The sequence below is a fragment of the Staphylococcus sp. mip270_02 genome (assembly GCF_054031535.1).
Map to the genome: position 1 here is coordinate 634386 of NZ_CM132934.1, position 115343 is coordinate 749728.

Below are 115343 nucleotides of genomic sequence, written 5' to 3' on the forward strand. Positions count from 1 at the left end.
GCGCAACAAGAAAATATGAAGATACCTAGAGCATTGGTGCCGCATTGTCCAAAATGTGATGCACCTATGGAAATAAATAAACGTAAAGCTCAAGTTGGAATGGTAGAAGATGCGGATTTTGAGGCACAATTGTTGCGTTATAATCAATTCCTTAATGCACATAAAGAAGATAAAGTACTGTATCTAGAAATAGGCATAGGCTACACAACGCCACAATTTGTGAAACATCCTTTTCAACGTATGACAAAACAAAATCCAAACGCATTATTCATGACCTTGAATAAAAAAGCTTATCGTATTCCAGAAGATATCCGTGAGAGAACGATACATTTAACTGATGATATTTCAGCATTGATTTTAGAAGTAAATAAAAAATTAACTAAATAGGAGATAGCTATGTATTTAATTGAACCGATTAGAAATGGTGAATATGTAACTGATGGTGCTGTAGCATTGGCTATGCAAGTATATGTAAGTGAAAATATATTTTTAAATGAAGATATACTTTTCCCATATTACTGTGATCCTAAAGTAGAGATAGGTCGTTTTCAAAATACTGCCGTAGAAATCAATCAAGATTATTTAGAACAAAAGGGTATTAAAGTTGTACGTCGAGACACAGGAGGCGGAGCGGTTTATGTAGACCGTGGTGCAGTGAATATGTGTTGTATTCTAGAAAAAGATGACACAATCTATGGTAATTTCAAAAAGTTCTATGAACCGGGTATTCAAGCTTTACATCAACTTGGGGCCACTGAAGTAGAACAAAGTGGACGTAATGATTTATCGATTAATGGTAAAAAGGTATCTGGAGCAGCTATGACACTAATAAAAGGTAGAATTTATGGCGGTTACTCTTTATTATTAGATGTAGATTATGAGCCTATGGTAAAAGTACTAAAACCGAATCGTAAAAAAATTGAGTCTAAAGGTATTAAATCGGTACGTTCTCGTGTAGGTAGTATTAGACCATACTTAGCATCGGAATATCAAAATATAACAATAGAAACATTTAAAGATTTAATGGTTAAACAAGTGTTAGGTGTTGATGATTTAAGTGAGGCCAAACGCTATGTCTTAACAAATAAAGATTGGGAAGTCATTGATGACATGCTTGAGAAAAAATACAATAACTGGGAGTGGAATTATGGACGCTCACCACGTTATGAATATAATCGAGATGCGCGGTTAGTAGCAGGTACAATTGATATCTCTTTAGCAGTTGAACATGGCCGTATTTCAGCATGTCGTATTTATGGTGATTTCTTTGGACAAGGCGACATTAGTGATGTTGAAAATCAACTTCAAGGTGTACGCGTAGTAAAAGATGATATTATAGCAGCATTAAATAAGTTAGATGTTACGTACTATTTCGGGAAAACATCTGCTGAAGAATTAGCGGACGTTATTTTAAGTTAATTAAAAATATAGAAGTAAGACGTATACCATAGCTTGGAATAAAACATATAATTTTGAGTCGTGTTTATTTTACAAAAATGTTTTTAAACTACTCATAAGTGTGTGTCTGAAGTAGGTCAATATCCATATCGTTTTGAAAAGTGAATGTCGGGTATAGCAATTACAAATGCTTGATAGAGAGGTAAGGAGGACATCGAATGGATAAAAATCATATTAAAGAAGCTTTATCTAAAAACTCAGAGATTATTATAGAAACTGTTGAACATGAGCGAATAACAGTTAAAGCAATAGAGGACAATAATGATTCACAATATTTGTATGTTACAAAGCCGAAAGAACAACAAGTAGAAATCGATAAAATAACTGATGTACAAGTAAATAACTTTGATCAACTTTAGTATTAATAAAAAGAGTTAAAGTATATAAAACGACCTTCCACAAATATTAAATTAGGTGGAAGGTCGTTGTCTCTTTATTTCGATATTATTAGTGTTATAAGACATCTCTTGCGCGAGAATCAGTAACGATTAATAAAACTTTTCCTTGGTCCATGAGTTCTTCATATTCTTGAGAATCTTCTTCGGAAATGCCAAGCACCTGTAGTTTTTCACGCAGTTGACTTCCTTGCTTAGCAACCTCATCGCCCACGTTAGAACGGTTGTAATTAATACCGGATACTTCGGTATGATTTACAATGCGTTCAGTGCGGTCAGGATCGTGAGATAATACAAAGACATCTTTTGCATTTATTTTTTGATCTTTTAGTGTATTAATATTTACTTCGATTTCTTCATCATTTGAATATACTTTTATAATTGGTGTCATTTATAAGCCCCCTTGGTATAGAACAAACTTAATTTATTTTCCTTAATTGTTATTTTGCTCTTTAAGTCTATCGTAACGTTCATGATTAATATAAAAATGTGTGTGTTGAAGAGCATAATCATATACTTCTTCTCTTTGGATGTCGTTAGGCAATTCAAAATGAGTATCTATCTTTTCTTCGTTCTCATCTTGAACTTGAGAGACATTATTATGCTTAATGTTCAATGTTTCTTTAGGATAAACTAAAGTGATATGTTGTGGTGTTTCTTTGATAGCTTGTAAGTTTTCTATTTTGAATGCTTCATTGATATAATTTTCAACTCTTTTTTCACGTTTACGTTTTCTTTTATTCACGGCAGCTTCATTCCTATATAGTTTCTTGATGAGTAGGAAGAAAGCCACGACTATTATCAGAAATATTATAAAATAAAATATGGACATCTTATAGCCCTCCTTATGCATAAAAAATACAAATGCGATTTTATACCTTTATATTAAATGTATACCACCGAATTAATTTTAAAAACAAAACTCATGATTTTGTTTTATTGATTTTGAATTAAATGTATCTATAAAGTACACTATACTTATGTAATTAATTATTAAAATAAATAGAGAATACAAATAATCAACAAAGGGGAATGACTTATGAATCTTGGAATTGTCGGGGCGGGCAAGATTGTTAAAGAAGCACTACCTGTCATGGAGCAAATACCAGCGTATACTTTTCAGAGCCTTGTTTCTTCAGGGAGAAATCCAGAAAATGTAGAGAATTTACAAAAGCAATTTAATATTAAGCGTATTTTTGATAATTATGATGCATTTTTAGCAGATGAGACAATCGATACTATCTATCTAGCCGTACCGAATCATTTACATTTTGATTATGCGCGTAAGGCAATTAAACAACGTAAACATGTTATATGCGAAAAACCATTTACGTTAACAAAAGCAGAATTATTAGAATTAAGGACTCTAGCTGAAGCTCATCAAGTTATTATTATAGAAGCGATTACTAACCTATATTTGAGTAATTTCGATGTATTAAAACAATCTTTACTTGAAATAGGAGATGGTAAGATTGCACAATTTAATTATTCGCAATATTCATCAAGGTATGATGATTTTAAAAAAGGTATTATTCAACCTGCATTTGACCCAGCTAAAGGTGGCGGTGCTTTAATGGATATCAATGTTTACAATATCCATTTGGCAATTGCATTATTTGGTAAACCTAATGGCGTAGCTTACTTTGCAAATATAGAAAATAATATTGATACGTCAGGCATTTTACAATTAGATTATGACGGTATAAAAGTTGTATGTATAGGTGCGAAAGATTCTAGTTCAGATAATCAATCTTATATTCAAGGCGAAAAAGCAACAATAAATATTAAAGGTCCCACAAATGAATTAAAAGCCTTGGAACTAAAATATAATGATGGTGGAACGCAATCGTATCAAGTTAATCAGCATGAACACCGTATGTACGAAGAATTTGTGAAAATTGCAGAAATTATTAAAGAGAAAAACTTTGACATAGCAAGGCAAAAATTAGAACACAGTATTCAAGTAAGTGAAGTATTAGAACTTGCACTAGATAGTGCACATATTGAATTAGGACCTTCTGTTAATAATAAGTGATTGAACTTAGATTAGTACTTAAGAGAATCTAAAATAGCATAATTAAGTTAAAATAAAGCACCTCAATTCGACTAATGAATTGAGGTGCGTCTTACTTTTGATTAGATATATAATTCAGACTAAAGAAATGTATAACAATTATGATATCTATTATGCTTCATAATTCTAATATGATGAAGCTGTGATTAAGTTTTGTTTATGCTACCGTTGGATTAATCATTTTCAATATTAATGTGTTTTTGTACAGTTGTTTGAATATCGTTATAAACCGTAGCAAAAGGCGTTCCTGATTGAATCGCAGCATTACGAACATCTTCAAATTCAGGTTTGGCTTTTATAACTTTGTCACCAAACATACCTAATTTCACTAATATTGCTCCGTAATCTGTGTGCACGGTTTGAAATTGACGATGTAAGATTTTTCGGTTTACTGTAAAGCTACGTACACCTAGCGATGTCGTATATTTGAGAATATAGTTTTCGAAATACTGTGCTTGGGACAGACTACAAATAACTGTTAGTTGTGTAGCTGGACGACTTTTTTTCATTGTGATAGGCGTGTAATAAGCGTCCAAAGCACCGTCGTCTATTACTTGTTCCATAAAAAATCCAAGCATTTCTGGTGTCATGTCATCAAGTTGGCATTCTAATACTTGAACTTGAGAAGGAGTCGCTTCTTTTTTAGAAAATTGAATTGCACGTAGTATATTTGGAAAATCAAAATCTTTTGAACCACAACCATAACCAATATTCGATATTGTGACACTTGGTAGTGTGCCGATTTCTGATACTAATGCTTTAATAAAACCCGCTCCTGTAGGGGTCGTTAATTCACTTGCTACATCAAAAGCAGCAAGCGGAATACCTTTGAGTATTTCAGCAGTTGCAGGTGCGGGAACAGGGTAAATGCCATGTGCGATATTGATTTTTCCATGTCCCGTAGGAATCGGTGAAGAGAGTATAGTATCAATGTCTAAGTTTTCTAATGCTAAACAACTTCCGATAATATCAATGATTGAATCCATAGCACCTACTTCATGAAAATGTACGTTCTCAACTGACATGCCATGAATTTTTGCTTCTGCATGTGCAATAACGTCAAATACGTGAATACTTCGTTCTTTTACTCTATCGGGTAGGGTGCTTTCATTTATCATTAAGAAAATATCCTGAGCTTTTCTATGGTGATGTGCTGGTTCAAAATCGATTGATAGTGATGTTGCTTGGATGCCTTGTTTATTTTGTGAAGAAAAGTTTAACTTAAATTTGTTTAAGGGTAAGTCGTTTAAATGCTTTTCAATATAATTTATATCTGCACCTAAGTCAACAAGTGCAGATAGCAACATATCGCCTGCAATACCTGCATGACAATCTAAATAAATTGCATTCGGCATATTGTTTCACTCCATTTCTAATGAGCTTCAATCATTTTTATAATCATCGCGGCGTTATAGCCCCCGCCAAAGCCATTATCTATATTGAGGACGCTTGTTCCTGGTGCACAGGAATTAACCATTGATAATAGTGTTGTTACGCCTTCTAAATTCGCACCATAACCTATACTAGTAGGAACAGAGTAGACTGGATGATCTACTAAGCCTGATACTACACTTGAAAGGGCGCCTTCCATACCGGCAACAACGATTGAAACCTTACTTTGTCTAATTGCTTCTATATGTGAAAATAAACGATGGATGCCAGACACACCTACGTCATAAAAACGTTTTACATGTATGCCCATTACTTCAGCAGTAATGGCAGCTTCTTCTGCAACTGGTAAATCAGAAGTTCCGGCACAAATCACAGATGTGTAATAATTAGATTTTGAAATACTGCTTATAGGGGTACAAATAATACGAGCTGCTTCGTGATATTCAAGATGATTATACTTAGCGATAATATCTTGTGCTTTGTCATGGTTGACCCTTGTAACTAGAACAATCTCATCGTGTGCAAGTATTGTGTTAATGATATCTATGATTTGAGAAGTTGTTTTTCCTTCACCAAAAATAACTTCTGGAAAGCCTTGGCGTTGTCTCCTATGCAAATCAATTTTAGCAAAACCTAATTCGTCATAATGACTTAATTGAGTCTTGGCTTCTGAAACAGAAAGTTGATTCGATTGAACAGCTTGAAGCAATGAGTCTAGGGAATCTTGCTTGTCAGTCATAGTTATGCCACCTTTATAAATTTAATATGCATCTAATGAATTGATGACTTCGTTCATACTTCCTGTACGGTAGCCTTCTAAATCAATCGTTACATAGTCAAAGCCTAGTTCTTTAAGGCGTAGTGTTATTTGTTTTCGATACTTTACTAAGGTTGGAATGTCGATATCGTTAACTTCTACTCTAGCAATATTATGGTGATAACGTACTCTAACATTATTAATATCTAAACTTAAAATATATTTTTCCGCTTCATTTACTTTATTTACTTTTGCAAAATTCAATGTTTCTCCATAAGGAATACGTGAGGCAAGACTACATAATGCTGGTTTATTCCAAACTGGTAAACCATTAGCCTTACTAATTTCTCTTATCTCGGATTTGTATAAATTAGCTTCTTGCAATATACTTCTTACATTAAATTCTGTTCTTGCTTTTAAGCCTGGTCTGAAATCATCTAAGTCGTCCATGATCATGCCATCAAGCACATAATTAAAGCTATATTTCTTTCTTAATTCTTCTAATTTTGAGTATAATAAACGCTTGCTGTAATACCAACTATCAGGTGTATTTTCAATAATATGAGGATCTTTCAGTTCTTCAATCTCAGCCTCTATTATTGGCGCGTTAAGTTGATTTGCTAATTGAATAGCTTGATTGAATTCTTCATGTCTAAATAATTCCGATTTGACTATAACTGCTTTAACATTTGCATTACCTAATACATCAATGGCTTTCTTTAAGACCAGACTGCTATCTACACCACCAGAAAAAGCAATAACTACTTTGTTCATATCTTTAAGAATATTTTCTAATTTTTGTTCTTTATTTAAAGTTTCAGTTAACATTATTATTCCTCCTAATTTATGATTCAACGTATGGAATCGTTAGTGGTCCTAACGGCATAACGCCAATCGTCATATCTTTTCCATATTTGTCTTCAAGCATTTTTAGTGTGTCGTTAATTTCAGTAACTGGATGTAGCATAGCGTCTTTAGTCTGCTGGTCAGTGAGTTTCGAATATAAATAAACGTCAGCAAATGTTTGGATAACAGCTTGTTTTTGAACTTGCCATTGATCTAACATAGCAAAGTCAGGGTCGTTAATCATGTTGACGAGTGCTTGTGGGGTATCAGCCATTTTAAGAATTTCAGCATAGTTACCGTGATTTGGATATCCGTCACTACACTCTGATAACATGATAATACTGCCACCTTCTTTGACAACTTTGTGTGCGGCACTCATGCCTTTAACGGTTTGATATAAGTTTTGGTCTAAAGGATATCCAGAGTTAGAAGCTATTACAACATCAAAAGGTTTATCACATTTGAACATGGCATGTTTCTTAGCGTAAGCACACCCTTTATCATGTGCTTCATATAATTCTCCAGCAAAAACCTCAGTAATGGCTTTCTCTTTGTTTAATGTTACATTAAGCATAAAGTCTGGCTTACACATGGCATTAATTTCTCGAGTCATATCTTGAACAGGATTATCTGTCATATTACCCCAAGTTGAGCGAATATCACCAATCATTTTTGCATTATGGAAGGTCATAATAGTTTCGATACCTGCAATTCCTGGCATGATTCCTTTAGGACCACCGGAAAACCCAGCAAAGAAATGTGGTTCAATAAAGCCTGTAACAATTTTGAAATCAGCTTCAACATATGATTTATTCAGGTATACATCACACCCATATTTACTATGTCCAACTTTGCTCAAGGTTGCTTTATCATTACAATGATTATGAACAATTTTGATGTCATTAACGATGTCTTCACCTAACATTTGGACAAGCTCTTCGTGAGTTTGGTCACGATGTGTGCCAGTACCATTAATAATTACAAAATTCTCCAATGGTACGTGGGACAATGTTTTTATAAGTAAAGGAACCAATATATGGTTAGGCGTTGGTCTTGTTATATCACTAATCACAATAGCTACAGTTTGATTGGCTTGAACCATTTCACTCAAAGGTTTAGTACCAATAGGGTGACGTAAAGCGTTTTGAATTGCACCGATATCATCTTCAAGTGCAGTTAGGTCTTGAGGCTCAATTAAGACACTGTGATCAGGTAAATCAATTTCAACATTGGATTTACCATATAGAATAGTAGTTTTCAAAAATTACTCCTCCTTTTTATTTAAAACGCTTTCATAAAAGCGTAGTTTATTTATTTGTTTTAGTTTGAAAAATGGTTCGTTTGTGCGTTTAAAATATTCTTTTCTTCCATATATACCCTTGTTTTTCTGGTATTTATCAACCATTATAACTGCTATTGGACATAAAATAGCTGTAGTAATAGCAGATATTGATATTTGCGCCGTTGCCACAGGCGCTATTTTTTCTATCATTGCATACTCACTTTGAGTTAAATTACCGTTTGCTAGGGCGGTAGAAGCAGCCGCAACTACTGCAGCTGGAGTAGATACAGCATTCCCAGCAGTGGAAGCTTCAGAAATAGGAGCGATAACACTTTTTTCTTTAAATAATTTAAATGTAGCTATACCAGTAATAGCGGTACATATAAATGTTAGTAAAGCTAAAGTTAGCCCACCTGATAATACAGAGAAATTAAAGAATTTAGCTAAATTCATACCAGCACCTAATGAGAAAGCGAAGAACGGAATTAGTATTGTTTCTCCTGGACGTAGAAATTCTGAAATTTTAGGATCTAAGTTACCTAATAGCATGCCAATACCTAACGGAAGAAGTACTGATATGAAGGATATGACTGGAAAAGTAGTGCCAATAAAACCTAATGAAATTAGGGTGAGTAAAGGTCCATCATTAATTGCTAATATAGATAGTCCACCGATATCTGAACGATTTCCATAGGCACTTGTTAATGCAGCATACATACCACTATTACTATTTGTCATTGCAGCAATAATAGCAATTGTAGATAAGCCAAATAATCCTGTCCACGGGTCAAAAATAGCTCCGAGTAGTAAACCAACTGCTAACCCTGAAAAATATTTAGTAGATGTTAATAAAACTCCTTTCTTTAAAGCCTTTCCACCGATTTTCAAATTCATTTGGCTTCCAACACAAAATATGAAAAGTGCAATTAATACTAATGCACTATCTTTAAATAGTTCCTGTGAGAACCCGCCAATTTGGAGCATTTCATAATGCCCTTGCTCAGTCTTTGGTGCACCGAGTCGTTTTAATATATTCATTATAAAACTTAAATGTAGTTGGTCAATCGTATTAATTGCAGCACCCAAAAGTAAGGGCACAACCATCAATCCCCCTGGTATTTTTTCAATCGTATCTTTGATTCTCATAACTAACATCCCCTTGAATATGTTATTAATTATGGAAAAATGTTTTTACGATATTCTTAGTTGCTTTTTTTATTAATTTTTCCGAATTAGCAATCGTATGTGCAAGTGACATAGGTCCATCGGTTAAACTAAAAGCACTTACTACACCAACATCTTTAAACATATCAACATCTACATCGACAGTCCCTCCAATAAAGATGACAGGTACATTGAACTTTTGGGCGCATTTGGCAATACCAATTGGCGTTTTACCATAAAAAGTTTGGAAATCAATTTTACCTTCGCCAGTAATTACTAAATCTGCATCCTGTAAATAATTTTCGAGATGTATAAGATTTATAACGACTTTAATACCATCATCAAATTTACTAGGGAAAAATGCTTTAAAAGCACCTCCTAGTCCACCAGCAGCCCCGGCACCTGCTAATTCATGTAGACGTATATGTTGTGTGGATTCGACAATGTTTGCCCAATTTGTAAGGTTTTGCTCTAGTAATGTTATTTCTGAAGATGATGCTCCTTTTTGTTTTCCAAAGACATGTGATGCGCCATCTTGTCCAATTAATGGATTTTGAACGTCTGTTGCAATTACAAAGTTGCAATGTTGAATTCGATCGTCGAAGTTTTTTAAGTCAATGTGATGGATATGTTTTAGTGCAGCACCGCCAAAAGGTATATCATTAAGGTCTTTATTAACTAATCTTGCACCTAATGCCTGTAACATACCAGCGCCGGCATCATTTGTTGCTGAACCACCTATTGCTAGAATGAATTTTTTATAACCTTTATTTAGTGCATCTTGTATTAACTCTCCAGTGCCGTAAGTTGTTGTAATCATTGGGTTTAGTTTTGCTTCTGGTACATGCTTCAATCCTGATGCTTCTGCCATTTCGATGACACAAGTTTTATTATCATCTAACACGCCGTATTGAGCAGTAACTTGATTACCTAATGGTCCAGTAACAGAAACAGTTTCAAATTTGCCGTTGGTTGCATTTACTAGTGCCTCCATGGTTCCTTCGCCACCGTCACCAACAGGTAAAGCATGAACCTCGGCATGAGGGTAAGTTTCTAAAATACTTTGAGACATATAGGATGTGGCCTCAGTAGCCGTCATACTACCCTTGAATGAATCAGGCGCTAAGATAATTTTCAATTTAAACGACCTCCCTTGTAAACGCTTTCTAATATATATTATTCTATTATATAGATTTTATTTTATTGAAAATAGGGTTAAACTATACAATAATATACCTTTAAATTTGTATAAAAGTGATAAAGTGGTGGGATAATGGAGATATTAACAGAGGAAGTAGCAACGCTTATTGTGGAAGAAACTGCAAAAAGAACAAAAAGTAATATTAATATAATGAATTTTAACGGTAAGATTATAGCATCATTTGACAAAAGTAGGATTGGTAGTATACACGAGGGCGCTTGTAAAGTATTGGCGTGCGAGCAGATGGTTATATTGACTAAAAAAGATTGCGAGAAACTTAAAGGTACACAACCGGGTATTAATTTACCCATTATATTTCAAGATGAAATTGTTGGTGTAATTGGTATTACAGGTGATCCCAAAGCATTGCTATACGTAGCAGATTTAGTGAAAATGTCGACCGAATTATTGTTATATCAAAATTATTTTACGTATGAACTAGAAGGACATATACGTAGCCAAGAATTATTCATTGAAGAACTGTTGAAAAGTAATCCCTCTAATTCATTTATACAATATTTAACGAAGCAACTTAACACAAATTTATTAGCTTATAGAAAATGTATTATTATTAATTTAGAGAAGCAAATATTCTCAAGAAATAGCATTGTTCGTACGTTAACTAGTAAAATCGATCAAACTACTTTTACATTAGCTTTTACTAATCATAATCGTATCGTTATACTGGCTTCTGATGCCTCGAAAAAGGCTTTGGAAGAAAAAATAGTGAGAATTTATCATGCTTTTAAATCATTGAAGTTAGAAGTAACAATGGCTTCGAGTTTACTTTTTTCAAGTTTGAATGATTTCAAAAAGGCTTATGAAGAGTGTGACCTTGTATTTATGTTGAATGAACAAACTCAAGCATTGATGTCCTTTGAAGATGTAGAAGAGAAAACATTACTTTATCAAATAGAGAGCGGAATAAGAGAAAGATATAAGCAAAGAATTTTAAGTGATCTAGATTCACAAAGTATAGAAACTTTAAAAAGTTTCTTCAAAAATGATTTGAATATTGCTAAAACTGCAAAATATCTCTATATTCATCGTAATACGTTACTTTATCGATTAGAAAAATGCGAAACACGTACAGGACTGAATCCAAAGAAATATTCAGATGCGATTAAACTACAAATAGCTTTATGGTGTTAACTATTCGTAGTTTAGTTGGTATATTGCTTTTATTTAGAAAATCGATAATAAGTAGCAATATCGCAATGTAGAAATATTAAAATATGAATATCATAAATTATAGTAGATACGTTTTTTAGGAAAGTATCAAAAAAGACTTTACAAATTACACGACCGACAATATAATAAATTTAAGTTATTACTTAATAATTCTATAAAATTTATAATAAAAATCTTTATGTATACAAAACGTTTTGTTTTCAATCTGAAATTCTTAAATAGTAATGGTACCATTATTGAGTTATTAAGTGATAACTCACATCAACTTGTTATTGATGTACCGTGGAATGAAGGGACGTGGTCATAATGTATAAAAAGTAATTATGAAGTTTTGAATGGATTATTATGATGATGTGATGAAAATATATTACACTACATGAAAATAGTCAAAACGAAGTAAATTTAACAATAAATATTGTTGTAATTTATCATGTTAGATTAACTATGAGAAGCTAGTATGATAAATCCTCTGTATGTCACTTTGACAAATGATTATATTTTAAATAATCACCTACTTTAGCACAATACAACGATTGTGCTGTAATCTGCCATTTTTAGTAATTTTCGTACTCCAAGTTATTTAGTACATCTTAATTAGAAAATGTGATTTCTCTATTTCACCTACTTTTAAAGTCCGCAAAAATATAAGAGCCAGTTTAAATCAAATAGTAATTTGAAATAGGAAGAAGATAGTGTAAATGCATCTGCTTTTATCTTTAGTTATACAGAATTATAATTATATGACTTAAATGACCTTATTTGAAAATTAAACTTAATAATATATTAAGTCATTTAATCATATTATATAAAAATGGCAATGAACTGGTGATGTTAAAAGTCCCAAGCAACAAATCAATGTAGCTTGGGCTTTTTTTATGCAACAAAATTATGATATATCAAGAGATAAAGGTGCAAAAAGAAATTAATATGAACAAATTTTTATATTTTAGTTGTCATTTTTCGTCTAATATGACATACTCAATAGCAATTAGTATAACATAATAACTATTTGAGGTGATTCAGTATGACGAAATATATTTATGCATTTGATGAAGGACAAAAATCGATGAAAGATTTACTAGGAGGTAAAGGTGCTAATTTGGCAGAGATGAAGCGCTTAGGTTTACCGGTACCTGATGGTTTTACGTTAACAACAGAAGCTTGTATAAAATATTTAGAGCAAGGGTCTAAGCTTTCTGATGCGCTTATGGAGCAATTAAATACACAATTAACAGCCTTTTATGAACGTACAAAAAAATCATTTTCTTCAGACTCATCTTTATTGCTGGTTTCAGTACGAAGCGGAGCTAAAATATCTATGCCAGGGATGATGGACACAATTTTAAATTTAGGTTTAAACGATGACAATGTTAAAAAGTTAGCTGAAAAGACTGAAGACGCTCGTTTTGCTTATGATTGTTATCGCCGACTATTACAAATGTTTGGCGAAGTCGTATACGGTATTCCTATGGCATCATTTGATACATATTTCAATCAATATAAAGAAAAGCATGGTTATCAAAATGATGCAGATATTCCAGCTGAAGGACTACAAGAAATTTGCGAACATTTTAAAGAAGTATATGTTGAAGAAGTTTATAAGCCATTTCCACAAGTACCTATTGACCAATTAACTGAAGCTATTGAAGCAGTGTTTAAATCATGGGACAACGACCGTGCTCGTATATATCGTGAATTAAATGAAATACCACATGATATCGGTACTGCTGTAAATATCCAAGAAATGGTATTTGGTAACAGCGGGGAACGCAGTGGTACAGGAGTTGCCTTTACACGCAATCCAGTTACAGGAGAGTCTAAACTATTTGGAGAGTATTTATTAAATGCGCAAGGTGAAGACGTAGTGGCAGGTATCCGTACTCCTAAAGATATTGATTCATTGAGAGAGCAAATGCCGCATGTACATCAACAATTTGTGGATGTTTCCAAACGTCTTGAAACGCATTATAAAGACATGCAAGATATTGAGTTTACGATTGAAAATGGACAATTATATTTACTGCAAACGAGAAATGGTAAGCGTACTGCTAATGCGGCCATACACATAGCAGTTGATTTAGTTGAGGAGGGTATTATAACTAAAGAAGAAGCAGTGATGAATGTTGAAGTAAAATCTATCGATCAGTTATTACATCCTAATTTTGATGAGCAATCACTTAAACAAGCAACTACAATTTCTAAAATTGGATTGCCAGCAAGTCCGGGAGCAGCAAGTGGTAAGATTGTATTTTCGGCAGAAAGTGCGAAAGAACAAGCAGAAAAAGGCAATAAAGTTATTTTAATGCGACCAGAAACTTCTCCAGAAGACATCGAAGGAATGATTGCAAGTGAAGCAATCGTCACAACGCATGGTGGTATGACTTCCCATGCAGCCGTTGTAGCACGTGGTATGGGTAAATGTTGCGTTACAGGATGTTCTGATATCGAAATTAATGTCATAGATAAAGTAGTTAATTATTCAGGAGGCACGTTGTACGAAGGAGATGTTATTTCCGTAGATGGAGCTAAAGGCGATATTTATTATGGCGAAGTGTCGACTATGAAAGCAGAGCGCAGTGAAGCGTTTGAACAGTTTATGTCATGGTCAGAAGATATAGCGAGATTACAGGTTAGAATGAATGCGGAAACGCCTCAAGATATTCAAACTGGTTATCAGTTTAATGCTAAGGGAATAGGTCTCGTTCGCACAGAGCACATGTTCTTTGGCCCTGAACGTTTGGTTGAAATGCGTCGCTTTATCTTATCAGATACTCAAGATAAACGTATTGCTGCTTTAAATAAAATTCAGCAATATCAAATGACTGATTTTGAAGAAATATTAAAGTTATCTGGTCAAAGACCAACGATTATTAGGTTGTTAGATCCACCACTTCACGAATTTTTACCAAGTTCGATGGAAGAAAAAAATAATGTAGCTCAACAGTTGAATGTGTCTGTAAAAGAATTAGAACAATACATTGAGAGTTTAGACGAAGTAAATCCAATGTTGGGGCATAGAGGGTGTCGTCTTGCTATTACGTATCCAGAATTATATATTATGCAAGCTGAAGCTATAGTGAAAAGTGCGTTACGTTTGAAAGCACAAGGTATTGAGTGTCAACCAGAAATCATGATTCCTTTAGTTTCTACAGTGGCTGAGTTTACAATTTTAAGAGCTAAAATCGTTGAAAAGATAGAACAATTGCAACAAGAGGCTGGGGAAACAATACAATATCTAATTGGAACAATGATTGAAACACCAAGGGCTTGTCTAATTGCCGGTGAATTAGCGAAAGTATGTGATTTCTTTAGCTTTGGTACTAACGATTTGACACAATTAACTTTTGGATTCTCTAGAGATGATGCTGGTAAATTTATTGGTTCATATTCAGAACAAGGTGTTTTAGAAAATGACCCATTCCAAACATTAGATCAGGATGGTGTTGGTCAACTTGTCAAAATGGCTACGCAACAAGCTAAATCTGTTAACCCGTCTATTAAAATAGGTGTCTGTGGCGAGTTAGGTGGAGACGATAAATCTATCCATTACTTTAATCAAATAGATATTGACTATGTTTCATGTTCACCATTTAGAGTTCCTGGCGCATTGTTATCGACTGCACAAAGTGAGGTTAAAGGTGGTCGATTACGTGTTTAATGATTCAATAGAGCCACAACTTAGATTATATGTTATTTCAGATTCTATAGGAGAAACAGCACAACGGATGGTACACGCAACGTTAACTCAATTTCCTGATGTATCACAAATTGAAATAAAAAAGTTTCCTTTTATAAAAAATGAAGAAGAACTGATTAATATATTAAAAAGTGCTAAAGCCCGTGCAGCAGTTGTGATAACAACATTAGTGAATCCTGAATTTAATATTGTTGGTCAGCAATTTGCAAAAGAAGCGGATATTCCATATGTTGATTATATGTCTGACTTGATTGGTATTATTCAGCAACGTACAAATTGTTCGCCTATTTTAGAAAGCGGAGCCTTACGTAAATTAGATGAAAATTATTTTAGAAGAATAGAAGCTATGGAATACTCTGTTAAATATGATGATGGTAAACATTTCACTAACATAGGGGAAGCGGATGCACTAATTGTTGGTGTTTCAAGAACATCTAAGACACCACTTAGTATGTATTTAGCGAATAAAGGTTACAAAATTGCAAATATACCATTGGTACCAGAAGTAGATATACCTGATGAAGTTTTTAGGCATAAGAATTTAAAAGTGTTTGGTTTAACTGCAAGCCCTAACTACATTTTGAATATACGTAATGAACGTGTGAAAGTATTGGGGCTACACGGTCCAACAAACTATAACAGTATTGAGAGAATCAGAGAAGAATTGATCTATGCTGAAGAGATTTTTGAAAAGTTAAATGCAACAGTCATTAATACAGAATACAAATCAATTGAAGAATCAGCGTTTTATATAGAAAAGTTTTTATGATTCGATGTTATTACTTTTTAGAAAAGAGTAAAAGAAAATGTTAAACCTAAAAGCTAAAAATGCGACAGGAATATAAATTTTATTCTCAAAAAATGACTAGTCCACATGATATTGGATTAGTCATTTTTTATATTTAAAGAAAGTTGTCGAAACAATTCAGCCAATGCATTAGAAAAATTCAAACGCTTCATTACTCCTTTAGTAGAGAAGAGATTGTTATACTAAATAATTGTCTAAATACTTTATGACGATTATTTGAATGAATTACAAAATTCCACTAATTATAATTAAATCTTTTGAGAAAAATAAATATATTAAAAACTATTTTGGTTTGAATCATAAGATAAACTTATGTATATAAATAATAAATTAAATTTATACTTATGATTATATTTATGGTAATTTAAGCTATAGTTAGGTTGGAGGCAGAGCACTGCTAAATACACTATAGTGGGGGTTGCTTATGTTTATTTTTATTATCTTAGAAGTTATATTACCCATTTTACTATTAATAGTTATTGGGGCATTTTTACAAAGAAAATTTGAGTTTAAATTACAGAATTTTTCTACGCTAATTACATATTGCCTAATGCCCGCTGCCGTATTCATAAATATTTACCATATTAAAATTGAATTTCAAGTGTTTTCGCAAATTATATATTATGTAGTAATTTATAGTATAAGTTTAATATGTTTTAGTCATATTACAACAAGGTTATTGAAGTTAGAAAATGGTGAAGGAGCAGCATTAAAAAATAGTATATCTTTAATGAACTCTGGCAATTATGGGTTGCCTGTCAGCCAATTTATATTCAGCCACAATCCATTGGGCGTTTCTGTGCAAATTTTGATTTTAGTATTTCAAAATTTACTCACCTATTCATATGGTATGTATAATTTGTTATCAGCCACAAGTTCTATTAAAGATATCACTACTTTTTTTCTTAAACTGCCGGTCTTTCACGCACTTTTACTAGGTATTTTTTGCCAAATATTCACACTTAAATTACCACAATTTATGTTAATACCAATTGGACATCTTTCAGATGGTTTTGGTTCGATAGCGCTACTTTTATTGGGTGCTCAATTATCAAAAATTAAAATTAAATTTTTTCATCGTGTTATAACAATTTCATTAATAGGCAGATTACTTGTAGGCCCTATAATCTCTTTACTTGTTATCTATTTACTCAACATTGATGGTGTTATTGCACAATCATTATTGATTGCTAGCTCATTTCCAACATCTAGAAATACATCTACAATTGCCATGGAGTACCAGGTGGAACCAGAACTTCATGCACAAATCGTTCTTTTTTCAACACTCTTCAGTATGTTAACAGTAACGGGTGTTATCTATTTATCCTATGTTTTATTTTAAATAAAGTAAAAAATCTTATATTACTAATTATTTTCTTTATAAGTTTTAATGAGCTTTATTCTAGCAAAGCCATAAGTGATAAAACCCGTTATAATAGCAATGATTAAATTAACAAATAGATTTTTCAAGATATCTGAACTTTGTGGTAAATCAGAACCTGAAATGAGTGGTATCCAATAATTATTTAGATTGAATACTACAAACATTATAGTTGCGAATAATATGCTACTTTTATGTAATTTTTTTAATTGCATCTTATATTGTGTCTCAGTATGTACTTCTAAAGTATCCACTTTTTTTCTTACGAAGTGAAGCGATCAATATGATTGAATAGATTAAGATTAATATGAAAGTTAATGTACCTAATATAGGTAGACGATTTAGATAACTAGTTATAAAAAAGTCTGACGCACTGACGATGAGTCCACCATAAAAAATCCATGGAGAGAACCTAGCATAATCATGTAATAATTGTTGGCGTTCATATTCGTCTGTAAATCTAAAATTAGGAATTAAACGTAGAATTTTGTCATTATTCATCATGTTTACTCCTTTCATCTAGCAATTTTATCCGAGAATCCTTAGTAATCGTAAATATTATGATGACAATTAAAGGTAGATAGGTGCTGAACTTTGTTAATATAGAAAAGTTTAAACTATTACCTGCAAGGATTGGCGCAATTACTACTGTAGTCAACAACATGTAGGTTATTGTAATGATTAAGAAAATGACTCTTTTATTACGAGTTTCTCGTAGCAATTTATGATAAACTTCTCGATTTTTTGCCTCTATTTCTAATGGATCAGCACTAAATTTACTCATAGACATTCTACAACCTAAAACGATAAGTAATAATCCCCCGCCGACAGTAAATGGAGATAAAAACTCACGTTCAATATCGAAGAAAATAGATAAATAAACGAGGGCGATAAGTACATATAATCCGATAATATTGTGCTTGGCTAGAGTTTTATCGATTTCATACTGTTGGTATTCATCTGGATTGCTCATTGAACCGGTGAAATTTTGATATAACCACTTATCCTTTCTATTCATAAGAATTCTCCTCCCAAAATAAATCATTGAGTGTAACATCTAAAGCTTTCGCTATATTAATACATAAATTCAATGATGGATTATATTTATTATTTTCAATCATATTGATTGTTTGCCTTGATACTTCAACTGTTCTTGAAAGTGTAAGTTGAGACATATGCTTAGCGTTTCGATAATGCTTAACTTTATTCATGGTGAATATATCGCCACCTTGTGTGTCAAATATATGTTACATGTACAATATATACGACTTTTTTAAGAGAGTCAATGCTACATATTTTTATTTAATAATCAAAATGACACTATGTTGTGTTTTATTACGTGAAATATATAAGTTGTAGAACAACAAACGTAAGAGTCAGTAGTTAAGTATGAGGAACATATGAAGTAATAAACATAGAAAAGTCCCACTTGATCAATTAATTGACAGTGGAACTTTCATAAGTGGTTGTATAAAATAGTTCTCTAGCAGAGTGTCTTTATAAATGACTTATTGATAATACATAGTTGAAGTGAAAACAACAGTGACATTTCCATGATTATGATAACTATGCGACACATCACTGTTAAAACGAAAAGCTTGATGATGATTGATTGTGTAAATTGTGGAATCAACTTCTATTTCAAGGACACCCTCGTTTACAATGATATATTCTTCAGAACCAACATGGTGAGGCGCTGAATTCATTTTTCCATCTGGTTCTATTACCATTTTAAACATTTCAAATTTCTTATTATCATCATACGGAAAATATGGGTAAATAGAGACTTTATCGTCAATGATTGGAATGATATCAGATTCATCTATAAAATCTACTTCATCGTTATTTAATGATGTTAATTGTGATAAAGAAAGATGAAGTCCGTTGGCAATTTTCCAAAGTGTTGTAATGGTAGGATTTGAATTTCCTTTTTCAATTTGACTTAACATGTTTTTGCTGACACCAGTAATATTTGCAACTTTCTCTAAGCTAAGTTGATGCTTCCTACGATGATCAGCAATGTTTTTCGCTACTATATTCTGAATATTATACAAATGTATCGCTCCTATTTACAATATAACGTACATATCGTACCATATAGTGTGTTGAATTTAAAATAATCCCATCAAGGTGGTAAAGTATGGAAAATTATAGAAAAATAAAACCATTTAATTGGTTATTATTTATAGGTATTTTATTAGTTGGCGCAAATTTACGAGCGCCTATAACTTCTATAGGTGTGGCGTTACCAGATATAAAAGCAGATTTAGCATTATCTAATAGTGCTGTTAGTATAGTTACAGTAGTACCCTTATTAGCCTTTGCAGTAATTTCATTATTTGCTGCTAGAACAAGTAATAGGTTAGGACTTGAGAAAACGATTTTCCTAGCTTTATGTTTAATATTTATAGGTATTATTGTCAGGTCAGTGACGGGTATTTCATGGTTGTACATAGGTACTGTATTGATTGGTATAGGCATTGGTTTTGGTAATGTACTTGCACCTGCAGTCATTAAAGCGAAGTTCCCACTACATATAGGTATTATGACTGGGTATTACACCGTTGTTATGAACGTCTTTGGTGGACTATCTTCATATGGAACAGCACCATTAGTAAAAGCTTTTAACTATAACATTGCAATAAGTGTGATTGGCATAGTAACACTTTTGACAATTATTTTATGGTCATTCCAATTAAAAGGCAGACAAGAGATGACGACTGCTATATCTCGAGAAAGTATTAATGTTTGGAAATCTCCGTTATCATGGCAGATTACTATATTAATGGGAGGACAGTCGCTTATCTTTTACGCGCTTATAAACTGGATGCCAGCATATCTTGCACAAAGTGGCATGTCAATCAGTGAAGCAGGCGCTTATCTATCAGTACTTCAAATTTCAATTATTCCATTCACATTTATTACGCCTATTTTTGCTACAAAAATGAAATCTCAATTTTTATTAACCTTTATTACTGGTCTATGTTTTATAGTAGGTGTTGTAATTATGATATTTATTCCTCATTTAGCAATTATATCAACAATTCTTATTGGTATAGCTGGCGGTATTGCATTTGGTTTAGTTAACACTTTCTTTAGTTTGAGAACAGAGCATAGTCAAACAGCTGCTAAATTGTCAGGCATGGCTCAATCTATCGGTTATTTATTTGCTGCGATTGGTCCATTACTATTTGGTGTTTTACATGATATTACTGGTGAATGGTTAGCTTCATTAACTATTTTATTAATAACATCTTGTATTATCACGCTATTTGGTTCTCAAGCTGGTCGTAATCGTACTATTGAAGAAACACTTCAGAAATAGTATAAACCATTTTATAAATAATAGACTAAAGAAGATGGTAAAATTAAGAATTTTACAATATAATTGGCTTTAATAAGCGTTGCATTTTTAGTAATATACAAGTTTGATATTTAATTTAATTAGTAAATATTTTGATAGTTTTATAAATCTTTCGATAAACCAAGCACAATGAGGTGAGTTTATGCAGTTAATTTTTGATCCAAGTGTTAGTCCAATCTATCGAGGTGTTTTAGCATTTTTCTTCGTAGTGAATATTATATTAGCATTGTTAATTGTATTTTTAGATAGAGATAGAAGAGATGCGACAGCAACTTGGGCATGGTTGTTCTTACTCTTTGTTATGCCTATATTAGGATTCTTTATTTATATCTTCTTTGGTAGAGGTGTGCGTAAGAAACGGGAGCGAGGCTTTGCACATAATCAAATAGAAGATGGTATGAAACGTGTAGAATCTCAATTGAAGAAATCAACAAATAAAATTAGCGATTCAGATAATCCAATTGTAAGGAAGCACAAAGATATTGCAACAACGTTATTAACAAAAGAACCTTCATTTTTAAGTGATAATAATAATGTAGATATTTATACGGATGGTCATGATTTATTTACTCAAATGAAAGAAGACTTACGTAGTGCTAAGTCCTATATTCATATGGAATATTATGTTTTAGAGTTAGATGGTTTAGGTACTGAAATTGTTAATATTTTAGAAGAAAAAGCAAATGAAGGATTAGAAGTAAAATTATTATATGATGCAGTAGGTTCAAAATCTGTCCACAAATCAAAATTCAAATCATTCCAAGAAGCGGGTGGCCAAGTTGAAGCATTCTTTCAAGCCAAAATTCCTTTAATCAATTTTAGGGTGAATAATAGAAATCACCGTAAAATTGTTGTCATTGATGGTATGACTGGTTATGTCGGTGGTTTTAATATTGGAGATGAATATTTAGGATTAAATGAAAAATTTGGTTATTGGCGAGATACACATCTAAGAGTTAGAGGTGATGGTGTAGATGCATTACAGCTAAGCTTTATTCATGATTGGAATTCTCAAGCTAAACGTGAGCAATTAGATTATAATGAAAAATATTTTCCAGAAAATGCGGATCAAGGCGGCGATGTATCCATGCAATTAGCACTCAGTGCACCAAGTGATAATTGGCATCAAATTGAATTTGGTTACATGAAGATGATTATGAAAGCTGAGAAATCTATTTATATGCATAGTCCGTACTTTATTCCAGATAAAGGTTATATTAATGCTTTGCGTATTGCTGCTAAGTCAGGTGTGGATGTACGTTTGATTATACCTTGCAAACCAGATCATATATTTGTATATTGGGCTACAATTTCAAGCGTGGCTCAGCTTATACGAGATGGTGTTAAAGTTTACACATATGAAAATGGCTTTATCCATTCTAAGATGATGATTATTGATGATGAAGTTGCAAGTGTAGGTTCTGCCAATATGGATATTCGAAGTTTTGAATTAAACTTTGAAATCAACGCATTTATGTATGATGAACGTATTACTAAAGAACTTAAAGACGCTTTCTTTGAAGATTTGAAAGTATCACAAGAATTGACAGAAGATCGCTATAATCAGCGTTCTAATTGGATTAAATTTAAACAAGCTATTGCAAAATTAGCTTCCCCTATATTATAAATAAGAATTATTTTAGCGCGAAAAAAGGTAATAAATAGAATTTAAGGCAACAGTTGTCAGAAGGATAACTGTTGCTTTTTATATGATATAATTTATAAAATCATGAATTACTATAGCTAATGTTAATAATAATTTATTTATTGAATAATAGAGAGGTGTAACTATGCAGGGTGATACAAATCAATATATTTATAGACGATTATATAATCATTTAAAGTCGGATATGCTAGATTCTAAATATGAAAGTCATGAAAAATTGCCTTCTAAAAGAAATATGGCAAAACATATGAATGTAAGCGTGAATAGTGTTAAAGCTGCATATGAACAATTATTAGCAGAAGGTTACATCTATACTGAAGAACGGAAAGGATATTTTGTAGAACCATTAGATAAATTAATAATTAACCCAGATGCACATAATTTGCACACTTCATATGAAAGTGCTGCAGAAATAAATTATGACTATTCATTTTCTCATATGAGTACCGACATATCTGAATTCCCAATAGATATATGGACAAAGTTAACCAAACGTGTTTTTCAAGAATATGATCAATACCTATCATCAATCCCTAATGTGAAAGGACCTATAGAACTAAGACAATCTATAGCTAAATTAGTATCTTATCAAAGAGGTATTCAATGTCATCCAGAACAAATAATTATTGGTTCAGGTACCAATACATTATTAATGAAATTGATACAACTCATGTCTGAAAATGTGAAGATTACTGTTGAAAATCCAGGCTATTCTAGGTTCAGAACTATATTGCAGCAAACACAAACACAAATGGTTCCTGTTTCATTAGATAATAAAGGTATTTCTATAGAAGAAATTAAAAAGATTCAACCAGATGCTATTATTGTGACACCTTCGCATCAATTTCCTATGGGCACAATTATGCCTGTATCTAGACGTATAAGCTTATTAAACTGGGCGAGTAAAACACATAGCTATATTATTGAAGATGATTATGATAGTGAGTTCAAATATGAAACGGATAATATCCCCTCATTATTTAGTTTTGATAAAAATGAACGTGTAATATATCTAGGCACATTTTCCAAAACATTAATGCCAGCGTTGCGTATCAGTTATATGATATTACCAACGAAATTAGTTCAAAAATTTGAAGTACAAAACCAAAGTACAATTCCAGATTTTTCAATATTAAATGCTTTAACATTAAATTTATTGATTAAAGAAGGACACTACGAAAAATATCTAAAAAGGATGCATCAGTTATACGGTAAAAAAAGGGAGTATCTTATTGAGGAATTGCAAATGACATTTGGTAATAATATTGATATCAAAGATACGCAAGCAGGTTTACATTTTATTATTGAGGTTGTTTCACCGTATACTTATGAAGAAATTGAGGCCCGAGCTAAGGAATATAAATTAGAGCTTTATACAATAAATCGTTTTAATGTGAAAGCGCTTCAAAATAATAGTGAGCGAAAGACATTGATTATTGGTTTCTCTAAAATCGAACAACAGCAAATACCTGAAGCGGTTCAGCGCTTAAAAAAAGTAATTAGTGCTACATCTGGTACCATATAAAAAGTCAAACTGGTACTTTACAGAACACCAATAATATTTTAAATTTTTAGACAATAAATGAAATAGCATTTGTATTTAAGTTATAGGAGGTTTCATGATGTCAGATAAATTTAATTATTATAAAGAACAACGTGAAAAATATGTAGCTCGTGGTGTAGGAAACGGAAATCTGCATGTTGCTGATGAAGCGCAAAGTGCAACTATTAAAGATGTTGAAGGCAATGTGTTTATTGATTTTGCTGGTGCAATTGGAACATTAAATGTGGGCCATACGCATCCTGAAATTACGAAACATTTAAAAACACAATTAGATAAATTTATACATCCAGGATTTAATGTCATTATGTATGAGAGTTATCTTAACTTAGCACAAAAGTTAACAGAGATTACACCAGGTAATTTTGAGAAAAAATCAATATTGCTGAATTCTGGAGCTGAAGCCGTAGAAAATGCAGTGAAGATTGCAAGAAAATATACTGGTAGACAAGCGGTCGTTTCATTTGTAAGAGGATTTCATGGTAGAACAAATTTAACTATGTCAATGACAAGTAAAGTGAAGCCCTACAAATTTGGTTTTGGTCCATTTGCACCAGAAGTTTACCAAGCACCTTATCCTAATATTTCTGAAAAATCTGAAGAATTATCGGATGAAGCTTATATAGATCAAATTATCAATAAATTATATGATTTCTTTATAGAAACAGTAGATCCAAGTGATGTGGCTTGTATTGTTATGGAACCTGTTCAAGGTGAAGGTGGGTTCATTATCCCAGATTCTAAATTTGTAAAAGCAGTCAAACAGATTTGTGAAGATAATGGCATTGTCTTTGTAGCTGACGAAATTCAAAGTGGTTTTGCCAGAACTGGCAAGACTTTTGCTATAGAACATTTTGATATTGAACCAGATTTAATCACAGTTTCTAAATCATTAGCTGCAGGCTTTCCGTTAAGTGGTGTAGTTGGTAAATCAGAAATTATTGATAGTGCTGCCCCAGGCGAATTAGGTGGTACTTATGCCGGAAATCCATTGGCTTGTGAGGCTGCGCTTAAAGTTATTGAAATTATAGAGACAGAAGATTTAAACAATAAAGCAGAACAACTAGGTTATAACATAGAAACATATTTAACATCATTGAGCGAAACATATAATCAAATCTCAAGTATACGTAGATTAGGTGCAATGGTTGCCTTTGAAGTAGTTGATCCTGAAACTGGTGAACCTGATAAAGCATTAACAGGTAAACTTGTCCAAGTAGCAAACGAAAAAGGCTTATTGTTGTTATCTGCAGGTATTAAAGGCAATGTTATTCGATTTTTACCACCTTTAGTTATTACAGATGATGAGTTAAATGAAGGATTACGTATTTTAACTGATGTGTTTGAGACTGTAATTTCTAAAGAAGGTATCGCATAAGCGACTACACTTTATGATTTTTTGATATAGGGTATGGATAATTGTAAGTATTTTATAATTGATTAATAAAAAGGAGATTTTAATATGACAAAATTAGAAGTGTTTAACCCAGCTACCAATGAAGTCATTGAACGCTTAGATTATACAAGTAGCGAAGATATTCAAACACAAGTGGAACGAGCACATAAAGCATTTCAACAATGGAAAAAAGTAGACGCTCACGAACGTTCTGCTAAATTATTGAAATGGGCAGAACTTATAGATGAACATCAAGATGAATTAGCACGACTCATCACATTAGAGGGTGGTAAACCGCTTGCTGAAGCAAAAGGTGAAGTGGCTTATGCTAATTCTTATGTGAAGTGGTATGCAGAAGAGGCAAAACGTGTTTACGGTCGCACAATTCCAGCCAATGCTGCGTCTAAAAAAATTATTATCGATAAATTCCCAGTAGGCGTTGTTGGTGCAATTACACCATGGAATTTCCCAGCAGCTATGATTACGCGGAAAATGGCGCCAGCCTTAGCGGCCGGTTGTACAATTATTTGTAAACCAGCAGTAAAAACGCCGTTAACTACAATTAAATTAGTAGAACTTGCCCATGAAGCTGGATTCCCTAAAGATGCTATTTCTTATATTATTGCATCTGGTAAAGACGCAGGTGATTTATTTACTGAACATGAACTAATCAGTAAAGTGACATTTACTGGGTCAACTGCAGTGGGTAAAACATTGATAGAACAATCAGCACAACAGGTTAAAAATGTAACAATGGAACTAGGTGGACTTGCACCGTTAATTGTGCATAAAGATGCGGATGTTGATGCAGCTGTTGATGGAACAATTGCTTCTAAATTTAGAAATGCAGGTCAAACGTGTATATGTGCCAATAGAATTTATGTACATCAAGATATAGCAGAGACGTATACAGAGAAATTAATAGAAAAAGTGCATGAACTAACTGTAGGTAATGGTTTAGAAAGTGACGTGAAAGTAGGGCCACTTATCGATGCACAAGCTGTTAAGAAAGTACTATCTCATATAACTGATGCGCAAGAGAAAGGTGGAGAATTGTCGCGTAGCATTGAAGATATTCAATCGTTAGGTGGAAATTTCTTGAAACCAGTAGTTATCTCTAACGCAAATATAGATATGAAAGCTATGCATGAAGAAACATTTGGACCAGTTGCACCAGTTATGACATATGAAGATTTAGATGAAGTTATTCAAATAGCCAATGATACAGAATTTGGTCTAGCATCATACTTCTTTACTAATGACTATCGTACTGGACTAAAATTCTTTAATGAATTAGAGTATGGCGTTATTGGTTGGAACGATGGGGGTCCTTCTGCTGCACATGCACCATTTGGTGGTTTGAAAGAAAGCGGTTATGGTAGAGAAGGTGGTATAGAAGGTATTGAACCATATTTAGAAACAAAATATCTTTCTATTCAAGAATAATTTTAGAAATGAATGATTAAAATACTTTCAATTGAAACATAAACAAGGGTTGAAGATTTAAAGAATAATAATTAAGTCAAGACAAGGTTGTAAGCACAGTAATTAGGTTATATTACTGTGCCGACCTTGTAAAATTATTATTTTAATTTGAAGAATGTAATGGGGTATGTTCAATGAAATCACAAAAATCACAGTTTGATAAATCAATGAATATTGTTGATGTCTTATTTCTTGCAATCGGTGCCATGCTTGGATGGGGATGGGTCGTGTTATCAGGTGAATGGGTATCAACAGCAGGTTTTGTAGGAAGTATTGTTGCCTTTTTAATAGGAGGCTTTTTAGTAATTGTAATTGGTCTTACATATGCAGAACTTGCTTCTGCAATTCCAGAAACTGGCGGAGGATTTGTCTTTGTTAAAAAAGCATTTTCACCTGGAATTGCTTTTATTTCTGGTTGGTCAGTATTATTTGGCTATGTATCAGTGATTACGTTTGAGGCGGTTGCGTTACCTACAGTAATCGATTATGTTATTCCTTTTCAACATCAGGGATTCATGTGGAATATTGCTGGATGGGACGTGTACTTAACATGGGTGTTAATTGGTTCTGTGGGGAGTATTGTCTTAACGTCATTAAATTACTTTGGTGTTAAACCTGCAGCGATAATACAGACAGTCTTTACAATCTTTATAGTTTCGGTCGGTTTGCTACTTGTTTTTGGTGCTGGCTTTAATGGTAATTTCAGTAACTTAAAGCCGTTTGAACATGGTGTAGGTGGAACAATGTCTGTATTGATGATGATTCCTTTTCTATTTGTTGGGTTTGATGTTATACCACAGATTGCTGAAGAGGTAAAAGCACCTTCTAAAAAAATAGGTGGTATTTTAATCTTATCGATTATTGCATCTGTGATTTTTTATTTGCTTATTGTTTTTGGTGTCGCAACAGGGTTATCTCCAAAAGCACTTGGTACAAGCAGTCTAGCTACAGCTGATGCAATGGTAAATCTTTTTGGACATAGTGGATTTGGCGTTTTACTCGTACTGGGCGGCGTCGCAGGCATTATTACCAGTTGGAATGCATTTATTATAGGTGGTAGTAGAATTTTGTATGCTATGGCTAAAAACAAAATGATTCCGCAATGGTTTGCTTATATTCATCCTAAATTCAAAACACCAACACATGGTATTTTATTTTTAGGTGTACTTGCATTTGTAGCTCCATTATTAGGGAGACCAGCACTTTCATGGATTGTTAATGCTGGAGGTATTGGAGTCGTATTAGGCTATCTATTAGTAGCAATTTCATTTTTAAAATTGCGTAAGACACAGCCTGATTTAGAAAGACCATACCGTATTAGAAATGGTAGAGTTATAGGTATTATTGCAGTGGTACTTAGTATTTTATTTATAATTATTTATCTCCCTGGAATGCCTTCGTCACTCGCTTGGCCAGCAGAGTGGTTGATCGTATTAGCGTGGTACTTTGTGGCGTTTGTCCTTTATTTTACTCAAAAGAGAAGAGTGACAACTGGTGGACAAGTACCAATACAAGGTGAGAACCAATCTAATTAGCATTGAATAAAAATAGGTGACTCGATTTCTATAAGCTGGTTTAAGCAGCAATAGAAATTTAGTCACCTTTTTCTTTTTATATATGAAGTATCGATAGTAAATAAATTGTTACTTAGCGATTAATGACCAATATAAAATCATAATCTGATTAACATATCATATCTTTAACTAGCTATATTGATGCGTTGGTCTCCTGGTTTAATCCATTGCTTATTTAAGAAGAATATATATAACATAAAGCTGAGACATGAAGGTAGCAAAATATGGAATATGACTATCAGTAACCATGTTTGAACCGAACCGCCCATCGTATTAATCGTCATAATTTGACCTATAAAGCCACTTGTACCCATACCTGCACCTGCAGGATTATTCGACATAGGGAATAGTGTTGTCATAATTGGCGCAACAATCGCACTTGCAAGTGTTGGAGGTAAGAGAATCATTGGATTTTTAATAATATTAGGCACTTGTAACATGCTAGTTCCAATACCAATCGATAGTAAGCCACTCCATCCATTATCTTTATAACTATTGACTGCAAATCCGACCATTTGGGAAGCGCAGCCAATAGTGGCTGCGCCAGCAGCTAAACCACTTAAATCAAGCATCAAAGCAAGTGCTGCACTAGAAATAGGGGCTGTTAAAGCTAGGCCAAATATAACGGACACGACTATGCCCATAACCAATGGTTGTTGTTCTGTGCCAACTATAATCACTTTTCCTAAGCCAGTCATGAATTGATTTAAGGCTGGACCAAATAGTTTTGCTATTGCACCACCAACTATAATCGTAAGTAAAGGCGTGATGATGATATCTATTTTTGTCTTACCCGCATAAAATCTACTTAATTCAACAACAATAAGTGTTGCGATATATGCACCAACAGCGCCACCACCAAATGTGTCATAACCAAGGGTCCCAACGATAACGCAAGAAAAAATAACTAGAGGTTTTGCGCCTAGACCATAAGCTATAGCAACACCAATTGCTGCTCCAGTTACGGACATAGCTACCTTGCCTATTTCAGATAAGAAAGATAAATTGAGTTGAGATATCAAAGTTTGACTTCCTAATGTTTCTAAAATCAGCCCGATTATTAGTGAACCAAATAAGCCAAGTGCCATAAAACTTAGTGCTTCAATAACCCATCTATGTAAATAATTTTTCATTAAGTATGCTCCCTGTTTTTTAAATAAAGTTATTTTATAAATTAATATTAGTATATAGATAGTTTTCAGTGTTGGCTAGTTTATTTAGAAATTGATACAACTATTGTTAGTACTAGTTACTAATAAATTACAATATATTAAGTGTGAATGGAGACATGTATATGCGACGTTACAGCTAATATAAGAGATATAAGCGCTCAAGAGATAGTATTATCACATATGTGATTTTAGGGGGGAAGTGTAGGTGTAACTAACGTTAACTTAGTAAATTGTAGTTATATTGCAATGAAAATTAAGGCTGGAACACAAAAATAATGTCCCAGCCTCAGAAAGTTTAATTATTTAATTTATATAGCGAAACGTATTATGAAACTATAAGAATGAATACTTAGTTTTTATTAACAGAAGCATCATAGATAGATTCAACTGTTTCGCCTAAAATTCTATCGAATTCTTCATCTGATTGGTTTACATTTAAATCATTGATAAGTGCACGAGAGAAACTTGCGATTAAGTCTTTATTTTGTTTAAGTACTTCATTTGCATGTTCTCTGCTATAACCACCAGATAACGCAACGACACGAACAACGTTTGGATGATTAATTAGTGGTTGATATTGATCTGCTTTAGTAGGGATAGTTACTTTAAGCATTACTAATTGATCATCATTTAATTTATTTAATTCTTCTAATATAGAATCAGTTAAATAAGCTTCGATTTCTTCTTTGTTTTCAGCGTTAATATTAACTTCAGGTTCAATTATAGGTACTAAACCTGCAGCAATGATTTGTTTAGCTACTTCAAATTGCTGTTTAACTACTAAATCAATACCATCTTTATTAAGTTCTAAGATATTAGAACGCATTTTAGTTCCAAAAATTTTATGTTCATTTGCACGGCTTAATAAATCGTCTAATTCAGGCATTGGTTTCATCAATTGAACACCATTTTTTTGTTCATCTAAACCTTTATCTATTTTTAAGAATGGTACGATACCTTTATCTGCAAGGTAGTCACCAGTATGTTTACCTTCTACTTCACGATCCATTGTTTGTTCGAAAAGGATTGCACCAACAATTTTATCAGAGCTAAATGAAGGTGATGAAACAATACGTGTACGCATGTCATGAACGAGTTTGAACATTTCGTCTTCACTATTGTATTGATCTTCAGTAACACCATAGTCACTTAGCGCTTTAGGTGTACTACCACCACTTTGGTCTAATGCTGCAATGAATCCTTTACCATTTTTTACTTTGTCAAATTGTTCTTTATTCATTCTTACCACTCCTTTTACTTTATTCAATTATTAGTATGATAAAAAACTGTCTGAAACGCAAGTTGTAGGCACCTTGTATATCAAAATATAATAAAAATTATATCTATTATAAAAAATACGTAATAATAACTGTATCTATTTTGTAACGGATATTAAAAATATGGGCGTTGGGTTATAGAAAGCATCTTTTTCATTATAAATGCGATGATATACTCCTTCATCAAGATGTATATGATTAAAACCTAATTCTTTAAGTATTTGGATATCATATTGTGGTCGGGGTTGATGATTAATTGGGATACTTTGCTTAATAGCTTCGCTTTCTACTAGCATGTCTTTATCAAGTGTGTCATGAGCATGATTTGAACCAATCGATTTATAGGATTCAAATGAATCTTTACCATAATCAGCATCAATATTTATCAGTTTGCCCTGGGGTTTTAATACGCGTAACCACTCTTTATAAGCAGCATTTGTGTTTGGTAGGAGCCAAGTTACGTTTCTTGAGATAACAATATCAAATGTTTCATCTTCAAAGTCTAGATTTTCAGCATCCATAATTTTAAAGTCTAGATTTTGTTTGAAGTGTTGTGCATTTACTTTAGCATGTTCTATCATTTCTGGCGAAAGATCTATACCAGTAACTGTTCCTCCTTGATGAGCGCATAAGATTGCTAAAAATCCAGCACCGGTACCAATATCTAATATTTTCATACCTTCATGTATAGGAGCTATTTGGTTGATTTCATCAATCCAGGTTAGTGCATGTTTACTCTCTAATTCTGCTTGTTTATTTTCGCCAAAAGAGCCAGCTCGTTTATCCCAGTAATTAATAATTTGTGATTTTTGCATTTACAGTACTCCTTTATTTAATTCGCCTAAAAAGCTTTTTATTTTATTATAGAATATTTGAAGGAAAAAGTGAGTTAAGACGATTAGAACATTGAAATTTTACATTTATTGCCAAAAATGGCATGCATTTTGTCTAATTAAAAATTTCTAATTTTATACTTTTTAGGTATTAAGAATTTAAAATTTTAATAATAATTAATTCTAATTTTTTGAATTCAAACGAAAAAATAAAACAAATATTTATGCATTAATTTAGCATAAATATTCAATAAGTAAAGTTGTAAGATTCATTAATTACGTTAAATTTAAACTTAACACTGTGATTGTAGCAAATTTCATATGAGGGGTAAATGTGCGTTTTATATAAATATTCATATTTTGGTGGTGATATTTTTGAATGTAATTTGCATTATTATTTAAAGTTCGTTAGGCTCATGTTTGTGAATTAATATTTTGTTTTGCTAACATTTATTTATTTTAGCAACTTATACATAGTTAAGAAAACTAAATTCAGGGGTGTTCAAAAATGGAAAAGAATAAAGTCATGGATTGGACGACCTTTATAGGATCATCGATAATTTTACTTATTGCAGTAATTCCTATGATGGTCTTTCCAAAAGCAAGTCAAGATATTATTACTAAAATGAACGATGCTGTTTCTAGTTCAATAGGTGCTATATATTTACTAATTGGCTTAGCAACATTGATTTTTGTATTATACATAGCTTTTGGTAAATATGGAAACGTAACTCTAGGTAAAGCAACAGATAAACCTGAGTTCAATAATTTTAGTTGGGCTGCAATGCTGTTTTGTGCAGGAATTGCTTCTGATATTTTATACTGGGGTATAATTGAATGGGCATTTTATTATCAAGACCCTCCACATGGCGGTAAAGGTATGACAGATAGTGCGCTTAATTATGCAACTATGTATGGCATGTTCCACTGGGGGCCAATTGCATGGGCAACATTTGTATTACCGGCACTTTGTATTGGTTACCTTGTATTTGTGAAAAACAAGCCAGTCTATAAAATTAGTCAAACATTACGTCCTATACTAAAAGGACAAACAGATGGTATTGTAGGAAAAGTAGTTGATATTGTCTTTATTTTTGGTTTGTTGGGCGGAGCAGCTACATCATTAGCATTAGGTGTGCCGATGATTACAGCAGGAATAGAACGTCTTACAGGAATAGATGGAGATAATATGCTCATGAAGAGCATTATTTTGTTAGTTATTACAGCAATATTTGCTTATAGTTCATATTCAGGGTTGAAAAAAGGGATTAAAGTTTTAAGTGATGGAAACGTAATATTGTCATTTGTATTACTTGGATTTGTGTTAGTTGTAGGACCGACCGTATTTATAATGGAAACAACAATCACTAGTATGGGTAATATGTTTAAAAACTTTTTCCAAATGGCGACATGGATTGAACCATTTGGCGGCATAGGGGGACGTAAAGAAACAATGTTCCCTCAAAAATGGACGATATTTTATTGGGCATGGTGGATAGTTTATGCACCATTTATTGGATTATTTATTGCACGTATATCAAAAGGTCGTACACTAAAAGAACTTGTTTTAGGTACACTAGTATATGGTACGTTGGGCTGTATGTTATTCTTTGGTATCTTTGGAAACTATGCAGTATATTTACAAATAAGTGGACAATTTAATGTAATTGAATTCTTAAATACGCACACTACTGAAGCTACAATTATTGAAGTGTTGCATCATTTGCCATTTCCTAACTTAGTTATTGTATTATTCTTAGTTTCAGCAATTTTATTCTTAGCAACAACATTTGACTCTGGTTCCTATATTTTAGCTGCAGCATCACAGAAAAAAGTGATTGGTGAGCCATTAAAAGCAAATCGCTTATATTGGGCATTCGCTTTGTGCTTGTTACCATTTGCATTAATGTTAGTAGGTGGTGAGCGTGCATTAGATGTATTGAAAACAGCTTCTGTATTAGCGAGTGTACCAGTACTTGTTGTGTTTGTAATGATGATGATTTCATTCTTAAGGACATTGTCTGAAGATCGACTCAAATTGGAGCATCGCGCTGATAAATATAGAGAAGTAGAACGACGTTCATTAAGAATTACACAAGTGAGAGAGAAAAAAGAAGACGACAATTTATAAATTGTAAAATAGCTGCCGACATGTTGTCGGCAGCTATTTTTATACACTTTATTAATTAAATGAAAATGAAACTCCACATATTAGCGAACAAGATTAAATTAAGTATATAGGACAAAAATGAAGGCGAATCATTAACAGAATAAGTAATGTGACCTTTATTCTTATAAATTTGAAAACTTATTCTTCTCTGTGCGTTTCTTTTGGTATAGGGAAGTATTTAAATATTTCGCCGCTTTCAAGCGCATCACTTAATTGATCTAACCATTCATAATAAGGCAATGTATCAACGAGTTGCTGTTTAGTTTCAAGTGCATCACTCTTAGTAGCCTCATCAACGTTTTTATCATTAATGATGTTATCTAAAATTGCAACTGAATCATGGACAGCTTCAGCATTAATGACAATTTCTCTCCTCCATTTTCGAGTGAAGAAATTTCTGAAGAAGTTAAAGAAATCTTTTTCGGCTATGAAATGCTGTTTTCTACTTCCACGTGTGAATTGTTGTTTTACTATATCAAATTCTTGGAGTCTTTTAACGCCAGCACTCATACTCGGCTTACTCATTTGTAATTGTTCGCGCATTTCGTCCAACGTCATACTATCTTCGAAAAGCATAGTACCGAATAAATTTCCGACACTTCTATTGATACCATATAAATCCATTGTCTCACCAATTGCATTGATAACAATGTCTTTGGCTTCGTCTAATTGATTTTCAGGGTTATTAGAATGTACCAATTTGTACACCTCCGGTTAAATTTTTTAAGTTCAAACTAAGGAAAGACAATTAATCTAAGTAATATAGATACCAGACCATAATTGAAAATGAGTGTGTAATATTTGAACTCGTTTGACACCCTTTCAATTACTATGCTAACATAAACTCTATAAAATTCGTTAAATAAAAATTTAACAAACTTAACGGAGGTAATTTTAATGGAACTTGTAAAAAATTTATCTCGTCGTCAATTTATTGATGGTGAGTGGGTTGAAAGCTCAAATAAAGAAACAAGAAAAATTATTAATCCATTTAATCAAGAAGTGATTTTTGAAGTTGCAGAAGGAACAGCTGATGATAGCGAGCGTGCAATATTGGCAGCTAGACGCGCTTTTGAAGATGGCGAATGGGCTAACGAAACAAGTGAAACTCGCGGTAAGAAAGTAAGAGCAATCTCTGACTTAATCGTTAAGCATCGTGAAGAATTAGCTAAACTTGAAACATTAGACACTGGTAAGACGTTAGAAGAATCTTATGCTGACATGGACGATATTGCTAATGTATTTAATTTCTTTGCTGGACTCGCAGACAAAGATGGTGGTGAAATTATAGATTCACCAATTCCAAATACAGAGAGTAAAGTTATCAAAGAACCAATTGGTGTTGTTACACAAATCACACCGTGGAATTATCCTTTACTTCAAGCATCTTGGAAAATAGCACCTGCATTAGCTTCAGGATGTTCATTAGTCATGAAGCCGAGTGAAATTACTCCGTTAACAACTATTCGTGTATTTGAATTGATGGAAGAAGTAGGTTTTCCACAAGGTGTGATTAACCTTGTACTAGGTAAAGGTTCAGAAGTAGGTGAGCCCTTATCATCACATAAAGAAGTGGACCTAGTATCATTTACTGGCGGTATTCAAACAGGTAAACATATTATGAAAAATGCGGCAGATCATGTAACAAATATTGCTTTAGAATTAGGCGGTAAAAATCCAAATATTATATTTGATGATGCTGATTTTGATTTAGCAGTAGATCAAGCGTTGAATGGTGGATTTTTCCATGCAGGTCAAGTTTGTTCTGCAGGCGCGAGAATTATTGTGCATAAGGATATTAAAGAAAAATTTGAAGCAGCACTTATAAAAAGAATAAAAAATATTAAATTAGGTAATGGTTTTGACGAAGATACAGAAATGGGACCAGTCATCTCAGCAGAACACCGTGAAAAAATTGAAAACTATATGGAAGTTGCTAAATCTGAGAATGCAACGATTGCAATTGGCGGTAAACGCCCTGAACGTGAAGATTTACAAAACGGTTTCTTCTTTGAACCAACAGTTATTACGGATTGTGATACGTCAATGCGTATTGTACAAGAAGAAGTGTTTGGACCTGTTGTAACGATTGAAAGTTTCACAACTGAAGCAGAAGCAATCGAACTTGCTAACGATTCAATTTACGGATTAGCAGGTGGCGTGTTTACAAATGATGTTGGAAAAGCAGAACGTGTAGCAAATAAATTGAAAATGGGTACCGTTTGGATTAACGATTTCCATCCATATTTTGCACAAGCACCATGGGGTGGATATAAACAATCAGGTATTGGTAGAGAGCTTGGTAAAGCAGGATTAGCTGAATATCAAGAAGAAAAACATATTTTACGTAATACAAATCCAGAGCCAGTCAATTGGTTCGGTAAAGCATAACTAAATTACAAATAAAGAAGGCTAAATAACATTTAATAAATTCAGGAGGCAGTATAACAATGAAAGAATCATATGATTATATCATCATAGGGGGCGGTAGCGCCGGTTCAGTACTAGGTGGCCGTTTAAGTGAGGACGTATCAAATAATGTACTTGTATTAGAAGCGGGACGTAGTGATTATCCATGGGACTTATTAATACAAATGCCAGCAGCTTTAATGTATCCTGCTGGAAATAAATTATATGATTGGATTTATGAAACGACGCCAGAACCACATATGGGCGGTCGTAAAGTTGGTCATGCACGTGGTAAAGTTTTAGGAGGTTCAAGTTCAATTAACGGTATGATTTACCAAAGAGGTAACCCGATGGATTATGAAAAATGGGCTAAACCTGAAGGTATGGATTCATGGGATTTCGCACATTGTTTACCGTATTTCAAACGACTAGAAACAACATTTGGTTCTACTAAAGATGATCCTTACCGCGGACATCATGGACCAATCAAGTTAAGACGTGGTCCTGCTGATAACCCATTATTCCAAGCATTTTTTGATGCAGGCGTAGAGGCAGGTTATAATAAAACTCCAGATGTAAATGGTTTCCGTCAAGAAGGTTTTGGACCATTTGACAGCCAAGTGCATAATGGACGTCGTGTATCGGCTTCCAGAGCGTATTTACATCCAGCGATGAAACGTAAAAACTTAGAAGTACAAACACGTGCCTTTGTTACTAAATTAAACTTTGAAGGTAATAAAGTTACAGGGGTAACATTCAAGAAAAATGGTAAAGAGCATACAGTAAATGCGAAAGAAGTTATCTTATCCGGTGGTGCAATTAACTCACCACAATTATTACAATTATCAGGAATAGGTGATTCTGAACACTTACGTTCATTAGGCATTGAACCTCGTATTCACTTACCAGGTGTTGGTGAAAACTTTGAAGATCATTTAGAAGTTTACGTGCAACATGCATGTAAACAGCCAGTATCAATGCAACCAAGTTTAAATAAATTGAAGATGCCATTTATTGGTTTACAATGGATCTTAGGGCGTAAAGGTGCAGCAGCATCAAATCACTTTGAAGGTGGCGGATTCGTTCGCTCTAATGATGAAGTAGATTATCCAAACTTAATGTTCCACTTCTTGCCAATCGCAGTAAGATACGATGGTACAAAAGCGCCAGCTGCGCATGGATACCAAGTGCACGTTGGACCTATGTACTCAAATTCTCGTGGTCACTTGAAGATTAAATCAAAAGACCCATTTGAAAAACCTGAATTTGTATTCAACTACTTATCTACTGAAGAAGATAAGCGCGAGTGGGTTGAAGCTATTAAAGTAGCTAGAAATATCTTGAAACAAAAAGCATTAGATCCTTTCAATGGTGGAGAAATTTCACCTGGGCCTGAAGTACAAACAGATGAAGAGATTATAGAGTGGGTAAAACGTGATGGTGAAACTGCTCTACATCCATCATGTAGTTGTAGAATGGGTCCTGCTTCAGATGAAATGTCTGTTGTAGATCCAGAAACATTCAAGGTTCATGGTATGGAGAATTTACGAGTGGTGGATGCTTCGGTAATGCCACGTACAACAAATGGTAATATCCATTCTCCAGTACTAATGATGGCAGAAAAAGCTTCTGATATCATTCGTGGTAAGAAACCATTAGAACCAGAATACATTGATTTTTATCGTCATGGTGTACATGATAAAGACGCCGGTACAGTTAAGTAAACACTAGATTTTTAGTTTAATATAGATAATCTTAAGGCTGAGACAACTTTTAATAGTCTCAGCCTTAATCTTTATATTAGCAGTAGATAATGGCCTAATTTTATATAAATTAGGTTTTTTTTAATTACATACTGTTTTATGAATAATAGACAATCTGATTTTATATGTTTAGAGTTTATCGTAAAATAAAAAATTGAAATACAAAAAAGAGCCCGTAATGCACGGACTCTTTCTTTATTCAGAGGCGACTTATGCACAAGCACTAGTATAGCTCTGTTTATTTTATTATTAGCCTTGTTAGTAATTAAGTCTCAATGAAATGACTGTAATTAAATTTAGGTTGTTATAATACAATAGGGTAAAACTAAATTATTTATACTTTTTACCTGTAATTAAATCTGCAATTGCTTTAGAGCCTTTACCTTTTTCTAATGAACAGAAGTCATTATAGAATTTATCAATTTTATCTTTATAATCAATAGCTACTTGATCTAAGTTTTTTAGATGTTCTGTTAACTGGTAAGCATCTTGATGGATAGGACCAGGTAAATCTTTGTGATAATCAAGATAGAAACCACGTAAGTCTTGTCCATATTTATCTAAATCATAAGCAAAAAAGAACTGTGGTCTTTTAAGCACGCCGTAATCAAACATTACAGATGAATAATCTGTAATTAGACAATCTGAAATTAAATATAATTCAGAGATATCACTATAGTTTGATACATCAATTGCAAAGTCTTCATAACCACGTAAATCTAACGCGTTAGAAATAAGGTAATGCATTCTTAGTAATACGACATATTCATCGCCTAATTGCGCTTGTAAGTTATCTAAGTCAATTTGTAGGTTGAATAGATATTTACCTTTTTTGACGAATTCATCGTCTCTCCACGTTGGCGCGTACATAATAACTTTCTTATCTGCAGGTAAGTTTAGGTTTTCTTTAATTTGCTGAATATATGCTTTATCGTTTGCGTGATTTACCAACACGTCATTTCTTGGGTATCCAATTTCAAGAATTTGTTCTGGATTCATCCAAAAAGCAGTTTCAAATATTTTAGATGAATAAGCATTAGGTGAAACAAGATAATCCCAACGGCTTGTTTCTTCTCTGAAATTACGTTTGTAATTATCAGTTGTTGTTCCGGGCATGCGAATCACTTTCATATCATTTGCCAGACGTTTCAAGGGTGTACCATGCCAATTTTGAATATAAACTTGGTTAGGCTTTTTATTTAAATATAAAGGTAGTCTTGCGTTAGTTACCCAATATTTAGCTGTTGAATAAGCCTCATAATATGCTTTAGACCCTTTTTTAACTTTTTTAGCCGATCCAGGTATTTGAACTTTCGAAGGATTCTTGAAGACCCATATAAATTCATAATTTGGGTGATGCTTCATCATATATTCATAAATATATTTAGGACTATCACTATAGTTTTTGCCGGCAAAGGCTTCGAATACGATTCTGTTATTCTTCACTTTATCTTCGCTATCAGTTAATTGATAAAGTGCACGATGTTTATTTTTTCTACGTAAAACAATGTTTTTAACTAAACGTGCTTGCTTTCTAAATTGGTTCACTTTAAAAGCAAAATTGCGTTTATTGAACATAAGCATTAATGATTCAATCATAAATAATGGTTTTTCATTTTTAAATATTGTAGGTAGTAATTCGCGCGTCACTTTTGGAAGTAATTCACTATTGTTTTCGTAACGTTCAGGTAGTTTTCTCAGTGATGGTTCAAAAGAACGTTTGAATAAGTTTTTCATTTTATTTTTAATGAATGCCTTGTTTTCTTTTAGTGGTGCGCGTTTAACAGAATCTGAGAAACTATAGACATAATCATTAAATATAATGCCGAAGTCTTGTTGAGATAATGCTGGTTTTAAAAATGGATCATAGATTTCCCCTTTAATATAGAAAGGGAATCGGCTGATACGCACGAAGTCGTTAGCATATTTAATGAATTCTAATATAAATGACCAATCAACAAAGATATTTAAGTCTTCGTTAAATTGTAGATTATGCCCACGTGCGATTGCCGTTTTGAAAATAATATTACAAACCGTTTGTTTACGTAAAAATTGGTTTGATTTTGTTTTTGTATTTAAATATTCTGTACGTACTAAATTTTGATCAACGTACTGAGGAATATCCAAAGTGAAAGAATGAATAGGTGCAATTAAAGCATCGAAACTATTCAACTTTTTCATGTAAAATGATAAAGCATAAGAAGCTAGATAATCATCTGAATCAATAAAAATAAAGTAAGGCGATTCAACTTCTTTAAGACCAATATTTCTGGCATGTGCATGGCCAGTATTCTGTGGTAAATCTATTACTTTAATGGGAATATCCCAATCTTTAGCAGTTTCTGTCGCTATTTTTTTTGAATTGTCAGTTGAACCATCATTAACTAAAATGAGTTCAAAATCTTGGAATCTTTGGTTTTTAAGACTACTCAAACATCTTTCGATATAATCTTCTGAGTTGTAATAAGTCACTATGACTGAAATGGACTTCATTATGTTCCCTCTTTTTTTAAATTTTCTCTATATTTTTATACAAGGTAAAATATTAACAAATATCAATCTCAAATATCAACTATTAATACATAGGTAGAAAGACTGATTTTGTAAAATACACTCTGAAATTATGGTATAGGTAGTATTGAATTATTAAATCTAAAGCACATATTATAGCATGGTTTAAAACTGTAATTGAAAATAAACGGGTTTAGATATTTATGCAAAAATAATTATAATTTGCTTTAGTTCTTTTTTGCCTATTTATTTTTTGTAAAAGTGCTACTAATATATTTTACTATAAATTTACAATTAATATAGTGTGTAATTAAAATTTAAAACATATTAAACGCTTACATTTAGTTAAATCTTTATCTCGTATGCAAAAAATAGATGTTTTAGGGAATTGAGGTATTAATTAAAGATAGATTGTGTGCGTGTACACAATGAAAAATGAAGGAGTGGAATATATTATGTCTATTAGAAAAGCGAATACTCAAGAGTTAGTAGAGATAAATCAAATGATACCAGATGTGTTTGAATCATCTGTAACTGTAAATTTTAATTTGAGTGAGGAGTGTATGCGTACGATGTCTAAGCAATTACAAGAAGAAGGTGCATCGTATTTTGTTTATTCTGAAGATGAGGTTATACGTGGGTTTGTACTTGTAGATAAGAAAATAGACGCTATTGAACAGAAAGAATATGGGTTTATTTATGAATTATATGTGTTAGAAGCTTATAGAAATCAAGGCATAGCTAAAAAGTTAATTCACTTTGTTAATGATTACTATAAAAAACACAATGTGAGTGAGGTAAGGCTCAACGTATATGCAGGGAACGATGCGAAATATTTATATGAAAAAATAGGCTTTCGTGAAAGAACTACTTCAATGTCTATTGATATTTAAATATGATTATTCAAAACTTTATGTAATTTGAATAAAATTACTTTAAATTGAGTTCAGATAATAACTTATTATTTATAAGAATGTCATTTCTTTTGGGAAAATTTTATGGATGTAAACATTGATTGGAATAAGGTTTTAGAATGTTTTGTTATGTTATGAAAATTATTTATAAACAAATGATTTGTAAAAGTGGTCAAATTGAGTATAATTTGATTTTGTTAAAAATAATTAAGGAGTAGAAAAGAATGATAAATAATAATTTTGAAGATATTTTAAACAATAGAAAATCAGTGAAAGTGTTTGACGACCAATTTAAAATCCCTAGAGAAGAAATGGACGAAATGATTCAAAAAGCAACAAAGGCCCCATCATCTGTTAACATGCAACCTTGGCGTTTTTTAGTAGTGGAAAGTGATGAAGGTAAAGATAAATTACGTCCGCTAATTCGTTTTAACACGCGTCAAAACGATACATCATCAGCAATGGTAGTTATTTTTGGTGATATGCAAAGTCAAACTTACGGTGAAGAAATTTATGGCAATGCTGTAAAACATGGCTTTATGCCAGAAGAAGTTAAAAATGAAATGTTAGATAAAGTTGTAGCGCTTTATGATAGTGCCCCTAAAGAGCAAATGAATGATATCGTTAAAATTGATAGTAGTTTAGCTGCAATGCAATTTATGTTAGTTGCTAAAGCACATGGATATGACACAAATCCGATTGGTGGATTCGAAAGTGATCAAATAGCTGATGCATTTAATATTGACTCACAACGTTATGTACCTGTATTAATCGTTGCTGTTGGGAAAGCAAAAAATCCAGCACATGATTCATATAGATTACCTACTGAAACTGTTACAAAATACGTTTAATCATTTATGTGACTGTAAGATAAGTAGCTAGATCATTTGTTTAGATATATTTGAATATAGAATTATCAAAAATAGAACAATAGATATTAAAGCGTATTTACATCTTGATGAGTTGACTAATATTTAAAGGTAGTTATTTCAAGGCTTTTAGCTATTTGTCAGCTCTGCAATATTCTATAGCTTGAGGTTGGGGCAAATTAATTGTCTCAGCCTTAATTATTGTATAAGACTTATACATGAGCGAGAGTTCAATTAAACCATTTTTCCTTATCATTACTAATTGACTTTGACAGTGATAGAAGATAACGAAAGTTTTAAAATAAATTAGATTTTTCTTTTATGCATTAACATTTTTCACTTTGATAAAATTAAAATACTTCGCCAATATAATTGAATCGTAGAATGATAAAAACTATACTGAAATTAACGAAAGTAGATATATAAGGTAATTCTTGATGAGAGGACGTCTTTGATGAGGTATCGTATACTTTTAGTTTTATTATTTTCACTTTTTTTAACTCTATGTATATTTTGTTTATCAGATCAAAAGAATTTAACTCATAAAGCATCTTTTTATGCAGTAGGTGATAATTTAATACATCCAGTTGTATATCGTGACGCATTACAAAGGAATGGTTCTTTCGATTTTGAACCTATGTACGAATCACTAAAGAAAGAAATACAAGCAGCAGATATTTCCTATGTAAATCAGGAATCGCCGATTGGTGGAGATGAAAAGGGACTTTCTGGATTTAAACAGTTCAATACGCCTAATGATATTGCTAGGGATGTTGTGGATACTGGTTTTAATGTAGTGAATGGTGCTAACAATCATGCTTTGGATCAAGGTACTGATGGATTATTAAATGAAATTAATGTGTGGGAACATTTTAAAGGTGTTTTTTATACAGGGACATTTAAATCACAAAGAGACAGGGATACAATCCCAACGTTTAATAAAAAAGGGATTAAAATTGCAATGCTAAGTTATACATACGGTACGAACGATATTAAACCGGAAAATAAATATCAAATAAACTACTTTAATGAGGAACAAATCAAAAAAGATGTAGCAAAAGCTAAAGAACAAAGTGATATGGTTATGGTATCGGCACATTGGGGTAATGAAGGCAAACACGAGCCTAATGCAAAACAGAAACAATACGCCAAGGTATTTGCTGATGCAGGCGTCGATGTAGTAATAGGAACACATCCTCACGTGATTCAGCCAATCCAATGGGTGAAGGGCAATGATAATCATCGAACATTGGTTGCTTATTCCCTGGGTAATTTCTTGAATGGCCAATCTACTGGTAATGAAAGTAATGCGCTAGGGGGCAACATTCAGTTTAATATTGAAAAACAACCTAAAGGCATAACAATTAAAGATGTAAAATGGAAGTCATTAGTAACGCATTATGAAATTGAGAATCCACTTGATAGTAAGACAAGGCAAAATTTTAAAATGTATCCACTGGCTGATTATACTAATAATAAAGCTAAGCAACACGCTTTGAATACGACTGCAGAAAATGAAATGACTAAAGATAAAATGGAATCTATTACTAAAAAAGTCATAGATAATCAATATTTAGATGACAGCAGTTATTAAAATTATACAATATAAAAACCCCTGAATTTTAATTTAAAATTCAGGGTTTTTTTCTATTACTTTGTAACTTTTTTAGCCAAATCAGTAATATATTTGAAGAAATTATCATGGTCAACATGGTCAATTACTGAAATTGGTCTACCATATTGATCATCGACATAAGTTTTACCTTGGCTAGGGCCCTCTGTGTATACAGATACATTTAAATCATGCTTACGAATCAGTTCAGGCATACCAACATAAGCTGTAGTTAAGACATCCCAAAGGAAATAAGTTGAATTCGTTTGGAAATGAGTCAATGGTGGAACAGCTGCATAACTTATACCTAAAAAATCCACGCCTGGATAATGGCGTTCATTCGCCCACGCTTGTCTAACCTCCCACGTTATAGGTACTTGATTGGTACTCTCTAAAGCAACCATATCTATTTTAATATCTGTATCAAAAACCGTTTTTACAGCTTCTGGATCCCAAAATGAATTCCATTCTGCAGTGCCGTCATGTTCAGGTTCTTCAACATTACCTTTCTCTAAAAATGTTCCCCCCATCCATACTAATCGTTCAATATTTTGAACAATTGTAGCATCTACAGTAATCGCTTTAGCTAAATCAGTAAGTGGTCCAGTAAAGAGTAAAGTAACTTTTTCAGGACTTCCCTGAATTTTATCGATTATATCTCGATAAGCTGCATGTTTTAGTATTTTAGAATAGTTATTTGTAGGTTCGTTTAAGATGGGTAACGCATCCATAAAGAAAGCGTGCATACGCCAATCTTTTGGAAATGGATTTTTACCACGTTCTTTTGAAGCGGCTATGTGAATTGGTTGTTTAGAGAAACGATTGATAATTTTTTGAGAAGCACTTACTGCAGGCTCGATATAACTATCTGCACCAATGGCACTGACACCAACAAGATTGATATCATCCATATGTAATAGAAGAAATAAGGAAATTAGGTCATCTACGCCCCCATCATGGTTAAAGTAAATTTGTTTCATTATTAAATACGCCTCCATAAGTTGTTGATGTTTTTATTATAACAAAATTTAACAGTATTAGTTATAAGCTGAAAAGTGATTGTGTAGCATTAATATAAGTTGTTTGGTAACTATAAATGTTAATTTAAGTTAAATATTTAAGTTGAATCTAATTGTTATTAAACGAGTTGTAAATATTAAATGGAAATACTTTTTTTGTAATTTGAATTGAGTATTATACAAATTTTAAGTGTTTACAAAATAATATAGAGGTTATGTTATATTAGATAGAAACAAATTAAGGGGTGTTTTTATTTGTGAAGTTTAAAAAGGAAAAAGTTAACAGAGTAGATTCGGACCAAGCAAAAAAAGGTGTGGTTGCTACAAGTATTGGTAATGCCATTGAATGGTTTGACTTTGGATTATATGCACAATTAGCAGTCATTCTAAGCGCAAATTTCTTTGGCAACTTACCACAAGAAATGCAAATAGTCTCTACGTTTGCTGTATTTGCTTTTGCATTTATTGTTAGACCTATCGGTGGTATATTCTTCAGTCATTTAGGGGATAAATATGGACGGAAAATTGTACTGTCGACAACAATAATACTTATGGCAGCATCCACACTGATGCTAGGCTTATTACCAACACAAGAACAAATTGGTATATGGGCACCGATTCTATTACTGGTAGTACGTATGATTCAATCATTCTCGACAGGTGGAGAATATGCAGGTGCAATGACTTATATTGCTGAAACATCTCCTGATAAGACTCGCGGTAAATTGGGAAGTGGTTTAGAAGTCGGTACACTTGCTGGTAATATAATGGCGGCGATTTTAGCGGGCTTGATGTATTCATTATTAAGTAATCAACAAATGGAAGATTGGGGTTGGAGAATTCCGTTTATTCTCGCCGCGCCTTTAGGTATTGTGGGGATTATTTTACGTTCAAGATTAGACGAAAGTCCTGCCTACGAATCTACATTAGAAGAAAAAGAGGAATTAGAATATTCTTATTTAGATATATTTAAATATTATTGGAGAGATGTTGTCGTTTGCTTCACTGGTGTTGCATTTTTGAATGTCGCAAACTATATGGTGCTCTCTTATATGCCTTCCTTCCTAAACTCAACCATTAACTTAGGTGGAACGATGGGTTCTATATTAAGTACTGTAACAATGTTAATCATGATACCTGCAGTGTTCTTCTTTGGTTGGTATAGTGATAAAGTTGGTAATAAACGGACAATAATATTTGGATTAGCAGGGTTTAGTTTGTTTTCAATACTTGCTTTTTGGTTAATGAGTATACCAATGATTCCATTCGTATTATTAGGCTTGTTTATTATTGCATTATTCATGTCTACATTTGAAGGTGTAATGCCTTCAGTCTTACCAAGTATGTTCCATACAAAAGTGAGACTACGTACGCTATCACTTGTATATAATATTGGGGCAGCAGTTTTTGGTGGTTTAACACCATTTATCTTGTCTACTTTAGTAGAAACTACAGGACAACAAATAGCACCATCTTATTATCTAATGTTTATTAATGTGATTGGACTCATTATTTTCATAACGATGTTTAAATCTACATCCAATAAGTCGCTTAGAGGTTCATATCCTAACGTCGAAACTCAAGCAGATTATGAAGATGTTGTAAAAAATCCTAACGATGCACTTTGGTGGGAAGAAGAAGAAAAACATAAAAAGTAAGTTCTAAATAAAGAACTAGCAGCTCTTTTTACAGAAGAGTTTCTATAATTAGGTAATTGTATATAATTGTTTAGTGATTTATTTAGTTTTTATATTTGTGTGACATTATAAAAAAAGCAGTATTTACAAGGTATTTTAAGAAATAAATGTAAATGCTGTTTTATTTTGTATTTATACACATTAAAAGTAAATGTGATATTAAATTTGTTTTTAAATGTACTATAAAATACGTTAAAGACTGGTGTTATAGGCTTCAAGCAACATTTACTACTTTTTAGAATTTATTTGTATTTATACTTTAAATGAATAAATGAGTAACATTAAAAAATAAGCCTTCACGTTGTTTGTATCGTGAGGTCAAAGTGTATAAATTGTGCAAAACTATCATACATTAGCCAGCTCTATATTGTATAAAAATACTGAAACATACATAGATTGGCACTTAGAATGTTGATTTGACTTGAATTGTAAACAGAGTATAATAACGAAATATACAAGGGAGTGTATAAAATTTACATTTTTTTGATATGAATATAAAAGATGTTTAAATAGGAGTAATTATGGAACAAAAGGATGAAAGTAATAAGATTAATTTACCGCAGTTGGTATTGCTAGGTTTAGGGTCGCTCATTGGTTCTGGTTGGTTATTCGGTGCCTGGGAAGCTTCATCTATAGCGGGCCCAGCTGCAATTATTTCATGGATTATAGGTTTTGTAGTCATTGGATCAATTGCTTATAACTACATAGAGATAGGTACGATGTTTCCACAATCAGGTGGAATGAGTAACTATGCACAATATACTCATGGTTCATTGTTAGGGTTTATTGCCTCTTGGGCTAACTGGGTGTCATTAGTAACTATTATCCCAATCGAAGCAGTATCAGCAGTACAATATATGAGTTCATGGCCATGGTCATGGGCAAAATTCACAACAGGTTTAATGAAAGATGGTTCTATAAGTAACGCTGGATTAATGGCAGTGTTTGTAATTATTATTATATTTTCGTTATTGAACTATTGGTCAGTTAAACTGTTAACTTCATTTACAAGTTTAATTTCAGTATTTAAATTAGGTGTACCGTTATTGACGATTATTATGTTAATAATTTCCGGTTTTGACACAGGAAATTATGGACATACAGTAGGTCAATTTATGCCTTATGGTTCAGCACCTATATTTGCAGCGACAACCGCTTCAGGTATTATCTTTTCTTTTAATGCATTTCAAACGATTATTAATATGGGCTCAGAAATACAAAAGCCCGAAAAAAATATCGCGCGAGGCATAGCTATTTCACTAACATTAAGTGCGGTGTTATACATAGTGCTTCAAAGTACATTTATTACATCAATGCCTAGTGACATGCTTCATGAAAATGGCTGGAGTGGTATTAATTTTAACTCTCCATTTGCTGATATGGCTATTCTTTTAGGTTTGAATTGGTTAGCTATTTTATTATATATGGAAGCTGTTGTTTCGCCATTTGGCACAGGTGTATCATTTGTTGCAGTAACTGGTCGTGTACTACGTGCAATGGAAAAAAATGGTCACATCCCTAAATTTTTAGGTAAGATGAATGAAAAATATAACATTCCACGTGTGGCTATTATTTTTAATGCCATTATTAGCATGTTAATGGTGTCATTGTTCCGTGATTGGGCGACATTAGCAAGTGTTATATCAACAGCAACACTAGTTGCCTATTTAACTGGACCGACAACAGTTATTTCATTACGAAAAATGGCTCCGAACATGCATAGACCGTTTCGTGCAAACTTGCTGAAATTTATGGCGCCATTCTCATTTGCGATGGCGTCGCTAGCGATTTATTGGGCGATGTGGCCGACAACTGCGCAAGTAATATTTATTATTATTTTAGGTTTACCAATCTACTTCTTTTATGAATATAAAATGAATTGGAAAAATACTAAAAAACAAATCGGAGGTAGTTTATGGATTATTTTATATCTTATAGTACTTGCTTTCTTATCATTTATAGGAAGTAAAGAATTTAAAGGTATGAACTGGATCCACTATCCATATGATTTTGTAGTAATTATCATCATTGCACTAATATTTTATAAAATTGGCACGTCTACTTATTTTGAAAGTATTTACTTCAAACGTGCTAAGAAGATAAATAATGATATGCGTATAGATTTAAAAGAGAAACATGAGGCAGGGCAAGGAGTAGAATGATTTTAATAGAGAAATATATATGAAGAGTGTTTTAACGATGTGTTATAGCACATAATAATGAACTAACATCTAACTTTAAACTTGTCTCAAACTATAGAGAAACAAGTCAACTTTGTGGGGCAAGCATACGGAATTAAATTATTTTGTAATTTCGTGTGCTCGCCTTCTTTTATTTACTTTTGTGTTTTGCATAATGAGTTAATCCTATTTTACTGGAGTACAATTTAACAGTATGCCATGTATTATGCAGAATAAATGCATATAAAATGATATATAACTTCACACTAATTATTTTGAAAATTTAGACAAATCACCTTCTTATTGCTATAAATCAAGGTTTTGAATAATTTTTTAGTGTAAAAATTCAAAAAAACCTTTGACTAATAGTAAAAACAAGCGTATTATATATGAATATTAATTCAAATTTAAGAATAAATATAAAAGGAATGAGGATTTTTGATGAACGATTTATTTGCACTAACAGATCAGTATAGTTCGAACAATTATAGCCCGCTGAAATTAGCATTGGCTAAAGGCCGTGGCGCTCAAGTTTGGGATGTAGAAGACAATAATTATATAGATTGTGTTTCGGGTTTCTCAGTCGTCAATCAAGGACATTGTCATCCTAAAATTATAAAAGCATTTCAAGAACAAAGTGAAAAAATAACAATGGTTTCTCGAGCTTTATATAGTGACAACCTAGGAAAATGGGAAGAAAAGATATGCTCACTTGCTAATAAAGAAAAGGTACTTCCAATGAACACAGGTACTGAAGCTATTGAAACAGCGATTAAAATCGCTCGTAAATGGGGCACAGATATTAAAGGTATTGCCGATGGTGAAGGTGAAATCATAGCGATGAATGGTAACTTCCATGGTCGTACACTAGGTGCTTTATCGCTATCTTCTCAAGAAAGTTATAAACAAGGTTTTGGACCATTGTTAGATAACGTTCACTACACTGACTTTGGTGATTTAAGTCATTTAAAAGATTTAATTAATAAAAATACAACAGCTATTATATTAGAACCTATTCAAGGTGAGGGCGGGGTTAATATTCCACCCGATGATTTTATAAAAGAAGTACGTAAGTTATGCGATGAACATAATGTGTTATTTATTGCAGATGAAATACAGGTAGGCCTTGGACGTACAGGTAAAATGTTTGCTATGGAATGGGAAGGTGTAGAACCTGATATTTATTTACTCGGTAAGTCACTTGGCGGAGGCCTTTATCCAATATCAGCAGTATTAGCTAACCACGACGTGATGGACGTATTAACGCCAGGGACGCATGGATCTACATTTGGAGGTAATCCACTTGCTTGTGCAGTTTCAATGGCTGCCTTAGATGTACTAATCGAAGAACAGCTAATAAAGAATTCTGCAGACCTTGGACAAAAGTTATTAAATGAATTACAACTTATAGACAGTAATATTATCTCTGACGTGAGAGGTAGGGGATTATTTATCGGATTAGAATTAACAGAAGCAGCGCAGCCATATTGCTTAGAGATGATTGACAAAGGTGTGTTATGTAAAGAAACACAAGGCAATATTATTCGTATTGCGCCACCACTAGTTATTAATGAACAAGAGATAGATAAAGTAATTAGCGTAATTACAGAAGTATTAGAAAAAGAAAAATAATAGCGTTTTAAAAGACCGAATATTCAGAAAGGACTGAACGTCATGACAGATGTTGGTATTGTTGGAGGTAGTGGTTATGGAGCTATTGAATTAATTAGGTTATTAATACATCATCCATATGTAAATGTTAAATATATATTCTCACATTCAAAAATTGATGAACCAATCAAAGAAACATTTCCTCACTTGAGTCACTTAACACATCAATATGAAGCGCTAAATAGTGAATGTATTGACTGTGATGTTGTATTTTTTGCAACACCTTCTAATATAAGTAAAGATTTAGCACCGTCATTAATTGAAAGAAATATTAAGGTTATTGATTTGTCGGGTGATTTCAGATTGGATGATAGGGCAGTATATAAACAATTCTATGGTGAAACAGCAGCACCACAAGAACAATTAGAAAAAGCCAATTATAGTATCGCTGAGTGGTCGAATATTGAACCGAATAATACGCAATTAGTTGCCAATCCCGGTTGTTTCCCTACTGCTACATTGTTAGCTTTACATCCACTCGTTGATCAACAAATCATTAACAATGATTCTATTATAATTGATGCTAAAACGGGTGTGTCAGGTGCGGGTCGATCACTAGCGCAACATGTCCATTATTCAGAGATGAATGAAAACTTTAGCGCTTATGCGATAGGTAAGCATAAACATAAACCTGAAATAGAGCAGTATATTTCAAAGCTAGCAAATGAAAATGTAAAGGTAGTATTTACCCCACATCTCGTACCGATGACAAGAGGTATATTATCAACAATTTATGTAAAACTTAATAAACATATGACCAACGAAGATTTACATGCAACTTTCACAGATTATTATGATGATAAATCATTTGTTCGTATTAGAGATATTGGTATTTATCCGAAAACAAAAGAAGTCTATGGCAGTAATTTTTGTGATATTGGGATTTATGTCGATGAAGATAGTCAAAATGCAATTATTGTATCGGTAATTGACAACTTAGTTAAAGGGGCAAGCGGCCAAGCGATACAAAACTTGAACTTAATGTATGGATGGAAAGAAAATACAGGATTAATTCAAACACCAGTATATCCATAAGTTAATTTGAAAGGGGAGAGAAGATGATAGATATTGAAACGATTGATACATTAAACCAATTAAATATAAATTTACAAGGTGATGTAAGTTCACCGTTAGGTTATATTGCAGGCGGTTTTCATGCAGGATTAAGAAGAAAGAAAAAAGACTTCGGTTGGATTTATTCGACTACAGAAGCGACAGCTACAGGTGTATATACACTGAACCGTTTTAAGGCTGCTCCTTTAAAAATAACTGAAGATAGCATTAATGCTAATAAAACATTACAAGCAATTGTGGTAAATTCAGCAAATGCGAACTCATGTACAGGCGAAAAAGGCATGCAAGATGCTCTAGATACACAATCTTGGGTAGCAGAACATTTGAATATTAATCAACAAAACGTTGGTGTTGCATCTACTGGCGTTGTTGGTGCGTTCTTACCTATGGATAAAATTCATTATGGCACACAGCATGTTTTGAAAGAAGAATATAATAATAGTCAATTTTTCAATCAAGCCATTTTAACAACAGATACTGCGACTAAACATTTATCAGTACAAGTTGAGATTGATGGTAAGACAGTAACTATTGGTGGTAGTGCTAAAGGTTCTGGTATGATACATCCAAATATGGCTACAATGCTTGGATTTATAACAACTGATGCTAATATTGATGCGGATACTTTGGACTATTGCCTGAAGCAAGCAACAGATCAGTCGTTTAATATGATTACAGTTGATGGTGATACAAGCACAAATGACATGGTACTATGTATGGCTAATGGCCAAGCGAACAATAGTAAAATTGACGCCTTACATCCAGAATGGCATAAATTTGTATATGCCTTTAATTTTGTAAGTCAATATCTTGCGAAATCAATTGCTAAAGATGGCGAAGGTGCGACGAAATTGGTTACTGCAAAGGTGACAGGTGCGCCTAATGTCAAAGAAGCTAAAAAAATTGCTAAAAGTATCGTGTCTTCTAATTTGGTGAAAACTGCTATACATGGTGAAGATGCAAACTTTGGTAGAATTGTAACTGCAATAGGTTACGCATCACAATTTGTAGAACCAAATGAGACAAATGTTTCTTTTTGTCAATTACCAGTGCTAGAACAAGGAATTCATTTAGCGTTTGATGAACAGTTATTAAAAGAACGTCTAACAGAAGATAACATTGTAATAGAAGCTTCAGTTGGAAACGGTGATGGTGAAGCGGCAGCATATGGTTGTGATTTATCATATGAATATGTGCGCATTAACGCATCGTATAGAACATAAGGAGTGTGTCAGATGAGTTATATTGTTATAAAAATAGGCGGTAGCACCTTAACTAATTTACATGATTCGACGATTGAGGATATCTCTAAGTTAAAGCAACAAGGCTATCAACCCATTATAGTTCATGGTGGCGGGCCATTTATAAATAAGGCATTAGAGCAACAAGGTGTGGCGCCTTTGTTTGAAGATGGTTTAAGAGTTACGACAGAAGAAGTATTGTCAGTAACTAGTCAAACGTTAATAGGTACTGTAAACCCAGATCTAGTAAGCAAAATTAATCAATCTAATATGCAAAGTATTGGTATGAATGGCATAGATGCTAAACTTTTTGATGTAGCGCCACTAGACGAGAAATATGGATACGTAGGTGAACCCAAAGATATAAATACATCTGTATTTGATAAAGTAACGGACCAATTTATTCCAGTTATTGCTTCAATTGGTATGAATCAAGCAACGTCACAATTATATAATATTAACGCGGATACATTAGCTTATAAAATAGCACAAGCACTTAATGCGCCACTCTATCTTTTAAGTGATATACCAGGCGTATTAATCGATAAAGAAGTGCAATCTACGTTGAACGCAGAACGTATTCAGTGTTTTATCGATCAAGAATTGATATATGGAGGAATGATTCCAAAAGTACAAGATGCAATTCAAGCAATTGAACTTGGCTGTCAGAAAGTTGTGATTGCAGCAGGAAGCGAATCACATATTATTCAAAAATTACAAGATGGCGAAAATGTAGGAACAACCATACAACAATAGATATATTTTGGGCAATAGTAACTGTATGTAGATTATTGATATATGCAATAACATAAAGAATATGAAAAAGGGCTTAAGTCTTATAATACATAAGAGTTAAGCCCTTTTTCATATTTAATGATTCATTCTATTTATGGTTGTTTGTGTAAGTAGTTAATAAGTCTGTATAGAAGTCAATAAATTTGAAGTACATTGATTTTTCAACTCGTTCGTCAATTTGGTGTGGTTTTTCACCAGGGCCAAATACTAAGAATGGGAAGTTTTCATCTTTACCACGTAATAAATTAGAAGCATCTGTAACGCCACCGATTGGAGCTGCAATGAAATCTTTATCAAACGCTGATTTAGCAATTGTTTGAGCAGTATCGATTAGGCTGTTTTCACCTGTAGTCAGAACAGGGTCTAAATCAAGATATAAATCACTTTCTAATCTAGCGCCGTTAGTATTATGTTTTTCAAGTGTATCGTCAAACAATGCTTTAACTTGATCGTTATTATACTCTGGAATTGTGCGAATATTAAAGTCTGCATCTGCATCTTCTGGTACAGAGTTGACTTGGACGCCGCCTTTAATTAAAGTGTTTGTGATTACAAGGCCTTGTAGAGCATTTTCAATTTCTTCTGCAGCATATGTTGCAGGTAGGGATTGTTTCATTCTATCTATAAAGTGAGTAAAATCTAAAGCATTGCCTTTTACTTCTTTGGAAATTTTATTGTAAGAAGCATCAATATCTTGAATAAATTCGATTAAGGGCTTAATTGCGTTAAAGCCGAGGATTGGCATTGAGCTATGTGCGGATGTACCGTGAGATTTTATACGATAGTCCATTGAACCTTTGTGTGCATAAACCATCATATCTTGGCATGGTTCAGCTATTACAAGTGCCTCCACATCGTCCATATAACCTTTTTCGTATAAACTTTGTGAACCAAGTTGCTCCATTTCTTCACCAGTTGTAGCTAAGAATTTAATACGTCCTTGTTTCAATGATTGTGTGTTGTTGATTTCAATTAATGCAATGGCTAAAGCGGCAAGCCCAGATTTCATATCTGCAGCGCCACGGCCATACAAGAAACCATCGTCTTCAGTTAATGTGAATGGCTCGTAAGTCCATTGGCTATGATCACCTTCAGAAACAACATCCATGTGACCGGAAATACCGATAACAGGTTGCCCTTCGCCAATTTCAGCAATTAAGTTAGCTCTACGGTCATCAATTTTATCAATCATAGAATCAATACCGTGTTGTGCAAATAGTTTTTGAATATATTCGCACACTTCAATTTCATTATCATTTACTGTGTTCATTGCCACAATATCAGATAAAATTTGTACTTTTTCTTCGTTGGAAAATGTACTCATAACATACCACTCCTTTTAAAAAACTATCACAATTATACATCTGGCAATTTAATTTGATAAGCAAAAGGACTTTTATTTAAAATCTTATAATAATTTTATTTGTTTTGTGTAAAGTTATTACAATATATTTGATTGTAGAAAACCTTGTTTTGTCAAACTATTAAAGGTATGATGGTGAAAAATAAAATACTGAGGGAGAAAGATTATGACTTTTTCATTGTCTGCAATTCAACAAGCACATCAACAATATACTGGGGTAGATTTTCCTAAACTATTTCAAGCGTTTAAAGCAATGGGTATAGCAATCAATACCGTTGATATTCAAAATGGAACTACAATATATACGCATCAAAGCGGAGAACAAATTATAGATAGAGGTGTGAAGAGTACTGTACCTATATCACACCATACAGACAAAGAGCAAATACAAGAATCATTGAAACAACATCAAATAGGTAAAACAGATTTTCCAAGCTTTTGTGATGAAATGGCTCAAGCAGGAATTTACAAGTGGCATATAGGTATTGAGGCTGGGACATGTACTTACGTAAATTTAAAAAATGAAATTGTTATAGTCGAACAGATTCCGCAATAATTATTTGATTGAGATATAAGTAAAGAATTGAGTTTTAAGACGAATGCTATGACAGTATTAATCATTGATGATACGGTAGGCTCATAGAATAATTATTATTTGAAGTCAGCATGTTTTGTGTTGTTTATTAGAGCGATGTTATATAAAGCTGAGGGAAGGGGTTCATTAATATGGCAAGTGTAGCAATTATTGCAGGTGGCAATAAAATACAATCACGTTTAACAGGTGTAGTGGATTATGCTGAACAATATCTGAATGATGTAGGTATTGATACTGACATCATTCATGTGCATCAGTTAGATGCAGAAGCATTAATTACAGCAGATTTTTCAAATGATTCAATTAATGAAACGCACAAAAAAATTGAAAATGCAGATGGCATTATCATCGTATCTCCAGTATTTAAAGCAGCATATTCAGGTATAGTTAAAACTTATCTCGATTTATTACCACGTGGTGCATTTACTGGGAAAACTGTATTACCTTTAGCATTAGGTGGCACATTTGCACATGTCCTTGCGATTCAATATAGCTTAGACCCAGTGATTAAAGAGCTAGGTGCAGATACGATTCATAAAGGTAGATTTATTTTAGATAAGCATATTACTGCAAATGAAGATGGGACATATGACTATGATCAAGAAGCGAAAGATGGACTGAATAAGACGTTAAAAAAGTTTGTCAGTGATAAATCTCAAATGACAGAATAAATTGAAGTCGAACTATGTGACACATGCGTATAGCATAAATGTATGGCATATGGCATGTGCATTAATATATTTAGCGATTTTAATTAGGAGAAGGTAGAAAAGTCTTGAATATTTTGAAAAAGCGATGCGCATACGTGTGAAATCAAAATTGCTGATTTTACATGTGAAATGCGTATCGCTTTTATTATGTCATAATTATGATGGCATTATATGCCATTGTTGAAAGTGGTCATAAGTTAAATTAAATTGTTGCGTTTTAATTTCTATTGGGAAGGCGAATGATGTCTTTTCAGAAAAGAACCACCGTCTATGTTCAGGCGTTAATAAAATAAAACTTTCATCATGTTTATCGCCTAGAAAATTCAAGTCGTCAGGTACAAATTGTCTTTGTTCATGCGTTTCCAACTGATATTGTGTTAAGGCTTGATAGACAGACTCTGTATCATTGCATACAAAACCAATTTCGCTAATTCTTGAAAATTCAGGTTCCTCCGTCATATTAGAGACTCTAGCAATTAATTCGACAATATTTCCAGAAGGATCATTGAAGTAAACAGAATGTGCAACAAAAGATTCAAAATAAGTTGTATGTTGTTTGTCCTCCATTAATAGAAATAAAATGTTTTGATAATGATTTTTCATTTCAAAAAAATGATTATAAGGAATATCAATAGCAAAATGATAATAAGGTTGGTTAATATCATGTGCATGTCTAAAATATAATTCTGTTTCACCAATTTCAACCATAAATGATTCTTGGTCAATGATTTCAACCGTACACTCTAATGTTTCCTCATAAAACTGTCTTGTTTCTTCCAATTCTGACGTTAATAACGTTATACTTTCAAATTTCATATGCATATCCCATCCCCACGTAGTACCCATATATAATAAATGATTTAACTGTACTTTATCAAAATAATAACGATGATGATAATATTAAGAATTTATAAAACCTAAATTTTTTGAAATGTTATTTGCTGTATTTTGGAGTTGAGTAATATAAAATTCTTTTTTTGGCAATTGAGTTGTTGAAAAGGACAAACTAATCGCGCCCTGTACTTCATTACGATAATTAACGAAATAAGTGCCAATACAATAAATGCCTTCTTCATTTTCTTCTTTATCCTCTGCATAACCTTGTTTACGAATCATTTCAATTTCTTTCATAAAATCATCAAAGTTAGTGATAGTGTGGTTTGTGTAGGGGATAATTTTAGAATTATCCCAAACGGCTTGAATCGTATAGTCATCATACTTAGATAATATTGCTTTTCCCACAGCAGTACAAAACATAGGTGCGCGTAGACCTATTTTAGAAGCCATTGTATAAATCGCGTCATTTGGAATAAATTTTTCAATATAAAGGATTTCATTTTTATCTTCAATGACTAAATGACATGTTTCATTGACTTTGAAAGAAAGTTGACTAATAAAACTTTTAGCGATATTCAAATAGTCAATGTTTTTGATGCTAGAATAGCCTAATTGAAATAATTTATAAGTTAATTCATATTGGTGTGTTAATGGATTTTGTTTTACATAATGATTATCGATTAAAGATTTAACTAAACGGTGCACAGTCGTTTTAGATAACTGTGTTTTTGTTACAAGTTCATTTAATGATATCGGACTATGATGTGATATCAATTCTAATAAATTTAATGCACGATCGATTGATTGAACATTTGACATAATTCCACTCCTCAAATTGACAACGTTTTCATTTTCACTTTATACTAATAAAGCATTCTATTATATGATATAACATTTCATAATGTGGAACAAGTGTAGAAATTATAAAAGCTATGGACAGCTACATATAAGACAAAAGGAGTGTGTTGAAATGTTTGGAGAGTTCTGGCCATTAATTAGTGTTGTATTAGGTGTTATTGTACTGTTATTTTTAATTATTAAATGCAAGATTAATGCCTTTATATCTTTGATAGTGACATCAATTTTTACTGGTATGATTTTAGGTATGCCACTAGACAAAATAGTAGAAACTGTTGAAAAAGGTATGGGGAGTACTTTAGGAAGTGTAGCAATAATATTTGGGTTAGGAGCTATTTTAGGTAAATTTCTTGCCGATGGTGGTGGCGCAAATAGAATTGCAGATACATTTATAGATAAATTTGGTGAGAAATATATTAAATGGGCAATGATTTTAGCGTCATTCATTATTGGTATTGCCCTTTTCTTTGAAGTTGGATTAGTACTATTGATACCTTTAGCGTTTACAATTGCAAAGCGCTTAGGTGTATCACATATGAAGATTGGTATACCAATGGCTATTGCCCTTTCGGTAACGCATGGATTTTTACCCCCACATCCTGGTCCAGTAGTCATTGCAAAAGAGTTAAATGCCAATTTAGGACAAGTATTATTATATGGACTCATAGTTGCGGTTCCAACGGTGGTCATTGTTGGTGGTTTATTAGTCAAAATGTTACCTAAATTATCTCCGAGTGCATATAGTAAAGAAATTGATATGACCAATATTGTTTCTGAAGTATCGATTGAAGAAAAAGATCAACCAGGGTTTGGACTTAGTGTATTTACTGCATTGTTACCAGTTATATTGATGTTATTTGCAACAATTGTACAAATGATTACTGGTCATCAAGATGGTGCAACCAATCAATTTGAAAGTGCTATTTATTTTATTGGTAATGCACCAATAGCAATGCTGATTTCATTACTCTTTGCTATGTATTCGATGGGGATTCGTAGAAAGAGGACAATGAATCAAATTATGGACAGCGCTACATCTGCCATTATTCCAATTGGTATGATGTTACTTATTTTAGGCGCAGGCGGTTCATTTAAGGAAATCTTGATTGATGGTGGTGTAGGAAAAACAATTGAGCACATGTTTGTCGGTTCTAGTATGTCCCCAATCTTATTAGCTTGGATTGTTTCTTCTTTACTGAGGGTTGCACAAGGCTCAGCAACAGTTGCCGCTATATCTACTACAGGTATAGTATTGCCTTTATTACAAGCCACAGATGCTAATCTAGCATTAGTAACATTAGCCATTGGCGCAGGGAGTATTATATTCTCACATGTGAATGATACTGGCTTTTGGATTTTTAAAGAATATTTTGGATTGACTGTAAAAGAAACTTTTTTAACGTGGTCCGTTTTAGAAACAGCGATATCAGTTTGCGGCCTAGTATTTGTATTGATTTTAAATATGATTATTTAATTTGAAAGGAGAATGAATACGATGAAAGCTGTATTTATTAATGGGAAAGAAGATATTGAATTAAAAGAAGTTGAAGAAATAAGTACACAAAATAATCCTGAAAAAGTGCTTATAGAAGTTAAGTATGTGGGTATATGTGGTTCGGATTTACACTATTTGGCAGAAGGTGCTAGTGGTCCAGCAGTGATTAGAGAACCATTAATACCGGGCCATGAATTAAGTGGAGTTTTACTTGAATCTATGGATTATAAAGGAACGATACTCCCAAAAGGAACAAAAGTTACAGTGCACCCTGCTACCTATGGGGATAAATTACCACGTGCGCCACATAATCCAGAGATATGGCCGAATGGTTCATATTTAGGATCGGCTAGGTATTTACCACATAAACAAGGCGGTATGGTAGAAAAAATGCTAGTAGATAAAGCGCAAATATTACCACTACCAGATAGAGTTTCTTTAAAGATGGGAGCGTTAGCTGAACCACTTAGTGTGGGCATGCATGCGATTAATTTAGCAGGTGGTGTTACAGGTAAAAAAGTACTTGTGTCAGGAGCTGGTCCAATTGGATTACTAGCTGCAAGTGCAGGTTATACCTTGGGAGCAGAAAGTGTGACGATAAGTGATATGTTAGAAGAACCATTAGCGCGCGCACATAATTTAGGCGATATCGAAACATTAAATATTACAGATAATAATATTCCTGAAGATAGATACGATATAGTACTAGAGTGTTCTGGAGCTACTCCAGCAGTAACGACTGCATTTAAGGCTGTAAATATAGGTGGTACAATAATTCAAGTTGGTAATTTACAGGATAAAGCTTCACCAATTAACTTAAGTCCGATTAATATCAAACAGGCTACTTATCGTGGATGTTATCGTTTTAATAGAGAAATTGAAGATGCATTAACAGTGTTAGCGAAAAATGAGAAGATAATTAATGTGATTACTCAAACATATGATATCGAAAACTTTAGAGAAGCTTTTGAAATAGCTGCAAATTCTAAATTATCATCTAAGGTAATGATCAAACTATAAAGGTTTATTATTAAGAATAGAGAGTAGAGTCTCATGTTTTAGTCTGAACAAAGAAATGATTGTTTGAAAAATAAAAAGGTTTAACAAGATTTATAACAACACGAACTAAAAATTTTAAACATTTGAAGAAAAAGTTTCTAGTAAAATATCATCATTCTTTAATTATGCTGATGATACTTTACCTTTAAGGTTTGTAATCCTAATCATTTTTTAATTGATCTCAGGGGAGTCCTTTTACCAGAAACCGTTATAATTTCTCTATTAAACTTTATTAGCATTTAAGTATTTAAAGGATGACAATTAAATAATTTAAGATAACAAAAAGTCCCACTTCTCTTTTGATTGAGCTAGTGGGACTTTAATGTATTTTATAGCGTATGGATTACACTTAAACTGAAATTTAGTTTTAAATTATTGATTGATAAGTCCAATTCTAAATTTAATTTTTAAGACATGTTGCTATTGTTTAATGGCAAGGCGTTTTTTTAGCTAAAAGAATAGCCACGTAAATAGGAAACCGCTTATACCTACAAGTAGACAATATAGTAACGCAGGTCCGAGTGTTTTTCTAATAACACTTCCTTCTTTGCCAGGCATATCAACAACAGCACAAACTGCTACAACATTGTGTACACATATCATATTTCCAGCTGCTGCTCCGATAATTTGAGCTGCTAATACAGTGAATGGTTCGGCACCGATTGTTTGAGCAATATTTAATTGAATAGGTGAGAATGTCAATGTAGAAACAGTTGCACTTCCTGTTATAAACGAACCTAATGCGCCTAAAAATGGAGCGACAAATAACCAAATAGGTCCTAAGTAGTGTGCCATATCTTTAGCTATATATTCTGGCATACTGATTAAATCATGTGTATTAATGCCAGAGTTAATAAATACATGTACCATTGCAAGAGTAGCAATGAGTGTAATGCCAGTTGTCTTGATGGTATTTAATGAATCGAGACTAGCATGTCCTATATCTTTTAATGGTTTACGCTGTATAAAAACAGCAAAAATCGCTGAAAGTATAAGGATAGTTCCTGGTGAATATAAAATCTCCCATTCAGATGCGATTGACTCAAAGTTTAAAATGTTATTCCAAGAAATATCCAATATATTCGTTGTGAAATGTTTGATACTGGGAATTGTTCTTGTGAGTAACAATAAGACAACAACCATTAAATAAGGGGCCCAAGCAGTTAACAATGGCATTGGTTGTTCTTTTGTACTAACTTCATAATCAGGATTCAAACCATCTGTCCATTCTTCTTTTGGTAATAACCAGCCCTTTCTGGCGGTAATAACAGCAACGATTAATCCAGTTAAAGAACCTAAAATAGCAACAAATTCTGCGCCAAATAAAAAGGCATACACAAAAGCAGATCCTGCATAAACAATACCAATTAGAGCAAGCCAAGGTAACATTTCAACAATCGATTTAAGTTTATTATTTTTGCCGAAGAATACCACCATTGCAGTAATTAAAATAATAGGTATGAAAATACCACTCAATAAATCTAAAGTTGTAATACGTTCTGCCGTCGATTGAAAGAAAGAACTATCTGCGTCATTTAATGTGCTAAGTCCAACAAGGACAGGCGTACCAACAGCACCAAATGAAACGGCTACGCTATCTGCAACTAGTGCAGTTACAACTGCGATAATCGGACGGAAGCCTAACGCAACCATTAGTGGAGCAGTTACCATTGCAGGCGTTCCAAAACCAGAAGCACCTTCAATTAAAGAACCAAATAAAAAGGCGACTAAGATAACTTGGACACGCATATCACCTGATATCTTTTTAAACCCTTCATTAATACGAGTTACTGCACCAGTTTGACGTAATGTATTAAGTAATAAGAGAGCGCCAAATAAAATATAAAGAATAGTAAGTGTTTTGTGCGTACCTTGTAATAATGATGCAATAATAACATCTCCATTCATTCCCCAAACAAAAATTCCTAATAACGTTATAATAATTGCACTTATCGTCATCCCTTTTAATGCAGACATACGTAATAATACTAAAAAAATAAACGGAACAATAACTGCACTAAAAGCAACAAGAAGCATCATAAAAATCACATCTCCCATAAAATAGATATCATCAAGTCATATGATGACTAAATTTCCTTAATTGTAATCGCATTCATAAAAAAATTCAATCATTGTTAAACAAAAAATTCCATTAAAAATCTATTATATTTTTGGAAAAATACACTTTTTAAACAAGAAAGAATGGGTCAGCATGATGTTTTTAAAAATTTGAATTTCAACATTTCATTACTATTAACCTAAAATAACGAAAACAAACGAAAATAAATTTGCATAAAATAAAAAAATGAAATAAAATAACCACAATATCTGAAAGCGCTTTCTATTTTATGAATAGCACTTTATGGATAAAGTAACTTTAGCATTAGGGGAAAATATTCTTGAAATTAAGGATAATTAGAAATTATATTTTACAAACAGGGGTGTTATAGATGAATGATAAATTAGCTAAAATGGGAATGCCACCGACGTTAATATGGGGCTATATTGGTGTGCTTATATTTATGATGGGAGATGGTCTAGAATTAGCGTGGATTAGTCCATATTTACATGACCAAGGTTTATCCGTACACCAAACAGCATTATTAACCACTTGTTATGGTGTAACTATTGCCATAGGGTCATGGTTTTCTGGTGTTTTAGTAGAAGTGATTGGGCCACGAAAAGTAATGTTATTAGGTACATTGTTATATATTATTGGACATATTATTTTTGTAGGTTTAGCAATTCCAGCTATGAACTATGAAATGATGATACCATCATATGCAATTAGAGGTTTTGGTTATCCTTTATTTGCTTATTCATTTTTAGTTTGGGTTGCATATCGTTCTCCACAAAAACGTTTAGGTGCAGCTGTTGGATGGTTTTGGTTTGTATTCACAGGAGGATTAAGTGTTCTTGGTTCATTTTATTCTTCAATTACAATTCAATTATTTGGACATTTTTTTACTTTATGGACAGCTATCATTTGGGTACTTATCGGAACGTTTTTAGCAGTATTTGTAAATCGTGATCAATTTGAACTTGAACATAAAGAAGGTGGTTTTAAAACACATCTAAAAGAAATGGGTGCTGGTATTACAATATTAAAAAGAGAACCTCGTGTAGCAGTAGCCTGTATTGTAAGAATTATAAACCAGGCAGCTCAATACGCATTTCCATTATTTCTTCCAATATATTTATCAACCAAAGGTATAGCTACAACAACATGGCTAAATATTTGGGGGACTATTTTTATAGCAAATATTATTTTTAATATAATATTTGGGGCTTTGAGCGACAAAATAGGATGGAAGAATACCATTTCATATATCGGCGGTGTCGGTTGTGCTGTATTCACTTTAGGATTATATTTTATTCCTGAAATATTTACAGGGAATGTATTTCTCGTAGGAACTGTAGGGTTTTTATGGGGGATGTGTTTAGCAGGTTTCGTGCCAATATCGGCGCTTGTGCCGTCTCTTGTTCATGATGGTGACAAAGGCCCAGCAATGGCAATATTGAATTTAGGTGCAGGATTATGTGTTTTTGCTGGACCAGGGTTAGTTGCATTGTTTTACGATAGTATTGGCGTAAAAGGTATGATGTACTTAATATTTGGGTTATATGTAGCTAGTGCTATTATGACACGCTTCTTAAAAACACCAGAAGAGAGAGGTATAAGTGAAAATAAGGAAGCTTTTTAAGACATTATAACCAATTGAATAAAGAACATAGATTAAAGCAGGAAGTAGGACAGAAATCAATTTTTACTAAAATGATTAATTGATTATACTTCCTGTTTTGTATGTAATAAATTGAAAATAAAATTTGATATCTATTCTTTGAATGAATATGAAATTGTTATACAAAAACTAATTATAAAATTTGATAATAAGTACACAATAAAAAGCCTATTAAGCTATGGTGGGATAGCTAATAGGCTTTTTATAAATCGACGCTTAATGACTGGTTACTATATTCATTTTTAAATTTAATGTAATTATGAAGTTTTTGAAGTGGAACAATAATGTACTTGTTTATTTTTCTTGAAAACCGCCAGAAACAAAATGAGCAGCGATTTGTTTTATAAGAGCTAAGATTTCTTTAAACATTACAATTCACCTCCATTGATTAACTTATTACAACATAAAGATACTATAAAAAAGCTAATTAATGTTTTGCAACGCATAAATAAAACTTTTAACTTCATAAGTGTTTATTGTCAGATATTTTAATTACTTAAGTGACATAAAATTACGCTTATGCGTAGAAATAATCAAAAATAGAGTTTCTTAAGATAAAATAATTGTGAGATAATTCAATAATATACATTAAAAGGTATATTTATACTTGATTTTATTTAATATTACAGTTATTATGTATATAAATCTTATAAAAATATTGGAGTGATGGAATTGGGGCGTACACAACAGCACTAAACAAGTTACAGACATTTAAAGGTAAACATTTTTTGAAAACATGCGATTTTTCTGCTGATGAGTTGAACACTTTAATTGATTTTACCGGTGAATTAAAAGAAAAGAAAAAGCGTAATATCCCGCATCCTTATTTAAAAGGTAAAAATTTAGCATTTCTATTTGAAAAACCATCTACAAGAACTCGTTCAGCTTTCAGTGTTGCTGCCTATGATTTAGGTGCCTACCCTGAATATTTTGGACAAGGAGATATTCACTTAGGAGTTAAAGAGTCTGCAGAAGACACTGCAAAAGTATTAGGTAGAATGTATGATGGTATTGAATTTAGAGGACATCACCAAAAAGACGTAGAATCACTTGCAACAAGCGCTGGTGTACCAGTGTGGAATGGCTTAACTAACGAATGGCATCCAACACAAATGATTGCGGATTTCTTCACTTTAAAAGAGAACTGGGGCACTTTAAAAGGAAAGACATTAACTTATGTTGGCGATGCTAGAAACAATGTAGCACATGATTTATTAATTACTGGTGCAATATTAGGTGTTAATGTTCATATTGCTGCACCAGAATCTCTACAACCGAATAAAGATATTCAAATATTGGCTCAAAAATATGCTGCTGATTCACAAAGTGAAATTTTAATTACTGATGATATTCAACAAGCGATATATCAAACTGATGCAATTTATACAGATGTTTGGTTCTCTATGGGCGAAGATGAAGGATTGTTAGAGTCCCGTATCAATCAATTATTGCCTTACCAAGTAAATGAATCAATGCTAATGAATACGATGAATCCAGATGTTATAGTGTTACATTGTTTACCAGCGTTTCATGATGTGAACACAGAAGTAGGTCAAAAAATATATGAAACATATGGTCTAACTGAAATGGAAATTGCAGACGATATATTCAGAGGGAAGCATGCTGTTATTTTTGATCAATCAGAAAATAGATTACATTCCATTAAAGCAATTATGGCAGTTACATTAGGTGATATATTTTAAATAATTATCTTAAAAAGGTTAGGACAAAAATATTTTTCAAATTAACTTTTCTGTCCACTTTGTACTAGTAAAGCAACTGTTATTGTGAAAATTATGAGAGCGGACTTTCAATATTAATATTGTTAGGCATTGCCAATATATTATCCGAGGCTAAGACATTTATAAATGTCGGCCTCTTTTTTTGTATGGATTTATATGTTTATTGCAAACGAAGTAAATCGCTTTATGAAAATAATTTTCAATACGAAAATAAATATTGATTATTATTTTCTGTGATTGTATATTTAGGTTAATTAGGAGGTTAGCTATTATGAGTAAATTGTTTGAAAGAGCACAACAATTTGGGAAATCATTTATGTTACCCATAGCAATTTTGCCGGCAGCAGGATTATTATTAGGCATCGGTGGTGCATTAAGTAATCCGAATACGATTAAAGCTTATCCAGTATTAGATATTAGTTTATTACAGAATATTTTTATTTTAATGTCATCTGCTGGGAATATTGTTTTTCAAAACTTACCAGTTATATTTGCGGTAGGTGTAGCCATAGGGTTGGCAAAGAGTGATAAAGGAACTGCTGGATTAGCAGCAATGCTTGGGTTTTTAATCATGAATGCATCTATGAATGGTTTGTTAACTATAAGTGGAACATTAGCAAAAGACAATTTAACCGAAGTAGGACAAAGTATGGTACTAGGAATTCAAACTGTAGAAACAGGGGTATTTGGTGGAATCGTCACTGGTATAATGACAGCGCTTTTACACAATAAGTTTCATAAAATATCGCTACCTGACTACCTTGGCTTCTTTGGAGGATCACGTTTTGTACCGATTATTACAGCAATTGCTTCGATTGTATTGGGTGTCATTATGTTTTTCGTTTGGCCAACAGTACAAGGATGGATCTTTGGTGTCGGTGGATTAGTAGACAAAACAGGGATAATTGGTACGTTTTTCTTTGGCTTTATCTTGAGATTATTAGGTCCTTTTGGATTGCATCATATTTTCTACTTACCATTTTGGCAAACAGCTTTGGGAGGATCGTTAGAAGTTAAAGGACATATGGTTCAAGGGACACAAAATATTTTCTTTGCACAATTAGGGGATCCTGACGTTACAAAATATTTTTCAGGTGTGTCACGATATATGTCTGGTAGATTTATTACCATGATGTTTGGGCTTTGTGGGGCAGCTTTAGCGATTTACCATACAGCTAAACCAGAACGTAAAAAAGTTGTAGGAGGATTGATGCTCTCTGCAGCTTTAACATCGTTTTTAACAGGTATTACAGAACCATTAGAATTTAGTTTTTTATTTGTTGCTCCTATATTATATGTGATTCATGCATTTTTAGATGGACTAGCATTTATGATGGCAGACATTTTTAATATAACTGTAGGCCAAACTTTTAGTGGAGGTTTTATAGACTTTTTATTATTTGGTGTGCTTCAAGGAAATTCTAAAACAAATTTCTTGTGGATAATCCCAGTTGGTATAATCTGGTTTATGATATATTACATTATTTTTAGATTCTTGATAACGAAGTTCAATTTCAAAACGCCGGGTCGTGAAGATGAAGTGACGACAGAAACTGTAGAAGCAACGGATCGTGCTAAGACAATAATTCAAGCACTTGGTGGTAAAGAAAATATAGATGTAGTTGATTGCTGTGCTACTCGTTTAAGAGTGACGTTAAACAGTGATGAAGAAGTGGATAAGTCTTTGCTAACAGCCACGCAAGCTAGAGGAGTTATTCAAAAAGGGAATGGCGTTCAAGTTATATATGGTCCTCATGTTACTACGATAAAAAATGAAGTTGAGACGCTTTTAGAGAATGGAAAATTATAATACAACATGTAAAAAGATAGGAAAGGATATCAAATATTGAATAAAGATATGGTGAAAAGATGAATGTTACAAATTTGAAGAATCAAACTATAGCTAGTCAATACTTAGCAACTGAGCTGTTAAAACAACTTAAGACTAAACCTAATACGGTTTTAGGTTTGGCCACAGGCAGTACAATGATAGGCGTGTATAAATATCTATCAGAATTATTAAATAGTAATCTAGTTGATTTATCACGTGTGGTTACGTTTAATTTAGATGAGTATGTTGGTTTAGCACCAGATCATGAACAGAGCTATCATGTGTATATGAATGAACATTTATTTAAGCATAATGATTCATGGAAAAAGGATAATATACATTTACCAATGGGAAATGCAAAAGATGTTTTACAAGAATCTAGGAATTACGAACGACTTTTACGTGATATAGGCCCTGCAGATATTCAAATTTTAGGAATTGGTGAAAATGGGCATATTGGTTTTAATGAGCCGTATACATCTTTTGATAGTGTGACGAGCGTAGTGGATTTGACCTCTTCAACAATTAAGGCGAATAGTAAAAACTTTGAAACAATTGAAAATGTACCTAAACAAGCAATATCGATGGGCCTTTCATCTATTATGCGAGCGAAGAGGATTATTTTGTTGGCGTTAGGTGAACATAAGCAATATGCAATCAAACAACTCTTAGAAGGAGATATATCCGAATCGTTACCTGCCAGTATATTGCGACAACATGCTAATGTAGAAGTTATCGTGGATGATGAAATATTCCAATTGAATAAATATAACTAAATTATAATCATGGTATTACAGTGCAATTTATGAATTATAATCATATTAGTGATTGAAATGAAGTTAATGGCGCAGTACAGAAGTCTAAAGAAATTATTTTAGATTTCTGTACTGCGTTTTTATATTTTTAATCGTATCGTTTCTCAAAATAGCAATTAGAGAATTTTAAAATAAATGAGCGTTTTGAATAATTAAAAAATTGATTTTTGTAAACGTTTACAATTATAATGTAATTATACAATTTAGGAAGAGGTGTATCGTGATGGTGAATGTGAATAAAGAACGCATGAAAATGTAAAGAACTACTATTTTCATTTGTGAAAATTAGTAGTTCTTATACATGAGCACAGCTCAGGTAAACCAATTAACAAGCTGTTTTTGTATTTAAATGGTAAAAGTTACTTAAAAGTGTGTATCTTTTATAATACTAAACCGATTATAGATGCTGAAATGATAGAAGCTAAGGTAGAACCGAGTAATAAACGCATAGCAAATGAAGCGACTTTATTCCCTTGTTCGGTGCTAAATCCTTTTATTGATCCAACAATAATGCCAACTGTACCAAAGTTAGCGAAACTAACAAGATATACTGAGATAATACCTTGGGTACGGTGTGAAAGAGTATGGGCTAATTTTTGGAAATCTAGCATAGCAACGAATTCATTAGTAATTAATTTTGTAGCCATAATTGAACCAGCTTGAACAGCTTCATGCCAAGGTATTCCTATAATAAAAGCGATTGGTGCAAAGATGAGACCAATTAATTGTCTAAAGTCTAACCCGACTAAGTTGAATAATACAGTGATAGCTTCCATGAGGGAAATAAATGCTAGTAGCATAATAGCAACACTAACAGCAATTTTGAAACCATCTGTAGCACTATCACCAATCATTTGAAAGAAAGGTACTTTTTTAGGTTTTGTAGTATTGTTCTCATGCACGTTGCTATTAGCCGTTAAATTTGATATTTCAACATCTTTATCATCGGATTTATACGGATTAATTACACTAGCAATAATTAATGCACTGAAAATATTAAGCATCACAGCAGTAACAACAAATTTAGGCTCGAGCATTTGCATATAGGACCCTAACATCGCCATACTCACTGCACTCATACCAGAAGTAGTTATTGTATATAATTTAGCTTTAGATAGTTTCGGAATCATTTCTTTAATAGTTAAGTAAACTTCTGGCTGACCTAACATAGATGTAGAAATAGCAAAATAACTTTCTAAACGTCCCATACCAGTTAGTTTATTGATGATTATGCCAACATATTTGATAATAAAAGGAAGAATTTTAAAATAATTCAACATACCTATTAATACTGAGATAAATACTAAAGGAAGTAATACAGTAATAAAAAATGTAGAAGCCCCCTTATTTTGCAAACCACCGAATACAAAATCGATACCAGATTTACTAATATCTAATAAAGCTTCAAAAAATGAGCCTAGTGTTGTTAATGTTATTAAGCCAATAGTTGTATTCATCATAAATAATACAATAATTACTTGAATGATTAACATAGTTAAAGGCTTTCTAAATTTAATGGCTTTTCTATCGTAACTAAAAATAAAAGAGATTATTAATGCGAATAGAATACCAGTAATAGAAAATAGAATGGACATTTAAATCACCTACAATTGAGTGAAAGCAACAGCTATTTTAGCTCCTAGAACTGCATTGTTTTCAACAAGTTTTATATTTGTTTCTAAACTCTTACCTTCAGATTTTTCGACAATTTTCCCAAGTAAAAATGGTGTGGAATCCTTTCCACTAATTCCTTTTTCCTCTGCTTCTTTTACAGCATCTGTGATAATACAATCAATATATGATTTAGATAACGCATGTGCTTTGGGTACAGGATTAGCAACGACGACACCACCACTTAAAGCTAAATCATTTTTAGCTTTACAAATTTGAGCAATAGTCTCAGGTGAGTCTGCTGAACTGTTTAATTTAATACCGCTTTCAGGAGTGAAAAAGGCAGGCAGTTCCTCGGTTTGATAACCAATCACAGGTACGCCTTTTGTCTCAAGGTATTCAAGTGTTTTTGGTAAATCTAAGATCGATTTAGCTCCTGCACAGATAACAGTGACATTGGTTTGTCCTAATTCTTCTAAATCGGCTGAAATATCCATAGTTTGCTCAACACCTCTATGTACGCCACCAATTCCTCCAGTAACAAAGAATTGAATATCTGCTAATTCGGCACAAATCATTGTAGATGCAACCGTCGTTGCACCGATACGTTTAGTAGCAATAATCTCTGCTAAATCTCGACGTGATACTTTGGCAACATCGTCATGTTTAGCTAGTAATGTCAGTTCTTCAGGTTCTAAACCTATTTTAATTTTCCCATTAATTAAGGCGATGGTTGCAGGTATTGCACCGTTATTCCTAATAATTTGTTCAACATTTTTAGCCATCTCAACATTTTGTGGATAAGGCATGCCGTGTGAAATAATAGTTGATTCTAAAGCAACTATAGGTTTATTACTATCCATGCCTTGTTGTACTTCTTGTGAAAATTCAATGTATTGTTTCATCTTTATACTCCTCCAAATCTCTAAATAATTGTTTTTTATCTAAATTTTGACGAACGGTGTAATTTGTTTCTATCGTTTTTCTGGCATTTATCATGCCAGCGTTTAGTATGTCATCTATACCTAAACCATTTAGCCAACTGAAGACTACTGCGCTAGAAAATGAATCACCTGCTCCTGTCACATCTACAACCTCATTTGAACTGAGAACGGGTTTAATGATTTCTGTTTTTTTATCTTTATAGATAAGTTCCTGAACTCCGTTTGTGATGATTACTTTAGAGACACCATTATCTATCCATTTTTGTGCAGCATTTTTCATATCATTTGTGTTTTGGATTTTTATATTAAAATAAGCTTCTGTTTCATCTCGATTTATAATAAGCCAGTCTATTGCGTGTAATGAATCAGGCATATGTTTCATTTTTGGTGATGATACAGGTATGATTACTAGTTTAATGTTATGCTTCTCAGAATATGCACACAGAAAATCAATGGCAGGTTTATTTAAATTTAAATCTGCGATAATACATTTGGCTTTAACTAATAAATGTGTTCGTTTAATTAAAAACTCGGGCGTGATATAGTCATAAACTTCCATATCAGCTAAGCCGTATTGCATATTACCATCATTGTCTATGAGTGCAGTGTAAGAGCCAGTGTTTGCATTTTCTATTTGTTGCACATGATCTAGGTTCATGAAAGGACTTGATAATTTGTGTATCATGTCCCACTCACTGTCATTACCACTAGTAGATAAAAATGCTACGGTTTCACCCATTCGACCAAGATTTTCTGCAATATTTCTAGCTACACCACCTATAGAACGTGTAGAAGTTACAGGATTGGAAGTTTCTAGTTGCAATGTATGATGGACGTAAAACTTTCTGTCTAAGTTAGCAGCACCAATACATACAATAGGATAATTTTCGTTTAAGACATAGGCTTTACCTAAGACATATTCTTTGCGGATTAATCCTGAAATAATATTAGCTACTGCAGGTCTTGATAAACCAATTGATAGTGCTAATTCTTGTTGAGAAATAAATGGATTGTCTTGTATGCGTTTCAAAACCTCTCTTTCATTACTATTCATAGATGAGACCTCCTTTTTATAAAATCTAAACAATTGTTTTAAAATAAACTTTTGTTTGTATTTAAGCGAAGTCTATCATGTAATATTACATTTGTATACGCTTACAAATAAAGTTGCGAAAATTGTGACAATTTAAAATGGTCTTTGTCACATATTTGAAATTATTGATACATTAAGGTTTTAACCGGTATTAATTTTTTATAGAATAATATCATTATTTTATTTTTGAAAATTATTTTCAAACGTGAACAACGTCTATTATGAGTGTGAAATTATAAAATAAAAATAAAGATGAAATGTATTTTCTATAATGAAATATTAAAGAAAGAAAAGGAGTGATAAAATTGTAAGAAATTTAAATTATCTGAAATTAAAAAAAATATTATCTTATCGATAAAAATCTATTGACTAAATAGTGGGATAGGAATAAACTAATTTTAATCCGATAAGAATAATAAGAATAGAGGGCGAGAAATGAAAAAATTTTTAATGGTGTTAATTACTTTAATTTTGGCAGTGACGCTGGCAGCATGTGGTAATGACTCTTCAAGTAAAAAAGATAGCGAAAGTAAAAATAAATCAGTTAGTGAGAATAAAACATTTGTAGTGGGAACAGAAGGAACTTATGCACCTTTTTCGTTCCACGATAAGAATGATAAATTAACTGGCTATGATATAGATGTAGTGAAAGCAGTAGCTAAAGAAATGAACTATAAAGTTAAATTTAAAGAAACTCAATGGGATTCAATGTTTGCAGGATTAGATTCAGGTAGATTTAATGTTGTAGCTAACCAAGTTGGTATTAACGATGAACGTAAAGAAAAGTATAAATTCTCTGAACCATACACTTATTCTAAAGGTGTATTAGTAGTAAATAAAGATAATACAGATATCAAATCATTTGATGATGTTAAAGGTAAGAAATTAGCACAAACATTTACTTCAAACTATGGTAAATTGGCAAAATCTAAAGGTGCAGAACTTACAAAAGTTGATGGATTCAACCAAGCAATGGATTTATTACAATCAAACAGAGTAGAGGGCACGTTTAACGATAATATTTCTTACCTAGATTATAAAAAACAAAAGCCTAACGCTAAAGTAAAAGTGATTGAAGGGAATGCTGAAAAGAGTCAATCTGCTTTGACTTTTAATAAGAAGGAAGACGATGAAACAATCAAAGAAGTTAATAAAGCAATGAAAAAATTAAAAGATAATGGTGAATTAGCAAAAATAAGCGAAAAATGGTTTGGTGAAGATGTTTCTAAACCTTAATTCAGAGCAACAACATGCATTAGATGCAGCTGGACAAGCCTTTATGCCAATGCTTGAAGGATTGGTGAAGTTTTCAATTCCCATCACATTAGTGACTTTTGTTTTAGGATTGGTTATAGCACTAGTAACTGCATTAATGCGCATATCAACAAGCCGTATTCTTAGAGGGATTGCACGTTTTTATATTTCAATCATTAGAGGAACACCAATGATTGTACAATTATTCATTATCTTTTATGGTATCCCTGAACTCGGCAGATTATTAACTAACAACTCAGAAAATCAATGGACGTTAGCTCCAGTAATAGCAGCAATTATTGGTTTGTCTTTAAATGTAGGGGCGTATGCATCTGAAATTATTCGTGGAGGCATCATGTCTATTCCAAAAGGACAGACAGAAGCAGCGTATTCAATTGGTATGAATTACCGTCAAACGATTCAACGTATTATACTGCCACAAGCAATAAGAGTTTCAGTTCCTGCACTAGGTAATACGTTTTTAAGTTTAATTAAAGACACATCGTTACTCGGTTTTATACTTGTTGCTGAAATGTTTAGAAAAGCACAAGAAGTTGCATCGACGACTTATGAATATTTAACAATTTATTTACTCGTTGCACTGATGTATTGGGTTGTATGTTTTATTATTTCAATCGTCCAGAACTTTTACGAATCTTATCTTGAAAGAGGGTATCGTTCATGATTGAACTGCAAAATATAAAGAAAACATTTAATGATAAAGAAGTGATTAAAGGTATTGATCTAAAGGTAAATCAAGGAGAGGTAGTTACCTTTATTGGACGTTCAGGTTCTGGTAAAACTACTTTGTTACGAATGATTAATGCGCTAGAATTACCTACAGAAGGCGCCGTTTACGTCAATAGTGACACTTATGACAATAAAGATAAAAAATCACAAATTAAAGTACGCAAGCAGTCGGGTATGGTTTTTCAAAGTTATAATCTCTTTCCTCATAAAACGGCATTAGAAAATGTTATGGAAGGGCTAATTACTGTTAAGAAAATGAAAAAAACTGATGCGCAACAACAAGCGTTAGCACTTTTAGAGAAAGTGGACTTAACAGCTGTAAAAGACCAAAGAACTAACGCATTGTCTGGCGGACAACAGCAACGAGTTGCGATTGCGAGAGCTTTGGCGATGAATCCAAAAGTTATGCTCTTTGATGAACCTACCTCTGCATTAGATCCAGAGCTGGTAAACGATGTATTACGTGTAATTAAAGACCTAGCAAATGAAGGAATGACTATGATTATAGTTACGCATGAGATGCGTTTTGCTAAAGAAGTTTCAAATAAAATTGTGTTTATCCATGATGGTGTTATTGGTGAGTCAGGAACACCAGAACAAATTTTTAATCACCCACAAACGACAGAGTTGCAACGCTTTTTAAATATGCTTAGAGAAGCCTAAAATAAGTAATACTTGAATGAGATGGAAGCTAAATAGCTGAAATCTCATTTTTTTATTTTAAAAATAATTATTATAAAAATGTATCGACTATACAAATATCATTATATAATTTGTTAACATAATGTAATTTTGATGTGCAACTTTTCGTATTAGTAGGCGAAGAAGATTACACATCCACAATCAAAAGAAAGCGATTACAATATAAGTGTAAGGAGGTTGCTAATATGTTAAGCAAGAGGCAGTATCATATTTTGACGTTCATTATTGAACGTGAGACTTTTGTGCAAATTAATAATTTAGCAACACGTTTCAATGTTTCAGAGAGAACTATTCAATATGATCTTGAGTACATTGAAGATATGGCGAGTAAATTAGCTTTAACGATTCAACGAAGCAAATATGATGGTATTAAAATCACAACATCTTCAGAACAATTAAAGGCTGTAGAACCTCAATATTTGTCAACGTCTATACATTATTCTAAAGACGAAAGATTACTGTATATTACTTTGAAACTCTTTGAATCTACATCACCTACAGCTTCACATGTATTGGCAAACATGGTTTCGGTGACTAGACGTACGATAGTGGAAGATTTAAAACGCGTACAGCAATGGCTAGATAACCACGATTTACAGTTGAAATATGAGAAGAATAAGGGTTTCTTAATTAAAGGCGATGAAAGTGCATATCGTAAAGCATATGCAGAAATGGTTTATGAATATTTTCAAACACATACGCATCAAATGGGTCATCATTTGTTTTCGAATCATGAATTAGAACAAATTCGCTTAAGTGTTACTTCGGTATTGATTGATTCAAATTATCAACTCGTACAGAGTGCTATTGATGGATTAATTTACCACATTTTAATTGCAATTCATCGGGCGAATGAGGATTTTATTTTTGAGATTCCAGACAAAGAATATAAGAAGTTGCAAAAGACAGAACAATTTCAAATAGCCTTACAAATTAAAGGGAAATTAGAACAGATTTTTAAGCTTCATTTTCCAAAAAGTGAAGCTGCCTTTATTACTTTACATCTGCTAGGTGCAAAGACTTCAGAAGTAAATCGGTATCATCGTGAAATAGACGATTTGGATATTTTAACGGAACAACTGATTGAGCGTATGAGCGGAGACTTGGGGTTAGACTTAATGTCAGACAGTAAGTTGTTAAATGGTTTGATTGTTCATTTAAGACCGGCAATTCACAGGTTGAAATTTGATATGACACATGATAATCCTTTGAAAAAAGAAATTATTCTGCAATATCAACAACTGATTGAAGGTATAAAAAAGCATATATGGGGTATTGAAGAAAATTATAATATTGAGTTTGATGATAATGAACTAACTTATATTACCTTACATTTTGCATCAGCAATTGAGCGTATTTCTACTGTGACAACAAATAAAATCAAAGTTGTATTGCTATGTGGTTCTGGGATAGGGACTTCGCAGTTATTAAAAAGCAGAATTGCTCATATTTATCCAGAGCTCGAAGTTGTTGATGCATATTCTATATATGAAATAGATGAAAGTATGTTAAAGCATGAGGGAGTTGATTATATTATTTCTACTGTCCCTTTCAATCAAGTAACAGTACCTGTGATAAGGGTTTCGCCATTTTTAAATAAAAATGATCGTGTTCAATTAAATGAAATTATTAATCACTCTAGAGAACGATACATTGATGATTTACGTGGTATTGGTCCAACTCTAGAAGAGGTGTTACCACAATCGAGGATATTGACGCAACAGCCAGTACTTTCACGTGATGATGCGATTAAACAAGCTGTATCTATGCTAGAAAAAGATGGTGTAGTGGACAGAGCATATGCGACTGATATCATCCAACAATTAGATGCGTTTGGGCCTTATATGGTGATTAGCCCTCATATCGCATTGATTCATGCAAAGCATGATCATGTACAACAGCCAGTGGGTTTTAGTTTGATCCAATATGAAAATGGTGTTCATTTTTCACATGATCAATATGATCCAGTATACATTGTCATTACTTTAGCTACAGCACAACCTCAAATACATCTAAATGCGTTAAGGCAACTGAGTACACTAATTATGGATGAAGCCGCAAGAGAAGCTATATTTTCAGGAGATATAACAGCTATTATGCAATACATTAAGCATGTAAGCCAACGGTAAGGAGAGGATATAGATGAGTTTGGAAATACTGTCTGCAGATAAGGTACAAATACTAGATAAAGTAGAAACGTGGGAACAAGCAATAACAATAGCTGCGAACCCCTTACTTACACAAGATTATTTTGAATCAAGTTATGTTACAGCGATGATTGACAGTGTGAAGGAATTAGGACCTTATATCGTTATTGCACCTGAAATTGCAATTGCTCACGCAAGGCCTAATGATGATGTGAAACATATTGGATTAAGTTTATTAAAATTAAATGAGCATATTAATTTTTCCGAAGAGGGACACTTTGCATCACTTATATTTGTACTTAGTGCTGTAGATAACGATGGCCATTTGGCTATTTTAAGAAGCTTAGCAACTAAATTAGGTAATCAAGATACAGTAAATCAATTGTTAGCAGCGCAAGAAATTAATGAAATAGTAAATATATTTAAAGGAGAATGAGAAAAATGAAAATTTTAGTAGTTTGTGGTCACGGTTTAGGAAGTAGTTTTATGGTGGAAATGAATGCACAAGAAGCGTTGAAAAATATAAATGCGCCATCTGATATTAAAGTAGAACACAGTGATGTTATGAGTGCTAGTCCAGATATGGCAGACTTATTTATTTGTGGTAGAGACTTAGAGGAAAATACTAAAAATTTAGGTGATGTCATTGTATTAGATAACATTTTAGACAAAGAAGAATTACAACAAAAATTAAATGATAAATTAAGCGAACTGAATATCTTATAAATAAAATGTAAGGGGGCAGTAAAATGAAACCAATACTTGATTTTATTGTTGATGTATTGAGCCAACCAGCGATATTAGTTGCACTGATTGCATTTATCGGATTGATTATGCAGAAGAAATCGGCGACAGATATTACATCTGGAACAATTAAAACAATTCTCGGATTTTTAGTGTTAAGCGCAGGTGCAAATGTAGTAACACAATCACTCGAACCATTTGGAAAAATATTTCAACATGCATTTGGCGTACAAGGTGTAGTGCCGAATAACGAGGCCATTATATCAATTGCGTTAGAGCAGTATGGTACAACTGCAGCACTAATAATGGTATTTGGTATGATTGTAAATATTATTATTGCACGTATTACTAACTTAAAATATATCTTTTTAACTGGGCATCATACCTTCTATATGGCAGCATTTTTAGCAATATTATTATCTGTCGGCAATATTACAGGTACTTTGACGGTAATTGTTGGAGCTATTATTTTAGGATTGATAATGGCTATATTACCCGCATTGGCGCATCCTACAATGAAAAAAATCACTGGTAATAATCAAGTTGCTCTAGGTCATTTTGGCACGATTAGTTATTGGGCAGCTGGAGAAGTTGGGAAACTATTTAAAGGTAAATCAAAATCTACAGAAGAAATTAATTTCCCGAAAGGTTTAAGCTTTCTGAGAGAAAGTACGATTAGTATTTCTTTAACAATGACATTATTGTATTTTGTTGCGGCATTATTTGCAGGTCCGACTTATGTACATAGTGAGATTAGCAATGGACAAAACTTTATTGTATTTTCACTAATACAAGGTGTGACATTTGCTGCAGGTGTATTTATTATACTAACAGGGGTGCGCTTAATTTTAGCCGAAATAGTACCGGCGTTTAAAGGTATTTCAGAGAAATTGGTACCTAATACAAAGCCAGCTTTAGACTGTCCGATTGTCTTCCCTTATGCACAAAACGCAGTGTTAATAGGATTTTTTGTCAGCTTTATAGTTGGTGTAATTGGCATGTTTATCTTATTCTTATTTGGCGGTGTCGTGATACTTCCAGGTGTTGTTGCACACTTCTTCTTAGGTGCAACTGCGGGTGTCTTTGGTAATGCAAGAGGAGGTATTAAAGGGGCAGTTGCAGGATCAGCTTTAAATGGATTGTTGATTACGTTCTTGCCATTACTGTTTTTACCTTTCTTAGGAGATTTAGGGGGAGCAGCGACGACATTCTCAGATACAGACTTCTTAGTTGTAGGTATTGTATTTGGTAATATCGCGAAATTCCTTGGACTAATTGGCATCATAATTTTAATTTTAATAGTTGCAGCTTCAGCTATCATTTTACAAAAACGTACTAATGAAAAAGAAGCAAAAGAATAGTAGCAAAAATTATAATAAAATAGTATATATTTTAGGATGAGTGGGACAAAAATCTAATTTATTTAAAAAGGTTTCATCTTACCAGTTAGCTATGCAATATAATGATTGAGGCTGAGACGGTTTATTTATAAATTGTCTCAGCCTCTTAACTATTCTTTTGGAAGAAGATGATTGGTAAACAATATAAGTCAGCTAATTCATTATAAGAATATAAACTTAGTTTCACAGGCCTATTTTATATATTATTGATAATAGTATAGCTCATACTTTAAACTGTTAGTTCAAAACTTTCGTCAATTAAATCAGTTATATAATGGAGGTTACTTATTTCTCTCAAGTTAATAGTAATCCAAGTGGTTTTATTCATATGATACGCCTTATAAATACCTTTTTTTTTCGTTAATGGTCCAATAAAAGCTTTATCAACTTTTACATTCAAAACATCAACTTCTTCAAAACTTTTAAGCCCTAATTTATCTTCTGTAATATTCATAATTAAACCAAACCATTTTTTATTTTTATTATGTCTTAAAGTAGCAAAATGAGGAAAATTTTGCCATGGATAATCCGGTTTAACTTCATAATTTCGAGTAACATAATTTACTACGTCATCTCTATTTACCAACATTAATACCTCCATTTAAGTTTGATAATTAATATCAATGAAACAAACAACTTAAAGTTAGTTCCAACGCTTCTTCAATGGACCATGACTACCAAATATTGGGTCTGTATTAGGTATGGATACATTTTCAATATTATATAAATTTTGAGGACGCTCGCTTACTTTACCGACACAAATATCATATGACTGACTATGGGGATAGGCTCCCATAACTGTAAAGTCATTACTTTGACTTACCAGTTTGTGACCAGTACCAGCCGGTAATATTAAAGCATCACCTTCAGTAATATTAATAAGAGTACCATTTTTGCCTCCTAGTATTAATTGGGCTGTTCCATTGATTACCAATAAGACTTCATGTGAATTACTGTGATAATGATGATAAGAGAAAACACCACCTTCCCAAGTGTTACCCCATTGATTTGTGGATAATATATGTCTTAAATCATCAGTCGCTAAAAATACATTTTGATAAACTAAAACAGGTAAATATGGGTTGTTAGGTATTTGTCCATCATCATCAAAATTTAATGTATTAATTGTAATTTCTTCTGGTTGTTTCAAGTTTAAACACCTCTTTATTTTTAATAATATAAATTATAGTTATATCAAATAAGTATAAAATTTATTCTTTGTAATATACAAACTGACTTGTTGTTGCAAGTAAATTGCCATTATGACTCCATATTTCTCCAGTTTGATCGAAGAAACCATTGAAAAATTTAAGGGCGCGTGTATGTCCAAGTAGCGGTTGGCTCCCATTGTTCTTTAAAGTCTCGGAATTAGCATGGAAATATATAGTGAGTGATACTGTCCCAATGGGAACGAATGCTTTACGACGTACATAGATACGTGGGAAGAATGCATCACATATAGATGTAAGAGATAAGAAATCTAAATCTCTATCAGGGGTGTCTTTTATCCATTGTAACGTTACGGAATCTGGTTGTTGAGTAGGATTCATTGCTAGGGGTGCACCTTTAATCATTCTGATGTCATAGTTTTGTGCCCATGGTGGCGCGCTTTCTAATGATGTACGTGTTACTTCGTCTGCTGGTGGAACATCAGGAAAGGCTAGTTCTGTTGACGACCATGTATCACGTCGTTTAGCAGTAACTGCTGTTCCAGTAATAGCGGTTTTATCATTTTGTTTTAGTTCTATATACCAGTGTTGTGTTGACCGATTAGTTCTCGATGGATAGGTTATTATTCTAAAATTATCTTCTTGTATAGGAGCAGCATAGTTTATTGTTAGAGAGATGGGCTCTCCTAGAATATCATCATGTTCTAAAACTGCACGTAATAATGTGGATGCAATAACACCACCGAATGGCCCGACCATATTCGCATAGGCGCTGGAAGTATGTCCTGAATACATGCCTGATTTCTGTTGTGTGAGCTGAGTTGCTAAATCAAATGGATGTTGTGGTTGATTAGATTGCATGGCAAATGCCTCCTTTTTTCTTATATAAGTTATTCAAAAAGTTTAAATAAAACACATACAAAATGTTGATATTAAAGATACTCAAAAATTTAGGAGCTGCACAGAAAGTTAAGTTAAAAAATCATTTCTGTCACGCTCCTATATGTGTAGTTGCTTACTGTAGCATTTCTTTATATACGCTATGGTTTTGATAAACACAAGTAAGCAGAGGGGCTTCTAAATTGTAACGTGCTGCTAATTCTAATAAATAACCTTGCAAATGATCAGTTTCGATATTAAGTCCCTTTTCCATATCGCGTTGCATGGAAGTTTTGAAATGATAAGATAATTGATTTAGCGCTTGCATGTATTTAGAAACAATTTGATCAGAGATAGGTGCATCGTGTTTACGCATAATACCAGCAGCCTCATTATACAAGGATTTAATAAATTCTATACCACCTTCACTATCACGAATAGGTCCAATAGGTGCATGCATAAGTGTTGTTACGCCCGATAATACAGTAATCATTAAGTATTTATGCCACATGCCTTGTTCGACATTTGTGTTTAGAATAAATTCAGCTTTTGTGCCTGAAAATGCCTGTTCAACATATTTAGCACGGTTGCTTTCAGTACCGTTTAATTCCCCAAAAAAGAGTTTATCAAATTGACTGGTTTGAATAATCTCCCCAGTACTATCAAGTGTTGTTTCTATAATGCAGTAGCCACCCATGATTTTATTTTTTCCAAAAGCGTTTTGTAACTTAGGGACATGTGCAACGCCATTAAGTAGTGGAATAACTAAGGTGTTATGATCTATAAATGGTTTTAAATCTTCAATAGCATGATCTAAATGATAAGACTTTGAAGATAATAGCACGATATCAAAAGGTTCGACACGATCATTTTTTGTGATGAGTTGTGGATTAAAATGATAATCGCCTTTTTCACTATGAATGGCTAAGCCATTTCGTTCTAGATATGATTTGCGTTTGGGCCGTACTAAAAATGTAACATGCTTGCCAGCCTCAGCTAAGCGACCACCAAAATAACCACCAATTCCGCCAGCACCTAGTACCAATATACGCATCGACAACAACTCCTTAAAATATGTATAGTATATTTAATCTCTATATACCACTTTTCATTTCCTTTTACGCATTGAAAATTAAATTATTTAGTTTAAATGTCGAGCTATACTATCTATTTATATTATTGTAAAATGTTTGAAGAAAATAAAAATTGTGCAATGTAAAAGTGTGTTGTATATAAAACTTTAGGAGGGGCTACAATGTCGTTAAAAAACGAAAAGAAATATCAATGGAAGGATATTAACGGTAAAGATTTTTTTCTGCCAATCATTTATTTAGCTAGCAATTTTATATTATCAATCATAATTTTGGTCATATTGTTGGCAGTTAATATAAGTTTTGGTGGTAGTTACTTAGATAATGGAATTGATGAGTCGAGCTCTACTGCTTTGTTAATGGAGATTGGCGTTTTTATATTTATCATGATTATATGGATGTTGTTACATAAAAATAGTTATAAAGGTGAGTGGAAAAATGGGTTCAATAATATCAAGAAATATTGGAAACTCATTGTTGTTACATTTATTGTTATGTTTATATTTAAATTAATTTTTCCAGTATTAGTTGATACATTTGCACCTGAACAATGGAAATTTGAAGAAACACAAAATGACTTATTGGTTCAACAAATGTTTAGTACACCATTTTCAACGGTGCTTGCGTTCTTTTCTATTGTAATTATTGCACCGGTTACTGAAGAGTTTCTCTTCCGACACTTGGTAATTGGTGAATTAGGAAAGAAATTGAATTTTATAGTGATGTCAGTATTATCTGTAATTGTTTTTGCATCTCTACACGTAACAGAAGCGCAATCACCATTAGAAATAGTTATGTATCTCGTTATCGCTATAGGTATTGTATACATCTATTTAAAAACACAACGAAGTTTAGCTACTGCTATAGCACTGCATGCATTAAATAACTTTATTGCATATGTAGCAATGGTCCTTCTGTAAAGGTAAATAGCTTTAAGAGTTTGTTGTTTCACATGGAACAGGATTGAATTAATAAACGTATTATTTAGAATTTTCTAAAAACTAATTGACTAAATATGAGTATAATGCTAGGATAAAAACATTGCAACTACATATTGATTTACTCTTATCAAGAGAGGTGGAGGGACGTGCCCTATGAAACCCAGCAACCGTCGTTATACGAAATGGTGCTAATTCACAAAAAGTTATCGAACTTTTAAAGATGAGAGAAGGTTTATACTTTCTCTTATAAAATTAAGAGAAAGTATTTTTTAATTTAGTTTGAAATTTAAAAATTCATGAGGAGTGAAATGAATTATGAGGAAATTAATTGTTTTAGGTTCATTATTAATATTAATGAGCGTGCTTGCAGCATGTGGCAATTCAAATGGTAAAGATGGGGACAAAAAAATAACCATTGCAGCTTCACCAGCACCACATGGTGAAGTGTTGAAACATGCGAAAGAAGAAATGAAAAAACAAGGATATGATTTAGAAGTTAAAACAGTTAATGATTATAAAGTACCTAATAAATTATTAGATAAAGGTGATGTAGATGCCAATTTCTTCCAGCATACGCCATACTTAAAAGCAGAAAAGAAAGACCACAATTATGATATAGAAGAAGTTGGAAAAGTATTTACTACGCCTATGGGTGTTTATAGTAAAAAATATAAAGATATTAAAGATATTCCTAAAGGTTCAACAATATACGTTTCTAACAATCCAGCTGAAGAGGGGAGATTCTTATCATTCTTTGTAGATGAAGGATTAATAAAGATTAAAAAAGGTGTTAGTATAGAAGACGCAAAATTTGAAGACATTGTAGAAAATAAAAAAGATTTGAAGTTTAATAATAAACAAGGGGCAGAATTCTTACCTAAGACATATGAAAGTAAGGAAGGGGCTGCAGTTATTATGAATTCAAACTACGCGTTAGATAATGGCTTAACGCCACATAAAGATGCTATCATTAGTGAAACTGAGTCATCACCGTTTGCGAATATCGTTGCTGTGAAAAAAGGACATAAGGATGACAAAAAGTATCAAGCACTTATAAAAGTTTTACAATCTAAAGACATGAAAGAATTCATTAAAAAAGAATACGGTAAAGATGTAATTCCGTATGAAAAATAAATTATTATGAACGGATATTAGTAATAAAAAAGGGGTGTAGTTTATGTCTAAACTAGGCATTGTTGGATTAGGAAGAGTAGGTAGTCAAGTTTTAACAGATGTACAATATTTGAATTTATTTTCAGAGATTGTTTTGATTGATGATAAAGATGAGATTGCAAGTGGAGAAGCTCTTGATCATAATCATTCGCAAGGATTATTTAACACTGCGCATATCAATATTAAAGCTGGGGGTTATCAAGATTTAACAGATGCTGATTTTATTGTAATTGCTGCGAGTGTACCAACAGATAAAAATGATGGTGATCGTACTTTATTAGCGCAAGGCAATCATGACATTATAAAAAATGTTATGAGCCAAGTTGCCGAGGTAACACAAGAAGCAATAATTATTTTGATTTCTAATCCTGTAGATTCGATAGTATACTTTGCTAATCAAGTAAACTATCCATCTAATAAAATTATTGGAACGGGAACATCTTTAGAAACTTCAAGGTTCAAGACGATTATCGCTCATCATTATCAAATCGATCCCAAAAATGTTGAGGCATTTGTTATTGGAGAACATGGACAACATGCAATACCTGTGTGGAGCAAAGTGCGTATTCATGGTATGTCGCTCACAGAGTATGAAGAGCTAAGTAATAGCCCAGAAATTGATAAAGCACATATAACATCTATCATTAATGAGGTATCTATGGACGTCTTTTATCAAAAAGGTTGGACTAATGCTGCTATTTCTAAAGTTACAACATCCTTGATACAAACTATTGCATTGGATCAACGTACTATTATCCCGCTGACTTCAATCAGTAAAGAATATGACTTAACAGATGGTGCATATAGTTTACCTACGTTAGTTGATGGCTCTGGTATTGTTCAAAGATTTGCAATTATGTTGGATGATCAAGAAATGCAACAACTTAAAGAAGCTTACGAATATATTAGAGAAACTATCCATACATCAGAAAAATAAAATAAATAAAAACACCAATTCATTAGATGATATCTTTTGAATTGGTGTTTTTATTATGTGAACTTCGATTAGCCACTTCTTGCTTAAATAATAGGTAATAGCTACAATGAATTTAAATATTAATTCATCTTTGATCAAGAGTGAAAATAAGGGAAAGCGCGGTGCAGTGATGTTAGAAAGACATGCCAAACTTATTAGATTGTTACTCAACAACAGTAATCGTTTTTTAAGCGCAGATGAAATAGCAAATTACTTAAATGTCTCTAATAGAACAGTGAGAAACGATATTAAATATATTAATGTTGAAGTATTGTCGTCGTTAATTGCCAGTGTCAAAGGTAGAGGTTTCAAAGTGAACCAAGACCTATATAGTATAGAGTATATAGAAGAAATCGTTTCTGATTTTACAAACAAAGAAAACGAATTACTGCTAAAATTGGGTTATCATATTTTAATGCACCAACAACCCACAACTTTAGATTCATTAGCACATCACTTTAATTTATCTAAATCAGAAGTTAGTGATTATTTAACGCGTGTTCAGTCGTGGTGCAATTCATTTGATATTACTGTTAATCTAACTAAGAAAAAAGGCGTCACTGTAAACGGAAGTGAAATGAATATTAGAAATGCGATTCTACATTTAAACCAACTATCTTCGAAAAATAAAACTGTTGATGATGTAATACTAAATGAAATACCTAAGGCTCATATTGATATCATTAGTCAAATTATTGAAAATAACTTAAATGCACATCATATACAAACTTCTAAAATACGAATAAAACAATTACTTATACACTTAATTATTATATTTAAACGTAATAACGATGACGGTTATTCATGGGTAGTCGATAAATCCTCCTATAAAATCGCGCAACAATGTATTACAGATATCAATTTGGAGTTAGGTTATCAACTTTCAGATAAAACTGCGCAACTGTTATCATTCTTCATTAGCTATTATTTTAATAAATATGATTTAGGGTTTGAACGGATTTTTGTTAAAAGTTATATCGATCGTATGATTCATCAGATGGAGAAAAATGTAGGAGTAGATTTTACAGAAGACCTAGAACTACGCGACAATTTATATGCACATTTCAGCAGAACTTACTTACGTATAGCAAAGAATGTTTATATTAATAATCCTTTAACAGAAGATATTAAAAAGTATTATCCCTTTGTATTTGATGCATTGTATGAGACAGTAACTCATCTTGCAAAAGACGCAAAAATAAATTTAGTTGAAGATGAAATTGCATTTTTAGCGTTACATTTTCAATCCTCCATAGATCGCCATAAAAAAGATTCATTTAATATTGTTATCACTTGTTATTATGGGTTGGGAATTTCTAGTTTATTAGAAGTGAAAATTAAAAATATAGATGACAGCATTCATATAGTAGATACATTGAAAATGGAAGATATTGATAATTATAACTTTAGCAATATTGATGTTCTTGTTTCTACACATTCTATTGAAGGTGCACAAGTGCCTAACGATTTAACTTGCATAGAAGTATCTCCTTTATTCTCAGAGGAGGATGAAAATAAAATTACTTCAGCGTTACACCATAAGCAAAACCCTGTATTACACCAAAATGAATTAGCTTCAATTCAGTTTAGTGTTTGCTCAGATAAACAGGAACAAGTGGTTGCAAGTTATGTTTTTGAACAAGCTCAAATGATTCTGGATAACAATTATGCTGTGACCAAAGATTACATGAAAAGTGCATTGGAAAGAGAGAAATTTTCTTCTACGTATATTGGTAATGGGATGAGTATACCACATGGTGACCCAGAAAAAGTATTGAAATCACATGTAATTATTTTTAAAAATATGCAAGGTTATATCTGGAAACAAAATAAAGCTAAGCTAGTTTTTTTCTTAGCAATTACAGAACAAGACATTCCTATAATGAAGAAAATTATTCATACTATTGCTAAATTGGATGAGAATGCTGTAGATCAATTATTAGTACTTGAAGATCAAAGTTTAAAAGAGAAAATTATTGACTTAATTAAAGAATAATTGCCACTAGTAACGGCAATTATTCTTTTTTACAACCTAATGAATGCGTTTACAATTGAGTCAAGGAGGATGAATCATATGAAAATTTTAGCGATTACGTCGTGTCCAAATGGGATTGCACACACGTATATGGCCCAAGAAAAATTGGAGCAAGCTGCCAAAGATATGGACGTGCATATCAAGGTGGAAACACAAGGTGGCGTAGGTGCAGAAAATGTCTTAACAACAAAAGAAATTAGAGAAGCGGATGGCATTATTATTGCAGCAGATCGCCAAGTAGATTTATCTAGATTTGATGGGAAGTTATTAATTAACGAAAGTGTTAGAGAAGGTATTCATAAACCGGAAGTATTGATTCAACGTATTATTGATAAAGATGCTCATATCCATCATGAAACTAATGGAGCTAGTCAGCATAGCCAAGAAGATAAACCCAAAACTGGTATTCAGATGGTTTATCAGCATTTAATGAATGGTGTATCGTTTATGGTTCCCTTCATCGTTGTAGGTGGATTGTTAATGGCGATTGCACTGACAATTGGTGGAGAAGCAACTTCAAAAGGTTTGGAAATTCCAAATGATTCATTTTGGAAATCAGTTGAAAATATAGGCAATTTAGCTTTCAGTTTTATGGTGCCAATATTGGCTGGCTACATCGCAGTGAGTATTGCTGACAAACCTGGCCTTGTACCAGGTATGATTGGTGGCGCTATAGCTGCTGATGGTAGCTTCTACGGTAGTGATGCTGGAGCTGGTTTTTTAGGCGGTATTGTTGCTGGTTTTATAGCAGGTTACATTGCGAAATGGATTAAAAATGTAAAAACACCAAAAGTAATGGCACCCATTATGCCGATTATAATAATTCCTATTATTTCATCACTCATTGTGGGATTAATATTTATATTCTTAATTGGTGCACCAATAGCGAGTATCTTTGAAGCATTGACAACTTGGTTGAAAGGTATGCAAGGTACTAACATTGTAATCTTAGCATTAATTATAGGGGCAATGATTGCATTTGATATGGGAGGACCAGTAAATAAAGTTGCTTTCTTATTTGGTTCAGCGCTAATCGCTGAAGGTAACTATGCTGTAATGGGAATGGTTGCAGTAGCGGTTTGTACGCCGCCTATTGGTTTAGGCTTAGCTACGTTTATTAATAAACGTAAATTTAATAAAGGTGAAGTAGAAATGGGAAAAGCTTCATTTACTATGGGATTATTTGGTATTACAGAAGGTGCTATTCCATTTGCTGCACAAGATCCGTTAAGAATTATTCCATCCAATATGATAGGGGCAATGGTAGCAGCAGCTATTGCAGCAATAGGTGGCGTAGGCGATAGAGTGGCTCATGGCGGTCCGATTGTAGCTGTTTTAGGTGGCATAGATCAGATTTTATGGTTCTTTATTGCTGTGATAGTTGGTAGCCTTGTCACGATGAGTGTAGTGCTATTTTTGAGAAAAAATACACCATCATTAGCTGTTGATACTAATAGTATTGCAACTGGGATGACAGCGGAACAGCAAGATGACCAGTCAGAAGCCAATACTACAACAAATACTACAACGGATATAAATAAAGAAAAAACAACTGAACAGACAAATAACACAGTTGATGTATTTGATAAAGATGTTATTAAAATAGTCGATAAGAAAATTACAAGAGACGAAGCGATAGATGATCTCATAGATCAACTAGATAAGAATGATTACATTACAGATAGAAAAGAATTGAAAGATGCTGTACTGAAACGTGAAGCAGAAGCAACGACAGCAATTGGAATGAATGTTGCAATACCTCACGCAAAATCATCAGCAGTGAAACGACCTGTTGTTGCTGTAATGAATAATAAACATGGTATAGACTGGGACAGCTTAGATGACACATTGCCTAATATTGTATTTCTAATTGCAGTACCTAATGACAGCAGTGATACACATTTAAAACTGTTACAAAGATTATCAAGAACATTAATGGACGACAATATTCGCCAACAGTTAATTGAGGCAACACAAACACAACAAATTTACGATTTACTTAAAGAAATATAAGTAGGAGGTAGGAATAAATGCCATTATTATTAAAACCTGTTTTTCAAGAAAGAATATGGGGAGGCAACGCACTTAAAGCATTTAACTATGATATACCTAATAATCATACTGGTGAATGTTGGGCGATATCAGCACATCCGAACGGTCCAAACATAATTAAAAATGGACGTCATAAAGGTAAAACATTAGATGAAGTTTGGGCAGAAGACAAAGTATTATTTGGGAATCCTAAAGAAGATAAATTTCCGTTACTAACTAAAATATTAGATGCAAATGATAATTTGTCAGTACAAGTACATCCAGATGACACGTATGCGCAAAAGTATGAAGGAGAATATGGTAAGACTGAATGTTGGTATATATTAGATGCAAAAGAAGGAGCAGAAATTATTTATGGCGTAAATGCACAGAGTCAAAATGAGTTAAATCAAATGATTGATAACAAACAATTCGATGCACTATTCAAATCAGTCAAAGTTCAAGCAGGAGACTTCTTCTATGTGCCGGCAGGTACCGTGCATGCAATAGGAGAAGGGATTTTAATCTTAGAGACACAACAATCTTCTGATACTACTTACCGCATTTATGATTATGACAGAACTGATAAAGAAGGAAATAAAAGAGAACTTCATTTAGAAGAAAGTAAAGAGGTAATTGACCTTTCTGCTAGCTCACCGAATAAATCAGCTAAACATGAAGTGGTTCAAGGTCAGGATTATACGCAATTTGTATCTAATACGTTCTTTACAGTGGAAAGATGGATAATCAATGGTCATTTAGACTATACAAAACCACAATCATATTGTCTAGTATCCATTGTAGAGGGCAATGGCGAAGTTACAGTAAATAACGAAATTATTACTTTAGAAAAAGGAACACATTTTATACTGACTACTGAGGATGAAGAAATTACATTTAAAGGTGATATGACATTTATAGTTAGCTATGTATAAAAATTAAAGGCGAGATAACTTTAGTTATTTCTGCCTTTTTATGCAATCATAGGAGGTAATTACAATGTTGAAAATTTGTACAGATATAGGTGGAACAAAGACAATTGTAGGTTTAATCAACGAAGATTTAGAAATTATAGAGAGCCATAAATTTGAAACTTATGTAGATAACCCCAAACAACAGTTTACTGAAATAATCAATATAGCTAAGAATTACTTAGAAAGTGTTGAACATATAGATGATACAGTGCTAAATATTGCTATGCCTGGGCCGTGTGATTATACTCAAGGTGTATTTTTAAATCCTCCTAATTTACAAAAATACAATAATTTTAACGCAGGTGAGTTTATCACTGAACATAGTTCATTTAAACCATATTTTGTAAATGATACGGATGCTGCTATATTAGCAGAACAACGCTACATTCCATCGATGACAGAGGATTTTATATATTTAACTATAAGTACAGGTGTTGGTATGGCATACATGAGAAATGGCACTCTAGTTTCTGGTAGCGATGGTAATTTCGGTGAGATTGGTCATACTATTATTAAAGACAATAGTGACTACCAATGCCCTGTTTGCAAACAATATGGTTGCGTTGAAAATGAAATTTCTGGCTTAGCAATAAGTAGGAAAGCAGGCGTATTGCTTAACAAAGAAGTTAGTACTAGAGAAGCAATTGAAATGTATAATGCAGGAGAAAATAAACAAATCGTACAGATGATTGAAGAAGTAATAGATTTAACACAAAAGTTATGTACGAACCTATATAGTGTCTTCAATGTATATAATATCGTACTTGGAGGTGGTGTAACACAAAGTAAATTACCTTATAAAGTGCGAATTGAAGCATATGCACAAAAACATCACTTGATTCAAAATAGAGAGATTGTAGTCAGAATAAGTGATTTAGATGCGAATGTGTTAAGAGGGCTTTATTATGTGAATAAAAAATAAATAAAAGTTTTTCAGTGTCTATTGGAGAGGGATTGAAACTTAATTTTTCTGAAAAAGTTTCGTTGTCTATCCTTAGCAATGACGACTAGAGTTGAAAAAAACATGATTTAAAGGCCTTTTCGAATCAGCCAGCTACTACCATTATAATGAGTTGAGACAGAGACATTATTTATGTTTCTGCTTCTTTCTCATACGAACTATGAAGCCTTTTTATAATTTTTTTACTAATAATAATTTACGAATATTGAGTGTCTTCGATAACTAATCAGATAATAGCAGACCTAAAGCAATTGAGCCAGCAATAATTGTAGTGATTGCATCTGACCAGGTGCCGCCTTGTAAATATAGGAAACTTAATGAAATTATTCCTGCAGCCATTACCTTTTTCCATAATGGGATATTTAAATTAGTGTAATCGACATTTTTTAATAGGATATAAGCCTAATCAATAGATAATTGATTACTGTAAGCTTTCTAGAAATTGAATTAACTTGAAATATTTTTAATAAATTAGTGTTGTTTTTGTTTATATGTAATATACGTGTATCATGTTCTTCACTTAATGAAAAATTGATAAATACGTTGATTACGTAACCTTGACTATTATAATAGCCCATACAAATTGCGATGCGACGCATGGTATCTTCTACTCTTGATACTTCAGCATCAGAGGAAAGTAGTATCTTGCCAGCCAGTAGTATAACACTTACGGTTAATCTGTCTTTATTCTCACTCAAATGAACACCTAATTTATGCTATTAATATGATTATTATCCTAATATTAATTTATAAATTCAATATGGACTATAAAGTGTCGACAAAGTCATATTAGACACGGAGGGTAGGCTTAGGTTTGTGTGAAGGCATAGTTTAAGGGGGTCTAAAAAAGTTTATTGATTAGTGGATAGGAGGAGCTTATGTATCACACTTCACCATTCATTTTTTATTTATTATATGCTTAAGGCTGAGACAATTAATTGCCTCAGCCTTTTTATTATTAACATAGTTTTGAGTATTCTTTTGCATAAGCATCCAAAGGAAATTCGTTCGTTAATTTTCAAGGGATTAGGGGAACACAAAAGTATTCTTTTGCATAAGCATCCCAAAGAAAATTCCTTCGTTAATTTTCAAGTGATCAGAGGAACACAAAAGTATTCTTTTGCATAAGCATCCCAAAGAAAATTCCTTCGTTAATTTTCAAGTGATTAGGGGAACACAAAAGTATTCTTTTGCATAAGCATCACTAAGAAAATTCCTTCGTTAATTTTCAAGTGATTAGGGGAACACAAAAGTATTCTTTTGTATAAGCATCACTAAGAAAATTCCTTCGTTAATTTTCAAGTGATGCTTTAAAACCTTTTTCAAGGTCATTAATTATGTCATCAATATTTTCAGTACCAACTGATAATCTTACAAGTTCAGGCACAACGCCTGAAGCTTGTTGTTCTTCAGGTGATAATTGTAAATGAGTCGTACTAGCAGGATGGATAATTAAAGATTTAGAATCTCCAACATTTGCTAAATGAGAGAATAGACTTAATGCATCAACAAATTTTGCAATATCTTCAACAGAACCATCTACACCAAAAGTGAGTACTGCACCTTGTCCATTTGGTAAATACTTTTGGGCAAGGTGCTGATATTTATTGTTTTCTAAACCAGGATAATTCACCCAAGTTACGTTTGGATGTTGTTCTAAATATTGGGCAACACGCAATGCGTTTTCAGAATGTCTTTCTAAACGTAAATGTAATGTTTCTAATCCTAATAAAAATTCATGGACGTTAAAAGGTGATACTGCTGAACCTAAATCTCGTAATAACTGTACACGCGCCTTTGTAATATAGGCTGCTTCTCCAACATCTTTAGTATATGAAATGCCATGATAACTTGAATCAGGTTCTACAAGACTTGGGAATTTACCATTATCCCAATTGAAATTACCGCTATCTACAATAACCCCACCTATAGAAGTACCGTGACCACCTATAAATTTAGTTGCTGAATGTATAATAATGTCTGCACCAAATTCAAAAGGACGAAGTAAATATGGAGTTGGGAAAGTATTATCTACAATTAAAGGAATGTTATTTTGATGTGCAACATTTGCGACTGCTTCAATATCTAATACATCAATTTTTGGATTACCTATAGTTTCAGCATAAACAGCTTTTGTTTTATCGTTAATAGCATTTACAAAATTTTCAGGATCACTTGGATCTACAAAGTGAACTTTGATGCCTAATTTATTAAAGGTAACATTTAATAAATTGTAAGTTCCACCATACAAGTTAGAAGAAGCAACAATTTCATCTCCAGATTCTACAATATTTAAGAGTGCTAAATGAATTGCAGCTTGCCCTGAAGATGTGGCTAGAGCTCCGATTCCACCTTCAAGTGCTGCAATACGCTCTTCAAAAACATTTTGCGTTGGGTTCATTATTCTAGTATAAATATTGCCAGGTTCTTCTAAAGCAAAAAGCTTTCTTGCATGTTCGGTATTATCAAATACATAACTAGAAGTCTGATAAATAGGAACTGCGCGAGATTTTGAAAAGTCATCTGTTACTTGACCGCCGTGAATGGAAAGTGTATCTAAATGCCAAGGGTTTTGAGACATAATATAAATCCTCCTAAAATTAGAATTTTCTGATAATTATCACTATACAAGACCCTTTTAACCTTTTCAACCATTTCTTACTAAAAAAGTAAGGATTGATTTGTGTTTTTTACAACGCACTTAGTTTAAAGGGGTTGCAAAAATAAAATAAATTGTTTATAATTCTTATCGTTATAGTAGGGTATTGTAAAAGGAATGGAAATGGTAAACTCATGGAGGAATAAAATGATTGGTTTTGACTTAATAGGAAATACACCGCTTGTACTTTTAAAATCATTTAGTAATAAAGACGTTCAAATTTATGCAAAATTAGAACAGTTTAATCCTGGCGGTAGCATAAAAGATAGATTAGGAAAGCATTTAATTGAGGTAGCTTTAAAAGATAACATCATTCATGAAGGAGATACAGTTGTTGAAGCATCAGCAGGTAATACGGGCATCGGTGTTGCTCTTGCAGCCAATCATTATGGACTCAGTAGTGTGATTTTTGCGCCTATAGGTTTTTCTGAAGAGAAAGTATCAATTATAAAAGCTTTAGGAGCGAAAGTAATAAGAACAGAACAAGGACTTGGTATGGAAGGTGCAAAAATAGCAGCACAGGAATTCGGATTAAAAACGGGGGCTTTTTATTTAAATCAATTTGAATCGAAACATAATCCTGAAGCATATAAAGATACCATAGCACAAGAAATTACAGATAAACTGGACGATATTGATTATTTTGTTGGTGGCGTAGGATCTGGTGGAACCTTTGCTGGTATTGCTGAACATTTAGCTCAATTTAATATTGAAAGTGTCATAGTTGAGCCAGAAGGATCTACTTTAAGTGGTGGTCAAGCACATGCACATGATATAGAAGGCATTGGTTCCGAACAATGGCCATTATTCTTACCTGAAACATTAGTAGCAGATATTATAAAAGTTAGCGATGATGATGCATTTAAAAATGTAAAACTAATTGCTAAACAAGAAGGACTCTTGGTTGGTAGTTCATCGGGAGCAGCACTACAGGCAGCATTAGACATAAAAAAACATATAAATAAAGGTGTTATTGTCACAGTTTTTCCTGACGGAAGCGACCGATATATGTCAAAGAAAATCTTAAATTATAAGGAGAATGATTATGAATAAAAAAACACAATTAATACATGGCGGAGTGACAACAGATCCATACACAGGAGCGGTAACGACGCCAATTTATCAAACGAGTACTTATATTCAAGATGATATTGGAGATATGAGACAAGGTTACGAATATTCACGTTCTGCGAATCCTACAAGAACGGCATTAGAAGGGCTAATTGCCGATTTAGAAGAAGGAGAATTCGGTTATGCATTTGGTTCTGGTATGGCAGCCATCTCAGCAGTGATTATGTTGTTAGATAAAGGTGACCATTTATTAATTAATTCAGATGTTTATGGTGGCACATATAGAGCATTATCTAAAGTGTTTACCCGTTTTGGTATAGAAGCTGATTTTATTGATACAACACAAATTGACGAAATTGAACAATATATTAAGCCTGAAACGAAAATGTTATACATTGAGACACCGTCTAATCCGTTATTACGTGTAACAGATATTAAAAAATCTTCCGAGATAGCTAAAAGACATAATTTGATTTCTGTCGTAGATAATACGTTTATGACACCTTATTTCCAAAACCCATTAAAATTTGGTATCGATATTGTATTACATTCTGCAACAAAATATCTCGGCGGTCATAGTGATGTTGTTTCTGGTTTAGTTGCTACAAACGATGAAGCGTTAGCAGAACATATTGGATTTATTCAAAATTCAACAGGTGGCGTACTTGGACCGCAAGATAGTTATTTATTGATTCGAGGTATTAAAACCTTAGGTATACGTATGGAACAAGTACAACGCAATACACTCGAAATTATAGCAATGTTGCAAGAACATAATGCTGTTAGACAAGTGTTCCATCCAAGTATTGCTACGCACTTAAATCACGATATTCATCAAAGACAAGCAGAAGGGCATACAGGTGTGGTTGCATTTGAAGTTGCAGACATAGAAAGTGCTAAACAAGTAATTAAAACATCTAAATATTTTACATTAGCTGAAAGTTTAGGTGCGGTGGAAAGTTTAATTTCCGTGCCTGCTTTAATGACACACGCCTCTATACCAAAAGACATACGTGAAAAAGAAGGCATTGCAGACGGCTTGATTCGTTTGTCTGTTGGTATTGAAGGTACAGAAGACTTAGTAGAAGATTTAAAAGCAGCATTAAATACTTTAAATTAAATAAAAAGAAAGATAACCCAGGAAATACTTCATTTGATATCCCCCTTAAAGAAGATGCCAAAAACTTCTTTAAGGGGGGATCATTTTCAGAAGAAACCTGGGTTATTTTAATTTTATATGAAATTGAACAGCTTAATGATTGTTATACTCTGTTTGCGTTGGTGTTTCAAAGTCAAAAGAACGTTCTGAATTCAATACATCAACATTCGTTTGTTGTAGTTTACTGTAGTCCCCTTTAGGTGCTTTGCTTTTCGTAATTTCAACCTTAGGATAAATTAATAAAGGTATTAAACCAATTACACCGTATATTAAAAAGGTGTATTGGTAGTTTAGTATATCAATGAATACACCTGCGAAAGAAGAACCAATGACTTGTCCTACTGCTAATAGTAAAAAGGGGATACCTATGCCTAAAGAAGCATTTTTTACAAATAATTTAATTCCCCAAACAAGTAAAACACCTGTTAAGAATATATAACTCATACCAAATATGGAAGATGAAATAAATGGAAGTAGCCATATATTTGGTGTTAATGCTAGTGAAATTGAGGCGCATGCTAACGAAATTACGCCGATATTAAATGCAAAATGAAGGCTTTTCTTATCGATAATAGCTCCAGATATACCTCCCACTATCCCAAAAATACCAATTAAAATCCAAAATACAGAAAGAGCCATATCTGAGTAATGACCAGTAAGTTGAACAAATGACTTTGAGAAGGTCCAAAATGGTGCAGTTGAAACACCGAGTAAAGTAGAAGCTATTACAATGCGTTTACTAGAAGAAATATCTCTGATATTCAAACTACCAGTATCAATTTTAATGTCCTGTTGCAGACTTGGGATAATAATATAATTCCAAGCTAATACGATTAATGCTATAAATGCATAGATTAAATAGGTGTCACGCCAATCAAGAAAGATAAACATAGCGGTTATACCGGTGAACATTAAGCCTAAGCTTGTACCTGAATTAATCCATGTATTTGCTTTACCTTGATCCTGCAATTTAATCCATAAAGAAATTGTATAACCATAAGGTGGTGATACTAACCCGGTACTAGCACCAGCGAATATGACACCTAAGGACAGTATGATTGCAGTTGATGAGATACCAATTAGGATTAAGCCAATTAATACAGAAAGACCTGCAAAGATAATCATCCTTTTAGGACCGATTTTGTCAGTTTTTAATGTGGAATAAATAATTGTAAAACAATAAGCCAAATAAAATAGTGATGAAATCATACCTGCTTGTGAAGCGGTTAAACTCAAGTCATTGGAAATTTCTGGTAGAAAGAGACCGAAACTAAATCTACCTAATCCATAAGTGGTAGCAATCATAGCGATACCTGGTAACACAAGTCTTGAAAATTTCATAAAATACCTCCAAATCTATATAGAATGTTCATTCTAACAATAGTTAAAAATATATAGAATGTTCATTCTATTTTTTATTTTAAAATAACGAGTAGGGGAGGATTCTTTTGAATACTGGTACCTACTCGTCTATGAATTATTGATTGTGCGCTTCATGTAATAATAACTTTGCCATAGTAATGGCGTGTTCAGTTGCTTCTTTAGATCCTAATAATGCAGTCATTGAGGTTGTACCTTCTAATAGTAAGGTGTACTGTACAGCAAGATCATAGCCATTATCAATACCTGCATTGTTAGCGAGTTTTTCTAAATAATGTAATAGGCGCGCTTTATGTCCTCTGGCGGTACTTTCAATTTCATTATCGGTATCAGCATAATCTTCGATAGCGCGCATAAACATATCGCCTTTGTAAGAGTAGTCATTAAGCCATTGACAATGTGCTTCAACTGCTGAAATAAATGGTTTATCTGGATGTCTTTCGACGAAACTGTCAAGATAACGCCAATAGCGAGCTTCTCTTTGCTTTAATACTTGTGCTACTAAATTATCTTTAGCGTCAAAATGGTTATAAAGTGTCATGGTAGCAACATTTGCTTCTTGGATAATCTGTTTTAAACCAACACCTCGAAAGCCATATTCATAAAATAATCGCTCAGCAACACTCAGTATATCTTGCTTTTTCTGTGACATAGTATCTCACACTTCCCGAAATAGAATGGTCATTCTACTTCATAGTATCAATGGAATGAAATGATGTCAAAATCGAAGTATGTCAAATTGTATTATTTACGTTGAGGTATTTGAATAACATGACCTAATTGTTTAGGCACATCAAAGTGTTGTTGCTGATCAAAATAATTTTTAAGTTTTTCTTGAATAGGCACTGGGAATTCTGTGCTACTTCTTGTGTGGTTGCTAACACCCATCATCATCGCTTCATATGTAGCAGTAGGTTCATTATTAGCGTTGTACATAGTTAAGAATAAATGTATGCGTTTAGCATCATAATTATAAATTTGTATCTTGATGTGAAAAGTATCGTGAAGTAATAATTCTTTTAAATAAGAAATGTGCGCTTCAACATTAAATATTGTAACATCTTGGTTGTGACGATAATCGCTTGAAAAATCAATATGTTCTAAAAATCCAGCAACTGCATCGCTGAATACGGAATAATATTGTGCATCATGCATATGGTTATTATTATCTATCCAAGAGGGTTGTACAGTGTTTTTATAAATATATTCTTTTATCACAAGATCACTCCTATTAGAAATTATTTATTAACCTGTACTATTGTAGCAATAATAAAAGTACAGAGTTAATAATTTGTTTTAATTATAAAAAAGCATTCAGTATTCTTTATTTATAAACTAAGTTAAGATAGTATGACAATTAGTTATTTTAGTAAATGTTACTCAAATGGGAGGGGGATTTTTATGGTGTTCGTTGCATTAATATTATTTATTTTGTCTTTAATTTTACTTATTTATTCTATCACTTTATTAATGGGAAAAGATGGAACATTATTTAGTTTATTTACTAAAAAAGAAAATGAATTGAAAAAAAGTCAAAAATTAACAATTTATATTACGACGATTGTATTATTGGTATCTAGTCTTATATGGTTTTTGAATATAATTTAGCTTTTTAATATGTATGATAGTGTGAGTTTTACAGTAAGTGTTATTTAAGATTAGTCGTTAGTTAGATTGGCTAGTTACATTAACATGAAAAGGAGAGCCCATAAGCAAAATTTGGGGCTCTCCTTTATGTTATAGTTTTTAATATTTTCTTAAAAAATCCACATCACGATCAAATATTGTTTTCACTACAAATTCTTGTAGGGTCGCCAATATTCTTTCAATTATTTGTGTTTTATTTGATAAAATTCGAATGCTAAAGCCATGTGTTGGTAGCTTAGTGATGCCGAAACGACAATCATATTGCTGTTGATAGTGTTTGATTTGCTCATAAACACTATCGATTAATTTTTGATTTACAGTAGGATGTATAAAATAACAAGATCCTAAGTGCGTATAATCTTCCATATAACCAAGGCCATCAACTTTATTTTTGGATGGGTCAAGCAAAGTATTGTCGAAAACAACTAATTCATCATCGACATAGATTTCATTTAACAGGTGCATATACGTATAACTAAATTTTTTATCATCTTTAGAATAACCTGGGGTTAATATATCTGTATAAAATAATGCAGCTGTAGATTTTAAATGAAATGTATTATGTTGATAGAATTTTGCATTTTCAAAAGCGATAATTGGATCGCCAACATACTCAGCATAAGCATCCTCTTGGATATTAAAGTTTTGGTATTGTTCTACATGGTTATTAGGTGTTTTATAAATTTTTGTAGCACCTTGTGAAGTTAAAATAACTTTTGCATTTGGTTCGATATTAAAATCCATTTTGTAACGGTCCCCATCTAAGTAACCACCACCTACGTTTACAATATAAAACGTAGGTATATCAGAGTTATTTAAATAAACTGGTCGCATGACTTTCAAGGCTTTTTCGAAAAAAATGTCACGCGCCACCGATTTCTTACCATTATTAAAGACAGTTAAATCTAATTGGCCAGTCCATTGATTCTGTCCATCAGACATTAAGCTAACCCTTTAAGAAATACGTCTTGTTCTATCCACTCAATAACTTCATCTAAACCTTCATCCGTTTTGAGATTTGTGAAAGTGAAAGGACGGTTGCCACGGAATACTTTTGTATCTTCAGCCATGCGTTCTAATGACGCACCAACATAAGGTGCTAAGTCAGTCTTGTTTATAACAAAGAAATCGGATTTAATCATACCTTGTCCACCTTTTCGAGGAATTTTTTCCCCTTGAGCAACATCGATAATATAGATTGAGAAATCTACTAATTCTGGACTGAAAGTTGCCGCTAAATTATCGCCACCAGATTCGATGAAAATAAGTTCAATATCATCATTTCGTTCTTTTAATTCATCAATTGCAGCAAAATTCATTGAAGCATCTTCACGTATAGCTGTATGAGGGCAGCCGCCTGTTTCTACACCGATAATTCTGTCTTCGGGTAACACACCAGAATTAACTAATATTTTTTCATCTTCTTTTGTATAAATGTCATTCGTGATAACACCAATACTCATGTCTTTTGCTAAGCGTTTTACAATTTTTTCAATAAGTTGAGTTTTTCCTGCACCAACAGGTCCGCCCACACCTATTTTAATTGTATCTGTCATAAAGTTTGACCTCCTAAGATATAAAAATTCTTACGTTTACGTTTTCATGTTCCATCTGATTGATTTCTAAACCTGGGGCAGTAATACCAAGTTGTGATTCATCTAAAGTCATAATATGATTTCTAGTATCTTTCATGATGGGAATCATTTGATGAACGATGCGTTGCCCAGAAGTTTGCCCTAAGGGTATTGCACGTACTGCATTTTGGGTAAGGCTAGACACGTTTTGGTATAAATAGTAATCAATAATCGTTTCTATATCGACCCCGAGATGATGGCCAAGCATAGTAAAACAAATAGCGGGATGTAACATTGCTTTTTTGTCACGCATTTGAGCATGATACCAGTTTAACCAATCACTGTCATAAAGCTCAGAAGCAAGTTTCACCATGCGAGTACCCATCTGTTTAGAACCTTGGCGTGTTTCTTTTGGTAAATTTTGTACAAAAAGGATACGATCTAATCGTAAAATAGCTTGTGTATCATTTTGTTCAAGCGCATTGTAAACGAGACGCATCGTTAAGCCATCAGCATAAGTTAATTGTTCATTTAGAAAAAGTATGAGCCATTGCTGAAAACTTTGTTCGTCATGAACGATATCGCGCTGGATATAAGTTTCAAGTCCAAATGAATGACTGAATGCCCCTGTTGGAAATTGTGAATCACAAAATTGAAACAGGCGTAGATGAGCGTGATCAATCATGTGAATGACCTATATGTCTAAATGCTTGATTAACTTTACGGTCTTCGTGTTCATATGGTATCTCTAAATCTTTTAATAGTGATTCTACTAGATAATCATATTGAACGAGCATCTCAGTTTCTGTAAATTGCGCAGGTAAGTGTCTATTACCCAGTTGATGAGCGATATCTCCCATTTCTTGTAAAGAGCGTGGTTTAATTACAAGTAAATCTTCAGAATTTACATCTACGACAATCATATTAGTATCATCTTTATACAAAATATCTCCATATTGTAAGTCAATTGGTTGTTTTAAACGGATGCCAATTTCATTACCGTGATCTGTTTTAACACGTTGGATACGTTTAACTAAATCAGAGTTTTCTAAATATACTTTTTCTATATGTTTTCCTTTATCGCTGTCTGAAATGTTAGCGATATTGCCTACGATTTCTTCGATGATCATTTTTAACCTCCTAGAATAAGAAATAACGTTGTGTTAATGGTAATTCCGTAGCTGGTTCACTTGTGATTTTTTCGCCATCTACAAATACTTCATATGTCTGCGGATCAACATCTAGTTTTGGCGTTGCGCTGTTATTTTTCATATCTGCTTTAGTTAGTTTACGAATATTATGCACAGGTCTTAATTTACGTTTTAAACCTAATAATTTGCCAATATCATTTTCATAAGCTGTGGTAGATACGAATGTCATTGAAGTACCCTGCATATTGCCGCCAAGTTGACCATACATCTTACGATATTTTAAAGGTTCTGAAGTAGGTATAGAACCATTAGCATCACCGTTAATTGCAGTGTTTATTAACCCACCTTTAACGATGACATCAGGTTTAACGCCAAAGAATGCGGGTTCCCACATAATTATATCAGCAAGTTTACCTTCGTCGATTGAACCAACGTAATCTGAAATACCATGCGTAATCGCAGGATTAATTGTGTATTTCGCTATATAGCGCTTGATTCTATTATTGTCATTATACTCGCTGTCGCCATCTAATGGACCACGTTGCTCTTTCATACGGTGTGCAACTTGCCAAGTTCTTGTAATTACTTCACCGACACGTCCCATGGCTTGTGAATCAGAGCTGACCATACTAAATACACCAATATCTTGCAATACGTCTTCTGCAGCAATCGTTTCTTTACGAATACGGGAATCGGCAAAAGCTATATCTTCTGGTATAGAAGCATTTAAATGGTGTGTAATCATAACCATATCTAGATGTTCGTCAATTGTATTAACAGTGTAAGGTAAGGTAGGGTTTGTGGAAGATGGTAGTATATTGGAATAAGCTGCAGATTTAATTAGGTCAGGTGCGTGTCCGCCACCTGCGCCCTCTGTATGATACATATGCAGTACACGGTCTTTAACGGCAGCCATTGTTTCTTCCATAAAGCCTGCCTCATTTAATGTATCTGCGTGTAATGCAATTTGGACATCATAATCGTCAGCAACTTGAAGGGCATGATCTAATGCTGAAGGCGTTGCACCCCAGTCTTCATGTACTTTTAAACCGATAGCGCCGGCATGTATCTGTTCTACTAAAGCTGTATGATTAACTGCTTGTCCCTTACCAGTAAAACCAATATTTAAAGGTAACGATTCTGCTGCTAGTAACATGCGATGTAAATGCCAAGGACCTGGAGTAACAGTAGTTGCTTTAGCACCTTCAGATGCGCCTGTCCCACCACCAATATGTGTAGTAATACCACTTTCAAGGGCGACTTGAGATTGTTCAGGATTAACGAAATGGACGTGGGTATCGATACCACCAGCTGTTATTATTTTACCTTCTGCAGAAATAATATCTGTAGTTGCTCCAATGATAATGTCTACATTATCCATAATATCTGGGTTACCAGCTTTACCTATTTTCATAATGTAACCATTTTTAACACCGATATCTGCTTTAACGATTTTATCGTAATCAAGAATTAGTGCATTTGTAATTACTAAATCTGCTACTTGCTTATCATCACGTGTCACATTAGGATTTTGAGCCATACCATCACGGATTGATTTGCCACCGCCAAATGCGGCTTCATCACCATATGTTGCGTAATCTTTTTCGACACGCGCAAATAAATTAGTATCTCCTAATCTTACAGAGTCTCCAACAGTAGGGCCATATAGACTTGTATATTGTGATTGCGTCATTTTAAAACTCATCTGTTATACCCACTTTCTTTATTAGCATTTTCGCTGACTTTATTTTCTTCAGCGATAATTTCTGTAGCGCTGTCGTCATCTTCAGCTTTATAAACACGCGCCTCGTCAATAGGTCCATTCACTTTACCATGGAAACCAAAAATTCTTCTTTTACCGCTAAATTCAACGAGTTGAACTTCTTTTTCGTCACCAGGTTCAAAACGTACCGCTGCGCCAGCAGGGATATCTAACCGTTTGCCATAAGCTTTTTCTCGTTCAAATTGCAAGGCAGGATTCGTTTCAAAAAAATGATAATGAGAACCAACTTGAATAGGGCGATCTCCTGTGTTTTTTACATCAAGTATCGTAGCGTTATGACCACGATTAACTTCAATTTCTGTACGTTTAACTATAATTTCACCAGGTTTCATAATTAACTTCCTCCTCTACACAATTGGGTGATGAACGGTAATTAATTTAGTACCATCAGGAAAAGTTGCTTCAATTTCCATTTCGGTTAACATATCTGCAACGCCCTCCATTACATCATCCTCACCTAATATTTGTTTGCCATAACTCATAAGTTCTGCAACGGTTTTTCCGTCTCTTGCACCTTCTAATAGCTCAAAACTTATAATGGCAACTGCCTCGGGATAATTTAACTTAAGACCTCTTTGCTGACGTCTACGAGCCAAATCTGCTGCAATAACTAACATTAGTTTGTCTTGTTCACGTTGTGTAAAATGCACATGCTCACTACCTTTCGACGTTTTTATAAAATAAATATATAGTATGTGACTAATCTAATAATAAGACGATTAGAAGCATACTACAAGAATAACCACCTGAAATAAATTGATGACGAAAAAAAACGTGTTGAAATTAAATATGTATTGCTTTAAATTTTATCCGTTATAATATATTATGTTGTATGTTGGAATAAGCGTAGAAACTAGGTGACAATGTGAATGCTGTTCGAATTATATTAAAGAACATCGCACAAGTACTGCTATTAAATAATGCATGGACAGGCTTATTTATCTTGTTAGGTTTATTCGTAGGAAATTGGAAGGTTGGTATTATGACCTTAGCTGCGAGTATTATTGCATTATTATTAGCGAAACGGACAAATTACTCAAATGAAGAGATTAACTCAGGATTAGCAGGTTTCAATCCAGTACTAACAGCAATTGCATTGACACTATTTTTAGTGCCAGAATGGTATAGTATATTAATTGCTTTTATAGCAATTGTGATTACAATGCCAATAGGCTCAGCATTCAGAGAATTTTTTAAGCCTTTTGGCGTGCCTATGTTAACCATGCCATATGTATTTGTTAGCTGGTTGATTTTACTAATGTCATTTCAATTTAAGTTTGTGAATGCAGATGTCAATATACTGCCAGACACAGTACAAGAGATACAATTTTCAGGACATAGCATCCATTTTATAAATGCTTTTTTATCAGGATTCAGTGAAATTTTCTTGTTGAAGAGCATTATGGCAGGGGTTCTAATTCTTATAGGAATTTTTATTGCTTCAAGTAAAGCTGGTGTATTTGCTATAGTAGCCAATTTAATTGGTTTTACTGCTGTACTAGTACTTGGTGCAAATCATGATCAAATTAATGATGGATTGTTTGGCTATAATGTCATACTAACAGTGCTCGCTTTGGGCGTTGCTTTCCGTACTAGGATTCAACGATATATTAGCATTGTTTTAGGAATCCTTTTGACAGTTGTTTTGCACGCGGGCATGACAACTTTATTAACACCATTCGGTTTGCCAGTGTTTACACTCCCTTTTATTATAGCAACGTGGATTATGTTGTTTGCAGGTAACCGAATGAAGGTTCAACAAATTGAATAGCATGACTTTATTGGATGAAGACCCTAAATTATATTTTATAATAATATAGGCATCGTTTGAGAGTAGCTCGATTTTCTAATTAATTATAAATTTATTGGGAAGAAGGAATGAAAATGAAAAAAATTGTTTCATTAATTGCAATATCAGCTGTGGTCTTAGCGGGGTGTAGTGGTTCAGGAAGTGAATCAAAAGGGAAAACATTAGACGTTGAACTGCCATTAAAAACAACTTCTATTGCACCATATGAGACAGATGTACCAGTGAAGATAGGTGCTGCTGAAGCTCTATTTAAAGCTGGTGCAAATGGCAAAGTTGAAAAGGTATTGGTCGATTCATATGAACAAAAAACACCAACACAATTAGATATTAAGTTGAAAAAAGACATTAAATTCCAAAATGGTAAAAAAGTGACAGGTGAAGCGGTAAAATCTAGTTTGGAAGAAAGCATTAAGAAAAGTGATCTCGTTAAAGGTTCGCTTCCAATTAAAGATATTAATGTAGATGGGCAAAACATTACGATTACTACAAAAGAAGCTTATCCTGAATTAGTGTCAGAGTTAGCAAGTCCATTCTCTGCAATTTACGATACAGAGGCAGATGACGTTAATAAAACGCCTGTTGGTACCGGACCATACCAAATTAAAAATTATAAGCAATCTCAAAATATCAAGTTAGATCGTTTTAATGATTATTGGCAAGGTAAACCTAAACTAGATCATGTAAATGTTACATATCAAGAAGATGGTAATGCTCGTACAAGCGATTTAGCATCAGGTAAAGCTGATGTAATTACAGATGTTCCTGTTGAAAAGGAAAAAGAGTTGAAAGATGGAGATAAGACAACTACATCTGCAGTATCAGGATTTAGAACATCATTGGTTATGTACAATCATACAAGTGACAAAATGACTAAACCTGTACGTAAAGCGCTAGATAAAGTTATTAATCGTGAAAGTATCGCACGTAATGTCTCTAAGAACCATGCCCAACCAGCTACCGGACCATTTAATACAAAATTAGATTTTATAGATAAACAACCTATACAAAAACAAGATTTAGAAGAAGCCAAACAGATTATAAAAGAAGAAGGATATTCTAAATCAAATCCATTAAAGTTAACCGTATCTACGTATAATGGTAGACCAGAACTGCCTAAAATGGCACAAGTTATTCAATCAGATGCTAAAAAAGCCAATATCGATATTACTATTCGTAATGTAGATGATATTGAAGGCTATTTAAGTGATAAAAAGCAATGGGATGCCTCTTTATATAGCTTTGGTACAATACCTAGAGGAGATACAGGATACTTCTTTAATCAGGCATATAAGCCTAAAGGCGCAATTAATTCTGGCGACTATAACAATCAGAAAGTAACAGCATTAATTGACGAGTTTAATAAAACAGTAGATAAATCTGAACGTAATCGTTTAACAAATGAAATTATTAGTATTACACAAAGTGATTTTGCAAATAGCTATATCTCATATATGGATAATATCGTCGGTATGAATAAAGATGTGAAGAACTTAAAAGCAACACCCGAAGGTATCTATCTAATCGATTACAAGGTCGATAAAAAACAATGATAATTAAAAATATACTAACTAGAATTGGACAAATGATCATTGTATTGTTTGTCCTTTCTAGTATTACATTCATATTAATGAAACTTACACCTGGCGATCCAGTTGATAAAATCCTACATTTAGATATAGCAAATGTATCCTCAGAACAAGTTGAAGCAACAAAAGAAAAATTAGGCCTAAACCAACCAGTTGTCATGCAATATTTTCAATGGTTAGGTCAAATTGTTCAATTTAATTTCGGTACGAGTTATCAAACAGGTGAACCCGTAATAAAAGAATTAATTTATTACACGCCGCCGACCTTAAGCATTGCTTTTCTAACTATAATGGTTGTCTTATTAACAGCACTTCCAATGGGAATTTTAGCAGCGAAATATTATCATACGTGGGTTGATACATTTATCAGAACTGTAACGTCCTTTACAGTGAGTGTGCCTTCATTCTTTTTAGGTACAATATTAATTTATATTTTTGCACAGAAATTTAATGTTTTGCCATCTTCTGGTATAGACACGATAGCTGGTTACATTTTACCAGTGATAGCATTAAGCGTGGGTATGAGTGCATACTATGTAAGGTTGATGCGATCGAATTTAATAGAATTATATCAATCTAAAGAAGTTGAGGCTTCACGACTCAGAGGTATGTCTGAACGATATATTTTATGGAGTGATTTATTTAAACCAGCTATTACCCCAGTTATAACGGTATTAGGCATGTCTGTGGGGAGTCTTATAGGAGGCACTGTCGTCATTGAAAATTTATTTGGAATACCAGGTATAGGACATTTCCTAGTAGATAGTATACGTGCAAGAGATTATCCTGTAGTACAAGGTGCGGTAATTATGATTGGTTTCTTTGTTGTTTTGGCTAATACAGTGAGTGATTTATTATTGCTATGGTTAGAACCGAAGCGCCGATATAATAGTTCACGTCATCCCAAGAAACCGCAACGACAGGATGGTGAAATGTAATGAATCAATTAAATAAACAGCATCTTATATTTTATGTGTTTACATTGTATTTATTGGCTCTTATCATCGCACAATTTTTTGTGTCGACAACAAATGCTTATGAGGTGAACCTAGGGAGTAGTCTTGAAATGCCAAGCTTAAACCATTGGTTAGGCACCGATGATTATGGTAGAGATTTACTTTCAAGAGTTATTATTGGGGCAAGGTACACATTGATTATTAGTTTGATTACATTGTTGATTACAATCATTATTGGTGTACCATTAGGATTGATTGCTGGTTACAAAAAAGGCATCGTTGATACAATTATTATGCGTGTTATTGATATAGGATTAAGTATTCCTGAATTTGTCCTTATGATTGCATTTGCTAGCTTTTTCAAACCTAGTATTTGGAATTTGGTGATAGCAATTACGATTATTAAATGGATGACTTACACTAGATTGACCCGTTCAGTCGTAAGTAGTGAAATCACGAAACCTTATATACAAATGGCTCGATTATTTAACGTGCCAACACATGTTATTATCTTTAAACATTTCTTCCCCCAAGTTTTACCATCTATTATTGTGCTGATGACGGTAGATTTTGGGAAAATAATATTATATATATCGTCACTTTCATTTCTCGGGTTAGGTGCACAGCCACCTTCACCTGAATGGGGAGCAATGTTGAATACAGGTAGAGATTATATTAGTTCTTATCCGTTACTTTTGATTGTTCCAGCGTGCTTAATCACAATAACTATTCTATTGTTTAATTTAGCTGGCGATGCATTAAGAGATAAATTATTAAAAGGAAAGCGTGATATCAATGGCTAATTTACTTGAGATAACCAACTTAGTAATTAAAGGTGAAAGATGTACCACACTGATAGATCACATAAATCTCAGTTTAAAAGCAAGTAAAGTAAATGTTTTGGTAGGGGAAAGTGGTTCAGGAAAAAGTTTAACTGCTAAAGCGTTAGTACAACAATTACCTGATAATTTAATAATGACTTATGACAGTTTAAATTATGAAAATAAAAAATTGGTGAATATGCACGAACTTTTAGGGAAAGAGATTGGTTTTATTTCTCAAGATTATACGCATAGCTTTAATGAGCATACGAAATTAGGCATACAATTGATTGCGATTTATAGACAACATTATAAGATAGATAAAACTAAGGCCAAAAAAATTGTAACGCAAGCGCTTGAGTGGGTTGATTTAGTACCAGATAAAACAATGAATAGTTATCGCTTTAGTCTATCAGGTGGACAACTTGCTAGGGTTCAAATAGCGAGCGTATTGATGCTCAATCCGAAATTAATTATTGCTGATGAACCCACTGCATCACTAGATGTGATAACAGGAGCTAATATTATGAACCTAATCAAACATTTGGCAGAAGTTCATAAAGTAACGCTTTTATTAATTACCCATAATTTATCACATGTTTTAAATTTTAGCGATTGGATAAATGTTATTCAAAAAGGAAAACTAGTCGATTCAAACCATGTACAAGCTTTTAAAAATCATGATGTGGATCCATATAGCTTGAAATTATTTAACTCCCGTAGCCAATTAAAGGAGGGGAGCAATAATGATTAACTTAAATAACATGAATTTTAAATATAGACAGGCCCCTGTTTTAAAAAATATAAATCTTACCATACAGCCAGATGAAATTGTAGGTATTGTAGGTGAGAGTGGTTCTGGTAAAACGACATTAGCACAAATTATTTTAGGTTTATTGCCAGTATCTCAAGAACAATATACAAATAATGATTTCCGATTATTACCTATATTTCAACATGCGTATGATAGCTTTAATCCAAAATTTAAAATGAATAAATCTCTAGAAGAGGCGATAAAGTATCATCGTGATTCAAACTCATCTGAAGTTTATCGACGAATGTATATTTTAATGAAGCAAATGCATTTAGATAAAAACTTGTTGAATAGATTCCCTGATCAATTAAGTGGTGGCCAATTGCAACGTTTTAATACGATTCGTACATTGATGTTAGCACCAGATATGTTAATTTGCGATGAGATTACAGCTAGTTTAGACGTTATTGCTGAGCAAAGTATGATTGAAGTGTTGAAACAGTACTACGCAGATACACATAAAGGTATGTTATTAATATCTCATGATTTAGCATTTTTAAATAAAATCGTTGAACGATTAATTGTCATGAAAAATGGTGAAATCGTAGATGATTTTAATACTGAATTTTTATTCGACAAACAACGTCATGAATATACAAAACAGCTACTAGCAATCTATTAAGTAGCTGTTTTTAATTTTTAATGATAGGAAAAATATATGTTTTGATTTTAAAAATAATGTGTGTAATATTATTGAGAATCATATGACTTCATGTATAATTAAATACAATATGAGAAAAGGGGATATTTTAAGCATGAAAAAAATATTATTACCATTGCTAGCTTTAATACTTGTGCTAGCAGCATGTGGCAATGATTCAAATGACAAGTCGTCAAAGGGAAATAGTGAAAAGACAACATATAAACAAGACTCAGGAAAAAAAGTTGAAATACCGAAAAAACCTAAACGTATTGTAGTCTTAGGGGCTACATATGCAGGGGGATTGAAACAACTTGATGCCAATATCGTTGGCGTAGCTAATATTATAAATGATAGCAAAGTTTTAAAAGATAAATTTAAAGATGTAGAAAAAGTAGATGCTGAAAATGTTGAAAGTGTAGCAAAACTTAAGCCGGATTTGATAATTACGTATAATACAGATAAAAATATCAAAAAATTAAATAAAGTTGCACCTACAATAGCTTTTGACTACATGAAACATGACTATAAAGAACAACATAAAGAGTTAGGTAAAATTGTAGGTAAAGAAGATAAAGCAAATGCATGGGTTAAGCAATGGGAAGAAAAAACTAAGGACGATGGAAAAGAAATTAAAGACGCTATTGGTGCAGATACTACAGTATCAATCATTAAAGACTTTGATAAAAAAATCTATGCATTAGGAAAAACATATGGCCACGGCAGTGAAATTCTATATGATTCCTTTGGACTGAAAATGCCTGGGAAAGTAGAAAAAGCAACACAAAAAAAAGACTTGGCAGATATTTCTGAAGAACAAATTCCTGAAATGACGGGTGATTACGTGGTAACGCCAGTTGCTAAAGACAGTGATTTATCATTTGAAAATAAAGATGTTTGGAAGAACACAGATGCAGTTAAAAAAGGTCAAACGTTTAAAGTAGATGAAGGTATTTACTGGTTAAATGATCCGTATTCATTAGACTATGAACGTAAAGATTTAAAAGAAAAATTATTACAACATTAATCGATTTATATTACCATGCTCAAATAAAACATCAATCTATTTCATTTAATGGATTGGTGTTTTTTAGTGAGAACTTTTTAGATATTATTTTTGGTCAAATCGAGATTTAATAATTAAGTGATATTAAGAAATTTTAAATGTTTTAGTAAGACTAATCGAATTTATGTATTAATTTAAAAGGTCACAGGCAAATATTTCAATATACGTTATGATGATGTAAGATATTAATAACAATTCATAAATTGTGCCTTAGGGATTTATATATGATAGATGAATATTGCATTGGCTAACTATAATATAGATAATTTAATGAGTAAAAGATAAACTATGATAAGTAATCATACACATATATCTTTGGGAGGATATGATGGAAAAACAACAAAAAATTGATAATTGGGTACAATTAACCAAATACGTTCATTATATAGAAACATTAATTGAGAAAAAAATGAAGCAATCTTACAATTTAAGCTTGAAAGAATTTTATGTATTATATGAAATTTATAAAGCTAAAGGGAAAAAATATAAAATTAATGATTTGATAAAAATTGTTGATTTAAGCCAAAGTGCAATGTCTAGATTGATTGTACGAATAGAAAAACCAGAAAAAGCATTAGTTGTAAGACAAGAATGTGTTGAAGATCAACGTGCTATGTATATCTATTTGACAGAAGAAGGACTTAAAATTACAGAATCGGCATTAAATACCTATGAAAAATTAATTAAAAAAGTAGATTTTTCTAATATTCGTAAGTTATCCCAAATAGACGAGGATGAAGAATAATCCTTTTTCTAACATAAAAAACAGGAGCCTGGGACATAAATAGATGTCTCAGGCTCATTTTCAATTTGGCAGTAGGTGACTGAATTGAAAATACGCTTATATCAAGCTTTTTTCAATGCTAGTCACCATTGCCGGGGTGGGACTACGAAATCTATGTTAGAAAATTTGATTTCTGTCCCACTCCCCAGTTTTTTTATTAAGAAGGTTTTCCTTTTTTAGAATGTCTCACACCATAAATGAGATAAATAATTAGCCCTATGATAAACCAGCCGAGTGTATATAATTTTGCTTCTGCACCTAGGCCCCAAAATACGGTGACTACACTCACGAATGTGAGAATCGGCATTACAGGATAAAAAGGCATTTTGAATGCTGGGACTGGAATGTCTTTACCTTCTCTAGGACGTAAACCAAAAATACCTATAGAAACAAACATAAATGCGACGAGTGTACCAGCAGATATTAATTGAGCCAAGAACGCAAATGGGAACATTGATCCAATAATTACAGCAATTATAGTAAGTATTATTAGAGCGCGATTAGGCAAGTTTTTATTATTTAATTTTCCTAACCATGAAGGCAAGAGGCCGTCTCGACCAAAAGAATATAATAAACGTGAACCTGCTAACATCATACCGATGAGTGCTGTAAACATGCCAATTACAGAAATTGCTTGTACTACTGCGGCTACTACACCAAATCCGCTTTGTCTTAATGCCCAACCAACAGGTTCTGCGTTACCAGCATATGCTGAGTATGTAAACATACCAACAAGCACAAGCGAAACTGCAACAAATAATACTACAGCAATGAGTAGTGATCCTAAGATCCCTCTAGGCATTGTCTTTTGTGGATTGATTGCTTCGGCTGAATTAGCAGCTATTGAATCAAAGCCGATATATGCTAAGAAAATCATAGACACACCAGCATAGATACCTTGCCATCCTCCAAACGATCCAGTTTCAGTAACTTTATGTTCAGGAATAAATGGCACATAATTACTGAAATCAATAACTGTTAAACCTACGACAATAAATAATAATACGGCTAATACTTTAATGACGACAAGGATGTTTTCGATACGTGCTGCTGCTGATACACCATATGCTAATAAACAAGTTGTAAGAATAATCACGATAGCTGCGACAATATCAATGACACCGCCATCGTTACCTAATGTGTTAGAAAGTGATTTTGGTAATTCGAGACCTAATGGCGAAACTAAACCACGTAAGTTCGCGGAAAAACCTGATGCAACAAAGGCGACAGCAATAAAATATTCAGCAAGTAAAGCCCAACCTGCCACCCATCCAAACACTTCACCAAATACTACATTAATCCATGAATAGGCTGAACCAGCAAAGGGCATTGCAGATGACATTTCAGCATATGCAAAAGACACAAGCCCAGCTACTACTGCTGCTAATAAGAATGAAAGTGCAACTGCAGGGCCTGTGTGTTGTGCTGCAACAACGCCAGGTAGCGTGAAAATAGAAGTAGAAACTATGGTGCCGACACCTAAAGCTAAAAAGTCTTTAACTCGTAATGTTCTATTTAAATGGGCATCCTTCACTTGATAAACGGATGGTTCTGCCTTTTTAAAAATTTTGTTAAAAAAATCTTTCATAATAAACCTCTCCCAATGAATACTATATTGTAAAACTTTATAACTAAATTATGATAATTTATATCATAGCATAAATATCTCTAAATATTCAGAAAATTTCGCGAAAATTTAGAGAACATATATGAAGAATAATGTATTATAGCTTGTTTTAGTGTCATTAGTTGCTTAAAGTGATTATTTATCCTTTCGGTGATGTTGGATTTTGTAATTTATAATTTTTAGATTATGTAAAAAGGGCGAGGTGAGTAATAACTTGGTTATACTCATATATGCACGCCCTTATCAGTTTATCTATTCATCTATTAAGGTTACTATATTTTTGCTTATAATTTGTTTGATTGTAATTGTTATAAATCAAATATTAGATTTTATTGCTTTTATAGTGAAATACAGTTTAATTAGTATTTCACTATAAAGAAATGACTTGTGGTTGGACTTCGGCATCATGATTAGCAATGGCTTTGACACAATCTTTATCTATTGCTTGTGCTTTTACCCAATTTAATGATTTTATTGCATCATCTTTATCTACTACGAGGCCAGGTAAAATACCGTTTTTCCATGATTTTTCAGCATAACCTACGTCTGAAGCTAACAATAAGTATGACGCATCATCTTTATGTGCTTTAACACGTGTAGTACATAGCCCAGCGCTATGCCCTGGTGTATGAATAAACACGAGTGTACCATCTCCAAATAAATCAAAGGATTTACCTGTAGGTCCAATGCCATTATCTTTTAAAGGATAGGTTTGAATAGCAATATTGTCCCATTGGTGTGGAAGATAACGTATTTTATCGTTGTTTGCAGCGTTCCATTCCACTTCACTGACTAAGATGTTTTTTGCGTCAGCTACATGTGCTAAGCCATCAGCATGATCACAGTGTAAATGACTCAACATCACATAATCTATATCCGAAGGTTGATAGCCTAATGCTTCAATTTGTTCATGTACCGCAGTACCTTTAGGTAAAACTGCCTTGTTTATTGGATATTGAAAAGCTAAATTTTTAATAGGCTTTGTTCGATTGA

General features: G+C 32.9%; 105 protein-coding genes and 1 riboswitch (2 of these 106 cut by a window edge). Of the genes, 60 read left to right on the forward strand and 45 right to left on the reverse strand.

Features of this window, described 5'->3' with window-relative positions:
* From ACW5YJ_RS02750 to ACW5YJ_RS02760, 3 genes are all read left to right on the forward strand, one after another.
* On the forward strand, positions 1 to 387 hold the 3' end of the coding sequence (locus ACW5YJ_RS02750; RefSeq protein WP_457338455.1) for an SIR2 family NAD-dependent protein deacylase. The gene continues 498 nt to the left of window position 1, outside the view; 387 of the gene's 885 nt are visible here — the last part of the coding sequence; the start codon falls outside the window, past its left edge; the stop codon is at positions 385 to 387.
* A 9-nt stretch (positions 388 to 396) separates the two neighbouring features.
* Complete coding sequence (locus ACW5YJ_RS02755; RefSeq protein ID WP_017723914.1) at positions 397 to 1419, forward strand: lipoate--protein ligase; 1023 nt, start codon at positions 397 to 399, stop codon at positions 1417 to 1419.
* Between the two features lie 197 nt (positions 1420 to 1616).
* Positions 1617 to 1817 carry a hypothetical protein gene (locus ACW5YJ_RS02760; protein ID WP_017723913.1) on the forward strand — a complete coding sequence of 67 codons (201 nt, stop codon included), beginning with the start codon at positions 1617 to 1619 and terminating at the stop codon, positions 1815 to 1817.
* 94 nt (positions 1818 to 1911) lie between these two features.
* Here the strand turns inward: ACW5YJ_RS02760 and ACW5YJ_RS02765 are convergent, their stop codons facing one another.
* Together ACW5YJ_RS02765 and ACW5YJ_RS02770 are read right to left on the reverse strand one after the other, a co-directional pair.
* Positions 1912 to 2244, reverse strand: a complete 333-nt coding sequence (locus ACW5YJ_RS02765) for a YflT domain-containing protein (protein ID WP_017723912.1) — start codon at positions 2242 to 2244, stop codon at positions 1912 to 1914.
* A gap of 42 nt (positions 2245 to 2286) precedes the next feature.
* Positions 2287 to 2685 carry a hypothetical protein gene (locus tag ACW5YJ_RS02770; protein ID WP_457338456.1) on the reverse strand — a complete coding sequence of 133 codons (399 nt, stop codon included), beginning with the start codon at positions 2683 to 2685 and terminating at the stop codon, positions 2287 to 2289.
* Positions 2686 to 2892: 207 nt separating this feature from the next.
* On the opposite strand from ACW5YJ_RS02770, the gene ACW5YJ_RS02775 reads away from it, so the two are divergent.
* Positions 2893 to 3888 (forward strand): Gfo/Idh/MocA family protein, encoded by a 996-nt coding sequence (locus ACW5YJ_RS02775; RefSeq protein ID WP_017723910.1) that lies wholly within the window; start codon positions 2893 to 2895, stop codon positions 3886 to 3888.
* A gap of 212 nt (positions 3889 to 4100) precedes the next feature.
* Here ACW5YJ_RS02775 and larC read toward each other — a convergent pair whose 3' ends face one another.
* Genes larC through ACW5YJ_RS02805 form a run of 6 tightly spaced genes read right to left on the reverse strand, consistent with a single transcriptional unit; the run spans position 4101 to position 10506 of the window.
* Positions 4101 to 5282, reverse strand: coding sequence for a nickel pincer cofactor biosynthesis protein LarC (gene larC, locus ACW5YJ_RS02780; protein ID WP_017723909.1), 1182 nt, complete (start codon positions 5280 to 5282; stop codon positions 4101 to 4103).
* Between the two features lie 17 nt (positions 5283 to 5299).
* A complete protein-coding gene (gene larB, locus ACW5YJ_RS02785; RefSeq protein WP_017723908.1) occupies positions 5300 to 6058 on the reverse strand; it encodes a nickel pincer cofactor biosynthesis protein LarB in 759 nt (252 codons plus the stop codon).
* A 21-nt stretch (positions 6059 to 6079) separates the two neighbouring features.
* Positions 6080 to 6904 (reverse strand): ATP-dependent sacrificial sulfur transferase LarE, encoded by an 825-nt coding sequence (gene larE, locus ACW5YJ_RS02790; RefSeq protein ID WP_171915636.1) that lies wholly within the window; start codon positions 6902 to 6904, stop codon positions 6080 to 6082.
* 16 nt (positions 6905 to 6920) lie between these two features.
* Complete coding sequence (gene larA, locus ACW5YJ_RS02795; protein WP_107551552.1) at positions 6921 to 8183, reverse strand: nickel-dependent lactate racemase; 1263 nt, start codon at positions 8181 to 8183, stop codon at positions 6921 to 6923.
* Between the two features lie 3 nt (positions 8184 to 8186).
* Positions 8187 to 9350, reverse strand: a complete 1164-nt coding sequence (locus ACW5YJ_RS02800; protein WP_457338457.1) for a 2-keto-3-deoxygluconate permease — start codon at positions 9348 to 9350, stop codon at positions 8187 to 8189.
* A gap of 25 nt (positions 9351 to 9375) precedes the next feature.
* Positions 9376 to 10506, reverse strand: coding sequence for a glycerate kinase (locus tag ACW5YJ_RS02805; RefSeq protein ID WP_107551550.1), 1131 nt, complete (start codon positions 10504 to 10506; stop codon positions 9376 to 9378).
* A 135-nt stretch (positions 10507 to 10641) separates the two neighbouring features.
* On the opposite strand from ACW5YJ_RS02805, the gene ACW5YJ_RS02810 reads away from it, so the two are divergent.
* The 5 genes from ACW5YJ_RS02810 to ACW5YJ_RS02830 all read left to right on the forward strand — a co-directional run bounded on the left by ACW5YJ_RS02810 (position 10642) and on the right by ACW5YJ_RS02830 (position 17607).
* Positions 10642 to 11721, forward strand: a complete 1080-nt coding sequence (locus tag ACW5YJ_RS02810; RefSeq protein ID WP_107551549.1) for a CdaR family transcriptional regulator — start codon at positions 10642 to 10644, stop codon at positions 11719 to 11721.
* 217 nt (positions 11722 to 11938) lie between these two features.
* Entirely contained in the window at positions 11939 to 12067 is a 129-nt protein-coding gene (locus tag ACW5YJ_RS02815; protein WP_457338458.1) for a hypothetical protein, read from the forward strand.
* Between the two features lie 717 nt (positions 12068 to 12784).
* Positions 12785 to 15418 carry a pyruvate, phosphate dikinase gene (gene ppdK, locus ACW5YJ_RS02820; RefSeq protein WP_119603984.1) on the forward strand — a complete coding sequence of 878 codons (2634 nt, stop codon included), beginning with the start codon at positions 12785 to 12787 and terminating at the stop codon, positions 15416 to 15418.
* The gene (locus tag ACW5YJ_RS02825; protein WP_017723901.1) at positions 15411 to 16226 is read left to right on the forward strand and encodes a pyruvate, water dikinase regulatory protein; all 816 of its coding nucleotides are present in this window, start codon (positions 15411 to 15413) and stop codon (positions 16224 to 16226) included. The genes ppdK and ACW5YJ_RS02825 overlap by 8 nt, the downstream gene beginning before the upstream one ends.
* 463 nt (positions 16227 to 16689) lie before the next feature.
* Positions 16690 to 17607, forward strand: coding sequence for an AEC family transporter (locus ACW5YJ_RS02830; protein WP_017723900.1), 918 nt, complete (start codon positions 16690 to 16692; stop codon positions 17605 to 17607).
* Between the two features lie 23 nt (positions 17608 to 17630).
* Here ACW5YJ_RS02830 and ACW5YJ_RS02835 read toward each other — a convergent pair whose 3' ends face one another.
* From ACW5YJ_RS02835 to ACW5YJ_RS02855, 5 genes are all read right to left on the reverse strand, one after another.
* Positions 17631 to 17813 carry a hypothetical protein gene (locus tag ACW5YJ_RS02835; protein WP_457338459.1) on the reverse strand — a complete coding sequence of 61 codons (183 nt, stop codon included), beginning with the start codon at positions 17811 to 17813 and terminating at the stop codon, positions 17631 to 17633.
* A 61-nt stretch (positions 17814 to 17874) separates the two neighbouring features.
* Positions 17875 to 18147 carry a hypothetical protein gene (locus ACW5YJ_RS02840; RefSeq protein WP_457338460.1) on the reverse strand — a complete coding sequence of 91 codons (273 nt, stop codon included), beginning with the start codon at positions 18145 to 18147 and terminating at the stop codon, positions 17875 to 17877.
* Positions 18140 to 18664 (reverse strand): hypothetical protein, encoded by a 525-nt coding sequence (locus ACW5YJ_RS02845; protein ID WP_107551981.1) that lies wholly within the window; start codon positions 18662 to 18664, stop codon positions 18140 to 18142. The genes ACW5YJ_RS02840 and ACW5YJ_RS02845 overlap by 8 nt, the downstream gene beginning before the upstream one ends.
* A complete protein-coding gene (locus ACW5YJ_RS02850; RefSeq protein WP_017723897.1) occupies positions 18657 to 18857 on the reverse strand; it encodes a helix-turn-helix transcriptional regulator in 201 nt (66 codons plus the stop codon). Before ACW5YJ_RS02850 ends, ACW5YJ_RS02845 begins: the two co-directional genes overlap by 8 nt.
* 297 nt (positions 18858 to 19154) lie before the next feature.
* Complete coding sequence (locus tag ACW5YJ_RS02855) at positions 19155 to 19700, reverse strand: helix-turn-helix domain-containing protein (protein ID WP_135092041.1); 546 nt, start codon at positions 19698 to 19700, stop codon at positions 19155 to 19157.
* A gap of 86 nt (positions 19701 to 19786) precedes the next feature.
* On the opposite strand from ACW5YJ_RS02855, the gene ACW5YJ_RS02860 reads away from it, so the two are divergent.
* The 6 genes from ACW5YJ_RS02860 (at position 19787) to ACW5YJ_RS02885 (ending at position 28653) form a co-directional block, all read left to right on the forward strand.
* Positions 19787 to 20971, forward strand: coding sequence for a CynX/NimT family MFS transporter (locus ACW5YJ_RS02860; RefSeq protein WP_107551983.1), 1185 nt, complete (start codon positions 19787 to 19789; stop codon positions 20969 to 20971).
* A gap of 181 nt (positions 20972 to 21152) precedes the next feature.
* Positions 21153 to 22637 carry a cardiolipin synthase gene (gene cls, locus ACW5YJ_RS02865; protein WP_017723894.1) on the forward strand — a complete coding sequence of 495 codons (1485 nt, stop codon included), beginning with the start codon at positions 21153 to 21155 and terminating at the stop codon, positions 22635 to 22637.
* 163 nt (positions 22638 to 22800) lie between these two features.
* Positions 22801 to 24201, forward strand: a complete 1401-nt coding sequence (gabR, locus tag ACW5YJ_RS02870; RefSeq protein WP_017723893.1) for a MocR-like transcriptional regulator GabR — start codon at positions 22801 to 22803, stop codon at positions 24199 to 24201.
* 97 nt (positions 24202 to 24298) lie between these two features.
* Positions 24299 to 25615 (forward strand): 4-aminobutyrate--2-oxoglutarate transaminase, encoded by a 1317-nt coding sequence (gene gabT / locus ACW5YJ_RS02875; protein ID WP_017723892.1) that lies wholly within the window; start codon positions 24299 to 24301, stop codon positions 25613 to 25615.
* Positions 25616 to 25699: 84 nt separating this feature from the next.
* The gene (locus ACW5YJ_RS02880) at positions 25700 to 27079 is read left to right on the forward strand and encodes an NAD-dependent succinate-semialdehyde dehydrogenase (protein ID WP_457338461.1); all 1380 of its coding nucleotides are present in this window, start codon (positions 25700 to 25702) and stop codon (positions 27077 to 27079) included.
* A gap of 173 nt (positions 27080 to 27252) precedes the next feature.
* The gene (locus tag ACW5YJ_RS02885; protein WP_107551986.1) at positions 27253 to 28653 is read left to right on the forward strand and encodes an APC family permease; all 1401 of its coding nucleotides are present in this window, start codon (positions 27253 to 27255) and stop codon (positions 28651 to 28653) included.
* A gap of 164 nt (positions 28654 to 28817) precedes the next feature.
* Here ACW5YJ_RS02885 and ACW5YJ_RS02890 read toward each other — a convergent pair whose 3' ends face one another.
* The 3 genes from ACW5YJ_RS02890 to ACW5YJ_RS02900 all read right to left on the reverse strand — a co-directional run bounded on the left by ACW5YJ_RS02890 (position 28818) and on the right by ACW5YJ_RS02900 (position 31956).
* Positions 28818 to 29825, reverse strand: a complete 1008-nt coding sequence (locus ACW5YJ_RS02890; protein ID WP_426432809.1) for a PTS sugar transporter subunit IIC — start codon at positions 29823 to 29825, stop codon at positions 28818 to 28820.
* A gap of 388 nt (positions 29826 to 30213) precedes the next feature.
* Complete coding sequence (locus ACW5YJ_RS02895; RefSeq protein WP_107551988.1) at positions 30214 to 31104, reverse strand: fructose bisphosphate aldolase; 891 nt, start codon at positions 31102 to 31104, stop codon at positions 30214 to 30216.
* Between the two features lie 135 nt (positions 31105 to 31239).
* On the reverse strand, positions 31240 to 31956 hold the full coding sequence (locus tag ACW5YJ_RS02900; protein WP_107551989.1) for a class I SAM-dependent methyltransferase: 717 nt from the start codon (positions 31954 to 31956) through the stop codon (positions 31240 to 31242).
* 526 nt (positions 31957 to 32482) lie between these two features.
* On the opposite strand from ACW5YJ_RS02900, the gene ACW5YJ_RS02905 reads away from it, so the two are divergent.
* Complete coding sequence (locus ACW5YJ_RS02905; RefSeq protein WP_107552186.1) at positions 32483 to 34105, forward strand: BCCT family transporter; 1623 nt, start codon at positions 32483 to 32485, stop codon at positions 34103 to 34105.
* A 177-nt stretch (positions 34106 to 34282) separates the two neighbouring features.
* On the opposite strand, the gene cudC is transcribed toward ACW5YJ_RS02905, so the two are convergent.
* Positions 34283 to 34843: a choline uptake/conversion transcriptional regulator CudC gene (gene cudC, locus ACW5YJ_RS02910; protein ID WP_107552188.1), complete on the reverse strand. Its 561-nt coding sequence runs from the start codon at positions 34841 to 34843 to the stop codon at positions 34283 to 34285.
* Between the two features lie 198 nt (positions 34844 to 35041).
* Here cudC and betB point away from each other — a divergent pair, with 198 nt between their 5' ends.
* On the forward strand, positions 35042 to 36535 hold the full coding sequence (gene betB, locus ACW5YJ_RS02915) for a betaine-aldehyde dehydrogenase (protein WP_017723884.1): 1494 nt from the start codon (positions 35042 to 35044) through the stop codon (positions 36533 to 36535).
* Between the two features lie 59 nt (positions 36536 to 36594).
* The gene (betA, locus tag ACW5YJ_RS02920) at positions 36595 to 38277 is read left to right on the forward strand and encodes a choline dehydrogenase (RefSeq protein ID WP_017723883.1); all 1683 of its coding nucleotides are present in this window, start codon (positions 36595 to 36597) and stop codon (positions 38275 to 38277) included.
* A 369-nt stretch (positions 38278 to 38646) separates the two neighbouring features.
* On the opposite strand, the gene ACW5YJ_RS02925 is transcribed toward betA, so the two are convergent.
* A complete protein-coding gene (locus ACW5YJ_RS02925; protein WP_119603971.1) occupies positions 38647 to 40809 on the reverse strand; it encodes a bifunctional glycosyltransferase/CDP-glycerol:glycerophosphate glycerophosphotransferase in 2163 nt (720 codons plus the stop codon).
* A 473-nt stretch (positions 40810 to 41282) separates the two neighbouring features.
* On the opposite strand from ACW5YJ_RS02925, the gene ACW5YJ_RS02930 reads away from it, so the two are divergent.
* The 3 genes from ACW5YJ_RS02930 to ACW5YJ_RS02940 all read left to right on the forward strand — a co-directional run bounded on the left by ACW5YJ_RS02930 (position 41283) and on the right by ACW5YJ_RS02940 (position 44204).
* Positions 41283 to 41720 carry a GNAT family N-acetyltransferase gene (locus tag ACW5YJ_RS02930; RefSeq protein WP_107552192.1) on the forward strand — a complete coding sequence of 146 codons (438 nt, stop codon included), beginning with the start codon at positions 41283 to 41285 and terminating at the stop codon, positions 41718 to 41720.
* A gap of 245 nt (positions 41721 to 41965) precedes the next feature.
* On the forward strand, positions 41966 to 42592 hold the full coding sequence (locus ACW5YJ_RS02935) for a nitroreductase family protein (RefSeq protein ID WP_017723880.1): 627 nt from the start codon (positions 41966 to 41968) through the stop codon (positions 42590 to 42592).
* Between the two features lie 472 nt (positions 42593 to 43064).
* A complete protein-coding gene (locus tag ACW5YJ_RS02940) occupies positions 43065 to 44204 on the forward strand; it encodes a CapA family protein (protein ID WP_017723879.1) in 1140 nt (379 codons plus the stop codon).
* A 56-nt stretch (positions 44205 to 44260) separates the two neighbouring features.
* On the opposite strand, the gene ACW5YJ_RS02945 is transcribed toward ACW5YJ_RS02940, so the two are convergent.
* Entirely contained in the window at positions 44261 to 45202 is a 942-nt protein-coding gene (locus tag ACW5YJ_RS02945; RefSeq protein WP_457338462.1) for a nucleoside hydrolase, read from the reverse strand.
* A gap of 296 nt (positions 45203 to 45498) precedes the next feature.
* Between ACW5YJ_RS02945 and ACW5YJ_RS02950 the strand changes: the two genes are divergently transcribed.
* The 6 genes from ACW5YJ_RS02950 to argB all read left to right on the forward strand — a co-directional run bounded on the left by ACW5YJ_RS02950 (position 45499) and on the right by argB (position 53860).
* Positions 45499 to 46899, forward strand: coding sequence for an MFS transporter (locus ACW5YJ_RS02950; protein WP_017723877.1), 1401 nt, complete (start codon positions 45499 to 45501; stop codon positions 46897 to 46899).
* Between the two features lie 560 nt (positions 46900 to 47459).
* Complete coding sequence (locus ACW5YJ_RS02955; protein ID WP_107551483.1) at positions 47460 to 49100, forward strand: APC family permease; 1641 nt, start codon at positions 47460 to 47462, stop codon at positions 49098 to 49100.
* Between the two features lie 459 nt (positions 49101 to 49559).
* On the forward strand, positions 49560 to 50750 hold the full coding sequence (gene rocD / locus ACW5YJ_RS02960) for an ornithine--oxo-acid transaminase (protein WP_119603599.1): 1191 nt from the start codon (positions 49560 to 49562) through the stop codon (positions 50748 to 50750).
* 42 nt (positions 50751 to 50792) lie between these two features.
* Complete coding sequence (gene argC, locus ACW5YJ_RS02965; protein ID WP_119603598.1) at positions 50793 to 51824, forward strand: N-acetyl-gamma-glutamyl-phosphate reductase; 1032 nt, start codon at positions 50793 to 50795, stop codon at positions 51822 to 51824.
* 23 nt (positions 51825 to 51847) lie between these two features.
* Positions 51848 to 53086 (forward strand): bifunctional glutamate N-acetyltransferase/amino-acid acetyltransferase ArgJ, encoded by a 1239-nt coding sequence (gene argJ, locus ACW5YJ_RS02970; RefSeq protein WP_107551486.1) that lies wholly within the window; start codon positions 51848 to 51850, stop codon positions 53084 to 53086.
* 12 nt (positions 53087 to 53098) lie between these two features.
* On the forward strand, positions 53099 to 53860 hold the full coding sequence (gene argB, locus ACW5YJ_RS02975) for an acetylglutamate kinase (RefSeq protein WP_107551487.1): 762 nt from the start codon (positions 53099 to 53101) through the stop codon (positions 53858 to 53860).
* A gap of 127 nt (positions 53861 to 53987) precedes the next feature.
* Here argB and ACW5YJ_RS02980 read toward each other — a convergent pair whose 3' ends face one another.
* Positions 53988 to 55223: an ArgE/DapE family deacylase gene (locus ACW5YJ_RS02980; protein WP_017723871.1), complete on the reverse strand. Its 1236-nt coding sequence runs from the start codon at positions 55221 to 55223 to the stop codon at positions 53988 to 53990.
* 205 nt (positions 55224 to 55428) lie between these two features.
* Here ACW5YJ_RS02980 and ACW5YJ_RS02985 point away from each other — a divergent pair, with 205 nt between their 5' ends.
* Positions 55429 to 55818, forward strand: a complete 390-nt coding sequence (locus ACW5YJ_RS02985; protein ID WP_017723870.1) for a DUF1398 family protein — start codon at positions 55429 to 55431, stop codon at positions 55816 to 55818.
* Positions 55819 to 55988: 170 nt separating this feature from the next.
* The gene (ssuE, locus tag ACW5YJ_RS02990; RefSeq protein ID WP_017723869.1) at positions 55989 to 56528 is read left to right on the forward strand and encodes an NADPH-dependent FMN reductase; all 540 of its coding nucleotides are present in this window, start codon (positions 55989 to 55991) and stop codon (positions 56526 to 56528) included.
* Between the two features lie 195 nt (positions 56529 to 56723).
* Here ssuE and ACW5YJ_RS02995 read toward each other — a convergent pair whose 3' ends face one another.
* Positions 56724 to 57413 (reverse strand): hypothetical protein, encoded by a 690-nt coding sequence (locus tag ACW5YJ_RS02995; RefSeq protein WP_368679784.1) that lies wholly within the window; start codon positions 57411 to 57413, stop codon positions 56724 to 56726.
* Positions 57414 to 57467: 54 nt separating this feature from the next.
* The gene (locus tag ACW5YJ_RS03000; protein ID WP_457338463.1) at positions 57468 to 58223 is read right to left on the reverse strand and encodes an IclR family transcriptional regulator; all 756 of its coding nucleotides are present in this window, start codon (positions 58221 to 58223) and stop codon (positions 57468 to 57470) included.
* A 151-nt stretch (positions 58224 to 58374) separates the two neighbouring features.
* Here ACW5YJ_RS03000 and ACW5YJ_RS03005 point away from each other — a divergent pair, with 151 nt between their 5' ends.
* Both ACW5YJ_RS03005 and ACW5YJ_RS03010 read left to right on the forward strand, forming a co-directional pair.
* Positions 58375 to 59736: a gluconate:H+ symporter gene (locus tag ACW5YJ_RS03005; RefSeq protein WP_107551488.1), complete on the forward strand. Its 1362-nt coding sequence runs from the start codon at positions 58375 to 58377 to the stop codon at positions 59734 to 59736.
* A gap of 21 nt (positions 59737 to 59757) precedes the next feature.
* Positions 59758 to 60777, forward strand: coding sequence for an alcohol dehydrogenase catalytic domain-containing protein (locus ACW5YJ_RS03010; RefSeq protein WP_017723865.1), 1020 nt, complete (start codon positions 59758 to 59760; stop codon positions 60775 to 60777).
* 489 nt (positions 60778 to 61266) lie between these two features.
* Here the strand turns inward: ACW5YJ_RS03010 and ACW5YJ_RS03015 are convergent, their stop codons facing one another.
* The gene (locus ACW5YJ_RS03015) at positions 61267 to 62856 is read right to left on the reverse strand and encodes an L-lactate permease (RefSeq protein ID WP_135092022.1); all 1590 of its coding nucleotides are present in this window, start codon (positions 62854 to 62856) and stop codon (positions 61267 to 61269) included.
* 410 nt (positions 62857 to 63266) lie between these two features.
* Between ACW5YJ_RS03015 and ACW5YJ_RS03020 the strand changes: the two genes are divergently transcribed.
* From ACW5YJ_RS03020 to nagB, 4 genes are all read left to right on the forward strand, one after another.
* Positions 63267 to 64520 (forward strand): MFS transporter, encoded by a 1254-nt coding sequence (locus ACW5YJ_RS03020; RefSeq protein ID WP_017723863.1) that lies wholly within the window; start codon positions 63267 to 63269, stop codon positions 64518 to 64520.
* Between the two features lie 710 nt (positions 64521 to 65230).
* Positions 65231 to 66262, forward strand: a complete 1032-nt coding sequence (gene argF, locus ACW5YJ_RS03025) for an ornithine carbamoyltransferase (RefSeq protein ID WP_457338614.1) — start codon at positions 65231 to 65233, stop codon at positions 66260 to 66262.
* A gap of 310 nt (positions 66263 to 66572) precedes the next feature.
* Positions 66573 to 68111, forward strand: coding sequence for a glucose-specific PTS transporter subunit IIBC (gene ptsG, locus ACW5YJ_RS03030; protein WP_107551493.1), 1539 nt, complete (start codon positions 66573 to 66575; stop codon positions 68109 to 68111).
* A gap of 59 nt (positions 68112 to 68170) precedes the next feature.
* Positions 68171 to 68908: a glucosamine-6-phosphate deaminase gene (nagB, locus tag ACW5YJ_RS03035; RefSeq protein WP_457338464.1), complete on the forward strand. Its 738-nt coding sequence runs from the start codon at positions 68171 to 68173 to the stop codon at positions 68906 to 68908.
* A gap of 419 nt (positions 68909 to 69327) precedes the next feature.
* On the opposite strand, the gene ACW5YJ_RS03040 is transcribed toward nagB, so the two are convergent.
* The 3 genes from ACW5YJ_RS03040 to ACW5YJ_RS03050 are packed head-to-tail and all read right to left on the reverse strand — an operon-like array spanning position 69328 to position 72556.
* On the reverse strand, positions 69328 to 70542 hold the full coding sequence (locus ACW5YJ_RS03040) for a NupC/NupG family nucleoside CNT transporter (protein ID WP_457338465.1): 1215 nt from the start codon (positions 70540 to 70542) through the stop codon (positions 69328 to 69330).
* 9 nt (positions 70543 to 70551) lie between these two features.
* Entirely contained in the window at positions 70552 to 71463 is a 912-nt protein-coding gene (locus ACW5YJ_RS03045) for a pseudouridine-5'-phosphate glycosidase (RefSeq protein ID WP_135092014.1), read from the reverse strand.
* Positions 71447 to 72556: a carbohydrate kinase gene (locus ACW5YJ_RS03050; RefSeq protein ID WP_457338466.1), complete on the reverse strand. Its 1110-nt coding sequence runs from the start codon at positions 72554 to 72556 to the stop codon at positions 71447 to 71449. Before ACW5YJ_RS03050 ends, ACW5YJ_RS03045 begins: the two co-directional genes overlap by 17 nt.
* 474 nt (positions 72557 to 73030) lie before the next feature.
* Between ACW5YJ_RS03050 and ACW5YJ_RS03055 the strand changes: the two genes are divergently transcribed.
* The 7 genes from ACW5YJ_RS03055 (at position 73031) to ACW5YJ_RS03085 (ending at position 79553) form a co-directional block, all read left to right on the forward strand.
* Complete coding sequence (locus ACW5YJ_RS03055) at positions 73031 to 73831, forward strand: amino acid ABC transporter substrate-binding protein (protein ID WP_017723856.1); 801 nt, start codon at positions 73031 to 73033, stop codon at positions 73829 to 73831.
* The gene (locus tag ACW5YJ_RS03060) at positions 73815 to 74534 is read left to right on the forward strand and encodes an amino acid ABC transporter permease (RefSeq protein WP_107531403.1); all 720 of its coding nucleotides are present in this window, start codon (positions 73815 to 73817) and stop codon (positions 74532 to 74534) included. The genes ACW5YJ_RS03055 and ACW5YJ_RS03060 overlap by 17 nt, the downstream gene beginning before the upstream one ends.
* Positions 74531 to 75262, forward strand: a complete 732-nt coding sequence (locus ACW5YJ_RS03065) for an amino acid ABC transporter ATP-binding protein (protein ID WP_457338467.1) — start codon at positions 74531 to 74533, stop codon at positions 75260 to 75262. Before ACW5YJ_RS03060 ends, ACW5YJ_RS03065 begins: the two co-directional genes overlap by 4 nt.
* 224 nt (positions 75263 to 75486) lie before the next feature.
* Entirely contained in the window at positions 75487 to 77430 is a 1944-nt protein-coding gene (locus ACW5YJ_RS03070; RefSeq protein ID WP_107551495.1) for a BglG family transcription antiterminator, read from the forward strand.
* Positions 77431 to 77443: 13 nt separating this feature from the next.
* Complete coding sequence (locus ACW5YJ_RS03075) at positions 77444 to 77884, forward strand: PTS sugar transporter subunit IIA (RefSeq protein ID WP_107551496.1); 441 nt, start codon at positions 77444 to 77446, stop codon at positions 77882 to 77884.
* Between the two features lie 5 nt (positions 77885 to 77889).
* A complete protein-coding gene (locus ACW5YJ_RS03080; RefSeq protein WP_017723851.1) occupies positions 77890 to 78174 on the forward strand; it encodes a PTS sugar transporter subunit IIB in 285 nt (94 codons plus the stop codon).
* Positions 78175 to 78197: 23 nt separating this feature from the next.
* Positions 78198 to 79553: a PTS ascorbate transporter subunit IIC gene (locus tag ACW5YJ_RS03085; RefSeq protein ID WP_017723850.1), complete on the forward strand. Its 1356-nt coding sequence runs from the start codon at positions 78198 to 78200 to the stop codon at positions 79551 to 79553.
* A gap of 268 nt (positions 79554 to 79821) precedes the next feature.
* On the opposite strand, the gene ACW5YJ_RS03090 is transcribed toward ACW5YJ_RS03085, so the two are convergent.
* From ACW5YJ_RS03090 to panE, 4 genes are all read right to left on the reverse strand, one after another.
* A complete protein-coding gene (locus ACW5YJ_RS03090) occupies positions 79822 to 80181 on the reverse strand; it encodes an MmcQ/YjbR family DNA-binding protein (RefSeq protein ID WP_017723849.1) in 360 nt (119 codons plus the stop codon).
* A gap of 54 nt (positions 80182 to 80235) precedes the next feature.
* Positions 80236 to 80742, reverse strand: coding sequence for a cupin domain-containing protein (locus ACW5YJ_RS03095; protein WP_153672424.1), 507 nt, complete (start codon positions 80740 to 80742; stop codon positions 80236 to 80238).
* Positions 80743 to 80803: 61 nt separating this feature from the next.
* A complete protein-coding gene (locus ACW5YJ_RS03100) occupies positions 80804 to 81622 on the reverse strand; it encodes a thioesterase family protein (protein ID WP_171915573.1) in 819 nt (272 codons plus the stop codon).
* A 154-nt stretch (positions 81623 to 81776) separates the two neighbouring features.
* A complete protein-coding gene (gene panE, locus ACW5YJ_RS03105; RefSeq protein WP_457338468.1) occupies positions 81777 to 82694 on the reverse strand; it encodes a 2-dehydropantoate 2-reductase in 918 nt (305 codons plus the stop codon).
* A 201-nt stretch (positions 82695 to 82895) separates the two neighbouring features.
* Between panE and ACW5YJ_RS03110 the strand changes: the two genes are divergently transcribed.
* The 7 genes from ACW5YJ_RS03110 to ACW5YJ_RS03140 all read left to right on the forward strand — a co-directional run bounded on the left by ACW5YJ_RS03110 (position 82896) and on the right by ACW5YJ_RS03140 (position 91783).
* A complete protein-coding gene (locus ACW5YJ_RS03110; RefSeq protein ID WP_107551360.1) occupies positions 82896 to 83651 on the forward strand; it encodes a CPBP family intramembrane glutamic endopeptidase in 756 nt (251 codons plus the stop codon).
* A gap of 142 nt (positions 83652 to 83793) precedes the next feature.
* Positions 83794 to 83899, forward strand: a riboswitch (SAM riboswitch).
* An 88-nt stretch (positions 83900 to 83987) separates the two neighbouring features.
* A complete protein-coding gene (locus tag ACW5YJ_RS03115; protein ID WP_457338469.1) occupies positions 83988 to 84806 on the forward strand; it encodes a MetQ/NlpA family ABC transporter substrate-binding protein in 819 nt (272 codons plus the stop codon).
* Between the two features lie 43 nt (positions 84807 to 84849).
* Positions 84850 to 85782: a lactate/malate family dehydrogenase gene (locus tag ACW5YJ_RS03120; RefSeq protein ID WP_017723843.1), complete on the forward strand. Its 933-nt coding sequence runs from the start codon at positions 84850 to 84852 to the stop codon at positions 85780 to 85782.
* 169 nt (positions 85783 to 85951) lie between these two features.
* A complete protein-coding gene (locus ACW5YJ_RS03125; protein WP_457338470.1) occupies positions 85952 to 87817 on the forward strand; it encodes a BglG family transcription antiterminator in 1866 nt (621 codons plus the stop codon).
* A gap of 78 nt (positions 87818 to 87895) precedes the next feature.
* Positions 87896 to 89869: a fructose-specific PTS transporter subunit EIIC gene (locus ACW5YJ_RS03130; protein WP_457338471.1), complete on the forward strand. Its 1974-nt coding sequence runs from the start codon at positions 87896 to 87898 to the stop codon at positions 89867 to 89869.
* A 17-nt stretch (positions 89870 to 89886) separates the two neighbouring features.
* Positions 89887 to 90822 carry a mannose-6-phosphate isomerase, class I gene (gene manA, locus ACW5YJ_RS03135; RefSeq protein WP_017723840.1) on the forward strand — a complete coding sequence of 312 codons (936 nt, stop codon included), beginning with the start codon at positions 89887 to 89889 and terminating at the stop codon, positions 90820 to 90822.
* Positions 90823 to 90886: 64 nt separating this feature from the next.
* Positions 90887 to 91783 (forward strand): ROK family protein, encoded by an 897-nt coding sequence (locus tag ACW5YJ_RS03140; RefSeq protein WP_457338472.1) that lies wholly within the window; start codon positions 90887 to 90889, stop codon positions 91781 to 91783.
* 261 nt (positions 91784 to 92044) lie between these two features.
* On the opposite strand, the gene ACW5YJ_RS03145 is transcribed toward ACW5YJ_RS03140, so the two are convergent.
* From ACW5YJ_RS03145 to ACW5YJ_RS03155, 3 genes are all read right to left on the reverse strand, one after another.
* Positions 92045 to 92161 (reverse strand): hypothetical protein, encoded by a 117-nt coding sequence (locus tag ACW5YJ_RS03145; RefSeq protein WP_457338473.1) that lies wholly within the window; start codon positions 92159 to 92161, stop codon positions 92045 to 92047.
* A 47-nt stretch (positions 92162 to 92208) separates the two neighbouring features.
* Positions 92209 to 92520 carry a threonine/serine exporter family protein gene (locus ACW5YJ_RS03150; RefSeq protein WP_457338474.1) on the reverse strand — a complete coding sequence of 104 codons (312 nt, stop codon included), beginning with the start codon at positions 92518 to 92520 and terminating at the stop codon, positions 92209 to 92211.
* A 593-nt stretch (positions 92521 to 93113) separates the two neighbouring features.
* Positions 93114 to 94403, reverse strand: coding sequence for a homocysteine synthase (locus tag ACW5YJ_RS03155; protein ID WP_017723836.1), 1290 nt, complete (start codon positions 94401 to 94403; stop codon positions 93114 to 93116).
* Positions 94404 to 94628: 225 nt separating this feature from the next.
* Here ACW5YJ_RS03155 and ACW5YJ_RS03160 point away from each other — a divergent pair, with 225 nt between their 5' ends.
* Positions 94629 to 95534 carry a PLP-dependent cysteine synthase family protein gene (locus tag ACW5YJ_RS03160; RefSeq protein WP_107551365.1) on the forward strand — a complete coding sequence of 302 codons (906 nt, stop codon included), beginning with the start codon at positions 94629 to 94631 and terminating at the stop codon, positions 95532 to 95534.
* Entirely contained in the window at positions 95527 to 96672 is a 1146-nt protein-coding gene (locus ACW5YJ_RS03165) for a bifunctional cystathionine gamma-lyase/homocysteine desulfhydrase (RefSeq protein ID WP_119603591.1), read from the forward strand. Before ACW5YJ_RS03160 ends, ACW5YJ_RS03165 begins: the two co-directional genes overlap by 8 nt.
* Positions 96673 to 96804: 132 nt before the next feature.
* Here the strand turns inward: ACW5YJ_RS03165 and ACW5YJ_RS03170 are convergent, their stop codons facing one another.
* The 3 genes from ACW5YJ_RS03170 to ACW5YJ_RS03180 form a co-directional block, all read right to left on the reverse strand.
* Positions 96805 to 98052, reverse strand: a complete 1248-nt coding sequence (locus ACW5YJ_RS03170; RefSeq protein ID WP_107551367.1) for an MFS transporter — start codon at positions 98050 to 98052, stop codon at positions 96805 to 96807.
* A gap of 136 nt (positions 98053 to 98188) precedes the next feature.
* Complete coding sequence (locus ACW5YJ_RS03175; protein ID WP_017723832.1) at positions 98189 to 98743, reverse strand: TetR/AcrR family transcriptional regulator; 555 nt, start codon at positions 98741 to 98743, stop codon at positions 98189 to 98191.
* A 92-nt stretch (positions 98744 to 98835) separates the two neighbouring features.
* Complete coding sequence (locus ACW5YJ_RS03180) at positions 98836 to 99309, reverse strand: thioesterase family protein (RefSeq protein WP_017723831.1); 474 nt, start codon at positions 99307 to 99309, stop codon at positions 98836 to 98838.
* Between the two features lie 183 nt (positions 99310 to 99492).
* Between ACW5YJ_RS03180 and ACW5YJ_RS03185 the strand changes: the two genes are divergently transcribed.
* Positions 99493 to 99699, forward strand: coding sequence for a hypothetical protein (locus ACW5YJ_RS03185; protein ID WP_017723830.1), 207 nt, complete (start codon positions 99493 to 99495; stop codon positions 99697 to 99699).
* A gap of 138 nt (positions 99700 to 99837) precedes the next feature.
* Here the strand turns inward: ACW5YJ_RS03185 and ACW5YJ_RS03190 are convergent, their stop codons facing one another.
* From ACW5YJ_RS03190 to ACW5YJ_RS03220, 7 genes are read right to left on the reverse strand one after another with little or no spacing between them, the layout of a single operon-like run.
* Positions 99838 to 100680 (reverse strand): urease accessory protein UreD, encoded by an 843-nt coding sequence (locus ACW5YJ_RS03190; RefSeq protein WP_017723829.1) that lies wholly within the window; start codon positions 100678 to 100680, stop codon positions 99838 to 99840.
* Positions 100680 to 101294, reverse strand: a complete 615-nt coding sequence (gene ureG, locus ACW5YJ_RS03195) for an urease accessory protein UreG (protein ID WP_017723828.1) — start codon at positions 101292 to 101294, stop codon at positions 100680 to 100682. The genes ACW5YJ_RS03190 and ureG overlap by 1 nt, the downstream gene beginning before the upstream one ends.
* Positions 101295 to 101307: 13 nt before the next feature.
* Entirely contained in the window at positions 101308 to 101997 is a 690-nt protein-coding gene (locus ACW5YJ_RS03200; protein ID WP_017723827.1) for an urease accessory protein UreF, read from the reverse strand.
* Positions 101990 to 102442, reverse strand: a complete 453-nt coding sequence (ureE, locus tag ACW5YJ_RS03205) for an urease accessory protein UreE (RefSeq protein ID WP_017723826.1) — start codon at positions 102440 to 102442, stop codon at positions 101990 to 101992. The genes ACW5YJ_RS03200 and ureE overlap by 8 nt, the downstream gene beginning before the upstream one ends.
* 10 nt (positions 102443 to 102452) lie before the next feature.
* Complete coding sequence (gene ureC, locus ACW5YJ_RS03210; RefSeq protein WP_017723825.1) at positions 102453 to 104168, reverse strand: urease subunit alpha; 1716 nt, start codon at positions 104166 to 104168, stop codon at positions 102453 to 102455.
* On the reverse strand, positions 104165 to 104578 hold the full coding sequence (locus ACW5YJ_RS03215) for an urease subunit beta (RefSeq protein WP_017723824.1): 414 nt from the start codon (positions 104576 to 104578) through the stop codon (positions 104165 to 104167). Before ACW5YJ_RS03215 ends, ureC begins: the two co-directional genes overlap by 4 nt.
* Positions 104579 to 104593: 15 nt before the next feature.
* On the reverse strand, positions 104594 to 104896 hold the full coding sequence (locus ACW5YJ_RS03220; protein WP_017723823.1) for an urease subunit gamma: 303 nt from the start codon (positions 104894 to 104896) through the stop codon (positions 104594 to 104596).
* A gap of 215 nt (positions 104897 to 105111) precedes the next feature.
* On the opposite strand from ACW5YJ_RS03220, the gene yut reads away from it, so the two are divergent.
* From yut to ACW5YJ_RS03260, 8 genes are all read left to right on the forward strand, one after another.
* Positions 105112 to 106017, forward strand: a complete 906-nt coding sequence (gene yut, locus ACW5YJ_RS03225; protein ID WP_017723822.1) for an urea transporter — start codon at positions 105112 to 105114, stop codon at positions 106015 to 106017.
* A gap of 113 nt (positions 106018 to 106130) precedes the next feature.
* Positions 106131 to 107606: a nickel ABC transporter substrate-binding protein gene (nikA, locus tag ACW5YJ_RS03230; RefSeq protein ID WP_017723821.1), complete on the forward strand. Its 1476-nt coding sequence runs from the start codon at positions 106131 to 106133 to the stop codon at positions 107604 to 107606.
* The gene (gene nikB / locus ACW5YJ_RS03235; protein ID WP_107551370.1) at positions 107603 to 108580 is read left to right on the forward strand and encodes a nickel ABC transporter permease; all 978 of its coding nucleotides are present in this window, start codon (positions 107603 to 107605) and stop codon (positions 108578 to 108580) included. The genes nikA and nikB overlap by 4 nt, the downstream gene beginning before the upstream one ends.
* Positions 108580 to 109401, forward strand: a complete 822-nt coding sequence (nikC, locus tag ACW5YJ_RS03240; RefSeq protein ID WP_017723819.1) for a nickel transporter permease — start codon at positions 108580 to 108582, stop codon at positions 109399 to 109401. The genes nikB and nikC overlap by 1 nt, the downstream gene beginning before the upstream one ends.
* Positions 109394 to 110173 (forward strand): ATP-binding cassette domain-containing protein, encoded by a 780-nt coding sequence (locus ACW5YJ_RS03245; protein ID WP_017723818.1) that lies wholly within the window; start codon positions 109394 to 109396, stop codon positions 110171 to 110173. The genes nikC and ACW5YJ_RS03245 overlap by 8 nt, the downstream gene beginning before the upstream one ends.
* Complete coding sequence (locus tag ACW5YJ_RS03250) at positions 110166 to 110855, forward strand: ABC transporter ATP-binding protein (RefSeq protein ID WP_017723817.1); 690 nt, start codon at positions 110166 to 110168, stop codon at positions 110853 to 110855. Before ACW5YJ_RS03245 ends, ACW5YJ_RS03250 begins: the two co-directional genes overlap by 8 nt.
* A gap of 133 nt (positions 110856 to 110988) precedes the next feature.
* The gene (locus ACW5YJ_RS03255) at positions 110989 to 111900 is read left to right on the forward strand and encodes an ABC transporter substrate-binding protein (RefSeq protein ID WP_017723816.1); all 912 of its coding nucleotides are present in this window, start codon (positions 110989 to 110991) and stop codon (positions 111898 to 111900) included.
* A 367-nt stretch (positions 111901 to 112267) separates the two neighbouring features.
* A complete protein-coding gene (locus ACW5YJ_RS03260; protein ID WP_017723815.1) occupies positions 112268 to 112684 on the forward strand; it encodes a MarR family winged helix-turn-helix transcriptional regulator in 417 nt (138 codons plus the stop codon).
* A gap of 196 nt (positions 112685 to 112880) precedes the next feature.
* On the opposite strand, the gene ACW5YJ_RS03265 is transcribed toward ACW5YJ_RS03260, so the two are convergent.
* Together ACW5YJ_RS03265 and ACW5YJ_RS03270 are read right to left on the reverse strand one after the other, a co-directional pair.
* Positions 112881 to 114311, reverse strand: coding sequence for an APC family permease (locus tag ACW5YJ_RS03265; RefSeq protein WP_426432802.1), 1431 nt, complete (start codon positions 114309 to 114311; stop codon positions 112881 to 112883).
* 409 nt (positions 114312 to 114720) lie between these two features.
* Positions 114721 to 115343 carry the 3' portion of an N-acyl homoserine lactonase family protein gene (locus ACW5YJ_RS03270; RefSeq protein ID WP_153672417.1) on the reverse strand. Its footprint extends 205 nt past the window's final position, so the window shows 623 of its 828 coding nt (coding positions 206-828); its start codon lies beyond the right edge, outside the window; it ends in the stop codon at positions 114721 to 114723.

Excerpts from the sequence above, each read along its gene's own strand:
- ACW5YJ_RS02755 (WP_017723914.1), top strand. The coding sequence starts at position 397 with ATGTATTTAATTGAACCGATTAGAAATGGTGAATATGTAACTGATGGT.
- ACW5YJ_RS02760 (WP_017723913.1), top strand. The coding sequence starts at position 1,617 with ATGGATAAAAATCATATTAAAGAAGCTTTATCTAAAAACTCAGAGATT.
- ACW5YJ_RS02765 (WP_017723912.1), bottom strand. The coding sequence starts at position 2,244 with ATGACACCAATTATAAAAGTATATTCAAATGATGAAGAAATCGAAGTA.
- ACW5YJ_RS02770 (WP_457338456.1), bottom strand. The coding sequence starts at position 2,685 with ATGTCCATATTTTATTTTATAATATTTCTGATAATAGTCGTGGCTTTC.
- ACW5YJ_RS02775 (WP_017723910.1), top strand. The coding sequence starts at position 2,893 with ATGAATCTTGGAATTGTCGGGGCGGGCAAGATTGTTAAAGAAGCACTA.
- larC (WP_017723909.1), bottom strand. The coding sequence starts at position 5,282 with ATGCCGAATGCAATTTATTTAGATTGTCATGCAGGTATTGCAGGCGAT.
- larB (WP_017723908.1), bottom strand. The coding sequence starts at position 6,058 with ATGACTGACAAGCAAGATTCCCTAGACTCATTGCTTCAAGCTGTTCAA.
- larE (WP_171915636.1), bottom strand. The coding sequence starts at position 6,904 with ATGTTAACTGAAACTTTAAATAAAGAACAAAAATTAGAAAATATTCTT.
- ACW5YJ_RS02800 (WP_457338457.1), bottom strand. The coding sequence starts at position 9,350 with ATGAGAATCAAAGATACGATTGAAAAAATACCAGGGGGATTGATGGTT.
- ACW5YJ_RS02810 (WP_107551549.1), top strand. The coding sequence starts at position 10,642 with ATGGAGATATTAACAGAGGAAGTAGCAACGCTTATTGTGGAAGAAACT.
- ACW5YJ_RS02815 (WP_457338458.1), top strand. The coding sequence starts at position 11,939 with ATGTATACAAAACGTTTTGTTTTCAATCTGAAATTCTTAAATAGTAAT.
- ppdK (WP_119603984.1), top strand. The coding sequence starts at position 12,785 with ATGACGAAATATATTTATGCATTTGATGAAGGACAAAAATCGATGAAA.
- ACW5YJ_RS02830 (WP_017723900.1), top strand. The coding sequence starts at position 16,690 with ATGTTTATTTTTATTATCTTAGAAGTTATATTACCCATTTTACTATTA.
- ACW5YJ_RS02835 (WP_457338459.1), bottom strand. The coding sequence starts at position 17,813 with ATGTTTGTAGTATTCAATCTAAATAATTATTGGATACCACTCATTTCA.
- ACW5YJ_RS02840 (WP_457338460.1), bottom strand. The coding sequence starts at position 18,147 with ATGAATAATGACAAAATTCTACGTTTAATTCCTAATTTTAGATTTACA.
- ACW5YJ_RS02845 (WP_107551981.1), bottom strand. The coding sequence starts at position 18,664 with ATGAATAGAAAGGATAAGTGGTTATATCAAAATTTCACCGGTTCAATG.
- ACW5YJ_RS02850 (WP_017723897.1), bottom strand. The coding sequence starts at position 18,857 with ATGAATAAAGTTAAGCATTATCGAAACGCTAAGCATATGTCTCAACTT.
- ACW5YJ_RS02860 (WP_107551983.1), top strand. The coding sequence starts at position 19,787 with ATGGAAAATTATAGAAAAATAAAACCATTTAATTGGTTATTATTTATA.
- cls (WP_017723894.1), top strand. The coding sequence starts at position 21,153 with ATGCAGTTAATTTTTGATCCAAGTGTTAGTCCAATCTATCGAGGTGTT.
- gabR (WP_017723893.1), top strand. The coding sequence starts at position 22,801 with ATGCAGGGTGATACAAATCAATATATTTATAGACGATTATATAATCAT.
- gabT (WP_017723892.1), top strand. The coding sequence starts at position 24,299 with ATGTCAGATAAATTTAATTATTATAAAGAACAACGTGAAAAATATGTA.
- ACW5YJ_RS02880 (WP_457338461.1), top strand. The coding sequence starts at position 25,700 with ATGACAAAATTAGAAGTGTTTAACCCAGCTACCAATGAAGTCATTGAA.
- ACW5YJ_RS02885 (WP_107551986.1), top strand. The coding sequence starts at position 27,253 with ATGAAATCACAAAAATCACAGTTTGATAAATCAATGAATATTGTTGAT.
- ACW5YJ_RS02890 (WP_426432809.1), bottom strand. The coding sequence starts at position 29,825 with ATGAAAAATTATTTACATAGATGGGTTATTGAAGCACTAAGTTTTATG.
- ACW5YJ_RS02895 (WP_107551988.1), bottom strand. The coding sequence starts at position 31,104 with ATGAATAAAGAACAATTTGACAAAGTAAAAAATGGTAAAGGATTCATT.
- ACW5YJ_RS02900 (WP_107551989.1), bottom strand. The coding sequence starts at position 31,956 with ATGCAAAAATCACAAATTATTAATTACTGGGATAAACGAGCTGGCTCT.
- ACW5YJ_RS02905 (WP_107552186.1), top strand. The coding sequence starts at position 32,483 with ATGGAAAAGAATAAAGTCATGGATTGGACGACCTTTATAGGATCATCG.
- betB (WP_017723884.1), top strand. The coding sequence starts at position 35,042 with ATGGAACTTGTAAAAAATTTATCTCGTCGTCAATTTATTGATGGTGAG.
- betA (WP_017723883.1), top strand. The coding sequence starts at position 36,595 with ATGAAAGAATCATATGATTATATCATCATAGGGGGCGGTAGCGCCGGT.
- ACW5YJ_RS02925 (WP_119603971.1), bottom strand. The coding sequence starts at position 40,809 with ATGAAGTCCATTTCAGTCATAGTGACTTATTACAACTCAGAAGATTAT.
- ACW5YJ_RS02930 (WP_107552192.1), top strand. The coding sequence starts at position 41,283 with ATGTCTATTAGAAAAGCGAATACTCAAGAGTTAGTAGAGATAAATCAA.
- ACW5YJ_RS02935 (WP_017723880.1), top strand. The coding sequence starts at position 41,966 with ATGATAAATAATAATTTTGAAGATATTTTAAACAATAGAAAATCAGTG.
- ACW5YJ_RS02940 (WP_017723879.1), top strand. The coding sequence starts at position 43,065 with ATGAGGTATCGTATACTTTTAGTTTTATTATTTTCACTTTTTTTAACT.
- ACW5YJ_RS02945 (WP_457338462.1), bottom strand. The coding sequence starts at position 45,202 with ATGAAACAAATTTACTTTAACCATGATGGGGGCGTAGATGACCTAATT.
- ACW5YJ_RS02955 (WP_107551483.1), top strand. The coding sequence starts at position 47,460 with ATGGAACAAAAGGATGAAAGTAATAAGATTAATTTACCGCAGTTGGTA.
- rocD (WP_119603599.1), top strand. The coding sequence starts at position 49,560 with ATGAACGATTTATTTGCACTAACAGATCAGTATAGTTCGAACAATTAT.
- argC (WP_119603598.1), top strand. The coding sequence starts at position 50,793 with ATGACAGATGTTGGTATTGTTGGAGGTAGTGGTTATGGAGCTATTGAA.
- argJ (WP_107551486.1), top strand. The coding sequence starts at position 51,848 with ATGATAGATATTGAAACGATTGATACATTAAACCAATTAAATATAAAT.
- argB (WP_107551487.1), top strand. The coding sequence starts at position 53,099 with ATGAGTTATATTGTTATAAAAATAGGCGGTAGCACCTTAACTAATTTA.
- ACW5YJ_RS02980 (WP_017723871.1), bottom strand. The coding sequence starts at position 55,223 with ATGAGTACATTTTCCAACGAAGAAAAAGTACAAATTTTATCTGATATT.
- ACW5YJ_RS02985 (WP_017723870.1), top strand. The coding sequence starts at position 55,429 with ATGACTTTTTCATTGTCTGCAATTCAACAAGCACATCAACAATATACT.
- ssuE (WP_017723869.1), top strand. The coding sequence starts at position 55,989 with ATGGCAAGTGTAGCAATTATTGCAGGTGGCAATAAAATACAATCACGT.
- ACW5YJ_RS02995 (WP_368679784.1), bottom strand. The coding sequence starts at position 57,413 with ATGGGTACTACGTGGGGATGGGATATGCATATGAAATTTGAAAGTATA.
- ACW5YJ_RS03000 (WP_457338463.1), bottom strand. The coding sequence starts at position 58,223 with ATGTCAAATGTTCAATCAATCGATCGTGCATTAAATTTATTAGAATTG.
- ACW5YJ_RS03005 (WP_107551488.1), top strand. The coding sequence starts at position 58,375 with ATGTTTGGAGAGTTCTGGCCATTAATTAGTGTTGTATTAGGTGTTATT.
- ACW5YJ_RS03010 (WP_017723865.1), top strand. The coding sequence starts at position 59,758 with ATGAAAGCTGTATTTATTAATGGGAAAGAAGATATTGAATTAAAAGAA.
- ACW5YJ_RS03015 (WP_135092022.1), bottom strand. The coding sequence starts at position 62,856 with ATGATGCTTCTTGTTGCTTTTAGTGCAGTTATTGTTCCGTTTATTTTT.
- ACW5YJ_RS03020 (WP_017723863.1), top strand. The coding sequence starts at position 63,267 with ATGAATGATAAATTAGCTAAAATGGGAATGCCACCGACGTTAATATGG.
- ptsG (WP_107551493.1), top strand. The coding sequence starts at position 66,573 with ATGAGTAAATTGTTTGAAAGAGCACAACAATTTGGGAAATCATTTATG.
- nagB (WP_457338464.1), top strand. The coding sequence starts at position 68,171 with ATGAATGTTACAAATTTGAAGAATCAAACTATAGCTAGTCAATACTTA.
- ACW5YJ_RS03040 (WP_457338465.1), bottom strand. The coding sequence starts at position 70,542 with ATGTCCATTCTATTTTCTATTACTGGTATTCTATTCGCATTAATAATC.
- ACW5YJ_RS03045 (WP_135092014.1), bottom strand. The coding sequence starts at position 71,463 with ATGAAACAATACATTGAATTTTCACAAGAAGTACAACAAGGCATGGAT.
- ACW5YJ_RS03050 (WP_457338466.1), bottom strand. The coding sequence starts at position 72,556 with ATGAATAGTAATGAAAGAGAGGTTTTGAAACGCATACAAGACAATCCA.
- ACW5YJ_RS03055 (WP_017723856.1), top strand. The coding sequence starts at position 73,031 with ATGAAAAAATTTTTAATGGTGTTAATTACTTTAATTTTGGCAGTGACG.
- ACW5YJ_RS03060 (WP_107531403.1), top strand. The coding sequence starts at position 73,815 with ATGTTTCTAAACCTTAATTCAGAGCAACAACATGCATTAGATGCAGCT.
- ACW5YJ_RS03065 (WP_457338467.1), top strand. The coding sequence starts at position 74,531 with ATGATTGAACTGCAAAATATAAAGAAAACATTTAATGATAAAGAAGTG.
- ACW5YJ_RS03070 (WP_107551495.1), top strand. The coding sequence starts at position 75,487 with ATGTTAAGCAAGAGGCAGTATCATATTTTGACGTTCATTATTGAACGT.
- ACW5YJ_RS03075 (WP_107551496.1), top strand. The coding sequence starts at position 77,444 with ATGAGTTTGGAAATACTGTCTGCAGATAAGGTACAAATACTAGATAAA.
- ACW5YJ_RS03080 (WP_017723851.1), top strand. The coding sequence starts at position 77,890 with ATGAAAATTTTAGTAGTTTGTGGTCACGGTTTAGGAAGTAGTTTTATG.
- ACW5YJ_RS03085 (WP_017723850.1), top strand. The coding sequence starts at position 78,198 with ATGAAACCAATACTTGATTTTATTGTTGATGTATTGAGCCAACCAGCG.
- ACW5YJ_RS03090 (WP_017723849.1), bottom strand. The coding sequence starts at position 80,181 with ATGTTGGTAAATAGAGATGACGTAGTAAATTATGTTACTCGAAATTAT.
- ACW5YJ_RS03100 (WP_171915573.1), bottom strand. The coding sequence starts at position 81,622 with ATGCAATCTAATCAACCACAACATCCATTTGATTTAGCAACTCAGCTC.
- panE (WP_457338468.1), bottom strand. The coding sequence starts at position 82,694 with ATGCGTATATTGGTACTAGGTGCTGGCGGAATTGGTGGTTATTTTGGT.
- ACW5YJ_RS03110 (WP_107551360.1), top strand. The coding sequence starts at position 82,896 with ATGTCGTTAAAAAACGAAAAGAAATATCAATGGAAGGATATTAACGGT.
- ACW5YJ_RS03115 (WP_457338469.1), top strand. The coding sequence starts at position 83,988 with ATGAGGAAATTAATTGTTTTAGGTTCATTATTAATATTAATGAGCGTG.
- ACW5YJ_RS03120 (WP_017723843.1), top strand. The coding sequence starts at position 84,850 with ATGTCTAAACTAGGCATTGTTGGATTAGGAAGAGTAGGTAGTCAAGTT.
- ACW5YJ_RS03125 (WP_457338470.1), top strand. The coding sequence starts at position 85,952 with ATGTTAGAAAGACATGCCAAACTTATTAGATTGTTACTCAACAACAGT.
- ACW5YJ_RS03130 (WP_457338471.1), top strand. The coding sequence starts at position 87,896 with ATGAAAATTTTAGCGATTACGTCGTGTCCAAATGGGATTGCACACACG.
- manA (WP_017723840.1), top strand. The coding sequence starts at position 89,887 with ATGCCATTATTATTAAAACCTGTTTTTCAAGAAAGAATATGGGGAGGC.
- ACW5YJ_RS03140 (WP_457338472.1), top strand. The coding sequence starts at position 90,887 with ATGTTGAAAATTTGTACAGATATAGGTGGAACAAAGACAATTGTAGGT.
- ACW5YJ_RS03145 (WP_457338473.1), bottom strand. The coding sequence starts at position 92,161 with ATGGCTGCAGGAATAATTTCATTAAGTTTCCTATATTTACAAGGCGGC.
- ACW5YJ_RS03155 (WP_017723836.1), bottom strand. The coding sequence starts at position 94,403 with ATGTCTCAAAACCCTTGGCATTTAGATACACTTTCCATTCACGGCGGT.
- ACW5YJ_RS03160 (WP_107551365.1), top strand. The coding sequence starts at position 94,629 with ATGATTGGTTTTGACTTAATAGGAAATACACCGCTTGTACTTTTAAAA.
- ACW5YJ_RS03165 (WP_119603591.1), top strand. The coding sequence starts at position 95,527 with ATGAATAAAAAAACACAATTAATACATGGCGGAGTGACAACAGATCCA.
- ACW5YJ_RS03170 (WP_107551367.1), bottom strand. The coding sequence starts at position 98,052 with ATGAAATTTTCAAGACTTGTGTTACCAGGTATCGCTATGATTGCTACC.
- ACW5YJ_RS03175 (WP_017723832.1), bottom strand. The coding sequence starts at position 98,743 with ATGTCACAGAAAAAGCAAGATATACTGAGTGTTGCTGAGCGATTATTT.
- ACW5YJ_RS03185 (WP_017723830.1), top strand. The coding sequence starts at position 99,493 with ATGGTGTTCGTTGCATTAATATTATTTATTTTGTCTTTAATTTTACTT.
- ACW5YJ_RS03190 (WP_017723829.1), bottom strand. The coding sequence starts at position 100,680 with ATGTCTGATGGACAGAATCAATGGACTGGCCAATTAGATTTAACTGTC.
- ureG (WP_017723828.1), bottom strand. The coding sequence starts at position 101,294 with ATGACAGATACAATTAAAATAGGTGTGGGCGGACCTGTTGGTGCAGGA.
- ACW5YJ_RS03200 (WP_017723827.1), bottom strand. The coding sequence starts at position 101,997 with ATGATTGATCACGCTCATCTACGCCTGTTTCAATTTTGTGATTCACAA.
- ureE (WP_017723826.1), bottom strand. The coding sequence starts at position 102,442 with ATGATCATCGAAGAAATCGTAGGCAATATCGCTAACATTTCAGACAGC.
- ureC (WP_017723825.1), bottom strand. The coding sequence starts at position 104,168 with ATGAGTTTTAAAATGACGCAATCACAATATACAAGTCTATATGGCCCT.
- ACW5YJ_RS03215 (WP_017723824.1), bottom strand. The coding sequence starts at position 104,578 with ATGAAACCTGGTGAAATTATAGTTAAACGTACAGAAATTGAAGTTAAT.
- nikA (WP_017723821.1), top strand. The coding sequence starts at position 106,131 with ATGAAAAAAATTGTTTCATTAATTGCAATATCAGCTGTGGTCTTAGCG.
- nikB (WP_107551370.1), top strand. The coding sequence starts at position 107,603 with ATGATAATTAAAAATATACTAACTAGAATTGGACAAATGATCATTGTA.
- nikC (WP_017723819.1), top strand. The coding sequence starts at position 108,580 with ATGAATCAATTAAATAAACAGCATCTTATATTTTATGTGTTTACATTG.
- ACW5YJ_RS03245 (WP_017723818.1), top strand. The coding sequence starts at position 109,394 with ATGGCTAATTTACTTGAGATAACCAACTTAGTAATTAAAGGTGAAAGA.
- ACW5YJ_RS03250 (WP_017723817.1), top strand. The coding sequence starts at position 110,166 with ATGATTAACTTAAATAACATGAATTTTAAATATAGACAGGCCCCTGTT.
- ACW5YJ_RS03255 (WP_017723816.1), top strand. The coding sequence starts at position 110,989 with ATGAAAAAAATATTATTACCATTGCTAGCTTTAATACTTGTGCTAGCA.
- ACW5YJ_RS03260 (WP_017723815.1), top strand. The coding sequence starts at position 112,268 with ATGGAAAAACAACAAAAAATTGATAATTGGGTACAATTAACCAAATAC.
- ACW5YJ_RS03265 (WP_426432802.1), bottom strand. The coding sequence starts at position 114,311 with ATGAAAGATTTTTTTAACAAAATTTTTAAAAAGGCAGAACCATCCGTT.